117 protein-coding genes and 1 riboswitch (2 of these 118 cut by a window edge) are annotated in these 115,343 nt (G+C 32.4%); of the genes, 56 read left to right on the top strand and 61 right to left on the bottom strand.

What is annotated here, in order from left to right; all coding sequences use genetic code 11:
• The 3 genes in view from Q0856_RS05315 to Q0856_RS05305 are tightly spaced (each overlapping or abutting the next) and all read left to right on the top strand, a layout consistent with a single transcriptional unit that may run on beyond the window.
• Nucleotides 1-282 carry the end of an ion transporter gene (locus Q0856_RS05315; RefSeq protein WP_298476473.1) on the top strand. 552 nt of this gene lie to the left of the window's left edge, so 282 of the gene's 834 nt are visible here — the last part of the coding sequence; its start codon lies off the left edge, out of view; the stop codon is at nucleotides 280-282.
• Nucleotides 282-1,202 (top strand): tRNA (adenosine(37)-N6)-dimethylallyltransferase MiaA, encoded by a 921-nt coding sequence (gene miaA, locus Q0856_RS05310; protein ID WP_298503276.1) that lies wholly within the window; start codon nucleotides 282-284, stop codon nucleotides 1,200-1,202. The genes Q0856_RS05315 and miaA overlap by 1 nt, the downstream gene beginning before the upstream one ends.
• Nucleotides 1,195-1,677, top strand: a complete 483-nt coding sequence (locus tag Q0856_RS05305; protein ID WP_298503275.1) for a gluconokinase — start codon at nucleotides 1,195-1,197, stop codon at nucleotides 1,675-1,677. Before miaA ends, Q0856_RS05305 begins: the two co-directional genes overlap by 8 nt.
• Before the next feature lie 60 nt (nucleotides 1,678-1,737).
• Here the strand turns inward: Q0856_RS05305 and Q0856_RS05300 are convergent, their stop codons facing one another.
• From Q0856_RS05300 to Q0856_RS05240, 13 genes are all read right to left on the bottom strand, one after another.
• A complete protein-coding gene (locus Q0856_RS05300) occupies nucleotides 1,738-2,445 on the bottom strand; it encodes a response regulator transcription factor (RefSeq protein ID WP_298476493.1) in 708 nt (235 codons plus the stop codon).
• Nucleotides 2,446-2,451: 6 nt separating this feature from the next.
• Nucleotides 2,452-4,035 carry a HAMP domain-containing sensor histidine kinase gene (locus Q0856_RS05295; protein WP_298476495.1) on the bottom strand — a complete coding sequence of 528 codons (1,584 nt, stop codon included), beginning with the start codon at nucleotides 4,033-4,035 and terminating at the stop codon, nucleotides 2,452-2,454.
• Nucleotides 4,036-4,115: 80 nt separating this feature from the next.
• A complete protein-coding gene (gene coaE / locus Q0856_RS05290; RefSeq protein ID WP_298503273.1) occupies nucleotides 4,116-4,700 on the bottom strand; it encodes a dephospho-CoA kinase in 585 nt (194 codons plus the stop codon).
• Nucleotides 4,697-5,653, bottom strand: coding sequence for a hypothetical protein (locus tag Q0856_RS05285; RefSeq protein ID WP_298476499.1), 957 nt, complete (start codon nucleotides 5,651-5,653; stop codon nucleotides 4,697-4,699). The genes coaE and Q0856_RS05285 overlap by 4 nt, the downstream gene beginning before the upstream one ends.
• The gene (locus Q0856_RS05280) at nucleotides 5,650-6,666 is read right to left on the bottom strand and encodes a glycosyltransferase (protein WP_298503264.1); all 1,017 of its coding nucleotides are present in this window, start codon (nucleotides 6,664-6,666) and stop codon (nucleotides 5,650-5,652) included. Before Q0856_RS05280 ends, Q0856_RS05285 begins: the two co-directional genes overlap by 4 nt.
• A 193-nt stretch (nucleotides 6,667-6,859) precedes the next feature.
• Entirely contained in the window at nucleotides 6,860-7,669 is an 810-nt protein-coding gene (locus tag Q0856_RS05275; protein WP_298476502.1) for an SDR family oxidoreductase, read from the bottom strand.
• An 81-nt stretch (nucleotides 7,670-7,750) separates the two neighbouring features.
• Nucleotides 7,751-9,409, bottom strand: coding sequence for a DNA repair protein RecN (recN, locus tag Q0856_RS05270; protein ID WP_298503262.1), 1,659 nt, complete (start codon nucleotides 9,407-9,409; stop codon nucleotides 7,751-7,753).
• A 56-nt stretch (nucleotides 9,410-9,465) separates the two neighbouring features.
• The gene (locus Q0856_RS05265; protein ID WP_298476506.1) at nucleotides 9,466-10,353 is read right to left on the bottom strand and encodes a DUF4835 family protein; all 888 of its coding nucleotides are present in this window, start codon (nucleotides 10,351-10,353) and stop codon (nucleotides 9,466-9,468) included.
• On the bottom strand, nucleotides 10,346-11,551 hold the full coding sequence (gene coaBC, locus Q0856_RS05260) for a bifunctional phosphopantothenoylcysteine decarboxylase/phosphopantothenate--cysteine ligase CoaBC (protein ID WP_298503260.1): 1,206 nt from the start codon (nucleotides 11,549-11,551) through the stop codon (nucleotides 10,346-10,348). Before coaBC ends, Q0856_RS05265 begins: the two co-directional genes overlap by 8 nt.
• Nucleotides 11,552-11,554: 3 nt before the next feature.
• Nucleotides 11,555-11,887, bottom strand: a complete 333-nt coding sequence (locus tag Q0856_RS05255) for a DNA-directed RNA polymerase subunit omega (protein WP_298476510.1) — start codon at nucleotides 11,885-11,887, stop codon at nucleotides 11,555-11,557.
• A 12-nt stretch (nucleotides 11,888-11,899) separates the two neighbouring features.
• Nucleotides 11,900-12,730, bottom strand: coding sequence for an outer membrane protein assembly factor BamD (gene bamD / locus Q0856_RS05250; RefSeq protein ID WP_298476512.1), 831 nt, complete (start codon nucleotides 12,728-12,730; stop codon nucleotides 11,900-11,902).
• A 117-nt stretch (nucleotides 12,731-12,847) separates the two neighbouring features.
• Nucleotides 12,848-13,738 (bottom strand): 4-hydroxy-tetrahydrodipicolinate synthase, encoded by an 891-nt coding sequence (gene dapA / locus Q0856_RS05245; RefSeq protein ID WP_298503258.1) that lies wholly within the window; start codon nucleotides 13,736-13,738, stop codon nucleotides 12,848-12,850.
• Entirely contained in the window at nucleotides 13,738-14,271 is a 534-nt protein-coding gene (locus tag Q0856_RS05240) for a hypothetical protein (RefSeq protein WP_298476518.1), read from the bottom strand. The genes dapA and Q0856_RS05240 overlap by 1 nt, the downstream gene beginning before the upstream one ends.
• 67 nt (nucleotides 14,272-14,338) lie before the next feature.
• On the opposite strand from Q0856_RS05240, the gene Q0856_RS05235 reads away from it, so the two are divergent.
• From Q0856_RS05235 to Q0856_RS05225, 3 genes are read left to right on the top strand one after another with little or no spacing between them, the layout of a single operon-like run.
• Complete coding sequence (locus Q0856_RS05235; RefSeq protein ID WP_298503256.1) at nucleotides 14,339-15,103, top strand: 5'-nucleotidase; 765 nt, start codon at nucleotides 14,339-14,341, stop codon at nucleotides 15,101-15,103.
• A gap of 2 nt (nucleotides 15,104-15,105) precedes the next feature.
• Nucleotides 15,106-16,017 (top strand): metallophosphatase, encoded by a 912-nt coding sequence (locus Q0856_RS05230; RefSeq protein ID WP_298503254.1) that lies wholly within the window; start codon nucleotides 15,106-15,108, stop codon nucleotides 16,015-16,017.
• 4 nt (nucleotides 16,018-16,021) lie between these two features.
• Nucleotides 16,022-16,468 (top strand): GNAT family N-acetyltransferase, encoded by a 447-nt coding sequence (locus tag Q0856_RS05225; RefSeq protein WP_298476526.1) that lies wholly within the window; start codon nucleotides 16,022-16,024, stop codon nucleotides 16,466-16,468.
• Nucleotides 16,469-16,472: 4 nt separating this feature from the next.
• Here the strand turns inward: Q0856_RS05225 and Q0856_RS05220 are convergent, their stop codons facing one another.
• The 4 genes from Q0856_RS05220 to Q0856_RS05205 are packed head-to-tail and all read right to left on the bottom strand — an operon-like array spanning nucleotide 16,473 to nucleotide 20,154.
• Complete coding sequence (locus Q0856_RS05220) at nucleotides 16,473-16,760, bottom strand: hypothetical protein (protein ID WP_298503252.1); 288 nt, start codon at nucleotides 16,758-16,760, stop codon at nucleotides 16,473-16,475.
• Between the two features lie 35 nt (nucleotides 16,761-16,795).
• Complete coding sequence (gene ligA / locus Q0856_RS05215) at nucleotides 16,796-18,790, bottom strand: NAD-dependent DNA ligase LigA (RefSeq protein ID WP_298503251.1); 1,995 nt, start codon at nucleotides 18,788-18,790, stop codon at nucleotides 16,796-16,798.
• Between the two features lie 20 nt (nucleotides 18,791-18,810).
• Nucleotides 18,811-19,665: a peptide chain release factor N(5)-glutamine methyltransferase gene (gene prmC, locus Q0856_RS05210; RefSeq protein ID WP_298503249.1), complete on the bottom strand. Its 855-nt coding sequence runs from the start codon at nucleotides 19,663-19,665 to the stop codon at nucleotides 18,811-18,813.
• 3 nt (nucleotides 19,666-19,668) lie between these two features.
• Entirely contained in the window at nucleotides 19,669-20,154 is a 486-nt protein-coding gene (locus Q0856_RS05205; protein ID WP_298476536.1) for a GNAT family N-acetyltransferase, read from the bottom strand.
• A gap of 88 nt (nucleotides 20,155-20,242) precedes the next feature.
• Here Q0856_RS05205 and ribD point away from each other — a divergent pair, with 88 nt between their 5' ends.
• From ribD to Q0856_RS05185, 4 genes are read left to right on the top strand one after another with little or no spacing between them, the layout of a single operon-like run.
• On the top strand, nucleotides 20,243-21,295 hold the full coding sequence (gene ribD, locus Q0856_RS05200) for a bifunctional diaminohydroxyphosphoribosylaminopyrimidine deaminase/5-amino-6-(5-phosphoribosylamino)uracil reductase RibD (protein ID WP_298503247.1): 1,053 nt from the start codon (nucleotides 20,243-20,245) through the stop codon (nucleotides 21,293-21,295).
• On the top strand, nucleotides 21,288-21,893 hold the full coding sequence (locus tag Q0856_RS05195) for an HAD family phosphatase (RefSeq protein WP_298476542.1): 606 nt from the start codon (nucleotides 21,288-21,290) through the stop codon (nucleotides 21,891-21,893). The genes ribD and Q0856_RS05195 overlap by 8 nt, the downstream gene beginning before the upstream one ends.
• Entirely contained in the window at nucleotides 21,893-22,756 is an 864-nt protein-coding gene (locus Q0856_RS05190; protein WP_298503244.1) for a DMT family transporter, read from the top strand. The genes Q0856_RS05195 and Q0856_RS05190 overlap by 1 nt, the downstream gene beginning before the upstream one ends.
• Complete coding sequence (locus Q0856_RS05185; RefSeq protein ID WP_298503242.1) at nucleotides 22,756-23,373, top strand: YigZ family protein; 618 nt, start codon at nucleotides 22,756-22,758, stop codon at nucleotides 23,371-23,373. Before Q0856_RS05190 ends, Q0856_RS05185 begins: the two co-directional genes overlap by 1 nt.
• 5 nt (nucleotides 23,374-23,378) lie before the next feature.
• On the opposite strand, the gene Q0856_RS05180 is transcribed toward Q0856_RS05185, so the two are convergent.
• Entirely contained in the window at nucleotides 23,379-23,783 is a 405-nt protein-coding gene (locus Q0856_RS05180) for a thioesterase family protein (protein ID WP_298503241.1), read from the bottom strand.
• Nucleotides 23,784-23,993: 210 nt separating this feature from the next.
• Between Q0856_RS05180 and dnaA the strand changes: the two genes are divergently transcribed.
• The 3 genes from dnaA to Q0856_RS05165 are packed head-to-tail and all read left to right on the top strand — an operon-like array spanning nucleotide 23,994 to nucleotide 26,602.
• Nucleotides 23,994-25,418 (top strand): chromosomal replication initiator protein DnaA, encoded by a 1,425-nt coding sequence (gene dnaA / locus Q0856_RS05175; RefSeq protein ID WP_298476555.1) that lies wholly within the window; start codon nucleotides 23,994-23,996, stop codon nucleotides 25,416-25,418.
• A gap of 12 nt (nucleotides 25,419-25,430) precedes the next feature.
• The gene (locus tag Q0856_RS05170) at nucleotides 25,431-25,883 is read left to right on the top strand and encodes a low molecular weight protein-tyrosine-phosphatase (protein WP_298503240.1); all 453 of its coding nucleotides are present in this window, start codon (nucleotides 25,431-25,433) and stop codon (nucleotides 25,881-25,883) included.
• Entirely contained in the window at nucleotides 25,883-26,602 is a 720-nt protein-coding gene (locus Q0856_RS05165) for an SAM-dependent methyltransferase (protein WP_298503238.1), read from the top strand. The genes Q0856_RS05170 and Q0856_RS05165 overlap by 1 nt, the downstream gene beginning before the upstream one ends.
• Before the next feature lie 58 nt (nucleotides 26,603-26,660).
• Here the strand turns inward: Q0856_RS05165 and Q0856_RS05160 are convergent, their stop codons facing one another.
• From Q0856_RS05160 to dapF, 4 genes are all read right to left on the bottom strand, one after another.
• The gene (locus tag Q0856_RS05160; RefSeq protein WP_298476568.1) at nucleotides 26,661-27,290 is read right to left on the bottom strand and encodes a hypothetical protein; all 630 of its coding nucleotides are present in this window, start codon (nucleotides 27,288-27,290) and stop codon (nucleotides 26,661-26,663) included.
• A gap of 147 nt (nucleotides 27,291-27,437) precedes the next feature.
• Nucleotides 27,438-28,481, bottom strand: coding sequence for an endolytic transglycosylase MltG (gene mltG, locus Q0856_RS05155; RefSeq protein WP_298476570.1), 1,044 nt, complete (start codon nucleotides 28,479-28,481; stop codon nucleotides 27,438-27,440).
• The gene (locus Q0856_RS05150; RefSeq protein ID WP_298503237.1) at nucleotides 28,472-29,002 is read right to left on the bottom strand and encodes a GNAT family protein; all 531 of its coding nucleotides are present in this window, start codon (nucleotides 29,000-29,002) and stop codon (nucleotides 28,472-28,474) included. The genes mltG and Q0856_RS05150 overlap by 10 nt, the downstream gene beginning before the upstream one ends.
• Nucleotides 28,996-29,772 carry a diaminopimelate epimerase gene (gene dapF, locus Q0856_RS05145; RefSeq protein ID WP_298477211.1) on the bottom strand — a complete coding sequence of 259 codons (777 nt, stop codon included), beginning with the start codon at nucleotides 29,770-29,772 and terminating at the stop codon, nucleotides 28,996-28,998. The genes Q0856_RS05150 and dapF overlap by 7 nt, the downstream gene beginning before the upstream one ends.
• Before the next feature lie 127 nt (nucleotides 29,773-29,899).
• On the opposite strand from dapF, the gene Q0856_RS05140 reads away from it, so the two are divergent.
• The 9 genes from Q0856_RS05140 (at nucleotide 29,900) to Q0856_RS05100 (ending at nucleotide 41,451) form a co-directional block, all read left to right on the top strand.
• Nucleotides 29,900-31,294 carry a trypsin-like peptidase domain-containing protein gene (locus Q0856_RS05140; protein ID WP_298476576.1) on the top strand — a complete coding sequence of 465 codons (1,395 nt, stop codon included), beginning with the start codon at nucleotides 29,900-29,902 and terminating at the stop codon, nucleotides 31,292-31,294.
• A gap of 121 nt (nucleotides 31,295-31,415) precedes the next feature.
• Nucleotides 31,416-32,864 carry a glyceraldehyde-3-phosphate dehydrogenase gene (locus Q0856_RS05135; protein WP_298503235.1) on the top strand — a complete coding sequence of 483 codons (1,449 nt, stop codon included), beginning with the start codon at nucleotides 31,416-31,418 and terminating at the stop codon, nucleotides 32,862-32,864.
• A 145-nt stretch (nucleotides 32,865-33,009) separates the two neighbouring features.
• Nucleotides 33,010-33,633: a tRNA (guanine-N1)-methyltransferase gene (locus Q0856_RS05130; protein ID WP_298503233.1), complete on the top strand. Its 624-nt coding sequence runs from the start codon at nucleotides 33,010-33,012 to the stop codon at nucleotides 33,631-33,633.
• A 56-nt stretch (nucleotides 33,634-33,689) separates the two neighbouring features.
• Nucleotides 33,690-34,364 carry a tRNA (guanosine(37)-N1)-methyltransferase TrmD gene (gene trmD, locus Q0856_RS05125; RefSeq protein ID WP_298503232.1) on the top strand — a complete coding sequence of 225 codons (675 nt, stop codon included), beginning with the start codon at nucleotides 33,690-33,692 and terminating at the stop codon, nucleotides 34,362-34,364.
• Nucleotides 34,365-34,582: 218 nt separating this feature from the next.
• Entirely contained in the window at nucleotides 34,583-34,933 is a 351-nt protein-coding gene (gene rplS, locus Q0856_RS05120) for a 50S ribosomal protein L19 (protein ID WP_298476588.1), read from the top strand.
• Between the two features lie 673 nt (nucleotides 34,934-35,606).
• Nucleotides 35,607-37,826 (top strand): NADP-dependent isocitrate dehydrogenase, encoded by a 2,220-nt coding sequence (locus Q0856_RS05115; protein WP_298503231.1) that lies wholly within the window; start codon nucleotides 35,607-35,609, stop codon nucleotides 37,824-37,826.
• Between the two features lie 126 nt (nucleotides 37,827-37,952).
• Nucleotides 37,953-40,349, top strand: a complete 2,397-nt coding sequence (locus Q0856_RS05110) for a TonB-dependent receptor (RefSeq protein WP_298503230.1) — start codon at nucleotides 37,953-37,955, stop codon at nucleotides 40,347-40,349.
• A gap of 4 nt (nucleotides 40,350-40,353) precedes the next feature.
• Nucleotides 40,354-41,199 carry a DUF4249 family protein gene (locus Q0856_RS05105; RefSeq protein WP_298503229.1) on the top strand — a complete coding sequence of 282 codons (846 nt, stop codon included), beginning with the start codon at nucleotides 40,354-40,356 and terminating at the stop codon, nucleotides 41,197-41,199.
• A gap of 12 nt (nucleotides 41,200-41,211) precedes the next feature.
• Entirely contained in the window at nucleotides 41,212-41,451 is a 240-nt protein-coding gene (locus tag Q0856_RS05100; protein ID WP_298503228.1) for a DUF6095 family protein, read from the top strand.
• On the opposite strand, the gene Q0856_RS05095 is transcribed toward Q0856_RS05100, so the two are convergent.
• Nucleotides 41,452-42,135: a DUF4294 domain-containing protein gene (locus Q0856_RS05095; RefSeq protein WP_298503226.1), complete on the bottom strand. Its 684-nt coding sequence runs from the start codon at nucleotides 42,133-42,135 to the stop codon at nucleotides 41,452-41,454.
• A gap of 104 nt (nucleotides 42,136-42,239) precedes the next feature.
• On the opposite strand from Q0856_RS05095, the gene Q0856_RS05090 reads away from it, so the two are divergent.
• Complete coding sequence (locus Q0856_RS05090; RefSeq protein ID WP_298476609.1) at nucleotides 42,240-43,328, top strand: M42 family metallopeptidase; 1,089 nt, start codon at nucleotides 42,240-42,242, stop codon at nucleotides 43,326-43,328.
• Nucleotides 43,329-43,425: 97 nt separating this feature from the next.
• Entirely contained in the window at nucleotides 43,426-43,974 is a 549-nt protein-coding gene (locus tag Q0856_RS05085) for an NUDIX domain-containing protein (RefSeq protein ID WP_298503225.1), read from the top strand.
• Here the strand turns inward: Q0856_RS05085 and hisS are convergent.
• From hisS to rpsF, 6 genes are all read right to left on the bottom strand, one after another.
• The gene (hisS, locus tag Q0856_RS05080) at nucleotides 43,969-45,345 is read right to left on the bottom strand and encodes a histidine--tRNA ligase (RefSeq protein WP_298503223.1); all 1,377 of its coding nucleotides are present in this window, start codon (nucleotides 45,343-45,345) and stop codon (nucleotides 43,969-43,971) included. The genes Q0856_RS05085 and hisS overlap by 6 nt on opposite strands.
• Nucleotides 45,346-45,414: 69 nt before the next feature.
• Nucleotides 45,415-45,885, bottom strand: coding sequence for a DUF6495 family protein (locus tag Q0856_RS05075; RefSeq protein WP_298503221.1), 471 nt, complete (start codon nucleotides 45,883-45,885; stop codon nucleotides 45,415-45,417).
• Nucleotides 45,886-45,967: 82 nt separating this feature from the next.
• Entirely contained in the window at nucleotides 45,968-49,099 is a 3,132-nt protein-coding gene (locus tag Q0856_RS05070) for a carboxypeptidase regulatory-like domain-containing protein (protein ID WP_298503219.1), read from the bottom strand.
• A gap of 92 nt (nucleotides 49,100-49,191) precedes the next feature.
• Complete coding sequence (gene rplI, locus Q0856_RS05065) at nucleotides 49,192-49,644, bottom strand: 50S ribosomal protein L9 (RefSeq protein WP_298476624.1); 453 nt, start codon at nucleotides 49,642-49,644, stop codon at nucleotides 49,192-49,194.
• A 15-nt stretch (nucleotides 49,645-49,659) separates the two neighbouring features.
• Entirely contained in the window at nucleotides 49,660-49,956 is a 297-nt protein-coding gene (gene rpsR / locus Q0856_RS05060) for a 30S ribosomal protein S18 (protein ID WP_121067570.1), read from the bottom strand.
• A gap of 5 nt (nucleotides 49,957-49,961) precedes the next feature.
• On the bottom strand, nucleotides 49,962-50,303 hold the full coding sequence (gene rpsF, locus Q0856_RS05055; RefSeq protein ID WP_298476629.1) for a 30S ribosomal protein S6: 342 nt from the start codon (nucleotides 50,301-50,303) through the stop codon (nucleotides 49,962-49,964).
• Between the two features lie 261 nt (nucleotides 50,304-50,564).
• On the opposite strand from rpsF, the gene Q0856_RS05050 reads away from it, so the two are divergent.
• Nucleotides 50,565-51,257, top strand: a complete 693-nt coding sequence (locus Q0856_RS05050; RefSeq protein WP_298503218.1) for a LytTR family DNA-binding domain-containing protein — start codon at nucleotides 50,565-50,567, stop codon at nucleotides 51,255-51,257.
• A 2-nt stretch (nucleotides 51,258-51,259) separates the two neighbouring features.
• Here Q0856_RS05050 and priA read toward each other — a convergent pair whose 3' ends face one another.
• The 4 genes from priA to nadC are packed head-to-tail and all read right to left on the bottom strand — an operon-like array spanning nucleotide 51,260 to nucleotide 55,983.
• Complete coding sequence (priA, locus tag Q0856_RS05045) at nucleotides 51,260-53,716, bottom strand: primosomal protein N' (RefSeq protein ID WP_298503216.1); 2,457 nt, start codon at nucleotides 53,714-53,716, stop codon at nucleotides 51,260-51,262.
• Nucleotides 53,717-53,720: 4 nt separating this feature from the next.
• Nucleotides 53,721-54,161, bottom strand: coding sequence for a DUF2147 domain-containing protein (locus Q0856_RS05040; RefSeq protein ID WP_298503214.1), 441 nt, complete (start codon nucleotides 54,159-54,161; stop codon nucleotides 53,721-53,723).
• On the bottom strand, nucleotides 54,145-55,125 hold the full coding sequence (locus tag Q0856_RS05035) for a YihY/virulence factor BrkB family protein (RefSeq protein WP_298503213.1): 981 nt from the start codon (nucleotides 55,123-55,125) through the stop codon (nucleotides 54,145-54,147). Before Q0856_RS05035 ends, Q0856_RS05040 begins: the two co-directional genes overlap by 17 nt.
• Nucleotides 55,126-55,983 (bottom strand): carboxylating nicotinate-nucleotide diphosphorylase, encoded by an 858-nt coding sequence (gene nadC, locus Q0856_RS05030; protein WP_298503212.1) that lies wholly within the window; start codon nucleotides 55,981-55,983, stop codon nucleotides 55,126-55,128.
• Nucleotides 55,984-56,148: 165 nt separating this feature from the next.
• Between nadC and rlmH the strand changes: the two genes are divergently transcribed.
• The gene (gene rlmH, locus Q0856_RS05025; RefSeq protein WP_298503210.1) at nucleotides 56,149-56,622 is read left to right on the top strand and encodes a 23S rRNA (pseudouridine(1915)-N(3))-methyltransferase RlmH; all 474 of its coding nucleotides are present in this window, start codon (nucleotides 56,149-56,151) and stop codon (nucleotides 56,620-56,622) included.
• Between the two features lie 85 nt (nucleotides 56,623-56,707).
• Here rlmH and Q0856_RS05020 read toward each other — a convergent pair whose 3' ends face one another.
• The 7 genes from Q0856_RS05020 to Q0856_RS04990 all read right to left on the bottom strand — a co-directional run bounded on the left by Q0856_RS05020 (nucleotide 56,708) and on the right by Q0856_RS04990 (nucleotide 63,481).
• Complete coding sequence (locus tag Q0856_RS05020) at nucleotides 56,708-57,541, bottom strand: type IV pili methyl-accepting chemotaxis transducer N-terminal domain-containing protein (RefSeq protein ID WP_298476650.1); 834 nt, start codon at nucleotides 57,539-57,541, stop codon at nucleotides 56,708-56,710.
• A 165-nt stretch (nucleotides 57,542-57,706) separates the two neighbouring features.
• Complete coding sequence (gene serA / locus Q0856_RS05015; RefSeq protein WP_298476653.1) at nucleotides 57,707-59,602, bottom strand: phosphoglycerate dehydrogenase; 1,896 nt, start codon at nucleotides 59,600-59,602, stop codon at nucleotides 57,707-57,709.
• Between the two features lie 117 nt (nucleotides 59,603-59,719).
• Nucleotides 59,720-60,508 (bottom strand): NUDIX domain-containing protein, encoded by a 789-nt coding sequence (locus Q0856_RS05010; RefSeq protein WP_298503208.1) that lies wholly within the window; start codon nucleotides 60,506-60,508, stop codon nucleotides 59,720-59,722.
• A 355-nt stretch (nucleotides 60,509-60,863) separates the two neighbouring features.
• Nucleotides 60,864-61,643 carry an alpha/beta hydrolase gene (locus Q0856_RS05005; protein ID WP_298503207.1) on the bottom strand — a complete coding sequence of 260 codons (780 nt, stop codon included), beginning with the start codon at nucleotides 61,641-61,643 and terminating at the stop codon, nucleotides 60,864-60,866.
• Between the two features lie 6 nt (nucleotides 61,644-61,649).
• Nucleotides 61,650-62,351 (bottom strand): DUF3307 domain-containing protein, encoded by a 702-nt coding sequence (locus tag Q0856_RS05000; RefSeq protein ID WP_298503205.1) that lies wholly within the window; start codon nucleotides 62,349-62,351, stop codon nucleotides 61,650-61,652.
• Nucleotides 62,335-62,958, bottom strand: coding sequence for a SatD family protein (locus tag Q0856_RS04995; RefSeq protein WP_298503204.1), 624 nt, complete (start codon nucleotides 62,956-62,958; stop codon nucleotides 62,335-62,337). The genes Q0856_RS05000 and Q0856_RS04995 overlap by 17 nt, the downstream gene beginning before the upstream one ends.
• A gap of 70 nt (nucleotides 62,959-63,028) precedes the next feature.
• A complete protein-coding gene (locus tag Q0856_RS04990; RefSeq protein WP_298503202.1) occupies nucleotides 63,029-63,481 on the bottom strand; it encodes an isoprenylcysteine carboxylmethyltransferase family protein in 453 nt (150 codons plus the stop codon).
• A 73-nt stretch (nucleotides 63,482-63,554) separates the two neighbouring features.
• On the opposite strand from Q0856_RS04990, the gene Q0856_RS04985 reads away from it, so the two are divergent.
• The 5 genes from Q0856_RS04985 to Q0856_RS04965 all read left to right on the top strand — a co-directional run bounded on the left by Q0856_RS04985 (nucleotide 63,555) and on the right by Q0856_RS04965 (nucleotide 68,674).
• Nucleotides 63,555-64,136 (top strand): non-canonical purine NTP diphosphatase, encoded by a 582-nt coding sequence (locus Q0856_RS04985; RefSeq protein ID WP_298476670.1) that lies wholly within the window; start codon nucleotides 63,555-63,557, stop codon nucleotides 64,134-64,136.
• A gap of 212 nt (nucleotides 64,137-64,348) precedes the next feature.
• Complete coding sequence (locus tag Q0856_RS04980; RefSeq protein WP_298476674.1) at nucleotides 64,349-66,160, top strand: DEAD/DEAH box helicase; 1,812 nt, start codon at nucleotides 64,349-64,351, stop codon at nucleotides 66,158-66,160.
• 74 nt (nucleotides 66,161-66,234) lie between these two features.
• On the top strand, nucleotides 66,235-67,017 hold the full coding sequence (locus Q0856_RS04975) for a carboxypeptidase-like regulatory domain-containing protein (protein ID WP_298476677.1): 783 nt from the start codon (nucleotides 66,235-66,237) through the stop codon (nucleotides 67,015-67,017).
• A gap of 119 nt (nucleotides 67,018-67,136) precedes the next feature.
• Nucleotides 67,137-67,628, top strand: a complete 492-nt coding sequence (locus tag Q0856_RS04970; protein ID WP_298503200.1) for a hypothetical protein — start codon at nucleotides 67,137-67,139, stop codon at nucleotides 67,626-67,628.
• Between the two features lie 494 nt (nucleotides 67,629-68,122).
• Nucleotides 68,123-68,674: a GNAT family N-acetyltransferase gene (locus Q0856_RS04965; RefSeq protein WP_298503198.1), complete on the top strand. Its 552-nt coding sequence runs from the start codon at nucleotides 68,123-68,125 to the stop codon at nucleotides 68,672-68,674.
• 101 nt (nucleotides 68,675-68,775) lie between these two features.
• Here the strand turns inward: Q0856_RS04965 and Q0856_RS04960 are convergent, their stop codons facing one another.
• The 3 genes from Q0856_RS04960 to Q0856_RS04950 all read right to left on the bottom strand — a co-directional run bounded on the left by Q0856_RS04960 (nucleotide 68,776) and on the right by Q0856_RS04950 (nucleotide 72,350).
• A complete protein-coding gene (locus tag Q0856_RS04960; RefSeq protein WP_298503196.1) occupies nucleotides 68,776-70,884 on the bottom strand; it encodes a hypothetical protein in 2,109 nt (702 codons plus the stop codon).
• Between the two features lie 235 nt (nucleotides 70,885-71,119).
• Nucleotides 71,120-71,650: an SRPBCC family protein gene (locus Q0856_RS04955; RefSeq protein ID WP_298503195.1), complete on the bottom strand. Its 531-nt coding sequence runs from the start codon at nucleotides 71,648-71,650 to the stop codon at nucleotides 71,120-71,122.
• 43 nt (nucleotides 71,651-71,693) lie between these two features.
• Complete coding sequence (locus Q0856_RS04950) at nucleotides 71,694-72,350, bottom strand: RNA methyltransferase (protein ID WP_298503193.1); 657 nt, start codon at nucleotides 72,348-72,350, stop codon at nucleotides 71,694-71,696.
• A gap of 124 nt (nucleotides 72,351-72,474) precedes the next feature.
• Here Q0856_RS04950 and Q0856_RS04945 point away from each other — a divergent pair, with 124 nt between their 5' ends.
• Both Q0856_RS04945 and Q0856_RS04940 read left to right on the top strand, forming a co-directional pair.
• On the top strand, nucleotides 72,475-73,656 hold the full coding sequence (locus Q0856_RS04945; RefSeq protein WP_298503191.1) for an HYR domain-containing protein: 1,182 nt from the start codon (nucleotides 72,475-72,477) through the stop codon (nucleotides 73,654-73,656).
• Between the two features lie 96 nt (nucleotides 73,657-73,752).
• The gene (locus tag Q0856_RS04940) at nucleotides 73,753-74,448 is read left to right on the top strand and encodes an NAD-dependent deacylase (protein ID WP_298476694.1); all 696 of its coding nucleotides are present in this window, start codon (nucleotides 73,753-73,755) and stop codon (nucleotides 74,446-74,448) included.
• Here the strand turns inward: Q0856_RS04940 and Q0856_RS04935 are convergent.
• Entirely contained in the window at nucleotides 74,414-74,884 is a 471-nt protein-coding gene (locus Q0856_RS04935) for a heme-binding domain-containing protein (protein WP_298503189.1), read from the bottom strand. The genes Q0856_RS04940 and Q0856_RS04935 overlap by 35 nt on opposite strands.
• A gap of 37 nt (nucleotides 74,885-74,921) precedes the next feature.
• Between Q0856_RS04935 and Q0856_RS04930 the strand changes: the two genes are divergently transcribed.
• Both Q0856_RS04930 and purB read left to right on the top strand, forming a co-directional pair.
• Nucleotides 74,922-75,482: an adenylosuccinate lyase gene (locus Q0856_RS04930; RefSeq protein WP_298503187.1), complete on the top strand. Its 561-nt coding sequence runs from the start codon at nucleotides 74,922-74,924 to the stop codon at nucleotides 75,480-75,482.
• Nucleotides 75,483-75,600: 118 nt separating this feature from the next.
• Entirely contained in the window at nucleotides 75,601-76,944 is a 1,344-nt protein-coding gene (gene purB / locus Q0856_RS04925; RefSeq protein WP_298503186.1) for an adenylosuccinate lyase, read from the top strand.
• Nucleotides 76,945-77,175: 231 nt separating this feature from the next.
• Here the strand turns inward: purB and Q0856_RS04920 are convergent, their stop codons facing one another.
• From Q0856_RS04920 to Q0856_RS04895, 6 genes are all read right to left on the bottom strand, one after another.
• On the bottom strand, nucleotides 77,176-77,991 hold the full coding sequence (locus Q0856_RS04920; RefSeq protein WP_298476706.1) for a mechanosensitive ion channel domain-containing protein: 816 nt from the start codon (nucleotides 77,989-77,991) through the stop codon (nucleotides 77,176-77,178).
• 213 nt (nucleotides 77,992-78,204) lie between these two features.
• Entirely contained in the window at nucleotides 78,205-78,744 is a 540-nt protein-coding gene (locus tag Q0856_RS04915; protein WP_298503184.1) for a DUF4252 domain-containing protein, read from the bottom strand.
• Between the two features lie 64 nt (nucleotides 78,745-78,808).
• On the bottom strand, nucleotides 78,809-79,345 hold the full coding sequence (locus Q0856_RS04910) for a DUF4252 domain-containing protein (protein WP_298476712.1): 537 nt from the start codon (nucleotides 79,343-79,345) through the stop codon (nucleotides 78,809-78,811).
• Nucleotides 79,346-79,457: 112 nt separating this feature from the next.
• Nucleotides 79,458-80,003 (bottom strand): DUF4252 domain-containing protein, encoded by a 546-nt coding sequence (locus tag Q0856_RS04905; protein ID WP_298476715.1) that lies wholly within the window; start codon nucleotides 80,001-80,003, stop codon nucleotides 79,458-79,460.
• A gap of 9 nt (nucleotides 80,004-80,012) precedes the next feature.
• A complete protein-coding gene (locus Q0856_RS04900; protein ID WP_298476718.1) occupies nucleotides 80,013-80,447 on the bottom strand; it encodes a hypothetical protein in 435 nt (144 codons plus the stop codon).
• The gene (locus tag Q0856_RS04895; RefSeq protein WP_298476722.1) at nucleotides 80,434-80,943 is read right to left on the bottom strand and encodes a sigma-70 family RNA polymerase sigma factor; all 510 of its coding nucleotides are present in this window, start codon (nucleotides 80,941-80,943) and stop codon (nucleotides 80,434-80,436) included. Before Q0856_RS04895 ends, Q0856_RS04900 begins: the two co-directional genes overlap by 14 nt.
• Nucleotides 80,944-81,160: 217 nt before the next feature.
• Here Q0856_RS04895 and Q0856_RS04890 point away from each other — a divergent pair, with 217 nt between their 5' ends.
• Entirely contained in the window at nucleotides 81,161-82,684 is a 1,524-nt protein-coding gene (locus Q0856_RS04890) for a S41 family peptidase (RefSeq protein ID WP_298503183.1), read from the top strand.
• A gap of 343 nt (nucleotides 82,685-83,027) precedes the next feature.
• Entirely contained in the window at nucleotides 83,028-84,512 is a 1,485-nt protein-coding gene (locus Q0856_RS04885; protein ID WP_298503181.1) for a S41 family peptidase, read from the top strand.
• Between the two features lie 81 nt (nucleotides 84,513-84,593).
• Here the strand turns inward: Q0856_RS04885 and Q0856_RS04880 are convergent, their stop codons facing one another.
• Together Q0856_RS04880 and Q0856_RS04875 are read right to left on the bottom strand one after the other, a co-directional pair.
• A complete protein-coding gene (locus tag Q0856_RS04880) occupies nucleotides 84,594-86,009 on the bottom strand; it encodes a Calx-beta domain-containing protein (RefSeq protein ID WP_298503180.1) in 1,416 nt (471 codons plus the stop codon).
• Between the two features lie 2 nt (nucleotides 86,010-86,011).
• The gene (locus tag Q0856_RS04875; protein ID WP_298503178.1) at nucleotides 86,012-87,838 is read right to left on the bottom strand and encodes a TonB-dependent receptor; all 1,827 of its coding nucleotides are present in this window, start codon (nucleotides 87,836-87,838) and stop codon (nucleotides 86,012-86,014) included.
• A gap of 33 nt (nucleotides 87,839-87,871) precedes the next feature.
• A riboswitch (cobalamin riboswitch) is annotated at nucleotides 87,872-88,097 on the bottom strand.
• Nucleotides 88,098-88,336: 239 nt separating this feature from the next.
• On the opposite strand from Q0856_RS04875, the gene Q0856_RS04870 reads away from it, so the two are divergent.
• The 6 genes from Q0856_RS04870 (at nucleotide 88,337) to Q0856_RS04845 (ending at nucleotide 93,700) form a co-directional block, all read left to right on the top strand.
• Entirely contained in the window at nucleotides 88,337-89,482 is a 1,146-nt protein-coding gene (locus Q0856_RS04870; RefSeq protein WP_298503176.1) for an ABC transporter substrate-binding protein, read from the top strand.
• Nucleotides 89,483-90,514 (top strand): iron ABC transporter permease, encoded by a 1,032-nt coding sequence (locus Q0856_RS04865; RefSeq protein WP_298503175.1) that lies wholly within the window; start codon nucleotides 89,483-89,485, stop codon nucleotides 90,512-90,514.
• 3 nt (nucleotides 90,515-90,517) lie between these two features.
• Nucleotides 90,518-91,327, top strand: coding sequence for an ABC transporter ATP-binding protein (locus Q0856_RS04860; RefSeq protein ID WP_366139596.1), 810 nt, complete (start codon nucleotides 90,518-90,520; stop codon nucleotides 91,325-91,327).
• 64 nt (nucleotides 91,328-91,391) lie between these two features.
• Nucleotides 91,392-92,717 (top strand): DNA recombination protein RmuC, encoded by a 1,326-nt coding sequence (gene rmuC, locus Q0856_RS04855; RefSeq protein ID WP_298476743.1) that lies wholly within the window; start codon nucleotides 91,392-91,394, stop codon nucleotides 92,715-92,717.
• Between the two features lie 40 nt (nucleotides 92,718-92,757).
• On the top strand, nucleotides 92,758-93,123 hold the full coding sequence (locus Q0856_RS04850) for a 6-phosphogluconate dehydrogenase (RefSeq protein ID WP_298503173.1): 366 nt from the start codon (nucleotides 92,758-92,760) through the stop codon (nucleotides 93,121-93,123).
• A gap of 31 nt (nucleotides 93,124-93,154) precedes the next feature.
• Nucleotides 93,155-93,700: an acyl-CoA thioesterase gene (locus Q0856_RS04845; protein ID WP_298503170.1), complete on the top strand. Its 546-nt coding sequence runs from the start codon at nucleotides 93,155-93,157 to the stop codon at nucleotides 93,698-93,700.
• 1 nt (nucleotide 93,701) lies between these two features.
• Here Q0856_RS04845 and pgl read toward each other — a convergent pair whose 3' ends face one another.
• Both pgl and zwf read right to left on the bottom strand, forming a co-directional pair.
• Nucleotides 93,702-94,415, bottom strand: coding sequence for a 6-phosphogluconolactonase (gene pgl, locus Q0856_RS04840; RefSeq protein ID WP_298503167.1), 714 nt, complete (start codon nucleotides 94,413-94,415; stop codon nucleotides 93,702-93,704).
• 41 nt (nucleotides 94,416-94,456) lie between these two features.
• Entirely contained in the window at nucleotides 94,457-95,989 is a 1,533-nt protein-coding gene (zwf, locus tag Q0856_RS04835; protein ID WP_298503165.1) for a glucose-6-phosphate dehydrogenase, read from the bottom strand.
• A gap of 279 nt (nucleotides 95,990-96,268) precedes the next feature.
• Between zwf and gndA the strand changes: the two genes are divergently transcribed.
• The 6 genes from gndA (at nucleotide 96,269) to Q0856_RS04805 (ending at nucleotide 101,664) form a co-directional block, all read left to right on the top strand.
• Complete coding sequence (gene gndA / locus Q0856_RS04830) at nucleotides 96,269-97,678, top strand: NADP-dependent phosphogluconate dehydrogenase (protein WP_298503164.1); 1,410 nt, start codon at nucleotides 96,269-96,271, stop codon at nucleotides 97,676-97,678.
• Nucleotides 97,679-97,706: 28 nt separating this feature from the next.
• Nucleotides 97,707-99,110 carry a helix-turn-helix domain-containing protein gene (locus Q0856_RS04825; protein ID WP_298503161.1) on the top strand — a complete coding sequence of 468 codons (1,404 nt, stop codon included), beginning with the start codon at nucleotides 97,707-97,709 and terminating at the stop codon, nucleotides 99,108-99,110.
• 120 nt (nucleotides 99,111-99,230) lie between these two features.
• Entirely contained in the window at nucleotides 99,231-99,800 is a 570-nt protein-coding gene (locus Q0856_RS04820; protein ID WP_298503159.1) for a hypothetical protein, read from the top strand.
• A 22-nt stretch (nucleotides 99,801-99,822) separates the two neighbouring features.
• Entirely contained in the window at nucleotides 99,823-100,851 is a 1,029-nt protein-coding gene (locus Q0856_RS04815) for an OmpA family protein (RefSeq protein ID WP_298503158.1), read from the top strand.
• A 47-nt stretch (nucleotides 100,852-100,898) separates the two neighbouring features.
• Nucleotides 100,899-101,240, top strand: a complete 342-nt coding sequence (locus tag Q0856_RS04810; protein WP_298503156.1) for a hypothetical protein — start codon at nucleotides 100,899-100,901, stop codon at nucleotides 101,238-101,240.
• Between the two features lie 73 nt (nucleotides 101,241-101,313).
• Nucleotides 101,314-101,664 carry a ribose-5-phosphate isomerase gene (locus Q0856_RS04805; protein ID WP_298503155.1) on the top strand — a complete coding sequence of 117 codons (351 nt, stop codon included), beginning with the start codon at nucleotides 101,314-101,316 and terminating at the stop codon, nucleotides 101,662-101,664.
• Nucleotides 101,665-101,723: 59 nt separating this feature from the next.
• On the opposite strand, the gene carB is transcribed toward Q0856_RS04805, so the two are convergent.
• Entirely contained in the window at nucleotides 101,724-104,576 is a 2,853-nt protein-coding gene (gene carB, locus Q0856_RS04800; protein WP_298503153.1) for a carbamoyl-phosphate synthase large subunit, read from the bottom strand.
• A 94-nt stretch (nucleotides 104,577-104,670) separates the two neighbouring features.
• Nucleotides 104,671-104,838, bottom strand: coding sequence for a 50S ribosomal protein L34 (gene rpmH, locus Q0856_RS04795; protein WP_027067351.1), 168 nt, complete (start codon nucleotides 104,836-104,838; stop codon nucleotides 104,671-104,673).
• A 159-nt stretch (nucleotides 104,839-104,997) separates the two neighbouring features.
• Between rpmH and Q0856_RS04790 the strand changes: the two genes are divergently transcribed.
• Both Q0856_RS04790 and Q0856_RS04785 read left to right on the top strand, forming a co-directional pair.
• Nucleotides 104,998-105,879 carry a DUF6263 family protein gene (locus Q0856_RS04790; RefSeq protein ID WP_298503151.1) on the top strand — a complete coding sequence of 294 codons (882 nt, stop codon included), beginning with the start codon at nucleotides 104,998-105,000 and terminating at the stop codon, nucleotides 105,877-105,879.
• Nucleotides 105,880-105,882: 3 nt separating this feature from the next.
• Nucleotides 105,883-106,398, top strand: coding sequence for a DUF2892 domain-containing protein (locus Q0856_RS04785; protein WP_298476796.1), 516 nt, complete (start codon nucleotides 105,883-105,885; stop codon nucleotides 106,396-106,398).
• A gap of 75 nt (nucleotides 106,399-106,473) precedes the next feature.
• Here the strand turns inward: Q0856_RS04785 and Q0856_RS04780 are convergent, their stop codons facing one another.
• Nucleotides 106,474-107,424, bottom strand: coding sequence for a lytic transglycosylase domain-containing protein (locus Q0856_RS04780; RefSeq protein ID WP_298503149.1), 951 nt, complete (start codon nucleotides 107,422-107,424; stop codon nucleotides 106,474-106,476).
• A 46-nt stretch (nucleotides 107,425-107,470) separates the two neighbouring features.
• Entirely contained in the window at nucleotides 107,471-108,133 is a 663-nt protein-coding gene (locus tag Q0856_RS04775; RefSeq protein WP_298503147.1) for an alpha/beta hydrolase, read from the bottom strand.
• A gap of 167 nt (nucleotides 108,134-108,300) precedes the next feature.
• On the opposite strand from Q0856_RS04775, the gene Q0856_RS04770 reads away from it, so the two are divergent.
• On the top strand, nucleotides 108,301-108,594 hold the full coding sequence (locus tag Q0856_RS04770; protein WP_298476806.1) for a GNAT family N-acetyltransferase: 294 nt from the start codon (nucleotides 108,301-108,303) through the stop codon (nucleotides 108,592-108,594).
• A gap of 54 nt (nucleotides 108,595-108,648) precedes the next feature.
• Here the strand turns inward: Q0856_RS04770 and mtaB are convergent, their stop codons facing one another.
• From mtaB to Q0856_RS04755, 3 genes are all read right to left on the bottom strand, one after another.
• Nucleotides 108,649-109,977: a tRNA (N(6)-L-threonylcarbamoyladenosine(37)-C(2))-methylthiotransferase MtaB gene (gene mtaB / locus Q0856_RS04765; protein ID WP_298476809.1), complete on the bottom strand. Its 1,329-nt coding sequence runs from the start codon at nucleotides 109,975-109,977 to the stop codon at nucleotides 108,649-108,651.
• A 6-nt stretch (nucleotides 109,978-109,983) separates the two neighbouring features.
• Nucleotides 109,984-111,156 carry a GlmU family protein gene (locus Q0856_RS04760; RefSeq protein ID WP_298503146.1) on the bottom strand — a complete coding sequence of 391 codons (1,173 nt, stop codon included), beginning with the start codon at nucleotides 111,154-111,156 and terminating at the stop codon, nucleotides 109,984-109,986.
• A gap of 88 nt (nucleotides 111,157-111,244) precedes the next feature.
• Nucleotides 111,245-111,514, bottom strand: a complete 270-nt coding sequence (locus tag Q0856_RS04755; RefSeq protein WP_298476815.1) for a type B 50S ribosomal protein L31 — start codon at nucleotides 111,512-111,514, stop codon at nucleotides 111,245-111,247.
• Between the two features lie 170 nt (nucleotides 111,515-111,684).
• On the opposite strand from Q0856_RS04755, the gene Q0856_RS04750 reads away from it, so the two are divergent.
• The 4 genes in view from Q0856_RS04750 to Q0856_RS04735 are tightly spaced (at most 56 nt apart) and all read left to right on the top strand, a layout consistent with a single transcriptional unit that may run on beyond the window.
• The gene (locus tag Q0856_RS04750; protein ID WP_298503144.1) at nucleotides 111,685-112,209 is read left to right on the top strand and encodes a DUF4199 domain-containing protein; all 525 of its coding nucleotides are present in this window, start codon (nucleotides 111,685-111,687) and stop codon (nucleotides 112,207-112,209) included.
• A 34-nt stretch (nucleotides 112,210-112,243) separates the two neighbouring features.
• Nucleotides 112,244-113,191 (top strand): glycosyltransferase family 2 protein, encoded by a 948-nt coding sequence (locus Q0856_RS04745; RefSeq protein ID WP_298476821.1) that lies wholly within the window; start codon nucleotides 112,244-112,246, stop codon nucleotides 113,189-113,191.
• A 56-nt stretch (nucleotides 113,192-113,247) separates the two neighbouring features.
• Complete coding sequence (locus Q0856_RS04740; RefSeq protein ID WP_298503142.1) at nucleotides 113,248-114,957, top strand: phospho-sugar mutase; 1,710 nt, start codon at nucleotides 113,248-113,250, stop codon at nucleotides 114,955-114,957.
• Nucleotides 114,957-115,343, top strand: the 5' portion of a protein-coding gene (locus tag Q0856_RS04735) for an ABC transporter ATP-binding protein (RefSeq protein WP_298503140.1). 1,437 nt of this gene lie beyond the right edge of the window; 387 of the gene's 1,824 nt are visible here — the first part of the coding sequence; the start codon lies at nucleotides 114,957-114,959; its stop codon lies beyond the right edge, outside the window. Before Q0856_RS04740 ends, Q0856_RS04735 begins: the two co-directional genes overlap by 1 nt.

Raw genomic sequence — 115,343 nt, 5'->3', positions numbered from 1 at the left:
ATTCCCAGAAGTATTTATTGGGCAATTGTTACTCTAACTACCGTGGGATACGGGGATATAGCACCACAAACACCTCTGGGGCAGTTAATTGCAACTATTGTTATGATTTTGGGTTATGGAATAATCGCTGTTCCTACTGGTATTGTAACTTCCGAGTTTACTAAACAGGGGAAAACAGAAAACGAAAAAATACATTTAAATACGCAGTCATGCCCGAGTTGTTCCTCTGAAGGACACAGAGATGAAGCTACTCATTGTTTTAATTGCGGAAGCCCTCTATAATGGAAAAAATAGTAATCTCTGTTGTTGGACCTACCGCTATTGGGAAAACGAAATTAGCCATTCAAATTGCGCAACATTATAATGCAGAAATAGTTTCCGCGGACTCCAGGCAATTTTTTAAAGAAATGTGTATAGGCACTGCTGTCCCTGAAAAGGAAGAACTGAAAGCTGCGACACATCATTTTATACAAAACAAAAGCATCCTAGATTCCTATTCTGTAGGTGACTTTGAAAAAGAAGCCTTAGATACTATTCATAAATTACATAAAGAAAATTCCATAGTTGTATTAGTAGGAGGCAGTGGCCTATATGTTGACGCTGTAACTAAAGGATTAGATAAATTCCCAAAAATAGACCAAAGTATTAGAGAAAATCTTAATATACTTTTAAAAAATAAAGGAATAAAAGAACTCCAAGAACAACTTAAAGAATTAGACCCGCAATACTATGCTAAAGTAGATGTAGAGAATCCGCATAGAATAATAAGAGCTTTAGAAGTTTGTATTGGTTCAGGAAAGCCCTACTCTTCTTTTATAACGAACAAAAAAAACAACAGGCCATTTAAAACAATTACTATTGGTATTACTGCGGATAGAGAAATTATTTACGACAGAATCAATAAACGCGTAGATATTATGATAAAAAACGGCTTGGTAGAAGAAGTAAAATCTTTAGAACGTTACAAACATTTAAATGCGCTCCAAACTGTTGGCTACAAAGAATTATTTCTTTTCTTGAACAAGGAATGGACACTGGATTTTGCTATATCTGAAATTAAGAAAAACACACGAAGATTTGCCAAAAGGCAACAAACTTGGTTTAAAAAGAATAAGGAAACTATCTGGGTAAAATACGATTACAATCCAGAAGACTTATTTCCAATTATTGATTACGAATTAAATACAAAACAAAATGTCTGAAACTTCAATTTTCTACATTATGGGAGTTTCCGGATGTGGAAAATCCACGATTGGCGAATTACTAGCTCAGGAATTGAAAATCCCTTTTTTTGATGGAGATGATTTTCATCCGGCTAATAATATTGAAAAAATGAAAAAAGGTATTCCATTAAATGATGAAGACAGACAAGGATGGCTAGAAACCCTGAATAATTTAGCAAAAAAGCATAAAAAAGCTGTTATTGCCTGCTCTTCTCTTAAAGAAAAGTATAGACAAATTTTAGAAAAGGATATAGAAAAAGAAACCACTTTTGTATACCTAAAAGGTACGCTTCAAGAAATCACAGAAAGGTTAACACATAGATCTAATCATTTTATGCCTAAAGAGTTACTACAGTCTCAATTTGATACTCTTGAGGAGCCTACTAATGCAATTATAGCTCCTATACGACTTTCTCCATCTGAGGTTATTTCGGAAATAAAAAAACATATATAAACAAAAGACACGCCTAAAATTTAGGCGTGTCTTTTTTATTGAAAACTTTTATTAAGAATACTATTCTGTCTTTATCACCAAACGGAACCCTTCTCCATGAATATTTAGAATCTCTACATTTTCATCTCGCTTTAAATACTTACGTAATTTTGCGATGTACACATCCATACTACGAGAAGTAAAGTAATTATCATCTCTCCAAATCTTAGTCAATGCCAATTCTCTAGGCATTAAATCATTCTCATGTAAAGCCAAAAGACGTAACAATTCATTTTCTTTTGGAGATAATTTGATAGCTTCCTCTTCTCCAAATTTTAAAAATCTAAGTTTAGAGTTTAAATGAAATCCTCCTATTACAAATTCAAACTTTCTACTATCTGCCAATGTATTAGATGCTTTCCTTTGAAGTATTGCCTTAAGTTTCATAAGAAGAACCTCTGAATCAAAAGGTTTATTTAAATAATCATCCGCTCCGGCTTTATACCCTTTTAAGACATCTTCTTTCATGGTCTTAGCAGTAAGAAATACTATAGGAACATTTTCATTCTTTTCTCGTATTTCTTTGGCTAAAGTAAATCCATCTTTATAAGGCATCATAACATCCAAAATACAGATATCATAATTATCCTTTTTAAATTTCTCAAAGCCTTCCATACCATTTTTTGCAAGAACTACGTCAAAATTATTCATCGCTAAATAATCTTTTAAAACGATACCAAAATTTGGGTCATCCTCAACTAAAAGTATTTTCTTATTTACTGTTTCCATATTACATTATATTAATGGCAATTTTACATAAAAAGTACTTCCTTTTCCTTTTTCACTTTCTACATAAACATCACCTTGGTGATCATCTATTATTTTCTTCACATATGAAAGTCCCAATCCATGGCCTTTTACATTATGTATATTTCCGGTGTGTTCCCTATAAAATTTCTCGAACACTTTTTTCAATACCGCTTTGCTCATTCCTAAGCCTTGGTCTCGTACTTTTATTATTATATTATTCTTAGCAATCTCTGTATAGATATCAATTTTTGGAGATTCTTCTGAATACTTAATGGCATTATCTAAAATATTGACAATAACATTGGTAAAATGCATTTCGTTTGCAAGTACTTCTGTTCTTGTTGCATCTAAATGTCTTTCTATATAACCTCCTCTATCCTCTACTATTAAAGAAACATGAGCAATAGCGTCCTCAACTATGTCATGAACATCTACTCTATCCTTACTTATATCTAATTGGTTCTTCTCTAGTTTCGAAATTCTTAGTACATTTTCTACTTGCGCATGCATACGTTTATTTTCATCTCGTATCATTTTCAAATAACGCATAACCTTCTCTTTATCTTCTATTATTTGCGGATTTTTTATTGCTTCTACAGCTAAATTAATAGTTGCTATAGGTGTTTTAAACTCATGCGTCATATTGTTTATAAAATCCGTCTTAATTTCAGAAATCTGCTTTTGCTGAATTAATTGATAAATAGCTCCAGCATACGCCACTACGATAATTAAAGTAAACAAAAGAGACAAGCCAGCCATACCCAAAATCGACTGAATTAAAAATCTTTTCTTTTTAGGAAAACTAATAAGCAAAGAAAAGTTTGAATTCCCCTCTAAATCTTTGAATATGGGGGATTTATAAATATTCTTCTTATTGTATTTAAATCGCTTAGACTTTACCTTAGTAGGTAGTCCCTTGCTATAAACACCATACTCAAAAGGCACATTTATTTCTCTATTTTCAAGTTCTCGATTTAATAAAAGCTCTATTTCTTGGGTAGATACCCTTTGGTGAATAGGTACTTTCTTTGCATACTCACTAAAAACATCTTCCATTTGAGCTTTAACAATCTCTGTTAAACCTCCAATTTTTTCAAACTTTTGCAATGCATTAAGTTCGTATTGCTTTCCATCCAAACCCACATTCTCTTTAAAAATAGTGGTAGAGCGCTTACTCGTATAGTTTTTAATTGTAGTAAGGTCATTATCCTCATTACCATTGTCAAAGAACGTAGATGCTATATTATAATCTTCTTCTAAAATACCATGAGAATACATCCGTATTTCATTAGAATTAAGATCCCTATCTATAAAGAAAAAATTTCTTAAACTAGAATTCTTCAGCTCACCGATACTATCTTTTAGATTCATATATCTATCAAAATAGTTTCTAGTTTCTCTACTAGCTATCTTATTGGCTACATTATTTAAAGCATCAGACACTGTATGGGAAAATTGCTCTTCTTTATCTTCTACCGATTGTTTAATCCAAAAGATTTGAACAAAGATTATTCCAACAAGTGAGAGGCTCATCAATACTACCATTACAACAAACAACCTCTTATTCATTCTCTGTAAAATTAAGATTTAACATATAGAAAATTGCACGTTTAACCAAACCTTAACAAAAATGTTAAAATGGAGCTACACTAACTATATTCAAGCAGAGACCTATTTAGGCTTTCTACTTTTTCTTTTGTTTCTTCCAACTTAATATTCTCAATAATGAAATCTGCTTTTGGAATTTTAACCGAATCACTTAGCTGATTATGAATTCTTGCTAATATTGCCTCTCTAGTATTCTTATCTCTTACCAATACACGTTCTACACGAATCTCTTCAGGAGCGGTAACTAGAATAATTTTGTCGTATAGTTTTTCCGCTTTATTTTCGAACAACAAAGCTGTTTCTTGAATGACGTATGCATGTTTTTGATTAGAAACCCAAAGCAAAAAGTCTTCTCGCACCGCGGGGTGTACTATAGCATTAAGCTTATGCAACAACTCTTTATCCCTAAAAACTTTCTGCGCTATAAAAGACCTGTTTAGTCTTTTATCTACATAAGACTCCTCCCCTAGTAATGATTTTATTTTTTTTATTAAATGCTTTGAATTTTGCATTAGCTCTTTCGCCTGCTGGTCTGAATTATAAACAGGAACACCTAATGTCTGAAACAACTTCCCTACCGTTGTTTTTCCACTGCCAATACCGCCTGTTAAACCAACTATTATCATTTTGAGCTTATAATGTAAGTTACTTTTTTTTCGGTTAATGTAGCACCATATACATTACTAGGTATAGTAAGCATTTCTAAAGCAACTTTCTCCTCCCCCTCTTTCATGGCATTATAATCCGCAACAACTTTAAAATCACTTTGCGAAATGTTTTTTAACACCCCTAACTTCGCCTTACATAACACCTTAACTTTATCCGGAAAAGTTTTTACAATAGTATCCCTTGGAAGATTTATAATAGTAATAGGTATATCTTCTACCATCTTTTCTGAAAAACGAGAAACTCCACCTGTAACTAAAACTTCATTACTATTAAAAGTAGTATTAACTAAATTTTTAGGCTCTACAATTACAGTGGTTGTTGAAAAATTTTTATCTATATTTTTTAATTCAACTAATTCCGTTTTTACGCTTTGCAGTGTATCTATTTCATTTATTGGCCCAGTTACTTCTATAATCTCTGGACTTAGTTTAATTACACCATCTAGCATACAGTTTTTCTGAAGGCTTAATTTAATATCCGCATTTACTCGAACATTTTTAGTTATAATTTTAACCCATTCAAAAACAATATCTTCTCTATCTAAATCTTTTAAAGACATAGAATTAGGAAGACTCTTTTCTATCTGCTTTTGAATTTGTTTAGATGTTAAAAAGAATTTAGAATTACTTTCACTTGCATCAGACACATCTATAGCTATACTTTTAGAATTTACTCCAAAACCTAAGAATTGAAACCCAACTGCCTCTAATTTTACATCTATATTTTCTTTAGATGCAGATTTTAATAAATAACCTTCCGGAACATTAAAGTAATTTAATTTAAATGTTGCTCTACTTGTATAAGATTCTGACAATTTATTGATAAACCAAGCCATACTAGAAACTAGTAAAAAAATTAAGAATATTTTTACTTTTCTCTTTTTTAAATGTTTACCTATCTTCTCTATCAAAGTATGTTATTAGTTTTAAAAAATAATTTAGGAAATATTTCTCTTGGCTTCTTTTTACTAAAGTTAATCCAAAAAGCAGATTTTAAAAAACCATATCCGTACCCCGCAAATTGAATTACAACTGCAATTATTGAGAGCCCTGCCACAGCAACATTTTTATTTTCCATTAAAGAATGTACAAATAGTAATAAAAAGTAAGTTGCATAAAAAGCCATTGGAAACCAAATTCCAAACAACAATAAAAAAAACGCCCCTACAAAACCAATACAAAACAAAGAAGGAAACCAATATGTAATTTTAGCTGTTTCCGGATGCCACTTATTCAAAATAGGCCTAACCATTCCGAATTTATTAACTTGTATATAAAACTTATTCCAATCTATTCTTCGTTTATGATACACGTATGCCTCTGGAATCAATTTAGTATCATACCCCTTATTCCATATACGAATAGTTAAATCCGGATCTTCTCCTGGATGAATATTTCCGTAACCTCCTACATCCTCAAAAACTTCTTTAGAAATACCCATATTAAAACTACGGGGCTGAAACTTATCTACGGCATTTTTATTACCTCGAATTCCTCCAGTTGTAAACAAAGAAGTCATTGTATAGTTTATTGCTTTTTGGACGGTAGTAAACGAATCGTGTGCTGCATCTGGTCCTCCGTAACAATGAACAAAACTCTTTTGTAATGATTTTTCTACCACCTTTAAATATTGCGAAGGAATTATACAATCCGAATCTAAAACTATAAAATAATTCCCCTTTGCTCTACGCATTCCATAGTTTCTAGAATCCCCAGGGCCCGAATTAAATTTTTTATAATAAGATATATTTAATTTAGATTTAAAACTCTCTACCACATTTTCTGAAGAAATAGTAGATCCATCTTCAATAATTACTATTTCAAAGGGTTTTTCAAAGGTCTGTTTAGATAGACTTTCTAATAGCTCTAACACCTCATTAGGTCTGTTATATACAGGAACAATAAATGAAAAAGATAAATCCATAAGACCTTAATTACTTAGGTTTATATAAAAAAAGAAGTCAACTTTTGAAAAACTATTTCTCAAAAGTCAACCCAAAAATTGTTATTTTACTTAATAAGTTTTACTCGATAATCGAGATTTAAACTCTCTATGGCTTCCCTAAAATTAAAAAATAGTAACCTTAATTAATTCTTCGTGAGCTTGCCCTGAGTAGTTATTCAAACTTATCCATAACCTCTCTACTTACACCCGTATTCGAGAATCCTCCATCATGAAACAAATTTTGCATGGTAACCTTACGAGTAAGGTCAGAGAACAACGTTAAAGTATAATCCGCACAATCTTGTGCACTTGCATTACCTAACGGAGACATTTTCTCTGCAAAATTAATAAACCCATTAAATCCTTTTATTCCTTGACCTGCAGTTGTTGCTGTTGGAGATTGCGATATGGTATTTACTCTTACCTTTTTATCTTTACCAAAGAAATATCCAAAACTACGAGCCACAGATTCTAAATATGCTTTATTATCCGCCATATCATTATAATCTGGAAAGCTCCTTTGCGCTGCCATATAGGTTAGAGCCACAATACTCCCCCATTCATTCATAGCATCATTCTTATATAGAGTTTGCATTACTTTATGAAAAGAAAGTGCCGAAATATCCCATCCTTTTGCCGTAAAATCATAATTCTCATCCATATAAGACCTGCCCTTTCTTACATTCACAGACATTCCTATAGAGTGAAGTACAAAATCTATTTTACCGCCTAGAATTTCCATAGATTTAGTGATTAGATTATTTAAATCCTCTTCACTAGTTGCATCTGCAGGAATAATTTCCGAACCAGTCTTTTCTCCAAGTTCTTTTAATTGACCCATACGTAAAGCAATTGGGGCATTTGTAAGCACAAAAGTACCGCCTTCTTCATGAACACTAAGTGCTGTTTTCCACGCAATAGAATTTTCGTCTAATGCTCCAAATATAATTCCTCTTTTGCCTTTCAATAAATTGTATGCCATGTTCCTGTTCTTAGGTTTTTTATAAAAATCAAAGATATTTAAAATATGTTAAAAAAAAAGAAGTAAAGCCTCTATAAAAGTTTAAGCTCCATTTAATAATTCTTTTGCATGCACCATAGCCGAATCTGAGCGTTCTTTTCCTCCCAACATTTCTGCAAGTTCTATTACCCTTTCTTCATCAGATAACTTATACAAACTAGTGGTTGTACCTTTATTATCTTCCGTTTTTTTAACTTTATAATGTTGTTTTCCTTTAGATGCAACTTGTGGTAAATGTGTAATAGAAAAAACTTGCATATCTAGGCTCATATTTTTCATAATAACCCCCATTTGACTAGATATTTCTCCGGAAACACCACTATCTATTTCATCGAACATTATAGTTGGCAGGTTCTCATATTTAGCCAAAATTGCCTTTATTACTAACATAATTCTAGAAAGTTCCCCTCCTGAAGCTACTTTCTTAAGCTCTCCGTAATTCCCCCCTTTGTTTGCAGAAAACAAGAAAATTAAATCATCTTTCCCCGTTACCCTATAATCCTTAGCTGGTTTTATCTCTATTTTAAAAGAAGCACTTGGCATTCCTAAAGGAATCAAAGCACTCTCTAATTGTTTTTTTAAACTGGGAATTACTTTTTCTCTTCTTTTCCTTATATCTAAAGCTAATTTCTCTAATATCTCTCTTCCATTTAAAAGTCTCTCTTCTTTTTCTTTTATAGCTGCTTCTATATTTTCTGTTGTAGAAACCTTTTCACTTAAACCTTCGCGTACCGTTATTAATTCTGATATCGTTAAGACGCTGTGCTTCTTTTGTAAATCATACAACAACTGTAACTTACCATTAACCTCTTCTAATAATTTAGGGTTTACCTCTGTATTCTCTATATAATTTTCAAGTTCAGAGCTTATATCGTCTAATTCTATAAAAACAGATTGCACTCTTTCATTTAATGAAGTATACTGCGTTCCATAACCAGACAATTTAGAGGTTATCTGTTTTAACTGAGAAAGAGCTTCCACTACCCCTACTTGTTCATCATTCAGCACCTGATTCCCAGCTGCCAATTGCTCCATAATTGACTCTACATTGTTCAACTGCTCATACTGCTGCTCCAACTCCTCTATGACTCCCTCCTTTAAAGGAGCAGACTCTAGCTCTTTTAACAAGAAACTATTATAATCTTGTTCTTTGGAAGCATTATCCCTGAATTCTATTAATTCTTGTAATTCTTTAACTAAAGATTGATACAATTTTAATGCTTCTCTATATTTTTGAAGTTTCGCATTATTATCCGCTAAAGCATCTACTACTTTTAATTGAAAATCATTATCTGTTAATTGCAAGGTTTGATGCTGAGAATGTACATCAATTAACCTATCTCCTAACTTTGAAAGAATATCTAAAGTCACCGGACTATCATTAATAAAAGCTCTAGATTTACCACTTGGCTTTATTTCTCTTCTAATTATAGTTGTGTCTTCATAATCTAAATCGTTCTTTTCAAAAAAGCGTTTTAAATTATACTTATCTATTAAAAATTCTGCTTCAATTATACACTTTACAGTTTTATCTCTTAACGAAGATAAATCCGCTCGTTTGCCCAATACTAAAGATAAGCCTCCAAGTAAAATAGATTTACCTGCTCCTGTTTCTCCCGTTATTACTGTAAAACCATTTGTAAATGCAACATTCAAATGATCTATAAGCGCATAGTTCTTAATGGAAATATTTGTTAGCAATGTAGATGTTTTTATTGCTACAAATGTAATCTATATTCTATCGTAAAAAAATAGTGTTAATACTTTATATCATTCCAAGTGCTGGAATATAATGGTGCTACCCTGTTCAAGGTTTCTTTAAGCTTGATAATATCCACTTTAGGGCCACCTGAAAAGACATTTAAAATTTCTTCGGACTTTGCATCAAAAAAAGTTTGAATAAGAAAAGCATTAGGCCGTCTTTTCATCATGGTATCAAACAAATTCATTGTACCAGATATTATTTGCTTACCAGTGCTATTATTATCTCCAAGAATATCTAATCCTTTTCTGTGGTAATTATACATAGCCACTCTATACTCCTTATAAGTATTAGACATTAGATTATCTACCAACTCAAACCTACTACGATCTGTAGATTGACTCCAACCAGAAGAATTACTTCCTTGTGCTTGCGTAACAATACTTTGTGCTTTTCTAAAAAATTCATTACCTCCTTCTAACTCAAATGTATCTGCATCTAACCCCAACACTACATACACATAATAAGCTATTACACTTACTAAATTAGATTCATATACATTTTCATTAAAAACTAAAGGTTGAAACTCTATGTACTCAAAATTAAATTGATTATCCTTATAATTAAATACTGGCGTTTCGTATGAGGTATTAAATACGGGGCGTGAAGATTGAATCTGCAGATTTCCTTTAAACCTATTAGACTCGTAATCTGTAATCGTTATGAAAATTTGCGCATTTACACGCTCATTTTCTTTGTATACTTTATTTGTCCACTTATTTTTATTCACAAAATCATTCAAGGAACGCTCTAAAGTTTTAAAAACCTGTTGATTGGTTTGCGAAACTTGATCTGAATTTATAGTAATATTACAGTTTAACTCCTGCGCTTCTGCAAACAAGATAAAACCTAAAAAAAATATAGCGACAATTAAATTACGCATCTAGTCTTTGAATTATTTCATTTAAAATATCTAATGCAACATCTGCCTTAGTTTTTAATTCAAACGTTTTTATCTGCAACTTGGTATCTATAAATGTAATTTTATTAGTTGCCTTACCAAAACCAGCTCCATTATCATTTAACGAATTAAGAACAATAGCGTCTAGATTTTTCTTTTTCAATTTTCCTTTTGCATTTTCCACCTCATTCTCGGTCTCCAAAGCAAAACCAACCAAAAATTGTTTTTTCTTCTGCTCTCCTAAAGAAAATAAAATATCTTTATTCTTAACAAGTTCAATAGAAAACTCCTCTTCTTTTTTCTTTATTTTTTGAGTTGCTTTTGTTTTTGGCTTATAATCTGCAACTGCTGCCGCGCAAATTGCTATATCTGTTTCTTTATAATACTTATGTACCTCATTATACATATCATCAGCAGAAATCACTTTTATTAAATTAATTAAAGGATGATCTGTAGTGTATTTAGATGGTCCTGAAACCAATAGTACCTCTGCTCCAAGATTTGCTGCACTTTTAGCCAATTCAAAACCCATAAGACCGGAAGAATGATTCCCAATAAAACGCACAGGATCTATTGCTTCATAAGTCGGCCCAGCCGTAATTAAAACTTTTTTCCCCCGTAATGGAAGATTTTTAGCTAAGTCGTTTTCCAGAAATGCAACTATATCTTCTGGCTCCGCCATTCTTCCTTCACCATGTAAACCACTTGCTAATTCTCCTGAGGTTGCGGGTATAATTATATTATCAAAAGATTGTAATTTTTCTATAGATGCTTTTGTAGAGGGGTGTTTATACATATCCAAATCCATAGCAGGAGCTACATAAACCGGGCATTTTGCAGATAAATAAACGGTTAGCAATAAATTATCGCTAGCCCCACTCGCCATTTTAGACATAGTATTTGCAGTAGCAGGAGCTACGATCATTATATCGGCCCATAAACCTAACTCTACATGATTATTCCAATCTACCTGATTATCTTCCGTAGAAACGAAAGAAATTGGTACAGGATTTTTAGATAATGTTGCTAATGTTAATGGAGAAACAAAAGAGCTGGCGCTTTCTGTTAAAATTACTTTAACATTGGCGCCAGCTTTAATAAGTAAACGAACAAGAAATGTAGTTTTATAAGCTGCAATCCCTCCGGTAATTCCTAAAAGGATGTTCTTATTAGCTAACATACATTACGCGTCTTTTTCTGTATTTCTGTAATAAATTTTTTCGTTTAACCACTCTTCTACGGCTAGCGCATGTGGCTTAGGAAGTTTTTCATAAAACTTAGAAACCTCAATTTGTTCTTTATTTTCAAAAACTTCTTCTAAACTATCGCTATATGTAGCAAACTCCTCTAGTTTCTCTAAAAGTTCTTTTTTTATGTCAGAGTTAATTTGCACTGCTCTTTTTGCTGCTATAGAAATAGCCTCATAAATATTTTCAGTTTCTTTATCGAACTGATTTTTATTAATGGTCGTTGTTGAAACAGGAGCTTGCGAGTTTTTTAAATCGTTCATGTTCATAATAACAAGTATTTATTTTGCTTCTTCAGGAAGTCTTTTTAATTCTTTATCTATTTTCTTAAGTAGGTTATCAGCCTCTTTACTGAATTTTGACTCAGGAAATTTTTTCTTTAAAACGTCATAAGCAAGCTTAGCATTGCCCAATCGGTTCGTTTTTAATGATTCAAAGCTATTTAAAGCCATATGCGTTAAAGCATCTAATTTTACATAAAGAGCTTCTTCTTTAAATATTGAACCCGGATAATCTGATATAAAATTATCGCTAGCAGCTACAGCAGATTTTAATAACTCAAAATTAAATTCTCCAAGTTTATTATACTGCTTTACAATAGCAAAAGCTTTTTTCTCTTTTTTTGTTGTAAGCTCTTTAGCCATAACATTAGCCTCTGCAAAAAATTCCGAATCTTGATATTCGTTTATAAAATTCTGAAGTTTTAAAAGTGCTTTATCTGTATCTGTTTGATCTAGAGAATAATTTGGAGAAAGCATGTAATAACTTTTAGCTCCTAAAAAACTAGCTTCTTGTATTTTATCACTTTTAGAATAAGACTTGATAAATCTTTCGAATTGATACCCGGCCATATTATAATCTTTTCTTTGAAAAAATGTATTAGCAAAGAAAAACATTACGCGCTCTCCTTGAGGCTTACCAATGTATTTAGGAGCAATTTGCTCAAACAAACGATTAGATCGTTTAAAGTCTTTCTCGTTATAAAACTTTTCTGCCATATCATACTTTGCTTTAACATCATCATTCTTAAGTACTTTTTGGTACTCACTACAAGATGTAAAAGTTAATGCGATAATAGCAAATGAAAAAAGGTGCCTCTTCTTTAAAAACATTTTGCAAAATTAGGGATTATCAATGGATATAAAAAACATTTTTATTATGCTAAAATAAAAGCATCCATCATATACCACAATGCTTTTGGGGAAGTTTTAACGTTCTAACAAAAATATTTATGCTACAACCTTAATAAATGGCTTTACAAACGCCTCTATTTTTTGCTTTAATTCTGTTGTAGCTTCGACTAAAGGCAATCGAACCTTAGCTTTAGACAAACCTGCTATTTCTAAAATAGTTTTAATCCCAGCTGGGTTTCCTTCTTCAAAAATTAGTTGCATGCCTTCTTGCAAGTCATAGTGCAAAGCAAAAGCTTTTTCTACTTGTTTTTCTAAACCAAACCTAATCATAGATGAAAATTCATTTGGTAAACCTTGACCGATAACAGAAATTACTCCTGAGCCACCAGCTAAAACACTAGATAAAGCTGTAATATCATCTCCTGAAATAACATGAAAATCCGCGGGTGTCTTTTTTACCAATTCTAGCACTTGTACGATATCTCCAGATGCTTCCTTAACAGCAACAATATTCTTAAAATCCTCCGCTAAACGAGCAACTGTTTCTGGCAATACATTACTTCCCGTCCTACCAGGTACATTATACAAAATTACAGGAATGGGTGAAGCTAAAGAAACAGCCTTAAAATGCTGATAAATTCCTTCTTGTGTTGGTTTGTTGTAATACGGAGACACAGATAATATTGCTACAAAAGCACTCAGGTTTGCAGTTAACAACTCCTCTGTCACCATTGCAGTGTTATTGCCACCTACGCCCAAAACTAATGGTAAACGACCTGCATTAGCAGCTATAACAGTATCTATTATAAGTTGTTTCTCTTCTTTGGATAAAGTCACAGATTCCCCTGTGGTACCTAAAACCACTAAATACTCTACACCACCAGAAACATTATACTCCACTATATTTGCTAAAGCAGCAACATCCACATTTCCATCTTCATTAAAAGGGGTGATTAAAGCAACACCTGTACCCAACAATTCTTTCATTATTCTATTTCGTTTAATACTCGTAAATATTTTTTAAGCTCTGTTTTAAAAACTTTAAAATTATTTATTGGAGTATCCAATATTAAATCATTATAAATTTTATCTACCTCAATAAATCCTACATTAACCCTTGCTCTTGTTTTCACTGTCATTAATTCTAACAATAAATTTTCTTCATTGTAATAATTAATCAACATATCGTACTCTCTACTTAAAAACTCTAAAGCGTAGCTATTTTCAATATTACCATTCCACCCCAAATCTTTATCTGAAAAAACTGGTATAGCATACGGCGAATTTTTATCATAAAAATTCTTGTAACCAATTATTTTAACAGCATTTGGTCGCAATGAAAATTCTTCGATAAACTCATAAAAAAGATTAGCATTTTCAAACTTATCTAAATCTACGATACAGCCTATAGAAGTAATTCCTTTTTTGCGTTGCACTTCGGTTAATGACTTACTTAATTCCGCCTTTAAAAATTTAACCCCAGATTTACGCTTTAATTTATCTTTTATTCCGTTAAACATGTATTTTTACATTTCTACAAATGTAAAGAATCTCCATTTGTTTAGACACTGCTAAATTAAAACAATCATGATTTTAAAAATAACACATTTTGTTTTATTTGTAACAATTAGCTTGATAACCTCTTGCTCGAAATCTCCTAAAAAGCTATCCAAAATAGAAGGAAAACAAATACCAATTGAATCTAATTATTCCGAACCAGATTCTATTAATAATTATATAAAACCATATCGCAATCGCATCAACAATGTTCTAGATAGCACTCTTGCCTATGCCACACATAAAATTTCTAAACAAGATGGCACCCATAACACCTCCGCAGGCAACTTAATGGCAGATATTATCTACTTACAAGCCAACCCTATATTTAAATCTAGAACTAAAAAAAATATTGATTTTGTTCTTTTAAATCATGGTGGTATACGCTCTATAATTTCTAAAGGCCCCGTTACTGCAAGAACTGCGTATGAGGTAATGCCTTTTGAAAATACGGTTGTTGTTGCGGAATTAAACGGAAAATCAATATTAGATTTAATTCAATATTTAATAAATAGCAAAAGAGCACATCCTCTCTCAGGTGCGCAAATAATTCTAGATAAAAACAATCAATTAAAAACTTTAAATATTCAAGGAAAACCATTTAACCCTAACAGAACATACTTTGTAGCCACATCTAACTATCTAGTAAATGGCGGCGACAATATGGGCTTTTTTAAAGACGGTATAAGCATTACGGAAACCGATTATAAAATAAGAAATGCGATAATTGATTATTTTAAAAAAGTAGACACCCTTTCGCCTAAAGTTGATAATCGTTATTATAAAACAAAGTAATTATGAACAGAAGAAAATTCATAACAAATACCTCCGCTACTTCTACTTTTGTTGGCTTAGGAGGACTAACCCTAGATTCTTGCATCCAAAATAAACCAACAAAAATTACTATCCTACACACTAATGATGTGCATAGCCACATAGACCCGTTTCCATTAGACCATTCCGATTTTCCAAGTTTAGGAGGAGTAGCTCGCCGTGCTAGCTTGATTGATTCTATTAGAAAAGAAAACCCTTATACTTTATTATTGGATGCTGGTGATATTTTTCAAGGGACTCCTTATTTCAACTTTTTTGGAGGAGAACTAGAGTTTAAACTTATGAATATGCTTAAATATGATGCAGCCACTATAGGCAATCATGACTTTGACAATGGCATAGAAGGACTATTAGCGCAAATTCCGAATGCTCAATTCGACTTGCTATCTGCTAATTACGATTTTACAAATACTGCTTTAAACGGACATACAAAACCATTCAAAACCTTCATGTTAAACAACATTAAAATTGGCGTTTATGGTATTGGTATTGAACTAAAAGGTTTAGTAACCAAAAAACTATACAAAGAGACAGAATACCTAAATCCGTTTGAAATTGCTACAGATATTGAAAGACAATTAAAAGAAGATGAAAAATGCGATTTAATAGTTTGCCTTTCGCATTTAGGGTATAAATATGAAAACGAACATAAACCAGATGATCTTACTCTAGCAGCTAAAACCAAACACACAGATTTAATAATTGGTGGTCATACGCATACTTTTCTAGAAAAACCGACCATAGTGAAAAATACCCTAGACAAAGATATCCTCGTAAACCAAGTAGGATGTTTTGGTATTAACTTAGGTCGAGTAGATTTTTATTTTGATGGCACAACAAACACACAATCGCAAGGAATTTCTATAAAAGTATAGTATTATGGAATTTATTAGAACCGATTCTAAAAACATAGATTTTATTGCTCTTGTAAAGGAACTAGATGCGTATTTAGCAGTAACGGACGGTGATGAACACGATTTTTACAATCAATTTAATTCCATTCAAAACTTAAAATATGTCATCGTAGTTTATTTAAATAATATTCCTGTCGGATGTGGTTCTATAAAACCAATGAATACATCTTCCACAGAAATAAAAAGAATGTATGTCTCCCCGAAAGCAAGAGGCAATGGTATTGCAACTAAAATACTAAAAGAGCTAGAATCGTGGACTTCCGAATTAGGTTTCACCTCCTGTATACTAGAAACAGGAACAAGACAAACAGAAGCGGTTGCTCTTTACAAAAAGAACCACTATAAAGTAATTACCAATTATGGACAATATATTGGAGTAGAAAATAGTGTTTGCTTTAAGAAAGAAGTTTAACTCCTTATGCAATAACCGCTTCCACGATACTTTGCAGTTCTTCTTTTAATGCAACCTCAGGAAAAGTTTTCCCTGCTTGTCTGTACCAATAACCAGCATTAAAGTCATCCCCTTCTGCCCTATGCAAATAGGCGTGTATCCAACTTCCCATTGTGTTATGCATATCCTGAGCTATATCATGAGACGCTTCCCAATTATCATTAGCTGCAAACCAAAGTGCTTTTAATGCAAGAGAATAATTTGCTGGAGGACAATCTTCTTTTAAGCTCTTTTTAAAGTCTATAATTTCCATGAAACCGTTATTAAATACTCGCACAAGCAAATAAACTACACCATAGCTAAGAATTCTTGTTCCGAAATAATTTCTATTCCCAATTTTTCCGCTTTTGCCAATTTACTAGGCCCCATTTTATCTCCCGCAACCAAAAAAGAGGTTTTGGAAGAAATAGAAGAACCAACCTTTCCTCCGTTATCTTCTATTAGCTTTTTTAAATCGTTTCTACTTATTACTTCAAAAACACCAGAAACAACGAAAGTCTGTCCTTTTAATTTCTCTGTCTGATTTAATAATTTATCCGCAGATATTTCGAACTGAATTCCGTATGTCTTAAGTTTATTAATAATTTCTATATTCTCTATATTACCAAAAAATTCCACTACACTTTCGGCAATACGTTGACCTATTTCATCTACCGCAATTAACTCCTCTACTGTTGCCACACTAATGGCATCTATATTCTTATATGCTTTAGCCAATTTCTTAGCAACAGTTTCCCCTACAAAACGAATGCCCAGAGCAAACATAACCCGTTCAAAAGGAATTTCTTTGGAGGCAGCAACTCCATTAACTAAATTCTCCGCTGATTTTTCAGCCATTCTCTCTAACGGTAACACATCTTCTTTAGTAAGTTTATACAAATCTGCATAATTGGTAATTAAACCTTCTTTAAAAAGAAGTTCTACAGTTTCACCTCCCAAGCCTTCAATGTCCATTGCTTTTCTGGAAATATAATGTTGAATTCTACCTGTAATCTGTGGTGGGCAACCATAGTAGTTTACACAATAATGCTTTGCATCTCCTTCTGTTCTTACCAATTCTTCATGACACTCTGGACAATGGGTAATATACTTTGTAACTGTAGAATCTTGCGGTCTCTTTTCTAAATTTACTTTTATAATTTTAGGTATAATCTCCCCTCCTTTTTCTACAAAAACAGTATCTCTTTCCCTAATATCCAATTTTTCTATTTGATCTGCATTATGCAAAGAAGCTCTTTTTACCGTGGTTCCTGCCAATAAAACTGGCTCTAAATTAGCCACAGGCGTTATTGCTCCTGTTCTACCCACCTGGTAGGTAATTTCATTTAAAACCGTTGAAACTTGCTCCGCTTTAAACTTATATGCCATTGCCCAACGTGGCGCTTTAGAGGTATACCCTAACTCTTCTTGATGCTGTAAGTTATTCACTTTAATAACCACCCCATCTGTTTCATAAGGTAACTCATGTCTATGGGTATCCCAATATTCTACAAATTCCATTACTTCTGTTGTAGTTTTACATAGGGCTGCTATAGTGGGCACTTTAAATCCCCAATCCCGAGCTTTATCTAACATTTGAAATTGCGAAGTAACTCCCGTATTTTCACCAACAATACCATACAACAAACAGTCCAATGGACGTTGCGCCACAACAGCACTATCCTGAAGTTTTAAACTCCCGGAGGCTGTATTTCTAGGATTCATATAAGGGTCTTCCCCTGCCGCTATACGCTCCTCATTCATTTTTTTAAATCCTTCAAAGGGCAAAACAATTTCTCCACGAATATCAAACTTTGGCGGATAATCTCCTTTTAATTGCAAGGGAACCGATTTTATAGTTTTTACATTCGTAGTTGCCTCATCTCCCTGAAAACCATCCCCACGAGTAACCGCTTGCATTAATCTACCATCTTCATAAGTTAAACTTATAGAAGCGCCATCATATTTTAACTCACATGTAAATTCCACTTCTACATCTCCTAATACTCTCTGTATTCTTTTTTCCCAATCCTCTACATCTTCTTTAGAATAAGAATTATCTAAAGAATACATACGATGCTCATGTACAATGGTTGCAAAATTTTTGGTCACTGCACCACCAACTCTAAGCGTCGGGGAAGAAGCATCGTAAAACTCTGGATGCTTTTCTTCTAAACCTTGTAATTCTTTAAGTTTTATATCAAAATCGTAATCCGATATTGTAGCATTATCTAATACATAATAATTGTAATTATGTTCTCTTAACTCTCTTCGTAATGCTTCTATTTGCTCTTGAACGTTCATTTATTTTTTATTCTTTCTCACTATTTTTTTGCTCCTTTCAACATCCTATCATTCCCAAACATATCTTTTCGAAGCTCAATTTCTGAAAAATTTTCATTTTGCAAAAGCTCCTTTGTTTCTTTTCCTAAATATTGATTAATCTCAAAATACAAAGTCCCGCCTGAAATCAGATTCTCTTTAGCAAAAACACTTATTTTTTCATAAAACATAAGCGCCTTATCATCTGGCACATACAAAGCCATGTCTGGCTCATATTTCTTTACATTATCTGCCATTTCTATTTTCTCTAACTGCCTAACATAAGGTGGGTTAGAAACTATTATATCAAAATCTAAATCAAGCGACTGCAACTCTAAAATATCTGCTTTTAAAAAAGTAATGTCCACCCCATTTAGAACTGCATTTTCTTTAGCTACATCTATGGCTTCTCCGGAAACATCTATGGCAAATACTTCCGCTTGTGATACATGCTTAGCCAAAGAAATAGGTATACATCCGCTACCCGTGCCTATATCTAAAATACGAATCTGCTGATTGGTTTTCTTTTCTACATCTTCCAAGATCCAACATACCAATTCTTCTGTCTCCGGTCTTGGGATTAATACATTTGAATTGACTTTAAAATCTAAATCCATAAAATGAGCGCAACCCAAGATATATTGCAAAGGCTCTTGCAATTTTAATCTAGATAATACTATAAATATCGGCTCCTCCTCCTCCTTAGTCAAAGTTAAATTAGGCTCTATAGCCAAAACAAACCTTTGCAAGTGCAAATAATGCTCAATAGTTCTATAAAAGAAACTTTGCACCTCAGTTAAAGGGTAAATTTCTATTAATTCCTCTTCAAAAATATTCTTAATATCTCTTAACAACATCTACTACAAATCTTTTATCATCCAAACAGGGCAAGAATAATGCCCCGTATCCCCCATTTTATCATCTAAATAAGTAAATCCAGTTTTTAGATACAATTTTTGAGCTGCTTTCATATAAGGCATAGTTTCTAAATAACATTTATCAAAACCGTAAATTTTCGCTTTTTCCAAACAAGCTCTTATCATCATAGATCCAATTCCTTTACCCCTTGCCTCTTCTAAAAAATACATTTTTTGTAGCTCACAAACATTTCCATCATAATTTTCCAATTTTGCAATTCCTGCACAACCTACAATAGCATTATTTAATTCTACCACAAAATAAGTAGCTTTAGGTACATTGTAATTCTCGAACATAGAATCTAAGGCTTTATCCGCATAAGCCGTACCAACTTTAGGAACCCCCATATCTATTAAGACTTTACGAATAACAATTGCCACTTTCTCATTATCCCTTTGCTCAATTTCTCTTATAAAAGCTTCATTCATACCTAATAGTTTTATTATATATAAACCTACTTTCTATTTCTCTAATAATTTTTGAAATAGAAGAAGTTTATATTCCTATTTTTGTGAAGTGAAGATACATGAAAAATACATGTTACGTTGTATTGAATTAGGCAAAAATGGTCTTGGCAATACAGCTCCCAATCCGATGGTTGGTAGTGTTATTGTCTACAATAACAAAATAATTGGAGAAGGATATACTAGTCCGTACGGGGGGTCCCATGCAGAAGTAAGCGCAATAAACTCAATTACAGATATTTCTCTTTTAAAAGAAGCCACTCTATACGTTACTTTGGAACCATGCTCTCATTATGGAAAGACTCCTCCTTGCGCAGATTTAATTATAAAACATCAAATTAAAACTGTTGTTATTGGCACATTAGACCCTAATGAAAAAGTAGCTGGCAAAGGCATTAAAAAATTGAAAGAAGCCGGTTGTAATGTAATTACCCCAATATTGGAAAAAGAATGTAAGGAACACCACAAACGCTTCTTAACTTTCTTTACAAAAAAACGCCCTTATATAATTTTAAAATGGGCAGAAACAAAAGACGGATTTATAGCTCCTAACTCCTCTAAGCGCAAAGTAACCCCAGAGCCATTTTGGATTACAAACACTTTTTCCAGACAAATAGTTCACAAATGGCGTGCAGAAGAACAAGCTATACTTGTAGGTACTAATACCGCTATACAAGACAACCCCAAATTAGATACAAGAAAGTGGAAAGGCAAAAATCCTACTAGGATAGTTTTAGACAAAAACCTAAAAGTAAAGCAAGATTTTCATCTTTTAGACAACAAAACAAATACCATTGTTTTCACAGAAAATAAGCTCGTAAAAAACATAATTCCCAACATAAATTACGAAATTGTTTCATTTGATGCATCTTTAGCTAAACACATTTGCAATTCTCTTCACCGCAGAAATATTAATAGTGTAATTATAGAAGGCGGCACTAAAACCATACAAACCTTTATTGATAGTAAACTTTGGGATGAAGCTCGTATTTTCATTGGAAACACTTCTTTTAAAGAAGGCATTAAAGCCCCCATTATTAATAACGAAAAAGGCCACACCAAACAACTATTAAAAGACCAATTATACATAATAAAAAATGACTAAAAATATTATTTTTGATTTTGGCGATATATTCATCAATCTAGACAAACAAGCTGTTTTTAAGGAATTAGCAAAATATGGCTTTACATCTTTAACTCCCGAATTAGATTCTGTAGCAAAAAAATACGAGCAAGGATTAATATCATCTGAAAACTTTATACAAAGTTTAATTACAATTTTTCCCAAAGCAGATGCCTCAAAAATAAAGACAGCGTGGAATTCCATTTTATTAGATTTCCCACTACGTCGTTTGGAGTTTCTAGAAAACCTAGCTAAAGAAAAAAAATATCGCCTTTTCTTATTAAGCAATACAAATGAAATACATATTTCCTATGTAATAGAATCCATGGGTAAGGAGAATTATAAGCGTTTTAAAGATTGTTTTGAAAAATTCTACTTATCGCATGAAATACAATTACGAAAACCAAATGCGGATATTTATGAATATGTACTACAACAAAACAACTTAATTGCAGAAGAAACCTTTTTTATTGACGACACAAAAGAAAATACAGATGCCGCAGAAAAATTAGGCATTCCATGCTGGAATTTACAAGTTGGATTTGAAGATGTTACTGATTTAAAAAACAAAATACAATAATGCTGAATCTTGTCTTAAGCATCTTGTTTTCTAGCTTAATATTTGTAATTTTTAAACTGTTTAGTATTTATAAAATACAAACCTTATACGCTATTATTACAAATTACGTAGTTGCATGTACCGTAGGGTTATTTCTTTACCAAGGTCCTATTGCAATTTCTTCTGTCCCACAAAAACCTTGGTTCTTTGGTACATTAGCATTAGGGTTGTTGTTTATTCTAGTTTTTAATTTAATGGCTGCTACAGCTCAAAAAGTGGGAGTATCTGTAGCTTCTGTAGCTACTAAAATGTCGTTTGTAATACCTGTAATTATAGGCGTAATAGCATATCAAGAACATTTAAGTATTTTAAAAATTGTTGGAATTCTTTTGGCTATAGCGGCAGTTTATTTTGCCTCTATGAAAGAAAGTAAAGCTTCTTTTAACATAAAAATATTACTATTACCTATCCTTGTTTTTCTTGGATCCGGAAGTATAGACGCTACTATTAAATACTTTCAAGAAAAACATGTTAACCCAACAGAATTCTCTCTTTTTTCGTCAGTAGTTTTTGGTTCTGCAGCAATAATTGGTATTCTTTTTATTGTATTACAATCTAAAAAGAAACCATTAAAAATAAATTTCAGAAATATTATTGGCGGAGTTGTACTAGGAGTTCCTAATTTTTTCTCTATTTATTTTCTTTTAAAAGCTCTTAACAACCCTAACTTTAATAGCGCTTCTATTTTTACCATCAATAATGTTGCGATTGTTATGTTTTCCACCCTATTAGGTATTCTACTTTTTAAAGAAAAAATAAGTACTAAAAATTGGTTTGGTATTGCTTTAGCAATTATCAGCATATCTCTTGTAGCATTAACGTAATGCAAAATAATAACGATACATATAAAACGGTATTAAAACCCTCTAAAGAAATTCTTTTAAAGGAAAAGAAGAGCAAGTTTATTGGTTACGTGTTTCCCATTACAACCGAAAAAGACATTAAGCCCATAATAGAAAATTTACGCAAAAAACATCATACAGCCAATCACGTATGTTATGCATGGCAATTAGGAGTAACACAACCTATTTATAGAGCTAATGACGATGGAGAGCCGAACAATTCAGCAGGAATGCCAATATATGGCCAGATAAAATCTTTTAATATCACAAATGTATTAGTAGCAATTGTAAGAATATTTGGCGGAACAAAACTGGGTGTAGGTGGCTTAATAAGTGCTTATCGCAATTCGGCAGAAATCGCCTTAAAAGAAGCCACAATTGTGGAGAAAATAATTTTGGATACTTACAAAGTCTCTTTTAACTACAAAGAGATAGATAAAGTAATGCGCATAATAAAACAACACCAGTTAAAAATTAATGCTCAAAAAATGGAAATGAAATGTTCTATACAATTTTCCGTAAGACAAAAAGATTCCGAAAAAGTGGAAAGCATATTTAAAACGCATCACGAAATTACTATCAGAAAAATGAATTCATGATTTTTCTACCCCTCTAAATGTAACTTTTTAAGAATGTAATCGGGACACTTTATAGGTCGTCTTTTTTCCATATCCATAAAAACTAACTCCACATTTGCTTCCGCTAAAATTTCTCTCGCTTCATTATAAATAACAAAGTCAAATTCAATCCTAACAGACGGTGTTTTTTTTAAAATAGTCCTAACAATAATTAAATCATCATAAAAAGCAGATTTCTTGTATTTAGTCTGTAAAGAAATAACTGGGAGCATAACCCCATTCTCCTCCATGCTTTTGTAAGAAACACCTTTATTTCTAAGCCATTCAACTCTTCCCATTTCTAAATACTGTGCATAGTTACCATGGTAAATAACCCCCATCTGATCTGTTTCGCTATACCTAGCTCGAAAAGAAATTTCGTTAAAATCCATATTAATTCAGGTAATTATTATATATTTAAATGGTTCTCAATTTAGCCATACGAACATGAGAAAAAAATATCTAAAATTCAAAGGATTTTCATTTTTTTATTACATATTTTGTTCACATATTTGCTAAACTATAAGCACACTATTTACGACTTATTAAACACAAGTCTTTAAAACGAAATCACTAACCAAAAAAAAGAGGAAAATATTATAATGAGTGTTACTGCAAATTCTGTTTGGGATAATTGTCTGGCTTTTATCAAAGATAATATCCAACCGCAGGCATTTAAAACTTGGTTTGAACCAATTAAACCAATTAAGCTTTCTGAAAAAGCCTTAAGCATTCAAGTTCCTAGTAAATTCTTCTACGAGTGGCTAGAAGAGCATTATGTAAAACTTCTTAAAGTAGCTTTAACTAAAGAGTTAGGAGAAACTGCTAAGTTAGTTTACATTATTCGTATGGAAAATACATACGGCAATAAAGAACCCTTTACCGAAAAAATTCCTAGTACCAATCGTGGTAGTTTAGCATCTCAAGAATTAGATGTTCCTATTAAATCTAAAAATCCAGAATTAAGAAATCCTTTTGTTATTCCTGGCATTAGAAATATAAAAATAGAATCTCAGTTAAATCCAAATTATAATTTTGATAATTTTCTTGAAGGAGACTCCAATCGTTTAGCTCGTTCTGCTGGTATGGCTGTTGCCAATAAACCTGGAGGTACATCCTTTAATCCATTATTAGTTTTTGGTGGAGTAGGCTTAGGAAAAACGCATTTAGCTCATGCTATCGGTGTTGAAATAAAAGACAAATACCCTGAAAGAACTGTTTTATATATTTCTGCTGAAAAATTTACACAGCAATATATAGAATCTGTTAAAAAGAACACCAGAAATGATTTTATTCATTTTTATCAATTAATAGATGTTCTTATAATTGATGATGTACAATTCCTTTCTGGAAAATCTGGAACCCAAGATGTATTTTTTCATATTTTTAATCACTTACATCAAAATGGAAAGCAAGTTATCCTAACATCAGACAAAGCTCCTGTAGATATGCAAGACATAGAACAGAGATTATTGTCACGTTTTAAATGGGGATTATCTGCAGAATTACAGAATCCGGATTACGAAACACGTATTTCCATATTAAAGAATAAATTATATAGAGATGGTGTAGAAATGCCTAATGATATTATTGAGTATGTTGCAAAACATATAAAATCAAATATCAGAGAATTAGAAGGCGCTATTATTTCTCTTATTGCTCAATCTTCATTCAATAAAAAAGAAGTTACTATAGACCTTGCTCAGCAAGTAGTGGAGAAATTTGTTAAAAATACCAAAAGAGAGGTTTCCATAGACTATATTCAAAAGGTAGTTTCTGATTACTTCGAAATGGATGTTGCAACCCTACAAAGTAAAACTAGAAAACGCCATATTGTACAAGCAAGACAATTAGCTATGTTTTTCGCCAAAAAATTCACCAAAGCTTCCCTAGCTAGCATTGGATCCCAAATAGGAAAACGTGATCACGCAACGGTATTACACGCTTGCAAGACGGTAGATAACCTTGCTGAAACGGATAAACAGTTCCGTAAATATATAGATGATTTAACAAAGAAATTTTCATAATACCTTTTTTAAATGAAAACCAAAATATTAATGGTATGCCTCGGAAACATCTGCAGGTCACCATTAGCTGAAGGTATTTTAAAAAGTAAAGTTAACTCTGAACAAATTTTTGTTGACTCTGCGGGTACTGCTGGCTATCATATTGGAAATATGCCAGATATTCGCTCTATTGCTGTCGCTCAGAAGTACGGAATAGATATTCATCAGCAAAAATGCAGAAAATTTTCTTTTAAAGATTTCCAGGAATTTGATATTATTTACGCAATGGACAAAAGCAATTACAAAAATATAATTGCGCTAACATCTAACAAAAAAGACATTGCTAAAGTAAAATTATTACTTTCTGAAAGTAATACAGAAATTACTGAAGTACCTGACCCTTACTACGACAAAGACGAAGGCTTTGAACATGTTTTTCAATTAATCGATAAAGCCTGTAATGCGATTGCTAAAAAAATACAATAATGGAAACCACAACCACTAAAGGAAAACTTTATTTAATACCAACAACTCTTGGCGATAATGAACCTTTAGAAGTTTTACCTATTTCTATTAAGCAAACCATAGAAAGTGTTAATCATTATATTGTAGAAAACGAAAAAACAGCTCGTCGTTTTATTAAAAAAATAAACCCTAGAAAATCGCAACAAAATCTAAAAATAAATTTACTTAATAAATTCACAGAGCCTCATGAGATTCCCAATTTTTTAGAACCTTGCCTAAATGGAATAAACATTGGAGTTCTATCAGAAGCAGGGTGCCCTGGAATCGCCGACCCCGGAGCAGATGTTGTGAAAATTGCTCACGAAAAAAACATACAAGTAGTACCTTTAGTTGGACCTTCTTCTATATTACTAGCTCTTATGGCTAGCGGGTTTAATGGGCAAAATTTTGCTTTTAATGGCTACTTACCTATTGATAATTCCGAAAGAAAAAAAACTCTTAAAGGACTAGAAAAGAAATCAAGAGAATTAAAGCAATCTCAAATTTTTATTGAAACACCTTACCGAAATGATAAAATGTTTCAGGAACTTACCAAAACTTTAACAGAAAACGCTTATTTATGTATTGCTTGCGATATTACTTTACCAACGGAATATATTGCCACAAAGAAGATTGCTGACTGGAAAAGAACAAAGCTAGATCTACACAAAAGACCAACTATTTTTATAATTCAGGCATAAAAAAAGCCTTGACGGTTCTATTGCCAAGGCTTACCATTTTCATATTAAACTTACTCTTCTATACTTTTGGGTTTCTTTTTGGTGCAACATAAGATATGTCGTATCCCGAAAACTTTTTTAAATACTTAGATACTGTTGTTCCATAAGCATCCATAACATTATCCTTACCATAAGAACGCAAATACTTTTGTACATTTCCAGGTCCCGCCAAATGTGCCGCGGCCAACATCCCAGATTCTGTTACAACTATTCCTCCAATTTTTTTGCCAACAAAACGCTGAATATCTCTTCTAAGAATCCATTTGTTTCTTGCAATGTTGGTCCTAAAAACTTTTTCTTGCAAAATTGGGTCGTTTAAAAAACGAGTTGTATTGTACACACCCATCAATTGCAATGTTCCTACACCAAATTGATACTTACCCAAATACCCTAAGGTATTTGTTGTAAAATAATTCCCTTGGGATTCTTTAAATGCCAAGGCTTCTTTAAAACCAATGTAAGTACTTCCTAAAAAAGGAGGCGCCACAATTACATTGTTAAAATAAGTTTTGCTTTTGGGAAACAAAACTTCAGTAGGTTCATTTACTTTTAAAGTTTCTGGTACTTTAACCTCTTGGGCCTTAAAACCAAAACCTGAAAAAATAAAGGTCACGATAAGAGGACAACTTACGTATATCCATCTTCTCATATAATTAATTTCTTAAGACTTACAGCAAAAAATCAGCTCGCTTAAATTTCAGTTGGCAAAGTTAGATCGATTTTGCTATCCTTTTTTAGAAGAATTTGTTAAAACTATACAATTTTAGTCAACAAGTACAAAAATAAGGATGAGAGACTATCTATTTATCTTTTTCTCGTTTATCCAACGGACATACTGCACCTTATTTCGGTTATGTTGCGCCAGTGTTTTCGCAAATTTATGGTACCCAAAATTTTCTACATTGGCTACAAAATAAATATAATCATGTTTCTCTGAATTAAGAACAGCATCTATTGCTGTTATATCTGGCATAGCAATAGGCCCAGGAGGTAAGCCTGCATATTTATAGGTATTATAAGGAGAATCTAACTCCAAATCCTTATAAAGAACTCTTTTTATTACTTTGGTAAAATCTCCACTTTCTTTTTTTATAGCATAAATTACCGTAGGGTCTGCTTGCAGCAAAATTCCCTTGCGTAATCTATTTAAGTATACTCCAGCAACCCTTGGGCGTTCATCTACTTTCGCCGTTTCCTTATGCACAACGGAAGCCAAAGTAATTACTTCTTTTGGCGAAAATCCAATTTTTTTAGCTTTAGCTAACCTTTCGTCATTCCAGAATCTGCCATACTCCTTTAACATTTTATTCCTAAATCCTTCTGCAGATACATTCCAAAAAAACTCGTAACTATTAGGAACATACATAGACAACATATCCTCCTTATTAAAACCGTTTTTTTCTAAAAACTCCGAATCATTAAAAGCTTTCAAAAGACTAACACTATCCGCTTCTATTTGCTTAGATATTCTTCCTGCTAAATCTTTTACAGTTTCTTGATTATTAAAAGCTACTTTTACCGGAAGATTACCACTTCTTAATACACCAATAATCTCATTATTATTCATCCCTTTTTTCAAAGCGTATTTACCTGCCTTGATATTAGTAGAATACTTTTTTCTATCTGCAGCAGACAAGAAAGAAGAAAAATCTATTAGAAGAGGCTCCAAAAGCTCCTTTACATCATTAATATTAGAGTTTGTTGGTATAAACACATAAGCCTTATCGTTATTGAATTTAGTATTTGGCGTAAAAAAAGCATCATAAACAGTATAAGCCAACACTCCACCTCCAATTAACCCCAATAAAACTATAGTTAATAGTATTTTCTTTATGTACATATATTAATTTTTTGAAATAAAATTTCGTTCTTATAATCCCCATTGGAATAAATCCAATCTTTTTTAACTCCTATTTGTTCAAACCCAAGCTTTTTAAACAAATGTATACTCGCCAAATTATCTTCCAAAACATTAGCGTAAAGCTGATGTAAGTCTAACACTCTAAATGCATAATTACATAAGACAGTAATAGCATCGGCTCCTATACCTACATTTCTTCTCTCTTTTTGTAAGACAACAACACCAATACCTGCCTTTTTATTCTTAGGATCAAAATCAAACAAATCAATTAACCCTATAACCTCTTCCTCTTTAGTACATATACACAAACGTAGTTGTTTAACATCATAAATATCTCTATGCGCATTATCTAAATAAAGTTGTAATACTTTTTTTGAATATGGTGTTATTGTTCCACTAATTTCCCATAAATCAGTAGTATTCTCCAAAGCATATAAAAAATCTAAATCACTCATTTCCAGAGCTCTTAAATATATTTTATTGCCTTCTAAATTTAACATGAGATATTACCTTTAAATACTTGCTTTGCCTCACCTATTAAAAACACATCTCTATAAATTCCGTTTTCATAATTAAACGCAACCTCCAATTTACCCCCCAAAACATCAATAAAAACATGTTTTTCTTTTACCTTTCCTGTTTTATGCATTGCAATTGCCACTGCCGTTACTCCCGTTCCACAAGATAAAGTTTCATCCTCAACCCCTCGCTCATATGTCCTAACAGCAAATTTATTATCCTTAATAGCTTCTACAAAGTTTATATTACTACCAGTCTCGCCATACAAACCATATCTTAGCTTCTCACCCTCTTTCTTGACTTTAAATTCTGATAGATTTTCTACCATTTGCACGTGATGTGGAGAACCTGTATTTAAAAACAAAGCTTGTGGTTTTTCTTTAATCTCAGTAACATCTATCATTTGCAAACTAACAACATCTCCCTTCATTGTAGCATTATGCAAACCATCAATAGCTACAAAAGATGTTTTCTCTTTAATTACATTTAAAAATTGAGCAAAAGCAACAAGACACCTTCCTCCATTTCCGCACATAGTACTTTCATTACCATCGGAATTATAATACACCATCTTAAAATCGCTCTTTGGATCATTTTCCAACAAAATAAGACCATCTGCACCTACCCCGAGTCTCCTATCGCACAGAAAAGCAACCAATTTTGTATTCTCCTTTGGGAATTGCAAATTCCTATTATCAATCATTACAAAATCGTTTCCTGTCCCTTGGTATTTATAAAACGTAATATTCATTTTCTTCATAATAGTTACAAAGATAGAACTTATTAAGATTTTTTTAGCAGTTAAAAAGTCGTTAAAGACAATCCAATACTAACAAAATCTATTAATTTTACCATACCTATTTTAAAAACACAGACAAATGAAAAAAATTAGCAGTTTACTATTTGTAGCCGTTGTTGCTGGAGCAATTACCTTAGGCGCCTACAAGCTTTTTTTTGAAAACACAAACTATACTGTTATTTCACCAGAAAATGAAGCCAGTACTTTTAAAACAAGCTACACTCCTACTTCCCCTAAAGGAGCAGGAATAAATGAATTAGATTTTACGACTGCAGCAGAAACTACAGTAAATGCAGTAGTACATGTGAAAAATGTAACCTTAAGCTCTGGTCCTACGAATATTATGGAGTTTTTCTATGGCTCCAAATCTAGCAGCCAACCTCAGGTAGGTACAGGGTCCGGTGTCATAATTTCTTCTGACGGATATATTGTTACAAATAATCATGTAATAGACAAAGCAAATAAACTACAAGTTACTTTAAACAATAACAAAACCTACGATGCCGAATTAGTTGGTACTGACCCTAATTCTGATATAGCTTTACTAAAGATTGATGCAAAAAAACAGCTTCCGTACTTGGCTTTCGGAGACTCTGATAACATAAAAATTGGAGAATGGGTTTTAGCCGTTGGAAATCCGTTTAACCTTACTTCTACAGTAACAGCAGGTATTGTTAGCGCAAAAGCAAGAGCTCTTGGGCAAATAGACCAATCCTTTATACAAACTGATGCTGCTGTAAACCCAGGAAATAGCGGAGGAGCCTTAGTAAACACCAATGGCGATTTGGTTGGAATTAACACTGCTATTACATCGCAAACGGGCTCTTATGTAGGCTATTCTTTTGCCGTTCCAAGTAATATTGCTAAAAAAGTAGTCGAAGATATTATGGAATATGGCAATGTTCTAAAAGGCATAATAGGAATCACTACCCCTCCTATTAACTCTCCTTATGCAATTGAAAATGGGATAAATGAAATCGAAGGTGTGTACGTTGGCGGTGTTGAACCAGAATCAGGCGCTGAGGATGCAAAAATTCAATCTGGAGATATCATTAAAAAAATTGACGAAATTACGGTTCGAAGATTTGCTGACCTAACAGGTTATATTTCTGCTAAACGACCTGGAGATGAAGTTGAACTAACCATATTTCGGTCAGACGAAACCATTGTAGTACCCGTTACACTTAAGGAAAGACAAACTTTATTTGTTCCTGTAATGGGAATTGAAGTTAAAAATTTAACAGAAGAAGATAAGGATAAATTTGAAACAGAAACTGGAGTAAAAATCATTGGAGTACCTGAAACCTATAGAGGGTATGGTCTTCAAGGGAAAATATTACTTTCTGTCGACGGTGAAAAAATAAACAATATTCAAGAGGCAAAAACATTGTTTGGGCGAATTTCCAGATATGGAAAAACAAGCATTACTATGCTAAATAACAAAGGAGAAAGAGAAAGACTAATTTTTCAGTAAACACATAATAAATTAAATAAAAAAACGCTCTATTAATAGAGCGTTTTTTATGCAGTATTTATTTTACGAAAACGTTTGAAATAAGTACTTTTGCAAACCAATTTTTAACTATAAAGTCAGAATGGCAAAAAATAAAATGTACGAAAAAGAGCTTGCTTTCCAAGCAGACAGAAGGAAAGCAACTACCGAATTCATTAAGCTAACAAGCGATTTATGGTATGACAAATCTATAGAAATAGTCTTATTCAAAAACCAAGTAATTGATAAAAATGTAAGCGACATTATTAACTTACATGAATATGCAGGTGAATTTGTTCAAAAACCAATATCTATTTTCGATTCTGTTGAGATATTACGAGCAATTAACGATCTAAAACTACCTCCTTCAAAATTAGATATTGGTAAGCTTACTTATGAGTACCATTCCGATGACAACGACGCTATCAATGTAAAATCCTTTGTAATCAATAAACTTAAAGGAGCTAACAACTCCGATGAAATAAAACCTAAAGATGTAGTTTTATATGGCTTTGGTAGAATTGGAAGACTTCTTGCCAGAGAGCTCATGGCCAAAACAGGTAAAGGAAACCAAATGCGATTAAGAGCAATCGTTACTCGTGGCGCAACGAATGAAGAAATATTAGAAAAAAGAGCCAATCTATTAAGAACAGATTCTGTTCATGGAAAATTTAGCGGAACTGTAGATATAGATGTAAAAAATAATGCACTTATTATTAACGGCACAACGGTACACCTTATTAATGCAGCCCAACCAGAAGATATTAATTATACCACTTATGGCATCAAAGATGCCTTAATTATTGATAATACTGGAGCATATAGAAATAAAAAGGAACTGAGCAGACATTTAAAATCAAAAGGAGCTTCGAGAGTACTTTTAACCGCTCCCGGGAAAGAAATTCCTAATATTGTTCATGGTGTAAATCATAAAGAATACAATCCAGATACTACTAAGATATTTTCTGCTGCTTCCTGCACCACTAATGCTATTACTCCAATCTTAAAAGTAATTGATGATTCTTTAGGAATAAAAAAAGGACATTTAGAAACCATACATGCCTACACTAATGACCAAAACTTAGTAGACAATATGCATGGTAAATATAGAAGAGGAAGAGCTGCCGCTTTAAATATGGTAATCACCGAAACGGGTGCTGGCGAGGCTGTTGCCAAAGCTTTACCCGCACTAGAAAACAAATTAACCTCCAATGCTATAAGGGTTCCTGTTCCTAATGGCTCTTTAGCAATATTAAATTTAGAAATAAACAACAAAACATCCATAAATGGTATCAATACTATTCTAAAAAAATATGCTCTGGAAGGAGATTTAGTGGAACAAATAAAATACTCTGTAAGCAAAGAAATGGTTTCTTCAGATATTATAGGAACATCTGCTCCATCTATTTATGATAGCAAAGCCACGATAGTGGAAAAATCCGGAAAGAATATAATTCTATATATATGGTATGATAATGAGTATGGTTATTCTCACCAAGTTATACGCCTGGCAAAATATATATCTAAGGTAAGAAGGTATACTTACTACTAGAAAATAGATTAAAAAAAGGGTTTTGTTTTGGCACGATTCTACTTAAAACAAAACCTTTTTTCTTTTTTTTTTCTTTATTGACATTAATGAAGTATTTTAGTCCCCCTCTAAATCACTATTTAATTAATTTACAAACCATTAACAAATGAAAGGTTTAAGAATACTATGTACAGTAATCACCTTGTTCACAATTAACCTACAATTTGGGCAAGAAGAGAAAAAAGAACAACAAGAGTTATCTCTAGACAAAGGAAACATCAATAGCCAGTTTGAATTTATATACAAAAAATCTGGAAATTACAGGGCTGATGGAAAAAAATACGAAGTTGTAAGAGTTATTTCCTTAGACAAGCTAAAACAAAATGTGCTAGATTCGCTAAACGTTTATAGCAAAAAGGAAGATGGACTTAAAGCAACTATAAAAGGGCACGAGACTACAATAGCATCTTTAGAAAAAAAATTAGCAGAAACAAGTAACAATTTATCTGCTGTAACCGAAGAAAAAGACAGCATGTCTTTTTTAGGCATTTTAGTTTCTAAAGGAACCTATAATGTTATTCTTTGGACTATTATAGCTTGTCTTTTACTTTTATTAATTGGGTTTATTTACAAATTCAGAAGAAGTAATGTTTTAACACAAGAAGCTAAAACGGCTTTATCTGAAGTGGAAACGGAATATGAAGACCATAGAAGAAGAGCTTTAGAAAGAGAACAAAAAATAAGTAGGCAGCTACAAGACGAAATTAATAAATATAAAAAGTCTAAATAATCTAAAAGCTCCTAATGGAGCTTTTTTTTATAAAACTTCTTTAACAAGCGTTTTTTATGCGTATAGACATTATAACGGTACTTCCTGAACTTTTAAAAAGTCCTTTTGAGGCCTCTATATTAAAGAGGGCTATTGAAAAAGAACTCGTAGAGGTACATTTTCACAATATAAGAGATTATACAGACAAAAGTTACAACCAAGTAGATGACTACCAATTTGGCGGTGGAGCTGGAATGGTTTTAATGATTGAACCTATAGATAAGTGCATATCTAAACTCAAAAAAGAAAGAGATTATGACGAGGTTATTTATATGACACCAGATGGCGAAACCTTAAACCAAAAACTAGCAAACAGACTTTCTCTTACAGGAAATATTATTATACTATGCGGCCATTACAAAGGTGTAGATCAACGTGTAAGAGACCTTTTTATAACTAAAGAAATATCCGTAGGAGATTATGTATTATCGGGAGGAGAACTTGGAGCTGCAATTTTATGCGATGCGGTAATAAGATTAATTCCAGGTGTTTTAAGTAACGAAACCTCTGCACTAACCGATACTTTTCAAGACAACCTCTTAGCCCCTCCTATATACACAAGACCTGCAGAATATAAAGGACACAAAGTTCCTGAGATACTCCTAAGCGGTAATTTTCCTAAAATAGAAGAATGGAGAGAAAACAAAGCATTAGAAAGAACGGAAAAACTAAGGCCTGATTTGTTAAAATAAACAGATCACAAAACATTAATTAGAGATTGTTTTTTTAATTTTTAAAGTAAGCTCCATACTTTTAAAAATTCTTTATCAAATAAAACAATTCCAGCAAAACCAAAATAACAACTAAAATTTCTTGTTACTTTTAATAAATACTGTATTTTTGCAGACTGTTAAAATAACCTCTGACGAAAATCGTGAATGTTGTTTAAATATAATATCAAAAAATAAAGATGGAATCACTTATTAAGTTTGTAGAAAACGAATTCGTTCCTAAAAAAGATTTCCCTGAATTCTCTGCTGGAGATACTATTACAGTATACTATGAGATAAAAGAAGGTGAAAAAACACGTACACAGTTCTTTAAAGGAGTTGTTATTCAAAGAAGAGGTTCTGGAGCAACAGAAACATTTACTATTCGTAAAATGTCTGGTACTGTTGGTGTAGAGCGTATTTTCCCTATTAACTTACCTGCTTTACAAAAAGTAGAAGTTAATAAACGAGGAAAAGTGCGTAGAGCTAGAATATTCTACTTTAGAGAATTAACTGGTAAGAAAGCTAGAATTAAAGAAATTCGTAAGTAAACTTACTAATTAGAATCATAAAAAAGCACTACTAATATTAGTAGTGCTTTTTTTGTTATAAACAATTGTGAACAAAATAAGTTAACAAACTGTTGATTACTAATAAGATACAAAAATATAACTTTAAAATATTTTTATTATCTTTAAGTATGATTTTAAAGGAGATATGTCTCGGGAAGCCTTGAGAACCATCAAATTAAATCATTGTAAAGTTTACGTTCTTTATATTATTGTATAATCTTAAAATGAGTTTCTTGCGTAAAAACAAGTAAACATCAACAAAGATGAGTATTCCTCCAAGGCTGTCGCTTTGGTTATGGTAATATGAATATGTATTAATTTGAAAGTACGCTTTTTAGTGGATATTCAAAATAAACGTATTACTACAATAAGAAGAAATAATTAAGTTGCTTGCTTCAATAGTGAAGAACTTATTATTTTAAACGTTGAAATAGTTATACAAATGCAATCAATGGTTGCCTTTCTATTGTAAATATAGAAAAACATGTTTGAAAACTATTTCTAAAAAGCCATATCCTGTACTTGTATAGGATATGGCTTTTGTTATTTATAAATTTCACAAAAATCCAAGAGTTTAGCACAGTTACCACATTTACTAAATCGTTTTATATTGTATATTTGCTGCGCTTAAATAAAATGAAACTCATACTACATGCCTAAAATTTTCTACACAAAGACAGATGAAGCTCCAGCTCTAGCTACACAATCCTTTCTTCCTATAGTAAAAGCTTTTACTAAAACCTCAGGAATAACAATCGAAACTAAAGATATTTCTTTAGCAGGAAGAATAAGAGCTACATTCCCTGAATTTCTTAATGAAGATCAAAGAATAACTGATGATTTAGCCGAATTAGGGCAAATGGCCAAAATGCCCGAAGCTAACATTATTAAACTTCCCAACATTAGCGCTTCTATCCCTCAATTAAAAGAAGCTATTGAAGAGTTGCAAAGCAAAGGTTACAATGTACCTAGCTACCCTGATGAAGTATCTACAGATGCTGACAAGGATATAAAATCTAGATACGATAAAATTAAAGGTAGTGCAGTAAACCCAGTATTAAGAGAAGGAAATTCGGATCGTAGAGCCCCTAAAGCCGTAAAGAACTACGCTAAACAGAATCCACATTCTATGGGTGCTTGGAGCGCAGATTCTAAAACGCATGTTGCCACTATGGGAGAAGGAGATTTCCAAGCAAATGAAAAATCTACAACAATACCATCTGCCACTAAGGTAAAAATAGAATTAGTTGCCGAAAACGGAAATACAACAACACTAAAAAAAGAAGTAGCGCTTTTAGATGGCGAAATTATAGATGCTACGGTAATGAATAAAAAAGCTCTTATTGCTTTTTTAAAGGAACAAGTTGCAGATGCTAAGAAACAAGGAATATTATTTTCTTTGCACATGAAAGCCACTATGATGAAAGTATCTGACCCTATTATCTTTGGGCATGCAGTAGAAGCTTTCTTCGAAAATGTTTTTACAAAACACAAAGCTACATTCAATGAAATTGGAATTAGTGCAAGTAACGGATTAGATAGTTTATACCACAAATTAAACGATCTTCCTGCTGCAAAGAAGGCCGAAATAGAAGCCCATATTGCTTTAGAGATTGCTAACGGGCCCGATTTAGCCATGGTAAATTCTGACAAAGGAATTACCAATCTCCATGTTCCTAGTGATATTATTATAGATGCATCCATGCCAGCAATGATTCGTAATTCTGGTCAAATGTGGAATGCCGAAGGAAAAGCGCAAGACACTAAGGCCGTTATTCCAGATAGCAGCTATGCGGGTATTTATACCGCTACAATTGATTTTTGTAAAAAACACGGCGCTTTTGACCCTACCACAATGGGTACGGTCCCGAACGTAGGATTAATGGCTCAAAAAGCAGAAGAATATGGTTCTCATGATAAAACTTTTAAAATAGAATCTAAGGGCTCTGTAAAGGTTATTGATACAACTACAGGAAACACTTTAATAGAACATGCCGTTGAAGAAGGAGACATTTGGAGAATGTGCCAAGTTAAAGACGCCCCTATTCAAGACTGGGTTAAATTGGCAGTTTCTAGAGCGCAAGCGACCAAAGTTCCTGCTATTTTCTGGTTAGACGAAAATAGAGCGCATGATGCCGAAATTATTAAAAAAGTAAACGCATACTTACCTAATCATGATACTGATGGATTAGATATTCGAATTTTATCACCTATTAAAGCTACCGAATTTACGCTAGAAAGGATAATAAAAGGAGAAGACACTATTTCTGTATCAGGGAATGTACTAAGGGATTATTTAACAGATTTATTCCCAATACTAGAAGTTGGTACAAGTGCAAAAATGCTATCTATTGTTCCTCTAATGAATGGTGGCGGCTTATTTGAAACCGGTGCAGGTGGTTCTGCCCCTAAACACGTACAACAATTTACAGAAGAAGGCCACTTACGTTGGGACTCTTTAGGTGAATTCCTTGCCTTAGGTGTCTCCTTAGAATTTTTCGGAGAAAAAAACAACAATGTCAAAGCTAAAGTTTTGGGAGAAACTCTAGACGCTGCTACGGAGAAATTTTTAATCAATGATAAATCACCTTCTAGAAAAGTAAATCAAATAGATACAAGAGGTAGTCATTTTTATCTTTCCCTATACTGGGCAGAAGCGTTGTCTAACCAAAATCAGGATTCGGAATTAAAAAATATCTTTAGCACTGTATTCCAAGAAATGGCAGCCAATGAAAATACCATTGCTCAAGAGTTATTAGATGCACAAGGAAGCTCCAATGATATTGGTGGCTACTATATTCCAAATGCAGAATTAGCATCCAAGGCAATGCAACCTAGTAAAACCTTAAATGGCATACTAGAAAAGATATAATTACATAATATCTAATTACGAAAAAAGCCCTTGGTTATATTAAACAAGGGCTTTTTCTTTGCTAAATAATTGTTAAGCGTAAGATTTTCATCTATTTCCTGACTATTTTTATAAAAATATATTTTAATGAAACTTTTTGCTCGAGTTACACTCTTACTACTTCTTCTCTACTCTATACCATCTATTGGCCAGCAAAAATATACTTTAAGCGGAACCATAACTCAAGCAAACAGCAATGAAACTTTAATTGGAGTTACCATTGCTATTCCCGAACTTAAAACTGGAGCTACAACAAACGAATATGGCTTCTATTCTATTACACTACCCAAAGGTTCTTATAAGCTTGAAGTTAGCTATTTAGGCTTTAAAGAAATAAAGAAGAATATAATTCTTAATAAGAATCAAAAAATAAATTTTCAATTAATAGAAGCTGCTGAACAATTACAGGAAGTTATTGTTACAGAAAATAAAGAAAAACTTAATATTCGCAAACCACAAATGAGTGTAAATACATTAAAAGTGGAGACTATAAAAAAAATACCAGTTATTCTGGGAGAAGCGGATATCATTAAATCTATTTTACTTCTACCGGGTGTTACCAATGCCGGAGAAGGCGCCTCTGGCTTTAACGTAAGAGGTGGTTCTGTAGATCAAAATTTGATTTTATTAGACGAAGCTACAATTTTTAATTCTTCGCACCTTTTCGGTTTTTTCTCCGTTTTTAATCCAGATGCCATTAAAGATATTAAACTTTACAAAGGGGGTATTCCTGCACGTTATGGAGGCAGAGTTTCTTCTGTTCTAGATATTTTTCAAAAAGAAGGGAATAGCAAAGAAGTTAAAGTAAATGGAGGACTTGGGCTTGTGGCTAGTAGGCTTTTAGTAGAAGGCCCTATTATAAAGGATAAAGCGGCATTTTTGATTGGAGGTAGAGGCTCTTATGCTCATCTTTTTCTTCCATTATTTGATCTTGATAATACTGCTTATTTTTATGATTTAAATACGAAACTTAACTACAAAATTAACGAAAGAAACAACCTATACCTCTCTGGTTATTTTGGAAGAGATGTTTTTGGCATTAGCGAGAGTTTCGTAAATACCTACGGGAATTCTGTTGGAAACTTTAGATGGAATCATTTATTCTCCGATAAGTTATTCTCTAACCTATCCTTAATATATTCTGACTACTATTACGGCCTTAAATTAGATTTTGTTGGTTTTAACTGGAACTCTGGAATTCAAAATTTTAATATCAAATACGACTTAAAACACTATCTAAATGATAACTTACAAGTTAATTATGGTATCAACAATATTTATTATCAATTTAATCCTGGAAAAATTGAGCCCAGTAATGCTGAATCCGGAATTATTGAAGAGCAATTGACTCAAAAGTACGCCAATGAATTTGCCGCCTACATAGATATAGAACATAATATTACCAAAAGTTTAAGTCTACAATACGGTGTACGACTTAGTATTTTTAATAGACTAGGACAGAATGAGTTAAATACGTATCTCAACGAACAACCTGTATCATTTAACCCTACCCTATTAATATATCAAGAAGCCACTCCTATTGAAACTACAAATCCTGGAAGAAAAGGCTCCATAGCAGATTTTACAAATTTAGAACCAAGAATAGGTTTGGCATATAGTTTTAAAAACAGTAGCTCTATTAAAGCGAGTTATACCCGCCTTTCTCAGTATCTACATTTACTATCCAATACCAGCTCCCCCACTCCTTTGGATGTATGGACCCCAAGTGGTCCTTACATTAAACCACAATTACTGGACCAATTTGCCATTGGTTACTTTAAAAATATTAAAGAACAAAAATATTCATTGGAATCTGAAGTATTTTACAAGAAAACCAAAAATAGAATCGATTATATTGACGGTGCAAATTTAATAGCAAACAATGCTATTGAACGAGTAATACTAAATGGAGAAGCGAGGTCTTACGGCGCGGAATTTTTGTTTAGAAAAAATGAAGGCAAACTTACTGGTTGGTTAGCATATACGTTGTCAAAATCCGAACAAAGGACACCCGCCCGAAAACCCATTAGTAATACGGAACTACCAAGTTTAGAAACTGGAATAAATTTTGGAGAATGGTACAATACCCCTTATGACAAAACACACGATATATCCTTATATGCTAGTTACGATTGGAATAAGAAATGGAGTTTTAACACCAACATGGTTTTCCAAACTGGGCAGCCCACCAATTATCCTATAGGTCAATTTGAATTTCAAGGGCTTACCGTACCATATTATGGGCTAAGAAATAAAGAGCGCCTCCCAAATTACCACAGAATAGATTTATCTGCCACCCTAAAACCCCAAAGAATAAATAAAAAAATGAAAACAGAATGGGTCTTCAGTATCTACAACCTCTACAATAGAAGAAATGCCACTTCTATTAACTTTAGCCGTAATTCAGAAACAGGTACAAATGAAGCGGTAAGAACTTCTATTTTTGGCATAGTCCCTGCAATCACTTATAATTTCAAATTTTAAAGACATGAGACATTACTTACTATATATTGTAATTTTTAGTTTCTTAGTTTCTTGCGAAGATGTTATAGAAGTAGAAACTCCATCTGAAGCTCCTAGATTATCCGTAGATGCATTACTAAGAATTAATGAAGAAGAACCTATTACCAAGGCAATAATTAAAGTTAGTGAGACAAGTTCTTTTTTTAAGGAAAATACTCCTATAAAAGTATCAGAAATGACTATTACCAATTTAGACCAACAAAATACTACGACTAATCCTAATCAAATTATTTTTACTTTAATAGAACCAGGAGTATACGAAGCCATAAAAAGAACTACTTTTTTCACTGAAGGCAGATTACAATTATCCATAAAATACAATAACCAAACCTACACAGCAAATACTTCTTACGTTCCTGCTGTTCCAATAACCAATCTAGAACAAGGAAATGGTACCTTATTTGAGGGTAATGAGACAGAAATAATACTAACCTTTGTAGATGAAGACAATAGAGATGATTTTTATTTATTTGATTTTGATTTTAATGAATACCTAGTTTCGGAAGACGAATTTTACCAAGGGCAACCTTTTAAATTCTCTTACTTTTATAATGACGATGTAAAAGCAGGAATGCATGTAAACGTAAGTATTCTTGGGGTAAATGAAGATTTTTTTAATTATATGAATCTGTTAATAATTCAAAGTGGTGGAGCACAAGGACCTTTTCAGACTCCTGTGGCTACGGTAAAAGGAAATATTATTAACACCAATAATAATGGAAGCTTGGATACTACAGAAAATACTAATAATTTTGCTTTAGGTTATTTTGCTGTATGCCAAACATATAGCTCCTCTTTAACTATTGAGTAACAAACATAAAAAATGCAAAGGAGAACAGATAAAGAATTAATGATGAAAGGCATTAAGTATATGGGAATTACCTTTACGCTTATGTTTGCGGCTCCATTTGCTCTATACCAAGCTTTTAAAAATGAAGGACATCCTTTTTTCTGGCCAGTACTTATTGTTGGGTTCGCTCTAGCCATAGGAGCTATTGCTATGTGCTTTTACAGCATTAAAATAATAATTGATAGTTTGTTTGGTCAAAAACCAAAATCGTAATTATTTTTTCTTAGAAGAAGGTTTCCATTTGTTAATTAAAGCACCGTACTCATAATCTAAAACAGATTCTTGCCTATCTAATTTCCCAGAAGCAAACGCCCGTTGTAAAATATCTTCAATAAGATAATCTTCATGTACATTTTTTGGGTCGTACTCTGCTTTAATACTAATATTAAAAAAACCTGCTGTAGTATTGTACCAAAAGGCTCGCCATCCACTACGAAGCTCTTTCACTAAATCAAAACTTGTATTTCCGGTTTGTCTGTGCACAAGTTTCACTAGAATTTGCCCTTCGGTTCTTGTTAACTTTTTAAGTTTTTCAGAAAACTCTTCTTCAATATATTTTTGAACTTTTTTAGTATATTTTTTACGTTTCCCTTTTCTCTTTATGGTAGCAAGAGTATCGTTTAACTCCACCAAGCGTTCTGCTGCCAACTTTGCATAAGGATACACTTTAAGTGTTTTTCTTCTTAAAATATAATATTTAAGTTTCGCATCGTAATTATCAAACTTTAATTTCCCAAAAACATAAGCTTCATGTAATGCAATAGAACTCTGAAAAACGGAATCTCCTTCTACTTTAATAAGAGTTTCCCCAATAGAATCTAACTGTTGTTCCTCTATTTGACCGGAAACAACAATAGTAATATTTACTACAATAAAAAATAAGATTATCTTTTTCATCTTTCTTAATAAAGCAAAAGCCTTGCCAAAATTAACGATAAAAACTGTTTCTTATTACTAAAAATTACCTAATATTATTAAGTTTGTATATAAAACAAAAGTTTATGGCTTCAAAGAAAATACTTACTAAAAAATCATTAGATTTTTTTGAAAAATATTTAAACAACGCCGCTCCAACTGGTTATGAGTGGGAAGGGCAAAAAATATGGATGGAATACTTAAAACCGTATGTAGATACATTTATCACGGATACCTACGGAACCGCAGTTGGTGTAATAAATCCAGATGCTAAATACAAGGTAGTTATCGAAGGGCATTCCGACGAGATTTCTTGGTATGTGAATTATATCACAGATAACGGCCTTATTCATGTAATTCGTAATGGTGGTAGTGATCACCAAATTGCTCCTTCTAAATGGGTAAATATTCACACAAAAAAAGGATTTGTAAAAGGTATTTTTGGCTGGCCTGCAATACACACAAGAAATAGAGCTAAAGAAGAGCCGCCAAAAATTGAAAACATTACGGTAGATGTTGGCGCAACCACCAAAGAAGAAGTAGAAAAAATGGGAGTTCATGTTGGGTGTGTAATTACCTATCCGGATGAATTTCAAATTTTAAATAAAAATAAATTCGTTTGTAGAGCTATAGATAATAGAGCTGGTGGTTTTATGATTGCGGAAGTTGCTCGTCTTTTACATGAAAACAAACAAAAGTTACCTTTTGGCCTATATATAACCAATGCCGTACAAGAGGAAATAGGGTTACGTGGCGCAGAAATGATTACCCATACAATAAAACCAGATGTTGCTATTGTAACAGATGTATGCCATGATACCACCACCCCTATGATCAAAAAAGTAACACAAGGACATACCGAAATTGGAGCAGGACCAGTTATTTCTTATGCTCCCGCTGTACAAAACAAGTTAAGAGAGCGTATTATAGAAACAGCCGAAGAGAAGAAAATTCCTTTCCAAAGAATGGCAGCCTCTAGATCCACTGGAACAGACACTGATGCTTTTGCATACAGTAATGGTGGTGTAGCTTCTGCTTTAATTTCATTACCATTACGTTACATGCATACCACGGTAGAAACTGTACACCAAGATGATGTAGAGAATGTAATAAAACTTATATACGAAACATTATTAACTATAAAAGAAGGAGAAACTTTTAGTTATTTTGATTAACTATCTTCTAAGGCAAGCTTAGGAGCTTTTAAACCTCGATTATCGAGTAAAACTTTAATCCCTCCTTTATTGGAGGGATTTTTTATTTATATATTAAATGGATGAATTAATTGATATACTAGATTCCGAAGGTAAATTAACCGGAAAAACAGCAATGAAGTCTGTTGCCCATAAAGAAGGGCTTTTTCACCAAACGGTCCATATTTGGTTTTATACTCAAAATGGAGAAATACTAATACAACAAAGAGGAAAAAACAAAGCTACCTTTCCCCTACTTTGGGATGTTTCTGTTGCTGGTCATATTGGAGCCGGAGAATCTATAGAAGTTTCTGCTCTTAGAGAAATAGAAGAAGAAATAGGCTTACAGATTTCTGCACAGGAATTACAGAAAATAGGTGTTTTTAAATCCATCCAAAAACATAATGATACACTTATAGACTGTGAATTTCATCATACATTTCTTTGTGAACTAAAAGTTCCTATAGAACAACTCACCAAACAAGAAAGCGAAGTTGAAGCACTAGATTTCATTTTATTAGATAATCTAAACAAAGCTTTAACTAAGAGTGTATTATCAAAGAAATATGTTCCGCACGACGAACTATATTACGAAACAGTAACTAAAGCCATTCAAAATAGATTATAATATAGCCACAAAATCAGAAACTGCATTTATACTATAAGTTTCTTGTGTTCCGGCTTTCATATTTTTAACTACAAAAGATTTATTTTCCAATTCGGTATCCCCTAATAAAATTACATAAGGAACTTTTCTATTATTGGCGTATTTAAACTGTTTTTGCATTTTTACTTTAGAAGGATATACATCTGCCTTAACTCCAGAATTCCTTAGTTCCGTAACCAACTTTAAAGCTACTAAAGCCTCTTTATCTCCAAAATTTAATGCTAAAACATCTAAAGATTGATCTATGGCTTCTGGAAAAAGATTTAATTCTTCTAACACCAAATAGATGCGATCTAATCCAAAAGAAATTCCAACACCACTAACATCTTTTAACCCAAAAACTCCGGTTAAGTCATCATAACGACCTCCACCACCTATAGAACCCATATTAACACCTTCTGGCGCGCCAACTTCAAAAATAGCTCCGGTATAATAGTTAAGACCACGAGCCAAGGTTACATCAATGGAAAGTTGTGCTGATTGCAATCCTAATGCAGAGATAGATTCTATTATAAAAACAAGTTCCTCTACTCCTTTTGTACCTTCTTCAGAATTTGCTAATAAATCTCTTAAACTCTCTAGTTGCTCTAAATTTGTACCAGATAATGTAAACAATGGAGCTGCTTTTTCTATAGAAGTTTCGGATATTCCTTTAGAAAGCATTTCTTTTTTAACACCTTCTTCCCCTATTTTATCTAACTTATCTAAGGCTACCGTAAAATCTATAAGCAAATGTTTAGCTCCGATAACTTCTGCTATTCCTGCTAATATTTTTCTATTATTTAATTTAATGTTTACCCCATTTAGACCTAATTCTGTAAAAACAGCATCATATAATTGAATAAATTCTACTTCTTGCAATAAAGAATTTGCTCCAACCACATCAGCGTCACACTGAAAGAACTCTCTAAACCTACCTTTTTGCGGACGGTCTGCCCTCCAAACGGGTTGAATCTGATAACGTTTAAAAGGAAAATCTATATCATTCTGATGCATTACTACATATCTAGCAAAAGGCACCGTTAAATCATAACGCAACGCTTTTTCGGATATCTTAGGTGTTAGCGATTTTGATTCTTTAGAACTATACGTAACATCATCTACCTTACTAATAAAATCGCCAGAATTTAAAATCTTAAATATAAGACGATCTCCTTCCTCTCCATATTTACCCATTAAGGTGTTTGAGTTTTCAAAAGATGGGGTTTCTATGGGTTGAAAACCAAAAGTTTTAAAATGTTTTTTTACCGTATCAAAAATAAAGTTGCGCTTTGCAACTTCAGATGGTGAAAAATCTCTTGTTCCTTTTGGTATAGATGGTTTCTGTGCCATATAATGCTCTATAGTAGTCTAATTAATAAAATTTTTATTCTTATTTGACGAAAGATAACAAATAGGAATTTATTGAATAATCTTATCGAACCAATTATACAAATCGCCTTTTGTAATTACAGCTCCTTGTTGTATTAACTGAAATTTATCCAAGTTTTTATCCTCTGTATAAGCCTTGGATGCTGTTAGATAATCCACAAAATCGGATTGCCAATTCTTTTTAAACCAAGAAAAACCTTGTTGGGTAGTGAGATCAATTTCTGGGTTCCTAACCTTTACAGATATTAATTTCATTTCTTTCTCTTCTAAAGAGAACAAATGCATTTGTTGCGCCGATATATTTTCTAAATGAGTAACTTTTGTTAAAACGCCTTCCCAAACTAAATCGCTAAAAACATCTACTTCATCTTCTGCTACCTCTGGGTTATCTTCTTTAAGTGCTTTCCACTCCTCACCTGTTATAGATTGCGTTGCCAAAAAATTAATAAATTCTGGATGCAACTCTTCTAATTGTTCTTTAGTAAGTCTTGTATATTTCAATGTATTTACTTTTTAATTCTGCAAAAATAAAAAGACCGTACGATAAGTACGGCCTTTATAGTGTAAAATAAAGTATTTAAAGCTAGAAAATGTATCTAACTCCAAATTGTCCTTGCCATCTAGACAATAAACTAGCATCATATCCAAAAGTTTCTGTCAACTCTGGATTAAAAGTATACGTCGGTATATTTGTGGTAGCGTCTACAGAAACCTCTAAAGGGTTTAAATTATTTGGTTGTTGAATAACTCCCCAGTCAGAATTAAGTAAGTTCCCGAAGTTCAACACATCAAAACTTAGCTGAATAGTATGTTTCTTACCTGCAACATCAAAATTGTAATCTTGTAAAATTTTAATATCCCATTTTCCTCTCCAAGGTGCTAGAGCGCCATAGCGCTCAGAATAAGAACCTCTATTATCACTTAAATAAGAATCTTGCTGAATATAAGATTCAAAAGCTTCTGCCTGCCCAGCTCCAGAAAATTGCATTTGTTGTACTTCTGCAGCAGTAGGTATATATAATAAATCGTTATTCTGAAAAGAACTATCATTATTTATATTCCCTGCGTAGGTATAATTAAATCTTCCTCCTTGAGCATACTCAAAGAATGTAGAAATAGTTGTTGCCCATTTATCATTAGTACCATAAACAAATTGCTTAGAACCAACACCAATAAAACGATGCGTATCTCCATACTTAGAAAAAGATAACACATCCGCATTAGCATCCCCAAGGTTTGGATTAAAATCGAAAGCATCCCCAGTTATTTCAGCTTCCACTGAGTTTATATCTTTAGCATTTAAATAGCTATACGCTAAACTAGCATATAAGCCGTTATCAAAATTTTTCTGTGCTTTTAAAGATGCATTCCAAATTCTTCCTTTGTCAGAATTTGTAAAAACATAAGCACTTGTTGGTCCACCAAAAGCATTTGTAGAAATATCACTTGCTTGGTATCTTGGGCGGTTATCTCCAGGGGCATTTAAATTTCCCGTTGGGTCGCTATATGCCCAGTTTTGTACGTGAGCAGCATTTAAATCCTTGGTATAAGATACATCACCCGTAAGTACTAAACCATTCTCAAAAGCATGATCTACACCTATATTAGTTCTCCATACTTGCGGCCATTCAAATTCAGGGTCAACTGCTTGGTAAAAGAAGAAATCCACGCCTTGCACTTGGTTCCCTAACCATACAAAAGGAAGCTTCCCTGTGAAAACACCTGTACCACCGCGTAATTGAGTTGTATTATCTCCTTTAACGTCCCAGTTAAAACCAACTCTTGGCGAAATCAACCAATCATTACTTGGTAATTGCTCCGAGTCAATAGTTGTAGGCTCTCCGGTATTTGGATTAAAATATTGATTATCTGCTTGGTACGTTCCTTTTCTCTCTATATTATCTCTAATCTTATCTTGAGTATCAAAATATAAAGGTTTATCAAAACGAACGCCGTAAGTTAGCTTAAAGTTATCCGTAGCACTCCACTCATCTTGCAAGTAGAAAGAAAGTTGACCTACATTAGTTTCTGCTAGAGACCATTTTCCAGGTTCTCCATCAGGAAAGTTATTATTATCATCAAAGGTTGCTTGAGCACCTGAAAAAGCACCTGCATAACTATTAGCGTCAAAATCTGCAATATCTACACTACCAAATAAGTCAAACCCATAATTTGTTAAGTTAAACGAATTATCAAATTGAAATTTTTCAAAAGAAAAACCTACCGTATAGGTATGATTTCCTTTAAAAATATTCATATTATTAGTTACCTGAAAAACCTTTTGATCTAATCTATTGTGAACAGAAAAAGGTTCATGACCAGCAATAATATAATTAATACCATCCTTTGTGATATTAATAGACGGAGCCGGCGCAGATAGAGGGTTTCTAAAATCATCAAAATGGGTATACCCTACTTGTAATTTATTAGTCACTTCATCAGATAAAGTAGAATTTAATTCTAGTTGAACAGAATTTAATTTGTTATTAATCTGATATCCAGAATTTTGAAATTGTAAGGTTGTAAAATTAGGTCCTCGTGCAGTTATTGCGGTTGGGTGAGCAGGTTTTTCTTGAGAAGCATTTAAAAAATTGTAAATTACTGCTAATCTATTCTTATCATTAATATTCCAATCTAATTTAAATATACCTTTTGTAGATTCAGACGCGTACGTAAAACCTTCATAAGCGCCCGTATCATAACCTAAACCAGCTAAGCCGGCCTGTACCGCTTGCAAATCACTTTCCAATACTCTTGTCTCATTGATTGCTCCAGATCCTGTGTTAGGAATCCAACCATTAGAACCTAAATCATCTCTTTCATCTTTTTCAAAATTAGCAAAGAAAAATAATTTGTCTTTTACTATTGGTCCACCAATACTAATACCATATTGACTTTGGTTAAGATCCGGCTTGGTAACATCTTCTCCTTTTATTTTACCACCAGTCAAACTTTCGCTTCTTGTAAAACCATACACAGTACCATGAAATTCATTTGTACCACTCTTCGTTACTGCATTTACAGATGCCCCGGTAAATCCAGATTGTGTAACATCGTAAGGAGCTGTTGATACTTGTATTTGCTCAATAGCGTCTAAAGAAATTGGTTGTGATCCTGTTTGCCCTCCCGGTGTTGGAGAATCTAATCCAAAAGGATTATTAAAAATTGCGCCGTCTAAAGAAAAATTATTATACTGATCATTACGACCGCCAAAAGAATTTCCACTTGCCGTAGGCTCTAATCTTGTAAAATCCTGAGCAGAACGAGAAATAGTAGGTAGTCGTGTTAATTCCCTACGACCAATACTTGTTTCTGCACCGGTACGATCACTACCAAAAGTACCACTACGATCAGAAACAACCACAACCTCATCTAAAGATTGAGCCGCACTAGACAATTTTACATCTAAATTAAAAGTTTTCCCTAAACTTAAATATATATCATTCTGTTTATGTTCTTGAAATCCTACATAAGAAATAGTAACTTCATAAGGCCCACCTACTCTAAGGTTCAGTAAGTTATAACGACCATCTTCATTACTAATTGAACCATATTTGGTTCCTGTAGGCCCATGCACAGCCACAATATTTGCTCCAAATAAAGGAAGCCCTTCGTTATCTAAAACACTACCTCTAATATTAGAAGTTGTTACTTGTGCTATTACAGAAGTAAAAGCAAACAGCAGCAACAAGGCTGTAAACATCAGTTTTTTCATAAGTATTTATATTTTTGAGTCAGGCAAATTTACCCAAAAAAAAAGAGAGCTATGCATGCATAGCTCTCTAAGTTATTAACGTTTTGTTAATACTATTTTTTCTCAGCAACAACTTCAAAAGAAAAATCAACAATAACTTCTCTATGTAATCTTATCTGAGCGTTATATGGTCCGGTTCTTTTAACAGCACCACCATTAATACTAATGTATTTCTTGTCAATTGACTGGCCTTCTTTTTCTAAAGCAGCAGCTAAATCAATAGTAGTAACAGATCCAAATAATTTGTCTCCAGCACCAGTTTTAGCAGCTATTTTTAATTCCAATCCTTTAAGAGCCTCTGCTGTTTTATTTGCAGCATCAACAATTTTCTTTTCTTTATGTGCTCTTTGCTTTAAATTTTCAGCCAATACCTTCCTTGCAGATGGTGTTGCTAAAGAAGCTAAACCCTGAGGAATAAGGAAATTTCTTCCATATCCATTTTTCACATCAACTATGTCGTCTTTAAAACCTAAGTTTTGTACGTCTTCTTTCAATATAAGTTCCATGGTCCTTTTTCTTTATTATTTTAATAAATCACCAACATAAGGCATTAATGCTATATGACGTGCTCTTTTAACAGCTTGGGCCACTTTTCTTTGATACTTTAAGGAAGTTCCTGTAAGTCTTCTCGGAAGCAATTTACCTTGTTCGTTTACTAATTTCATTAAGAAATCTGCATCTTTATAATCTATATACTTGATACCTGATTTCTTAAAACGACAATACTTCTTACGAGTATTGGTTTCAATATTAAGAGGAGTTAAATATCTAATTTCTCCGTCTTTTTTTCCTTTTGCCTGTTGTTCTATAGATGCCATAGTCCTTACGCTTTAGTAGTTTTGTTTCTTGTTCTTCTTTTTTCTGCCCATGCAATTGCGTGCTTATCTAACTTAACAGTTAAAAAACGCATAACACGTTCGTCACGTCTAAATTCTTGCTCATAAGGAGTAACTATATCTCCTTCACCAGAAAATTCGAACAAATGGTAAAAACCACTTTTCTTGTGTTGAATAGGGTAAGCTAATTTTTTTAGCCCCCAATTTTCTTTGGCTACCATTTTGGCACCATTCTTAATTAAGAAATCCTCAAATTTCTTAACTGTTTCCTCTATCTGAACATCAGATAGAACGGGATTCAAAATGAAAACAGTTTCGTAATGATTCATAATACTTTATTTTTTAGGACTGCAAAAATAATAATATTATTTAACATATCACATTTATTAATAATATTTACGTTTTATTACACGAAAACAGAAAATCTTGCGTTATTACTAGGAATCATAAAAATAAAACTTAACCAAATCTTTAATATATGGTCATTGTAAAATATACAATAAACAATGCATTGTTTACATCTTTTGTTGCAATTCATTTTGTTTTTTCTGTTATTTGTCGATGATTTAACCCCACAAATCAGCCGTTTTATGAAATTAAGAAGTATTATTGTAGACGATTCCTCTATGCAGAGGATGGCCGTTGCCAAATTGGTAAACAACCATCCGAACCTTGCATTAGTGGCCGAATACAGCAACGCAATTGAGGCAAAGAATGGTATTAAGAACAACGAGATTGATTTAATTTTTCTTGATGTTGAAATGCCAATAATAACTGGGTTCGACCTACTAGAGTCCCTAGAAAACAGTCCTCAGGTAATATTGATTACCGGAAAACCAGATTACGCTCTTAAAGCTTTTGACTACGACGTAACAGATTATTTACACAAGCCAATTACTATGGCTCGTTTTGATGCTTCTGTAAAAAGAGCCGTAGCAAAATTTGAACAAGCGAACAGAGTTCATGAAGATGAAGAGCATATCTTTGTTAAAAGTAATCTTAAAAAGAGAAAAGTTATACTTAACGACATTAAGTGGATAGAAGCTCTTGGTGACTACATAAAATTAGTTACAGATGAAGCTAATATCGTAATCTTATCAACAATGAAATCTTTTGAAAAGCAATTGCCAGAAGATAAATTTCTTAGAATTCACAAATCCTACATTGTGAATTTAGAAAAAGTTGAAAAGTTTAATAGTAAAAATGTTGAAGTTAGCGGTAGATCTATACCTTTAAGTAGAAACAAGAAAACAGAACTAGCAGAAGCGCTTAGTAACGTATAAAACTATATGTGATCTACATTGTAGATTACCCTTACACTTCTAAAGTGTGCAATAGCATTAAAAGATTTTTCAATTCTTTTAATGCTATTTTTTGTTTTACCCAATGAAGCTTCTTTACCTATTTTTACAGTAACATGTTTTATATACTGATTACGTATTCTTGCTACTGCCGGATACTCCGGTCCCAGGACATTTTCTCCAAAAATATTACGCAGCCCTTTTCCAAACCATTCTGCAGCTTCATTAAGCTTATTATAATCCTTGTGCTTAAAAGTTATTTTTAATATTCTATTTAAAGGCGGATATTTAAATTGCCTGCGCTCGTATAACTGTTCTTTGTACATTCCATCATAATCATGCACGGAAACTTGTTTTAGTATTTGATGATATGGATTATACGTCTGAATAAGAACTTCTCCTCTTTTCTTTGTTCGCCCCGCCCTACCTGCGACCTGCGTTAACAATTGAAAAGTACGTTCGTGTGCCCTATAATCTGGAAAATTTAATAAAGAATCCGCATTCATAATACCAACTAGGCTTACATTCCTAAAATCTAATCCCTTCGTCAGCATTTGAGTGCCCACTAAAATATCTATTTCTTGTTGCTCAAAAGAAGTTATTATTTTTTGATACCCATACTTTCCTCTAGTAGTATCTAAATCCATTCTTCCAACTTTAGTTTCCGGAAATAATGTATTTAGTTCTTTTTCTACCTGTTCCGTACCAAAACCTTTTGTATCTAACTCAGAACTACCACAGGCCTGACAACTTTCTTGTAAAGGAATATAATGTCCACAATAATGGCAACGCAATTGTTTTCTATGCTGATGATAGGTTAAACTAACATCGCAGTTAGGACATTGCGGTGTGTGGCCACAACTATTACACTCCATTATAGGAGCATAACCTCTTCTATTTTGAAATAATATTACCTGTTCCCCTAAATCTAAAGTTTCTGTTATTTTCTCTAGCATGCGCTCGGAGAAATGGCCTTTCATTTTTCGTTTGCGACTCTCTTCCTTAATATCAACCAATTCAATTTCTGGCATTAAAACATTACCGAAACGTTTATTTATTTCTGCATAGCCATACTTTCCTATTTGCACGTTATAATAACTCTCTATACTTGGAGTTGCAGAACCTAATAGAATATGGGCTTTATGTAACTTTCCTAAAACAATAGCAGCATCTCTGGCATGATATCTTGGAGCCGGGTCAAATTGCTTAAAGGAGCTTTCATGTTCCTCATCTATTAAAACCAAACCTAAGTTAGAAAATGGTAAAAACAAAGAAGACCTTGCTCCGATTACCACTTGCGCTTTCGATTTATTTTCCAAAACATTATTCCATACTTCTACCCTCTCATGTATACTATATTTGGAGTGATACACGGAAACCTGTTCTCCAAAATAATTTTGCAGTCTACTTATGAGCTGTGTCGTTAATGCAATTTCTGGCAACAGGTACAATGCTTGTTCCCCTTTTTCTAAACATTTTTGAATTAACTCTACATATACCTCTGTCTTTCCCGAAGAGGTTACCCCCTTCAACAAAGTGACTTTGTTTTCTTTAAAAGATGTAGTTATACTATCTAAGGCCGTTTTTTGATATTGGTTTAGTTCTTTTAAATTAGAAAGAGGAGCATCCTTATCAAAAGAAACCCTATCGGTTTGTATTTTATAATCCTTAAGTATTCCTTTTTTTATTAGCGATTTAATTATAGCTGTAGAACTTCCGCTACGCTCTACCAAATCGGATACTTTTACTGGTTTTTTAGTAACTGCTTGTAATTGAAATAAAGACAATACTACCTGACTTTGCTTTGGTGCCCTTGTTAAAGAGCCCAACAAAGCTTCTAACTCCTTTTCTGTACTATAAGCATCTCCCAAGGCTACATATGCAATTAATTTTGGCTTGTACTGAGCGTATATTTCTTCCTTTAATAATATTACTTCTTTAGCAAGTAGTCTATTTAAAATAGGGAGCACATTTTTACGGTCCACTATAGCCGCAACTTCATGCACCTTTAATATAGGCTGATGTTGTAAAGCCTCAAAAACCAAAAAATCTTCATCTTTTAATTCTGAATCTTTAATTTCTACATTTTCATTTTTTAAAATGAGTGTTTCACTTTCCAACAAAAAAGCACTAGGAACGGCGCTACGAAATACCTCTCCTATAGTACACATATAATAGTCCGCTAACCACATCCAATGTTTAATTTGATATGGGGTTACCAAAGGGGTATCATCTAAAATTTGATGAATCTCTTTAGCCTCATAAACTTCCGGTGCTTTAGTATGTACCGCATGCACTAATCCTGTATATATTTTAGATTTTCCAAACGGAACTGCTACGCGTATTCCTGGTTGCAGAATTTGTGCTTCATCCTTAGAAATACTGTAAGTAAATAGTTTTTCTAAAGGTATTGGTAGAATTACATTAATAAAATACTCCATACCATCATCCTTCCACTCTAATCCATGTTTGCGTACGATATATAAAAGCTAAATACCCTCTAACTTTTAATTCATTACTATTTTCAGGATTTAACCATATTTTACATCGAAAAGTCATTGCCTGTTCTGGGTCAAAAAGCTTTTTACCTTTCCAATACCCGTTATCCTGTTTCTCCGCCGCTTCAATTATTGTCATACCTAAAACTGGCTTATCTTTTAAATCTCCTTCGCACTTACTGCAAACGGAATCTTCCTTTCCCGGTTCTAGAATCTTTATCACGTTTCCATACATTAAACCATCTTTTTCATAAATATCTATAACAGCTTTTGGTAAACCTGTTCTATCATCTATCGTCTTCCATTTACCAAAAATGTTTTGAGATTGACTCAAATTAACCATTAACAGAAACACAACAAGCACCAACTCTTTATTCAATTTCAACATTCTTTTTAGATATTTTTCGTAAGGAGTTTAAGGAAGCGTTTAGTTCAAACCCGAGCAACAATATATTAGAATTTAACCATATATACACCATTAATATAAGTAAACCTCCTAAGGCACCATATAATTCGTTATAACGAGCAAATTTTTCCACATAAACACCAAATAAATAGGAGGTTACCATAAACAACAAAGTTGTCATTAACGCACCTAGAGAAAAGAAACGCGCTTTTTTACCTTCTGCAGTACCAAAATAATACAGGATAGCTGTTGTAAAGTATGATAGAATTATAAAAAATAATATTTTACCTATTCGCGCTCCAACAATATCATTCTCCGACAAATCATATCCTCTTGTTTTAGCTGCCCATTCACTTAAGTAATCTATAATATAAAACTCAAAATACACGTAAGCCACAGCACCAATAATCAATAATACCGAGAGTAATAAACCAACCAATAAGGCATAGGCATATTGTCTAAAAAAATTACGTGTTAAACTTACATGATACGAATTTTCAAAGCCTCCAAAAATAGCATTCACCCCGTTTGCCATTAAAAAAATAGAAACTAAAAAAGCAGAAGAACGGATCCCCCCTTGCTTTTGATCTTTTATTTGCTGATAAATATCCCCAAAATAATCACTTGTTGCGGATGGCAAAAAGGATTCTAAAAACATTAAAAATTGAGCATCAAAATTTTCGTTTCCCACACTAGCATAGGGTATAATCCAAGGCACAAGAGTCAATAAAAATATCAATAACGGAAATAATGCCATAAATAAACTAAAGGCAATTGAACTAGCTCTTGTAGAAAGGGCTCCCTGTCCAATGCCTACGATATACATTTCTATTAAATCATAGATAGACAAACCTTCAAAACCAGGTAGTTTAATTTTTTTCAATAGAGAAACCAACCAATTAATAATGGGGATTTTATGTAGTTTTTCCTCTATCTCTATAGACATTTATACCGCTTTAAGACTCAAGTCCATATTATAAACAGAATGTGTTAATGCTCCTGATGAAATGCAATTTACACCACATTCCGCATACAACCTTATAGTCTCTTCATTTATCCCTCCGGATGACTCTGTAAAACATGTATCTCCGATTAACTTAACGGCGGTACGGGTATCTTCATAGTTAAAATTATCAATTAAAATTCGATAGACACCTTCCGTTTTTAGAATTTCTTTAATTTCATCTAAATTACGGGCTTCCACGATAATTTTTAAGTCTTTATTATTTTCTTTTAAATATTGTTTTGTTTTCTCAATAGCCTGTGTAAGACCTCCACAAAAATCTATATGATTATCTTTAAGCATAATCATATCATACAAAGCAAATCTATGATTTACACCACCACCAATTTTTACCGCCCACTTTTCTAAAGCTCTAATTCCAGGTGTTGTTTTTCTGGTATCCAAAATTTCGGTTCCTGTTCCTTTTAAAAGTTGTACAAAATAATTAGTTTTTGTGGCTATTGCACTCATACGTTGCATGGCATTTAGCACTAATCTTTCTGATTTAAGGATACTCTGAGAACTTCCTTCAACATAAAAAACAATATCTCCGTACTTTACGTTTGCTCCATCTTCTATAAGAGTTTCTACTTTTAAGTTAGAATCTACATAATTAAAAACCTGCTTTGCAAATTCTACTCCGGCAATTATACCATCATCTTTCACCAAAAGTTTAGCTTTACCTGTTGCCGCTTCTGGAATACAAGCCAAAGAACTATGGTCACCGTCTCCTACATCCTCTCTAATGGCATTTTCTATAATACTATCTATCTCTAAATTAAATTGTGCTTCTGAAATCATTTAAATAATATTGCTTTATGCTAAATTACTAAAAAACATATACCATTCAATCCCCCCTCGTAGGTTTAATTCCAAGATACTTCGATTGAATTGATTTTTTTATATTCTTTTTTCTGTCTTTATACCATATCATGGTTATTTACTAAAATAATTTAACTTTGAAACATGACAATAAAACTAATAACAATTGGAAAAACGGATAGCGAACAACTCCAAGAGCTAATCACCAATTACACCACACGTTTAAAACACTATGTTAAGTTTGATTTAGACATTATTCCGGATATAAAAAATGCAAAAAACTTATCTGAAAAACAACAAAAAGAAAAAGAAGGAGAGCTTATACTAAAAAAAATAGTTCCTACTGATGTATTAGTTTTATTAGACGAAAACGGGAAACAATTATCGTCTGTAGACTTTTCTTCGTATTTACAGAAAAAAATGAATGCAGGTAACAAGCAATTAGTATTTGTTATCGGAGGGCCTTATGGTTTTAGTGATTCTGTATATAAAAAAGCGAATGACAAAATAAGTCTTTCCAAAATGACTTTTTCGCACCAGATGGTACGTTTATTTATAGTGGAACAAATCTACAGAGGTTTCACTATTTTAAAAAATGAGCCTTATCACCATAAATAAGGTATTTCCGATGGCCTTGTAGACAATAGTAAAAATAGACTTTAGCATATTTTATGGAACAATTAAACCAATTAGCGAGAGAAAATTATGCCTTCTTTAAAGCTTTTACCATAAATTGAGAAACCTCCTCTACCCCATCCAATTCTTCTACCACAAATTTTATTATTTCTTTTTGTCTTTCTGTATCCTTTTCTACCTTTAATACGTATTGATGGTCTTTAATATTTTTAACATGATTAGCAAAAGCATGTGATTGGTGCCAAGCTATTTCTTCTAACTTTTTATTTTGCTTAACTATTCTATTTATTATTGGGTTTACTATAAAAACAATTTCGATTAAAACTACTATCACGGACAATATGGCTAAATATTTTTCTAAAATCATCATATTTTTAATATCCTTTTCTGACTCTTTTTGAAATTGCCAAACTATCTCATCCATCACTTTAATGAAATTTTCTTCATTATATTTTAAATCACTAATGGAAACATCATCAAAATTCTTCTCATTATTTAATGCCTCATATATCCCATTCAAATACGGTTTTAATAAAACAAAATTTATTTTAATATCATCATTTCTCAAAGGAAGAATCCCTATGTTTTCATTACCATTTTGCAAATCATCATCTATTCTCTTTAAAGATGTCAATGCGGATTTTAAATCTCCGTACTCACATTTATCCCCATATTTACAATTATAAAATTCTTTTACCACTTTTTGACACAACATACGCTGCCTACCCGCAATATTAACCACTACCGTATCGGAACTTTGTTTAGCCAAAGAGTATTGAACAATAGATTGTGTTCCTATTGTTAAAAGAATTATAGTTAACACTAACAAGTAATACGCGTTAAATCCCTTTTTATAATTCCTTTTAAAAAACTTTTTTATTATGCTAATTATAATGTTCATTCTTATTAAATCAGATTTTTCGTACAATTTACAGGGATAATTTCCTAGAGACAAGAAAATGTTGTGTAATTCTACTTTTTCAATGTGTACCGATTAAAGAGCATAAAAAAAAGCTAGATTACGAATTACGTTATCTAGCTTTTAATTTTAATTACAATTAAACTATTAGTACAGAACCCTAAATTTAATTGTGTTGTCTACTTTTTTAAGTGCTTTAAGAACTTCTTTATCATATTCTTTATCTAAGTCAGAAATTACATAACCAACTTCATTATCCGTCGAAAGATACTGTGCCGATATATTCATTTCATACTTCGCTAACACTTCATTTATTTTAGCCATAATGCCAGGCACATTTTTATGAATATGTAAGAACCTATGTGCCTTATTTTGCTTTGGCAGTCTTATATTAGGGAAATTCACCGCATCCACTGTGTTTCCCGAATTTATATAATCCATTATTTTATTAGGAACAAAATCAGCTATATCTCGCTGCGCCTCTTCTGTACTACCACCAACATGAGGAGTTAATATAACATTTGGTAACCCTTGTAATTCTGTAAGAAAGTCTCCATTACTTCTAGGTTCTTCAGGATAAACATCTACAGCGGCTCCTCCTAGTTTTCCGCTTTTAAGAGATGCCACCAAAGCTTTAATATCTACTACAAACCCTCTAGAAAGATTAATTAACATTGCACCCTTTTTCATTTGGTTAATTTCCCTTTCTCCAATGAAATTTTTATTCGCTTTATTATCATCAATATGAAGAGTAACTACATCTGATATAGACAACAAATCTTCTAGAGTATTGCATTTTGTAGCATTACCTAGTGCTAGCTTATCATCCACATCATAATAATAAACACGCATACCAAGAGCTTCAGCTAAAACAGAAAGTTGTTTTCCTATATTTCCGTAGCCAACAATTCCAAGGTTTTTTCCTCTTACCTCTCTAGAATTAGCAGCTGTTTTATTCCATTGACCAGAATGAATTTCTGAACTTCTTTGAAAAACAGAGCGCATTAACATAATTATTTGCCCAATTGCTAACTCCACAACAGATCGCGTATTACTATAAGGAGCATTAAAGACAACTACACCTTTATTCTTACAATGCAACAAATCTATTTGGGTTGTTCCTATACAAAAGGCACCAACAACTAATAGCTTATCCGCAGCATCTAACACTTTCTTTGTTACCTGTGTTTTAGAACGTATTCCTAACACATGTACTCCTTTAATTTTCTCTATTAATTCTTCTTCAGGAATACTATGCTTTACCAATTCTACCGAAAAACCTTCTTCAGAAAGGTTTTTAAAAGCATCTGGGTGCACATTTTCTAACAATAAAATCTTAATTCTATTCTTTGGGTATGAGATATTTCTTGGCAAATCGTTCACAAATAAAAATTCATCTAGGTTAGGTGTAATATAATCAGCATTATTTGCTGCTTTTTCTCTATGCACATTTTCGGTATAAGCAAAAAATTTATCTGCTATTCCTGCTTCGCGCATTACATAATCGCTATAGCCGTCTCCAATCACCTGAACTTCTCCTTCCAGGTTCATTTGTTTTAGACAATCTATTTTTCCATTGTGTTGTGATAATACATTATCATTATCAAAACCAATTATTTTTCCTTCCGCATTAAATTTAAATGTATTAGCATAAACTCTATCAGCAGGGATATTATACTCTGCCACGATGGGATCTATAAATTCTTTAAACCCACAAGAAATTACATAGATATCTTTCGAAAATTTTTCAAAAAATTCTTTATTAGATTCAATAGATTTCGAGATCTTTTGCTTTAACTCTTCTACTAAAGGCGCTAAATCATCCTTGTGCGCATTTAAAAGTTTTATTCGTCTTTCTAACGACTCTGTAAATGAAATATCCCCATCTATTCCTAAGTTGGTTATTTTCTGAATCTCATCTATTACCTCTTCACGATTAGATTGTCCTTCTAGAGTCATTTCAGCTAAAACATCTAAAGCTTCTACCCTTGTTAAAGTACTATCAAAATCGAAAACGTATTTTCTTTCCAAAGCAGTATTCATTTAAAAAAAATTAAGCTGTAAAAATAAAAATAAAATCTGTCCGATGTTAATCGAAAAGGTAAATAAAACAAAATGATTACAATTTGATGTAATTTATTTAAAAAAGCTCCTTAAAGGTTAATAATTAAAACCAATTCCGCGGGTAAGCAACTCGTTATATTTTTCTTTGTTAAAGCTATACAAATATGGCGCTTTATTTGCAGCTCCTGTTAGTTGTTTTTCTTCTCTTTTAAAAATATCTAATTTCAACATTTTACGCTGAAAATTACTACGCTCTAAAGGCTTTTGTAAAATAGCCTCATATAGCTTTTGAACATCTTGCATGGTAAATTTTTCTGGTAATAAGGATATGCCAATTGGCATGTAGTTTAACTGAATGCGCAATTGATGCAATGCTCTTTCTATTATTTTATTATGATCCAAAAGCAGTTCTGGTAAATTATGTACATTAACCCACGCATACTTTTCACTAAAAACATCTGGATTTACAAGAGTTTTCTCAATATTTGCAAGTGCCAAATAACCTGTAGTTATAAATCTTTTATCTATCCATTCTACAAAGTTATTTTTGCCAAATAAATCTTGCTGTGTATAATTACTAAATCTTGCAGAAATAATCTTAGAATTCATTTTGGACCTTTCTTTTTCTCCGAATGTATAGAACTGATCTAAAAACATAGAAGTTACCCCCGTTCTTTCCTTTAAAACACGCACAGCTGCAGCGTCTAAATCTTCATCCAAATAAATAAAGCCGCCAGGCAATGACCACAAATCTTCTTGTTTCCATTTTAAAAGCAATGTTTTTAACTGATAATTCTCATACCCAAAAACTACACAATCTATTGAGTTTCCAGGCAAACACTTAGATATTACGGCATTCATACTTTTAAAAAACTCATCTTTCATAAAAACAAATATAAATATTTTATTGTGTCATAATGATACATTGAAATAATTTTCGTAATGTTGTATCAATATAACACATTGTATTTTGCAATAAGGATTTTCCACATTAATAAAAATTATCTAGCCAAGACAAATGGAAATATCCTTTATTATTTCGACGCAATCGTTAAGAAAATAAAACCTAATGAACTATCGCCCTAGCGAATAAATAGACATAAAATTATATTCAGATGTGCATCCTGAATATACTACGAAGTTAGTTAGAGAAGGCCTATTAAGTTATTTTACTACCTAGTAAAGCATACTTTTAGGCCTTAGCTTATGCATCAATATGACTAGCCTATCTTTAATAATCCTATAAAAAATCAAGGATTTCTGTTGCAAAATTTAATGTTTTTACAGTGTCGTTATGCCCTCCGTTTACAATTTTTATAGCACTCTTAGGTATTTCTTTTTGCAAGTCTAACGGACTGCCATTATCTGTATCTAAATCCCCCGCTATAATTAAAACTTTAGCTTTTATTTTTGAAAGTTCCTCTAAGCTAGTGCATGGCTGGTGCTTTTGTTGCAAATGGAGAGATTGTAAATCTGCATTAATAGATTTTGCATAATCTACTGCACCTTTTGTTTCTGAGTTTGTATCCCCTCTAAAAGCATTAGCAAACAATATACGTCTTGACCAATCTTTGTTCGTAAAATCTAATCCCATTCCCCCAATAACAGCTTTCTTAATTCGCTTATCTTGAGTCAACAATTCCGCCAGTATTATACTTCCCCTAGAATAACCAACAGCTTTATATTTTTTAATATTTAGCTTATTTATCAGTAATACTAAATCTCTTACTTCGGCATCATTTATATACCCTGAATCTTTCTGAGGCTTATCGGACGAACCTGTTCCTCTCAAATCTGGTACAATAACGCGGTAACCTTCTTTTAAAAGCATTGGTTTTAAAAGTGTTTTTTCCCAAGAAGCGCCAGAATTGATAAATCCGTGAATTAACAAAACTACTTTTCCTTTCCCTTCATCTGTATAAGCAATTTGGGTACCATCAAACGATTCTAGATACTGTGTTTGACAATAGCCAACGTAAGTCATAAAAAAGATTATAATAATTATTATTTTACCCCTCATTACCTATTACTTTATGTGTAAATAAGCTAATCCTGTTAAAATAGCAAGTCCAAAACTTATTAGTGTTCCTATTAAAATGTACTCTGTAAGTTTTCTATTGTTACTTTCTTTTAAATCATTAAAACGAAAGACCGATTTAGCTGTTATTAATAAACCTATAACTTCCCATCTACCCAAAATAATAAACAACAATACAAATAGCCGTTCTATAATACCAATGTACTTTCCCGCGTTGGGAAGGGATTTATGATCTACGGGTATTTGGTTAGACATACTCTCCAACAATTTAGACATAATTATTGCCGCCGGAAAACTAACAAATACTATAGCTGTTATCAACCCCCAATCTAAGTTTTGAAAAAAGCTCCATGTTTGTCCATACAAATCATCATAAAAAACACAAACGTAAAGAACTAACAAATGAAAAAATTGGTCCACAAAAAAGGGAATACTATTATTCTTAAATCTTGGTGCTATATATAACTTAGTTGCATCTATTATTAAGTGAGAAAAAGCTATAATTAATGCTATGTACCATTTACTAATATCCCATAAAAGGAGCATTGTAACTACAAAATGTACCAATGTATGAGTGTACAAAAATTTAGAAGCTATTTTATTAGCCTCCTTATGTATTACCCACTTAGATGGCTGTATAATAAAATCTCCTATTAAATGCGCTAAGAATAATTTAATCCAAAGTATCATACTTTATTTCTTTACTAATTTTTGTGTAATAGTTAAGCAGATTCAAAACCAAATCTAACCTAGCCCTTTTTAATCTTTGACTAACAGCGGATTGCCGTATATCTAATTGTTTTGCTATTTCTTTCTGTGATGTTGTTTTATTATTTAGAACTATACTAACGATTTCAGCAGAAACAACACTCCAATCATCCATAAAATCTAATGCTAGTTTTAGCATTAAATTTAATGTCTCGTCAATTCCTGTATTCCCTGTAGCAACCGCTATATTAGTTTTTGCCTGCTTTAACAGATTTAATGTTCTTCCGGAGCGTTGATAAGCTAATCCATTAGACTCTGTAACCCCATTACCTACATAAGTTTCATCACCAAAACCTATCCCCATGCGTACATCTAAATTCTTAACACATTTAAGTAATGCTTTTAGATGAATAGCTTCTTTTAATGCATTTTCCACAGGAAGTTTAACCTGAAATTCATCTCCGCGGTAAACCTCCCAATCTACAGGTGTATTACCTATTGTACTCAAGTGACTCTTTAGTATAGGTATCCATTCTTCAGAGTTATAATCCCCTGAATTTATTATGTCTCCTGTTATAATTGCTATCATAATTATAAGTTAAAATGCTAATATATAAAAATATAAGCAAAATTGCTAATAAAGCAAAAATATAAGCTTTCTAAAACCATCTTCTTACTCTAGAGCAGTACAATGCATATTCCTTTCCAAATTTTTTACGAAGAGCTCTCTCTTCCGGAAAAATCTGAAAACGGTTCATATAACGCACAAAAATTACTGCAAGAATATAGTTAAACGCATTTCCTAAAATAATACACCATCCAAAAAGAATTAACAACAAAGCTAAATACATAGGATTACGAGAATACCTATACAAACCAGAAACAACTAAACTAGACACTTTATCTGGATTCCTTGGATCTATAGTAGTTTTATTCACAAAAAATTGAATTATGGCAAAAAGTCCAATCAAAAAAGCAATCGTAAATAAAAAATACACCATATACATTCTTCCAAAAAAATGAAAATATCCAAAAGGCAAGAATTTAGCAAGAAGATACATTAGTAATCCAAAAACAAAAAGGACAACTACTGGAGGAATTTTTAATTTCATTTCATAAAATTACTATTTTTGATTCTAGAACAAGAACATCTAACCCAAATTTTGCTCTCCATATTTTATCCTTATGAAACTTGTATTTGCTACTAATAATTTAAATAAACTAAAAGAAGTACAACTTTTAGTTCCAGAAGATATAACCCTACTCTCCTTAAAAGATATAGGTTGCATAGAAGACATACCAGAAACAGCAAACACTTTAGAAGGCAATGCCCAACTAAAAGCAGATTATATTACAAAAAAATACAATCTACCTTGCTTTGCTGACGATACAGGTTTATTAGTACATAGTTTAAACGGAGAGCCCGGTGTATATTCTGCAAGATACGCAGGAGAACAAAAGTCTTCTGAAGACAATATGAATTTACTTCTAAAAAAACTAAAAGAAAAAACAAATCGCTCTGCATATTTTAAAACTGTAATTGCTCTAAACATAAACAATACCCAAACTCTTTTTCAGGGAATAGCAAAAGGAGAAATAACAAAAACCAAAGATGGTTTAGAAGGTTTTGGTTACGACCCTATTTTTAAACCCGAAGGTTATAACAAAACTTTTGCTGAACTTCCTTTAACAACTAAAAACCAAATAAGTCACAGAGGAAAAGCTATAGCACAATTAATAGAACACTTAAACAAGGCTCTTTATTAATACAAAAAAAGCAGCAAAACCCAGTGTTTATAGCTCTTTCATAGCTCTCTAACTTAATTTAAAAGTAGTATTTTCTCAATCTAATTAATTACAGTACATTTGCACCTTTATTAAACGCCGCTGGTATAGCATGTGTTGCGCTGAGTCTAAATGGGTTACAATGGTAAATCGCTCTATGCAACATTCATATTTGCGATTAACATATATTCATTATGACAAAATTTACAGATTTAGGACTAGATCAGTCCTTATTAGACGCTGTTTCAGATTTAGGTTTTGAGAAACCTTCTGAAGTTCAAGAAAAAGCAATTCCAATTCTATTAGAAGATGAAACCGATTTAGTTGCCTTAGCGCAAACTGGAACAGGAAAAACAGCTGCTTTTGGTTTTCCACTTATTCAAAAAATAGATAGCAACAGTAGAACTACGCAAGGATTAATTTTATCTCCGACGAGAGAATTGTGCTTGCAAATAACTAACGAATTAAAACTATATTCTAAATACGAAAAAAATGTAAATGTAGTAGCCATATATGGAGGAGCTAGCATTACAGACCAAGCCAGACAAATAAAAAGAGGCGCTCAAATTGTTGTAGCTACTCCTGGTCGTATGAAAGATATGATTAATCGTGGTTTGGTAAACATTACCAAAATAGATTATTGTGTTTTAGATGAAGCAGATGAAATGCTTAATATGGGATTCTTTGAAGATATTAAAGACATCTTATCTAATACTCCTGACGAAAAATCTACATGGTTGTTTTCTGCAACTATGCCTAGAGAAGTATCTATTATTGCCAAAAAATTTATGCATTCTCCTAAAGAAATTACGGTTGGTGCAAAAAATTCTGGAGCATCTACAGTGCAACATGAGTATTACCAAGTTAGCGGAAGAGACCGCTACCCTGCTTTAAAAAGATTAGCAGATACAAATCCGGGTATATTTTCTGTTGTTTTTTGCAGAACTAAAAGAGATACGCAACGCGTTGCAGAAATGCTTATTGAAGATGGTTATAACGCCGGAGCTTTACACGGAGATTTAAGTCAAAACCAGAGAGATTTGGTAATGAACTCTTTCCGTAAAAAGCAAATACAAATGCTTGTTGCTACAGATGTAGCCGCTCGTGGTATTGATGTAGACGATGTTACCCACGTAATTAATTACCAATTACCGGATGAAATAGAAACCTATACCCACCGTAGTGGTCGTACAGGTAGAGCAGGCAAATCTGGTATCTCCATGGTTCTTGTTACCAGAAGTGAAACTAGGAAAATTAGAGCAATTGAAAATAAGATAAATCAAAAATTTATCCTTAAAACTATTCCTACTGGAATGGAAATTTGTGAAATTCAACTGTACCACTTAGCTAATAAAATAAAAGATGCAGAAATTAATGAAGAAATAGAAAGCTATCTTCCTGCTATAAATGATGTTTTCGCTGGTATAGAAAGAGAAGAACTTATTAAAAAGATTGTCTCTGCAGAATTTACCAGATTCTATAACTACTACAACAAAGCTAAAGACTTAAACTCAAGTTCTAGCGACCGAGGAGAAAGAGGTGAACGTCGCGAAAGAGGACAACGCGGTGGAGAAGTACCAACAAGTGGTTCTGTACGTTACTTTATCAACGTAGGAGAAAAAGACGATTACGATTGGATGTCTTTAAAAGATTTTATTAGAGAAACAGCTAATTTAGGAAAAGAAGATGTTTTTAAAGTAGATGTTAAAGAGAGCTTTTCATTCTTTAATACAGATGCATCTGTAACAGAACAAGTACTTTCTACTTTTACAGAATTTAAGGTAGATGGCCGTTTTGTAAATGTGGAAGTTTCTAAAAATCCTGGTGGCGGAAGAAGAGGCGGCGGAGGAAGAAGATTCGGCGGTGGCGGCGGTCGTGATCGTGGAAGAGATAGAGACCGTAGCGGAGGAAGAAACAAAAGAAGAGATGGTGGTTCTTCGCAAGGCGGAGGAGGAACATTCTCTGGAAAAAGAAGAAGCAAAAAGAGAAATACCGACTTCTTTTAGTTAAACCTATATTAAAAAATACGCTTCGGCGTATTTTTTTTTTGTTTGCGTGTATATTGCCGTATTTTAGAACTATGGGAAAAAAGTTGCTTATTATTTTTTGTTTTATTTCTTGCATCGCTTATAGCCAAGAAGAAACAAATACCGAAACTGAAATTAAAGCCATTGTTATTAATGCCCAAACAGATGCCGCTATGGAAAGTGTGCATATTGTAAACCTAAATAAAGTAAAAGGAACCATCACAAACAATAAAGGAGAGTTTACTATTGCCGCTACAGTAAATGACACCTTGTATTTTTCTTTCTTAGGTTTTAAATCTCAAAAAATTAGAGTAACAAATGATATGTTTAAGTTCAAGAATACCAAAGTTTCTCTTACAGAACTAGCATACGCTTTAGAAGAAGTAATTGTAACACCATACCAACTTACAGGATATTTAGAAATAGACATAAAAAACTTACCCATTAACAATGCATACCAATATAGCATCTCTGGTTTATCTGTTGGATATGAAGCCGGAAATAAAAATCCTAGTGCCGTTACAAAAGTACTTGGGGCGATCTTAAACCCGGCTGACTTACTTCGTAATTTATTTGGAAAAAAACCAAACCAAATGAAGAAACTTAGACAAATGAAAGAAGACGACGAGATTAGAAACCTCCTCGCATCTAAATTTGATAGAGAAACGTTAATGGAGTTATTACAAATTGAAAAAGTAGATATACAAGACATATTAAACAACTGCAATTATTCTAAATCTTTTATAACTACTGCTAATGATTTGCAAATTTTAGATGCCATAAGCGGATGCTATGAGGATTTTAAAGTCCTTAATAGAGGTAAAAAAAGAAAATAATCTACAAGTCTTTTGTAAGTTTAAAACCCACTAATAGGTTTCTTAAATGCCGTATAGCTTGCTCTAATGATTTGTCTTCTACTATTCTAAACAATACGCAAAAAACATTATCCTGTACTATGAAAAATTTCTTTATTGCATTCTTTTTATTATCTGTTTACGCAAAATGTTCAAGTCAAACTAAAGCAGAGGCGCTCCTATCTTTAAGTAAAAAAATAGACATACATAAGCTATATGATATCAAAAAAAATTACAACTACTTACTGGAAGAGGTAGACTTTAATAATAAGAAAACAATTAAATTGATACAATTCTGTACAGCAGGCGAACTTTGTTCAACAGCATGTTATTTGACCGCGAAAGAGTATTCAAGAATAACAATCAAACAAACAGATAAAAGTAAATACTTTCAAATATTTTTCCCGAACAATTCTATTGAAACGAAAAAAATTAACATAAAAACTGGAGAACATTTTAGTGGAGAAGCCGCATCTAGTATAACAATTTTTCTGGAAAAGAATTCACCACAGACTGAAGTGAATAAAATAAAAAAAGGATTTATTGGTTTATTAGAAATGTATAATATTCATAAAAAGGATATTTTAAACTAATCGTCTATTGTTAATTATATCTTGCGAAACTGTCGTATAAATAGACTTTACTCCTAGAAAAAAAAGGAACCTAACAGTACTTACTCCAACGTGTTACTACGGCACAAAACATCGTATCTAAAACAAAGCTACTACGTGTTAACTAAAAAAGTTTTGTATATTTAGTAACGGCTTGATTTCGGTTACTATACACTGCGATTTATCTTCTGGCCGTAACGAATTGGGTAAAGGTTTTTACCCTGACAAAGGGGAATTCCTACTTTCAAACAAGTTCTCCGGAACATATTTCGGAACGTATGTTGTTTTATGTAAAATCGTATAAACAAGAATGGTTTTTCGGTTTAGTCCTATTAAATTTTTATATTCCGAACTCAATACAAGCTTTAGTATATTTACAGCATTGGGCGAATTAGTATTTATGCTTTGGCTTCTGATTAAAGGTTCAAGAATATAAGAATTACAAACAGATAAATAAACGCGCAACAACAAAATCTATGCGTAATGAGGATTATATGGAGTTAAAAAAAGTTAATCAAAGTGATATTTTCGAGTTGCAAGAAGTATGTAAAAGTTCGTATTCTCACATATTTGCAGACCATTGGACTGAAAATGGATTAGAACTTTATCTAGAACAAGAGTTTGGTGAAAGACGACTAAAAGCCGAATTAAATAATACAAATTATGAATATTTCTTTATTTGCAAGCATTCAAAAAACATTGGTTTTGCAAAGGTTAATAATAAATCATCATTAAAATTATCTGAATTAGCTAATAGCGAATTGGAAAAAATATATATCCTTCCAAAATATAGCGGAATGGGTATCGGGAAAATAGCGTTAACCGAAATAATAAATCGAATTCAGAAAAAAGGAAAGAGGTTGATTTTTCTTTGTGTAATAGACTCCAATAAAAACGCGATTGCTTTCTATCAAAAACTAGGATTCGAATTTCACAGCAAAACACGATTAGAAATACCACTTTTCAAAGAAGAATTAAAAGGAATGGAACGCATGTGTCTTACGTTGAACCAAGAAAAAACAGCTTAAAACTTCTTCATAAAATACAATTAATCCGCACTAACACTACTATTTATTTTATACTTATGCTATACACAAATAGACTTACATAGTTAAGGAAATCTCCTAATTTAATAACTCATATATTTCCAGCCAGACCATAGTCCATTTATTTTCTCCCTGTACTTGCCGTCACGTATTTCCTCAACAAGAATGCCATTGGAATCGTAAAAGTATTTACCATTCCTCCACTTATCTTCCGTTTCCCCAGGTTTCTTGTCAAAATCTTTATAATTAATTATTGATTTCGTGTGAAATTCCCCTTTAAACGTTGAAAAAAATATTTGCTTCACCCGCTTATCACCTTCATATATGTTATCCGTTGTATTTATAGAATTATAGGGCTGTTCATTGTTACTTACTCTTCTCATTTTTCCATCTGGTCTATAAATAAAGCTTTTAACACGTGTACTCCCAGACTTTCCAAAATTCGTAGTGATTTGTAGCTCACTATCAGAAACCACATTATATGTCATAGTTAAACTGCTCACTTCATTTTTAGTTTCCCGAGCCTTTCCCCTTTTATATACTGTTGTATTTACCTCAATAGCATCTTCGTTATATTTAAATATTTTGGCTGTACTAACGTAATTTTTAAACATACCTTGCGTATTTCTAACACTTTCTGTTATTTTTCCATCGATATAGGTTATATCAAAATTACTTGGTATATCATTATTACTTGCCTGGTGACCTTCTAAGTAAATTGGGTTATTATCCATGTCGTAACGAATAGTGAAATCAAAATTTTGAAAGCTATCAATTCTTACTCCTGCTAATTGATTGTTTTTCCAGAATAAATCAATCCTATATGTATCTACAAGTGCATGTGCTAAGAAATTACCATCCCAAACAAAAGTAATATACTTATAGGCCTGATCATTAGTAGGTACTATGAATTTTTGCCCTGTTACTTTCCCTGATGCAGCATCGGTAATAATTTCTGCTTCAATTGGATAATATCCCAAATAACTACCTTCACCTGCAAATACATTCTTTAACGTTCGTAAAATGGAAATAGACATTTTATTATCTTCTTCCAAGGAACCTGTTGATTCATATGCGGTTTCAAACTCTTTAACAATAGGTAATGCTTCAATAACAGTTTCTGTTTCTACTACAGTATCATCGAATGTGCTATCCGCCGTGTTTACCTCAAAATGCCTTGAAGTAACGTTATTCACAATAAATTTTTCTTTTAAATTTTCGGCCATTTCCGCTAATTGTTTACCGTCAGATTTGTCGTACCCGTTCTCAATAAGCTTATTAGCATACTTTGAGGTTTCGTCTGGCATATCCAAATAATAATACATTTTTGCCAAGTTATAGTAACTGGCATATCTCATTTTTTTATGCTTATTTTTTTTGGGGTCGGTATATTTAGGAATAACACTTTTAAAATATACCATTACGGGTTCTAATTTTTCTTTTAACCCACTAATAGACTGATTATATTTACTTGTAGCAAAAATTTCCTGGGCTTGTTTTAAAGCCTTTTTATGTGCAGTATATTCGGGATGTTTTTTTGAATCTAGTATCCATAAATTAGTTCCAACCTGTTCTTGTGCATGATAACCAAATTGGTTGTTAAGTTCATAGTTTACGGAGGAAGGAATATTTCTTGCAAATTTCTTTATAAATTGGCTTTTAAGGGATTCTATATTAGTGGACACGTAATTTTCTCCTTCTTTTTTTGTTTTATATTTAGATGCCTTAAAATTCCCTTTATCAGAAATAGTATATTCATCACGTTTGCCATTCTGATCTTTCACATAATAAGAAGCTGTTGTTCTATAATGAATAATAGGTTGGTAATACTTCTGACTGCTAATTACCTTACCTTCTTTATTTTTCTTTATATCCTCAGTCTCGTAATACTTTACTCCTTCAATAATTATATCGTTTACCTGAATTTGAACATCAATAGTACCGTTCCTATTGATTTTCTCAAACCCTTCTATAATTATGCTCTCATTTATTACTTTACTAGGGTAGGCACTTTCTGCAGTAGGTACACTATTTGTGTTTACAGAATAGGTTCGTAAGTTTTTATCTTTTACAGGGTTTGTTGGTAATTTAACATAAGAAACTTTTATAGTTTCTCGGTCTAAATCGGTACTTTGAGCTTTCACAGCTTTTGAAAATACCAACAGTAATACTAGAATAACTATTTTTTTCATATTCGGGAATTAAAGGAAACAAAACTTTAAGTATAACTTTAAAATTTCGATAAAATTGCGGTTTTAAATTTTATACCACGAGCAAAAGGTTTGTTACTCTTAATAGAGTTGCTGAATCTTATAGCTAATCTTCATATCAAAAAAAAAGCAATATTATAGTAATCTTTAACCTCATCTGGATAAGAAAATTACAATTACTTCGGCTATTAAAGTTTTAAACCTAAACTATATATGCCTATTCTTCCTCCAATTGCTCTTTTAAAGCTCTTAAACCGTCTTCAAAATCTTTACCAACAGCCTTATCCATATTCATAAATAGCATCATAATACTCATTGGAAACTTATTTTTTCCTGAAAATCCCCATGTAACCTTTGTACTTCCTTGACCAGCATCTGCCACATCAAAATAACAATCTGAAGTAGACTTCCAAGGTTTTAGAAAACGAAGCTCACCTTCTATTCTCTCCCCTTCAATAATTTTAGTAATTTCTTGTTCCCCTTCCCCTACTTCTTTATTACCATTCCAATAACTAATAGCGCCAACTTCGCCATCCTTTCCTGTTAGTTTCTTCTCCATATTTGAGTCTTTTTTTGCCCATGGCGACCATTCTTGCTGCTTTTGCAAGTATTTAAGATTCTCAAAAACGTCAGATTTAGGCTTGTTAATTTCAATGCTTCTAAAAACATTATACCTTTTTGGTGCTATTAAACTTAAAATTAGCAACAGTACTACAATCCCTACGATGATATAAACTAGTGTATTCATTTTTGTGTTGGTTTTAGTGGTTTCCTTTAAAAGTAATAAAAATTTAACCTTTTTCAGAATAACGCTTTAAAATAGCATCAATACTTTTAATGGATTTTTTACTCCAATCTAACCGTTTTTCTAATTTTTCTTCTTCAGTTAGCTTCCAATCTAAGTTGCTATTTTTAAGCTTATTAGTTAAACTTTGTAATACTATAGCAGCAGAAACAGATATATTTAAGCTCTCCGTAAAACCAACCATAGGTACTTTTAAATAGCCATCTGCACTCTCAATGACTTCTTGACTCAACCCGTCTTTTTCAGTCCCAAAAAAGAGAGCTGTTTTACTGTCTAATTCAAAATCATCCAAATAACAAGAATCATTATGTGGCGTTGTCGCTATTATTTTATATCCATTTTTACGTAAACTATCAATACAACTAGAAGTATCTTTATACTCGTGAATATCTACCCAATTTTGGGCTCCCATAGAAATTTCTTCATCCAAACATTTTGCATTTCTATTCTCTATAACATGCGCATCTTGAATTCCAAAAACTTCACAACTACGTATTACAGCGCTCATATTGTGTCTTTGAAAAACATCTTCAATAGCTACCGTTATATACTTTGTTCGTTCCTCTAATATTACTTTAAAACGCTCTACGCGTTCCGGAGTTACAATTTCCTCTAAATAAGCCAAGAGTTTTTCATCTATCATACATCTAAGGTATAAAAAAGTTCTTTTAAGAAAACGGAACATTTATTACTTTTTATAGAACATATGAGAAAAACTAATCTCTTTTAGTTATATTACTTTACAATTTAATTAAAGCTCTCTTCCAATGTTTAAAAATAATTTTTCGCAAATTTTACTGACGCTTTTATTTATATCTAGTATCTCTTGTAGTAATGATGAAAAAGAAGAAGAGCAAAAAGACGCTATAGCTCCTTCTATAACATGTTTAGACCCCATAAATGTAAATATAGATACTACAGCTAAAGATGCTATGGTAACTTATACTACTCCAGAAGGAACAGATAATATTGCTGGTGCAGTAACAAGACAAACCTCTGGTTTAGCGTCGGGAGAATCATTTCCTGTAGGAACAACTACAAATACTTTTGTTGTTACTGATGCAGCCGGAAACACTACTTCTTGTAGTTTTGATGTAATAGTAGCAAGAAATAATCCTTCAGAAAACATGCCTTATTTTATAGGAGATGATCCAACGCCAACAGGAAAAAAATGGACTTCTGTAGCAGAATTGTCAGATGAATTTAATACGGATATTTTCGATGATTCTAAGTGGTTTAGAGACCCTTCTCAAGATCAATTTGGGTGGTATGGTAGAGAACCAGCACTTTTTCAACCTGATAATGTTTCTGTAGGAGGTGGATCCTTAAATGTAATGGTAAAAAAATTACAAACACCAATAACTAGTAATAGTCGTAATTGGACTCATGGAGGTGCAATTTTACGTTCCAAAACTAAAGCTATATCTGGTTATTACTATGAGGCTAGGATGAAAGCTAATGAAACAGTAATGTCTTCAACATTTTGGATAGCTTTTCCTCAAAATTGTAATTCAGGACCTTTCAGAAAACTTGAACTAGATATTCAAGAATGTGTAGGAAGAACACATAGTGGAACAGATTCATGGGCAAAAGAATGGGATAATATATATCACTCTAATACCTGGAGACACGCAAGAACTTGTGATATTAATAGCTCCGTGCAAAGACCAGGAAAAAAAGATTTAGAGGATAAAAATCATTCCAGATATTTTGTATATGGATGTTGGTGGAAATCGCCTACAGAAATATTATTTTACTTAGATGGAGAGTATGTTTATACGATTAAGCCTTCAACAGATTTTGATTTAGAAGGTCACATAACCATGGCAATGGAAACTTATGATTGGAACCCTATTGAGCCAGAGAACGATTTAACTGCTACTGGAACTGAAGAGCAAAGAACTACAAAGTATGATTGGGTAAGAACTTGGAAATTAGAAGACTTGTAAAGTATTTAATCCGTATTACTATAAAAGTTAGGTTTTATTATCATTTTTTTTGTAATTCTGTAATAGATAAATTATTGAATTAAAAAGTGCTTCTTTATGAAGAAAAATATAGTTGTTCTTACTGGTGCCGGAATAAGTGCCGAAAGTGGTATAAAAACTTTTAGAGATGCAGATGGCTTATGGGAAGGCCATGATATTATGGAGGTAGCCACCCCAGAAGGCTTTAAGAATAACCCGTCTCTTGTATTAGAATTTTATAATCAAAGAAGAAAACAATTATTGCAAGTACTACCGAATACTGCACATTATGCATTAGCTTCTTTACAAGATTATTTTCATGTACATATTATAACTCAAAATGTAGATGACTTACATGAACGTGCTGGAAGTAAACATGTTACCCATTTACATGGAGAACTATTAAAAGTAAGGAGTACCATAGATAAAAACGTAATACTTCCTTGGAAAGAAAATGTTGAGATAGGAGATTTTTGTAGTAAAGGCTCCCAATTAAGACCACATATTGTATGGTTTGGAGAAGATGTTCCCAAGATGGAAGATGCAATAGAAATTACTGCAAATGCCGATATTTTAATCATTATAGGCACTTCTATGCAAGTATATCCTGCCGCTGGGTTAATAAATTACATTCCCGGAAAAACTCCGATTTATTTTGTAGACCCAAAACCTAGCATTACAGAAAATGACTTTCCTTTGCTTACAATTATAAAAGATTCTGCAACAAAAGGAGTTCCTACTATTGTAAATTCTCTAATTGATACAATGCTCTAGAACGAAGCACCCATTCTTTTATCAACTTTTTTTGCTCTTCAGAAAGTTTGGCTTGCTCATGTGTCCAAATATATTCTTTTAGAGGCATTTCACTAGTATCTATAGTTTCTAAAACCTCTTCTAATTTATGGTCTTTTTTCTTATTAGAATAGTTCTCCCATTCTGAAAAATTTAAATGTTTTTTACCATCTTTAATATGGTTGGATAACCAATAAGAGACAGGAGCAACATTATTATACCAGGGATAATTGGTATTATCGCTATGACAGTCATAACACGTTTGTTCTAAAATAACCTTCACTTCTTTTGAAGGGTTAGTCTCAACAAGAAATTGTTTGGTATGATCACCATGTGATATGTTCTGAGTTGGTCTAAAAAACTGGATAGCAACAAAAGCAACCAGTAGGATAATTGCAGTTTTTTTTAGTATTTTCATTTGGGGAAACAAATTTCCCTTAAAAATACAATTTTTTATGAATAAAGAAGCTCTTTTTAAATCCTTAGATTATGTTAACCACTCTAGAGAAAAAAGACAAGAAATGGCTACTTTAATTCTTACTAACCCACATTTAATACCCCATCTACTCTCTATTGCCCTTACAATAGACAATCCTATTTCCTGTAGAGCATGTTGGGTACTAGAATTTACCGCCAAAAAACAACTAGATTATCTTTTTCCTTATTTAGATTCTTTTACCGCTTCTTTGCATAAAGTACATTTTGATTCTGCCGTTCGTCCTATGGCCAAAATTTGCGAGTACTTAATAACATCTTATTTCTCGCAAAAAAAAACAGCAACTAAAAAGCACCTAACTAATGAACATTTAGAACGCATTACGGCCAATTGTTTCGATTGGCTTATTGGAGACCACAAAGTAGCTGCACAAGCCTATTCAATGACTTGCTTATTATTATTGGGTCGTAAGTACGATTGGATTTACCCAGAACTGCGCATAGTGCTAGAACAAAATTACGCCAATGGAAGTGCTGCCTATAAAGCAAGAGCAAGAATGACATTAGAAAAAATAAAGTAAGCTTTTCTTATAACAGATACTCAAAAAACAACATCAGATTAAACTTTTATAGACTTTTAAACTCCTTAACTTATAAGTATATTTGCGCCTTGTAATTTACTAATCAATTCATAAGCAAATGTCACTTACGCAACTAAATGCAATTTCCCCTATAGACGGAAGGTATAGTAGTAAAACTAATTCTTTATCTCCATTCTTTTCCGAAGAAGCACTAATTAAATATAGAGTACGAGTAGAAATTGAATACTTTATTGCTTTATGTGAAATTCCATTACCGCAATTAGATGGTTTTGATACTTCTAAATTTGATGCTTTAAGAGATATTTATAAAAAGTTCAATGCCAAAGACGCACAAGAAATAAAAGACATAGAGAAAGTAACCAACCACGATGTTAAAGCGGTAGAGTACTTTATTAAAAAGGCCTTTGATACTTTAGGCTTAAGTGAACATAAAGAATTTATTCATTTTGGATTAACTTCTCAAGATATAAACAACACAGCAATACCACTTTCTATAAAAGAGGCTATGAATGATGTTTATGTTCCTCTATACCTAGAGGTTATAGCAAAGCTTGAAGCATTAGTTAAAGAGTGGGATGCTATTCCTCTATTAGCAAGAACACATGGACAACCTGCTTCCCCTACTCGTCTAGGAAAAGAAATTAATGTTTTTGTTACTCGTTTAAAAGAACAGTTTAACTTGTTAAATGATATTCCAAGTGCTGCAAAATTTGGTGGCGCTACCGGTAACTACAATGCCCACTTAGTTGCCTACCCTTCTATTGATTGGAAAGCTTTTGGAGAAAAATTTGTACAAGAAAAATTAGGATTACACCATTCTTTTCCTACCACGCAAATAGAACACTATGATCATATGGCTGCCTTGTTTGATGGATTGAAGAGAATTAACACAATTATCCTAGATTTAGATAGAGATTTTTGGACTTATGTTTCTATGGATTATTTTAAACAAAAAATTAAAAAAGGAGAAGTTGGTTCTTCCGCAATGCCCCATAAAGTAAACCCTATTGATTTTGAAAATTCGGAAGGAAATTTAGGTATAGCAAATGCTATTTTTGAGCATTTATCCGCCAAACTACCCGTTTCTAGACTACAGAGAGATTTAACAGATAGCACCGTTCTTAGAAACGTTGGTGTACCTTTTGCGCATACTTTAATTGCTTTTCAATCTACCTTAAAAGGATTAAACAAATTACTTTTAAACAAAGAAAAATTTGAACAAGATTTAGAAAATAATTGGGCCGTTGTTGCAGAAGCAATACAAACCATTTTAAGGAGAGAGGCTTACCCTAATCCTTACGAAGCTTTAAAAGGCTTAACCAGAACCAATGAGAAAATAACTAAAAATTCTATGGCAAACTTTATAGATTCTCTAGAAGTTTCCGATGCTATTAAAACAGAATTAAAAGCAATTACTCCTAGTAACTATACTGGTATTTAACATGAAAGCTGGGCATTATTTAGTAGTAATTGCTTTAGCATTTTATCTTATAGGACGTACTGTTAGAATTTTACATTGGGTGTTCCTAAATTTTATAACAGGAAATCTTTTAATGAATATAGCCTATGTTATATTTTTTATAGCTATAATTACTTTACTTCTTGAATCAAAAAAGAAAAACTAAAAAAGACCGCAATTTGCGGTCTTTTTAATTATAAAAATAAATTAATATTACTTATTAATTTGTACTTCGTGCGGGTAAGGAATTTCAATACCTGCATTATCTAATGCAATTTTACAATTCTCTAAAGTTCCAAAATAAACATCCCAGTAATCATCCGGAGTAGAATAAGGGCGCACTGCAAAATTCACAGAGCTATCAGCCAATTCTGAAACATTTACAGACGGAGCTGGATCTTTTAACACTTTAGGATCCGACGTTAAAACATTCATTAAAACTTCTTTTGCTTTTTTAATATCTTCTCCGTAACCAACTCCAATAGTAAGATCTACACGCATTTTACCTTCTGCCGTATAGTTTATAATGTTACCATTAGCCATTGCTCCATTAGGCACTATTGCTAATTTATTATCTGGTGTTACTAATTTCGTAGTAAAAATTTCTATCTCTTTAACTACTCCTAAAGTTCCTTGCGCCTCAACCAAATCTCCAATTTTATAAGGTTTAAAAATCATTAAAAGAACTCCTCCTGCAAAATTAGATAAAGACCCCTGTAAAGCTAAACCTATAGCCAAACCAGCTGCTGCAATAATAGCTGCAAAACTTGTTGTTTCCACTCCAAGTTTAGATATTACCATGATAATTAAAAATATTTTTAATCCCCAGCCAATAAGGTTCAATAAGAACTTTTGTAAAGATTCCTCGTAATTACTTTTATTCATTGCCTTACGGGCAATTTTAACAATTTTACCTATAACCCAGGAACCAATAATATAAATAATAATAGCTCCTATAACTTTAGGGCCATATTCCATAACAAATTCCATTCCTTTACTCATCCAAGAGCTAACGTCTGTGTTCTCCATAATAATTCAAAAATTTTTAGTGTTTAGTATTTTAGACACGAATATATACAGAAGGTCACTAAAATATAAAATTTTACATATTAAATTTATCATTATTTAATAGTAAACCTTTTCGAAATGAGCTATCGAAAAATTAAAGCTACTAATGGAAATAAAAAAAACCTGTTGTAATTTACATCACAACAGGTTTTTTAATTATGCTATACATAATAGCTATTCCAAAAGTTCCTTAAGCTTTCCTAAGCCTTCTCCTTTATAATTAGATTTTTCCATGGCTTTTATTAACTCCACCAAATGTGCTGGGTTCATATTATTCCCTAAAACCCTAATTAAAGCAAATCCTTTTTCTTTGTTATCTCCATAAACTATAACCTCGTCAATAGCATCATCATCTCCCAAATAGGTAATAGTACCTTTTCCAAAACTAGTATTTACTTTCATTAACTCTGTATACTTTTTATTCTTTAAAATAGCTTTAACTTTTAGCTTTTCAGCAGTGTAATCCTCCACATTTTTAGGTGTTTTTTTAAAAGCTAAAATATTTAACTTCTTCAAGGAGCTTACTGCTTCTTTCTGAGTAGCTGATAAATCTACCTCCTCCAAATTCAAAACACTTGCTGGTACATCAAAAGAAATAAAATTAGGATTTTCATAATTATCTACGTAGTACTCTTGAAGGCTCTGGGTTGAGGAGCACGCACCCAGTACTAAAAAAAATCCTAGAACTAATGCTTTTTTTATTATTGTTATCATTTTTTTGGTTGATTTAAAAATTGCAATTATCCATTTAAAAGGAATAACTGCAATTTAATTTTTATTATTTTTTTCCTGCTTTGTTTAGTTCTTTTGGTAGATTCATCTTATTGGTAATTGCACCAATTTTATTTAAATCTATATCTCCTGTCATGGAAACCAAAACAGTTTCGAACTTTCTACCATCGACATCGACATTTCTCATACCGGAAACGAACATTAAAAGTTCTTTTACATGATCTTTGTCTTTTCCATTTTTAATATAAAATTTTACATTAACATCTTTGTCCTTAACACGCATCAACTCTTCCATAGAGGATGACCTTAAATATTTTTTAACTGTAGAAGCCATATTTGCAGAAACACCTTTATCTTCAGTAATAAATACTTTAATACCTTTAATACCTTTTGCTACATCGGCAAAATCTTTTGCTTCTTGGTCATCAGTCATACTACCAACTTTGCTGACCAAATCAATCATTCCTTTATTAACGACTACGGTTCCTACATTATCCATATCCTCATATTTGTCGAAGATAGATTGTGAAAATCCAAATACTGGTAATAATGCAATTGCTACAATTAAACTAAATTTTTTCATGACTGTTTTGTTTTTTTAATCCTAACCCCTTTGATTAATAAGGGGCTTTTATTAGGATAGATTATTAAATAGATTGATGATATTTGTTATTCCTGATTATTCAGGCTTTTCATTACTGTTTTTTTCCTGCCTTATTTAATTCTTGTGGTAAGTTCATTTTATTTGTTAGTGAACCTATTTTATTTAAATCTATATCACCTGTAAGGGATAAAAGTACCGTTTCAAATTTTCTTCCGTTTACGTCTACATCTACGTTTTTCATACCAGTTACGAACATAAGAAGTTCACTCACATGGTCCGCGTCTTTACCTTCTTTTATATAGAATTTTATGTTAGCGTCTTTATCCTTTACCCGCATTAACTCTTCTAACTTTGCTGTCTTTAAATATGCATTCATAGATTTAAGCATATCTGCAGATACTGCTTTATCTTCTGTAACAAATACTTTTAAATTATTAAGACTCTTTGCTATATCCATAAAGTCTTTTGCTTCGGGATCATCTACCTCTACATCTATTTTACTTAATAGATTAAACATACTTTTGTTTACTACTACAGCACTTACGTTATCTAAATCTTCGTATTTATCAAACAAAGACTGAGAGAAACCTGTTAAAGGTATTAGTGCTATTACTGCTATTATTAGGAACTTTTTCATGATTTTTAATTATTTGTGATTGTAAATTTTTTGTTTTGTTGCTTCAAATTCATTTAAGTAAGCTACCTTTTGTGTACCCTTACTAAAGTTTTGAGCTAAAAGGTCTAATGCTTTTTTTGTTTCATTATATGCATACTCTGCCTCTTTTTGCTCTGCTAATTTTTGTTCATGGTATGTATTACCAAAATATAGGCCAAAAGCAATAACCGCCACTGCTGCAACGCTAATCCATTTATTATAATTATATCTTGGTTTTAATGGTAGCTTCTTTGTAAACCGTTCTTCTTTAGCCGTAGAAAAATAAGTAAACATAGACCTGTATTGCTCTAGATGTGTAGCTACACTTTCTTGAGAGAAATACGTTCGTAACGTTTCTTCTTCTGCAACCGTGGTGGTAGCATCAAAATACTTTTCTAATAATTCTTCTATGTTATTTAATTCCATAGTTATGCTTTTGTGTTAATTTTTCTCTAACCGTTTTTCTTGCTCTAGATAATGCCACTCGTATTGCCGTTGGTTTCATATCTAATAATTTTTCTATTTCTTCAAAAGTATATTGCTCCACATCCCTTAATTGCAATACCATTTTTTGTTGTTCAGGTAATTCATCCATTATCTTTTCTACCCAGTTGACACTGTCTTTCGCCTCTATTTTTTTTTGAAGCGAATTATTATCATCGCCGTAATTACTATGCACTAACTTTAAATTAGATGCCTGTTTCGATTTTAATCTATCCAAACAGAAATTCTTAGTCATGGTCATCGCAAATGCTTCAACATTATTATAGTTATCCATTTTATTATTCTTAGACCAAAGCTTTAATAACACCTCTTGAGTAGCATCCTCTGCCTCCTCTGTAGATACTAGTAAACGCTTTGCAAGTCTAAAAAGCTTGTCTTTAAATGGCATTACCAGATTAGTAAATTCTGACTGTTTCATTTTAGTTGGTTGTTTATAAACCTATTTATTGGTCTACATAAGGAAGACGAAGTACAACGAATTTTGTTACAAAAAATTTTTTATTTCTATTTATGTCCCTATTTTCGGAGTACTATTTACTTACAATACATGCGTAAGTATAAACTTATAAATATTCTTTATCCTTTAAAATTATTTTATTGGAATAATATTTGATGTTATTAACAAAACAAAACCTATGAAAAAGTACTTTTTACTATTCTTTGCAATTGGAATCTTATTTAACTCGTGTAACAATGATGATAACGCTACCCCAATTGAAGAAAATAAAAAGAAACCGGAAGAAATACCTGTAGTTAAATTAGCTACAGACTATCCGGTTCAAAATTTTATGTGGAAAGCAATGAATAGTTTTTATTTTTGGCAGGGGGATGTTAGTGATTTAGCGGATAATCGCTTTGCTTCTGAAAATGATTATATTGATTATTTATCTAAAAACTCTAATCCAGAAGAATTTTTCTATAAAATATGTAATAACCATGCTCAAATTGTTGGTAATGCAGCAGCTACAGATCGTTTTAGTTTTGTTAGTGAAGATTATGAAGATTTAGTGTCTCGTTTTGCAGGTATTTTTAAAAGTAATGGTTTGGAATTTGGGTTATTGAGATTCAGCGATAGTGAAAATGTTTTTGGGTATGTAACCTATATAATTCCTAATTCTAATGCTGCTACTAAGGATATTAAACGTGGTGATTTATTCACAGGAGTAAATGGAACAACGATAACAACAAGTAATTATAGAGATTTACTTTTTGGTACTAATGACAGTTACACCCTAAATATGGCAGATATTAACGACAATGTTATTAGTAGTAATAATAAATCTGTAGACTTAACTAAAGAAGAAAATTTACAAGAAGATCCTATTTTAGTAAAAAAAGTGATTGAACATAATGGACTTAAAATTGGCTATTTAATGTACAACTCCTTTATCGCTAATTATGATGAACAATTAAATGACGTGTTTGGTGACTTTAAAGCAGAAAATATTGATGACCTTATTTTGGATTTTAGGTATAATGGAGGTGGTAGAGTCTCTTCTGCAATTCAAATCGCCAGTTCTGTATATGGAACAAAAACGGAAGATCTTTTTCTAAAGGCAAGATATAATGATAAAATCCAAGCTTCATTTAATCCAGGACAAGGGGAAAATAATTTTATAGATAAAACCTTAGGAGGAAGCCAAGTAAATACCCTAAACTTAAATCGGGTGTATATAATAACCTCTGGATCTACAGCTTCTTCTAGTGAGTTAGTTATTAATGGCTTAGAACCATATATTGATGTAATCCAAATTGGCACAAATACAGTTGGAAAAAATGAATTCTCCAATACATTTGTAGACGATATAGAAAATAATTACTTCTACTCCCCAGAACGTGAAGATAAAATTAATCCGGACAATCAATGGGCAATACAACCACTTTTAGGAAGAAATGAAAATGCGGATGGTTTTTCTGATTACACAAGTGGTTTAATTCCTGATTATGAATTATTTGAAGATATAGCTAACTTAGGAGTCTTAGGAGAAACCAATGAACCTTTATTAGAACTAGCATTAAATACTATTTCAGGAACTTCCTCTAAAATAGATTTTACTCCAAAATATCCTGCAAAACTAATGGGTAGTTCTATAGAAGCAAAACCTATGAATAATCTTATGTTAATGGATGGTTTATTAAAACCTATTGCATCTGAATAGAGAATAAATAATTTCCTCTAAACTTAATGTTCTGTTTCCTAATTAAAAAACAACTAACCTATGGATGATCTAAAAAGCTTGTCTTTAAATGGCATTCATAAGCAACAAATTTTGCTTAGTGCATTTTAATTGGGAACAGGCTAAACTATTGAATACCTAAAAAGAAAAAGTTCCCACGGTTATTTTTCTTTTCGCAATTTTTACGTTTCTATTTATCTTCCAAATATTAGACGTCTATTTACGTTATTTTATACGTAAGTATACAAATTAAATAATACCTTGAATTTCTTAATTTAGTTATTGGAGTAATATTTGATTGTATTTTTATGATAAAACAAAACCTATGAAAAAGTATTTTGTACTATTCCTTGCTATGGGAATCTTATTTAACTCCTGCAATAAAGATGATGATGCCCTAACTATGAAAAGAGGCATAAAAATTGAGTCCGATGATCTTATCGTTCAAGATTTTATGTGGAAAACAATGAATTTTTGGTATTTTTGGCAGGAAGACGTTGCCGATTTAGCGGATGACAAATTCCCAAATACAGAAGTAGGAATACAGGCCTATAATGACTTTTTAGCTAAAGAAGAAAATCCTGGAGATTTCTTTGACAAACATCTTCTACATTCGGATGATCGTTTTAGTTTTTATGCCGAAGATTATACGGAACTTACGCAAGTACTTTCTGGAATATCAAAAAGTAATGGACTAGAATTTGGTTTAGTTCTTTATGATACTGATAAGGTTTTGGGCTATGTTCGTTACATAATTCCTAATTCAGATGCTGCTACAAAAGACATTAGCAGAGGAGAGCTATTCACAGGGGTAAACGGCAATATTCTTACCCTTGATAATTATATAGATTTACTTTTTGGTGATGCGGATACTTATACCCTAAATATGGCCACCATAACTAACAATGAAATAAACCCTATAGATAAAGAAGTTAGTTTAACTAAAATAGAAGGGCTTTCTGAAAACCCAGTATTCTTATCTAAGACTTTCGAAGTTAATGGTGAAAAAATAGGATACCTTGTATATAATGGATTCACCAATGAATTTGATGAAGACTTAAACAATGCTTTTGGAGATTTTAAATCAGCTGGAATTACAAATTTGATTTTAGATCTACGTTACAACCCAGGAGGCTCTGTTAATTCGGCTCGTTTACTTTCTAGTATGATATCTGGAGATAACACTACAGATATCTTTCTAAGACAACGTTGGAACAGTAGATGGCAATCCGAATTTTCCGAAGATCAATTAGTAGACAAATTCGCCGACAAAACTACCGCTGGAACAGACTTAAACAGGTTAAACTTATCCAAAGTATACGTATTAGCAACAAACAGTTCTGCTTCTTCTAGTGAATTACTAATAAATGGGCTTGCTCCATATATAGATGTGGTACATATTGGAGAAACCACCACGGGTAAAAATGAATTTTCTATTACCATGGTGGATGATTTTGATAATAATAATATTTATCATAAATCAAGAGAAAATAAAATTAATCCAAAAAATAAATGGGCAATTCAACCATTAGTGGGAAGAAACGAAAATGCAGATGGTTTTTATGATTATACCTCTGGCTTAGTTCCTGATATTGAATTAGAAGAAGACTTAGAAAACTTAGGTGTGTTAGGAGAGCAAAACGAACCTTTATTAGCAAGGGCAATTCAAGAGATTACTGGTATATCTAGTAAAAGAGATTTTACGGTGAAAACGCCTGCCACCATTATGACTAGTTCTAAAATGTTTACTCCAATTAAAGACAATATGTTTTTAGATAAACCTTTAAATATTGACATTAATATGCGATAGAAAAAGGATAAATACACAAAAGAGGGCTCTATATCGGTAGAGCCCTCTTTATTTTTATAACATTATATCTAAAGACACCACCTATCTTTCCGCGGAACCATTATAATAAATTCCTCCAGGAATAATAGATACTTCTTTAGAAGCTAACAAAGAATTATCTGTAAGGTCATATACCTCTAAAGAACCATTACTAACAAAATCTTTAGCATCTACACCATAGAGTTTCCCATTAATAACTGCCATATCATAAAAGCTAAGTCCTGTAATTTCTGAAGCAGTTGGTAGTGTTGTACTAGTAACTTCCATTTCATAAACAGAACCAGACATATAATAATAAAGATTAGCCCCATCTACCTCTAAATTTCCTGGGTGCTCTGTTACGGCAAAGTTTAATGTGCTTGTAACGGTATTATCAGTTGTATTAATTTTATCCATTTGCCCAGCTGTCTCATTTCCTGTCCAAGAAGGGTTTCCTCCTGAAATAACCCAAAGATTATTATCAGCATCTAACCGTAAAGAATTTGGTCTATCACCAACTGTAATTGTTGTCTCCACTGTATTTGTAGTGGCATCTATAACTGTAACAACATTGTTTTCTCCCCAACCTCCTTGTTGAGCAACATAAACTGTACTATTGTAAGCAACAATTTTTTCTGGTCCCTCTACCACAGAAATTGTAGATTCAACAGTATTAGTTTCTAAATTAATTACTGCAACATAATCATCTTCTGTACTAGAACCATCTCCCCAGTTTGTTACATAACCTTTCCCATTAGCAATAGCCATATAACGCGGGTTTAAGAAATCAGATTCACTTGGACCTCCAATAGTTGCTACCGATTCAAAAGTATAACGATTAACCACTTCTATTTTTTGAGAACCGTTCATAATCACGTAGGCCATATCACCATTGAAAGCTATACTTTGAGCATTATCTCCCCAGGCATCGACTCCATTAACAGATTTATAAATACCGTTTTCTATATTTTCTAAATCGCTGGATACAAAAGAAATAGATGCATTTCCTTGTCCAAAATTACCCTCATGACTAACCAATATACCATTCTCAAAAGGATAAGAATCATTATCCGTAATTGTTAAAGTTACTGTATTATTAGTTCCGATAATACCTTGTAAGCTACTTGTAGATGTAATTGTTAAAATAAGGTCTTCTGATGGCTCTACATCTTCATCATCTATAAGAACTAAACTTTCCTCTACACTTGTTTCTCCTGCAACCAAAATAGCTGTACCAGACAAAGCAGTAAAATCTTCATTAGACGTAGCTGTACCAGAGACTTCATAATTAATGGTTACATCCTCATCATAAACATCCGAAGCTGTAATGACTACTGCAACAGTACCAGCTCCTTCTTCATAAGAATCTTGTGCAGTAGTTATTCCTATTGTTCCTGGCATTTGCTCATCGTCTTCACTACAAGATGAAAGTACTAATGAGGCTAAAGCCGCTGTTAACATAAAGTGTTTGATTTTCATTTTTAAAAATTTAAAATTAATTGTGTTTGAATGTTTCTGTTTGGCATTGGACGTAATGCTATATTTTCGTAATACGTATTATAAATATTATTTATAGTAACTCCCAAAGTATAGGTTAAAGCCTTATTAACCCGCTTATTTGAATATGTTACTCCAATATTTGCTATTTGATATTCATCTAATTTTCCTCCAATAATAGAGACACCGCCAGTATACAAATGTTGATAAAACAAGTTTATACCAGCTATTTTATATGTAACAGAGGCATTTCCTCTATGAAAAGGCACATAAATTAATTGTTGCTTTGTTTCTTTATCCTCAGAAACTGTATATGAATAATGAGCTTTAAAATCTATTTGGTGCTTTCTTTGAATAGGATAAGTAGCTGAAATTTCCCCTTCTACCCCATAAATTTGTACATCGTCAATATTTATTGGTGTCCAAAATCCTTCATTACTAGGAAGCCATTTAATCATATCTTTCGTGGCAATGTAATAACCGTTAACATTCATTGACACTCTTCGTAAATCTAATCGATTCCCAATATCTATCTGGTAAGATTTTTCAGGAATCAAATTTAAATTACCTCCTGGTTGCCAATAAAGATCATTAAATGTTGGTGTTCTATAATTTTTGGAGGCATTCAATTGCAGTTTATAATGAGGGCTTACATCATACCTACCATCTAAAGAAAAAACCAATGGACTAGAAAAATCCGAAGAAAAATCTTGTCTTAAACTAAAATTATAAGAAGACTTTGGAGAAATAGTATGTTTTATAAGTGCTGTAGCCGAAAAGTCATTTCGTTTGGGATTCCCAAAACTTCCTCCTTTACCCAGAAAATTATTGTACTCTAAAAATCCATTTAACCTAAAAGCTCTTGAAAAATTTACATCTAAGGAATACCTTGCTAAAAAATTAGATACTTTCCCAAAAGAATAAATATCCGAATCTTTGTTTTCAAAAAACTTAAATTCCTCTTGTAGATAAGCCAATTTAAATTTTGAAATGGTTTTTTTTTCAAACCGCCCCCATTCTAGTTGTGTACGATAGTGATTATCCTTATACTTACTCCTTCCTAAGACAAAAATATTTCCTGATAAATTTCTATCCCCTATAAAACTTTGGTGGTACAGTTTTACAACCTGTTTTTCTGTAAGCACATAGCCTGCATTTAAATTTACATTAAGATTTTCAAATTCCCCATTTTTGTTTATTTCATCAGTCTTTATATACCTGTAATTATTATTTGATCTATTATAATTAATTCCAAAACTATATGATGCTTTTTTGTTTCCAAAACTTTGATTGAAGTTTACTTTTTTAGTTTCAAAACTACCATAACCAACAGAAACTTGATTCTCAAAGTGTTTTTCAAATTTTAAATCATTATTTAAATGAACACTGCCGCCTATTGCACCAGAACCATATTGTACACTTCCTCCACCACTTCGAATGCCTAAAGAATTATAATTAAAAGGATTTATTGTATTAAAATCTACTTGTCCGTTTAATTGAGAGTTTATATTAATTCCATTCCAAATGACAGCTGTATGCGAGGCATTGGTTCCTCTAAAAGCAGGGGAAGAAACCATTCCAAAACCATTTTCTTTAAAATAAATATTAGAGTTAAAGGTCAACAATGAAGTTAAAAACACATTATCGCGTTGTATAATACTGTCCTTAATAACTGTTACTTTATGCCCATCGGCATAACGTTTTACTCGAACATCAGACACTACAACTTCATCCAGAGTAATAATGGAATCTTTCTGCGCCGTTACTATAGCTAGACTGAATAGTACTAAAATTGAAAATATATTTTTCATCACACCAACGACCTTTTACCCGAAAGTCAATCGAATCTTTATTAGGAATTTGGCAGGTCTCCTGACTTGCGTACTACTATTCACCTTCCCGTTATTTACTAACAGTGGTATTGAAGAAATAGTAGCCATTTTACACTTGCATATTCAATACAATAGCAAAACTAAGCTTACAGTTGCGGGAACAGTTCCGGAATTTAACCGGATTCCCTTTTAATTTAATCACCGTGAAAGCGATAAAACCAAATTCTTTGCAAAAATAGCATTAATAAATTATTTATCCTCTTTTTTCTTGTTGAGTTTATAAACCAACCAAATAAAACCCGCCGAAAAATGCAGTATTATTATCCCTGCAATTATGTAGAATAGTATATTAGATTCTCCCCTCAAAAGAATAATTTTTATCAAAATTATAATGTTTAACCATATAAAAAACTGACATTTGTCACATATCGCAACAAAAGGATAATCTAATTTTGGCTCCTTATTATTTCAAATTTTATGAAAAATTACATATTAATTACATTGTTTTTAATTACTTTTTCCTGTAAGCGGCAAGTAGACAAAACAACCAATGTAGAGCTCACAGAAACAAAATCAACACTACGTTATGCAAATGGATTTACCATAAAAAAACAAGATTCTGGGCATACAATACTCGAAGTTACCTCTCCATGGCCAAATGCCGAAAATGGGTTTAAATATGCTCTTGTTCCAAAAGAAAAAATGGCCTCCGTCTCCTTAAATAAAGAAGAATTCGATGCCATTATTCCTACTCCAATAAAAAAAATTATTGTTACCTCTACCACCCATATTCCGATATTAGAATCCTTAGGTGTAGAATCTACCTTAGTAGGTTTCCCTAATACCGATTATGTATCTTCTTTATCTACTAGAAAAAGAATAGATAGTAAAAAAGTTAAAGAGTTAGGAAAAAACGAATCTATGAATACAGAAATAGCGTTAGAGTTACAACCAGATGTAGTCATTGGCTTTGGAATAGATAACCAAAATAAAGCATATAAAACCTTAGAAACAGCCAATATACCTATTGTTTACAATGGAGATTGGACAGAGCAAACACCTTTGGGAAAGGCAGAATGGATTAAATTTTTTGCTCCTTTCTTTCATCAAGAAAAAAAAGCAGATAGTATTTTTAACACTATTGAAAAAGAATATCTTAAGGTAAAATCTTTAGCATCTAAAGCGGATAAAAAAAGTACCGTTTTAAGTGGTGCCATGTTTAAAGATATATGGTATTTACCGGGAGGAAAAAGTTGGGCTGCGCAATACTTAAAAGATGCAAACACGAATTACTTATGGAAAGACAATCAAGAGACTGGCAGCCTCTCTTTGAGTTGGGAAAAAGTACTAGCTATTGGGCAAAACGCTGACTATTGGGTTTCTCCTTCTCAATTTACATCCTACAAGCAAATGGAAGAAAGTAGCCCTCATTACTCCCAATTTAAAGCTTATAAGAATAAAAACATATATACTTTTGGAAATACCAAAGGCCAAACTGGAGGCTTATTATTTTTTGAACTAGCCCCTAGCCGACCGGATATTGTCCTAAAAGATTTAATTTCTATATTTCACCCAGAAATTTTACCAAACTATAAACCGTTTTTTTATCAACCTTTGCAATAAGTGAAACCAAACAAAACATACATAAGTGCTTTCTTAGTATTGTCTTTGCTATTAGTAGTATTCTTTGGAATAAATATTAGCTTAGGTTCTGTTTCTATTCCTTTTTCCGATACTATAAATTCTGTTTTCGGTGGTACTACAACCAACAATTCTTGGAATTATATAATCTGGAATTACAGAATTCCTAAAGCGTTTACTGCAATTATAGTGGGTAGCGGACTGGCTTTAAGCGGATTGCTTATGCAAACTCTTTTTAGAAATCCTTTAGCTGGTCCTTTTGTATTAGGTATAAGCTCCGGAGCAAGTTTAGGGGTTGCTTTTTTAATAATGGGGTCTTCTTTATTCACTAGTTTATTTTCTTTTAGTATAATCTCTAACCTTTCTTTAGCCATTACTTCTAGTATTGGTAGCTTTATGGTATTACTTTCTGTACTAATTGTAGCTTCTAGAGTAAAGGATTCTATGACTCTACTAATTATAGGGCTTATGTTTGGAAGTATTACGGCAGCAATTGTAAGTGTTTTGTCTTATTTTACTAATGCTGAAAAATTACAACAATATGTATATTGGTCGTTTGGTAGTATTGGTAATTTAACATGGGAACAACTCGGCATTCTGTTATGCTTATGCCTTTTGGGAATAATTTTAAGTATTGTCTCTATTAAAACACTAAACGCCTTGTTACTTGGAGAAAACTATGCCCGTAGTTTGGGGATAAACATAAAAAAAATGAGATATTTAATAATCCTTGCTACGGGATTATTAGCCGGTGGTATAACCGCATTTGCAGGCCCTATAGCTTTTATAGGTTTAGCAGTACCGCATTTAACAAGACAAATTTTTGACACTACAAACCACAAAATATTAGTGCCTGCTGTTTTACTTTATGGGGCAATTTTAATGTTGCTTTGCGATACCGTTGCTCAATTACCGAGTTCGGCTAGTGTATTACCTATAAATGCTATTACCTCTATTATTGGAGCTCCAGTAGTTATTTGGTTATTAGTACGTAAACGAAAAATGATTTTTTAATCTATAAAAAATAAACTTATAAATAATCCTGATCAACATAGCGTCCTTTCTGCTCAAAACCTTAAAATTGGGTATACCGCAAAAAAGCAGCATACACAAATTGGATCTTCTATTAGTTTTACTGCTAATACAGGAGAACTTATTGCAATTATTGGTGTTAATGGCGCAGGAAAATCTACCCTTTTAAGAACTATTGGGAACGTTCAAAAAGCATTAGCAGGAGAACTTCATATACGTAACAAAAACATAAGTAAGCATACGCCGCAAGAACTAGCCTTGGAAATTAGTTTAGTCCTTACGGAGAAAATTGCTTCTAAAAATTTAACAGTATTAGAACTAATAGCTCTGGGAAGACAACCTTACACTAATTGGATAGGTAGTTTAAGCGATAAAGATACAAACGCAATACAAGACGCTATAACAAAAGTAGGTTTACAAGACCTTAAACATAAAAAATGCTACGAGCTCAGCGACGGCCAAATGCAACGTGTAATGATTGCACGAGCTCTTTCGCAAGACACCTCTATTATGTTGTTAGATGAACCTACAACACATTTAGACCTCTACCACAAGGCAAACATATTAAAGCTTTTAAAATCAATTGCATACACCACTCAAAAAACCATTCTTTTTACTACACACGAAATCGAATTAGCCATTCAACTGTGCGATAAAATGCTTCTTATAAATGGCAAGGATAATCCCTTTGGACAGCCGTGCGAATTAATAGAACAAAAACACTTTGACAGTCTATTTCCACAAGACACTGTTATGTTTGATGCTTCTACGGGTACATTTAGAGTTAAAAAGTAACCCTATTTGGTTCTTATAATTAAAAGACAAACCTTTATCTTTACTAGCATATTTTAAATTTTACATGAACACATATTTTATTTTTATAATTATTGGATTAGTAGGTATTGCCATAGGTTACTTTTTGGGCAACTATATACAAACTCTTAAAACTAAATCTAGCCAGAGTACTCTGGAAGAAAGAGAAAAACAACTACAAAACAATTTATCTGCTATGGAAGCTAAGTTAGTAGATGAAGTAGAACATAAAAGACATTTGCAACAAGAAAAAGAACAAATGAGTAATCAGATTGTTCGCTATCAGTCCGATATAGAGAATTTACAAGAGAAAAACACAGTACAAAAAGAAGAAGTTGAAAAGCTTCAGGAAAAATTCACTAAAGAGTTTGAAAACTTAGCAAACAAAATTTTAGATGAAAAAAGTTTAAAATTTACGGAACAAAATCAAAAAAATATAAAGAATATTCTTTCTCCTTTACAAGATAAAATTCAATTATTCGAGAAAAAAGTCGAAGACAGTCAAAAAGAGAATATTAGTATTCATTCGGCACTAAAAGAACAACTTTTAAATCTTCAAAGTCAAAATTTAAAAATAACCCAAGAAGCAGAAAATTTAACCAAAGCCCTAAAAGGAGATAGTAAAATGCAAGGTAATTGGGGGGAATTGGTTTTAGAACGCGTTTTAGAAAAATCTGGATTAGAAAAAGACAGAGAATATACCGTACAACAAAGTTTTACTAGAGAAGACGGCTCCAGAGTGCTACCAGATGTTATTATTAACCTTCCGGACAGTAAAAAAATGATAGTTGACTCTAAAGTTTCTTTAACCGACTATGAACGCTATATCAATGCTGAAGAAGAGAACAAAGAAAAATTCTTAAAAGATCATATAAATTCTTTAAAAAGGCATGTAGACCAATTATCTGCAAAGAAATATGAAGACTTATACGCAATGGAAAGCCCTGACTTTGTACTAATGTTTGTACCTATTGAACCTGCCTTCGCCATTGCTGTAAATTCTGATAATGCGTTATACAATAAAGCTTTTGAGCAAAATATTGTTATTGTTACTCCTTCTACCCTATTAGCCACCTTACGTACAATTGATAGTATGTGGAATAACGAAAAACAACAACGAAATGCCATTGAAATTGCTAGACAAGCAGGGGCTTTATATGATAAATTCGAAGGTTTTACAAATGATTTGCTTAAAGTAGGTAAAAAGATTGATGAAGCTAAAGGGGAATATAAAGGCGCCATGAATAAACTGGTGGAAGGAAGAGGAAATATTATTACTAGTATAGAAAAGCTTAAAAAAATGGGTGCTAAAGCCAAAAAATCTATTCCAGAACCTTTATTAAAAAGAGCACAAGAAGATGATTTTAAATAACCACGAATTAAATACTACACAAACGAGAAATTACCTACAAATGAAAAAGATTATTAGCCTTATTATCCTAAGTATTGTTGTTGTATTAGCTGCCTATTACGCTTTTATTTATTTTGTTCCTTACAGCGAAGGTGTTCGTTCGGGAGAACTCATAAAAATAAGTAGAAAAGGAGTAATGGCAAAAACATGGGAAGGAGAAATTAGCCAAGGAATTTCTGGCGCTCAAATTTTCTCTTTTTCTGTATTAGACAAAGACAAAGAAGTAATTAGAAAGCTAAAAGAATACCAAGGAAAGTATGTAAAATTGGTATATGTTGAGCGTTATGCTACTTTCTTTTGGCTAGGAGATACGAAGTATTTTATTACGGAAGTAGAATCCGAAAAATCACCACATTTTGGTAATTAAAAGCCATAACATTCTTCACAAAAATAATTACATGAAAAAGTATAAAAACACTAAAGACTCTAGAGTTTCTATAACAGAGTTAATGTTACCATCACATTCTAATTTTAGTGGAAAAGTGCATGGAGGACATATTTTAAATTTAATGGATCAAATAGCTTTTGCATGTGCCTCCAAGCATTCGCAACACTATTGCGTAACAGCATCTGTAAACAAAGTAGATTTTTTAAACCCTATTGAAGTAGGTGAATTAGTTACGCTAAAAGCCTCTGTAAATTATACCGGAAAAACTTCTATGGTTGTTGGCGTTAGAGTAGAATCTGAAAACATTACTACGGGGGTTAAAAAACACTGCAATTCTTCCTACTTTACTATGGTAGCCAAAGGGCCTAAGGGAGAAAATGTAGACATTCCTGGATTAATAATTGATTCTGAGCAAGGAATACGTCGTTTTTCCAGAAGCTTAAAGCGCAAAGAACAGGCTATTAAAAGAAAAAGCAGCTTTAAAGCTTCTCAATTTAAAATAGAAGAGCATTTAGAGCTGCTAGATAATGAAAATGTAAAATTAGATTTAAACTAATTTACACATCTATTTTTTGAGCGGCATCAACATCTAAAAACCATATTAATTTTTCTGATTTTGGTGCCACCAAACTCGCTGGATAATCTGTATATGAGCCGTTTTTATTTAAAATTTCGGTTACTTTATCCTTTTTATTTTCTCCTGTTACCAAAAAAACTACTTCTTTGGCATTATTTATTACCTTACCGGTAATAGTAATTCTTTTTTGCCCAGAATCTGGATGAACGGCGACTTCACAGTTATTCTCTGAATTCCATAAATGTATCTCATGTGGAAATATCGATGCTGTATGCCCGTCATCTCCCATGCCTAAAACAACCAAATCGAACTTAGGAAAATTGTTTTCTCTAGGCAAAAGAGCATCTAATAAATTACTGTATCTTACTGCTTCTTTCAGGGGTTCATTTTCTCCAAGAACACGATGTATATTTTCTTCTGGTATATTTATTTTAGAAATTAAATGAGAAACAGTCATCTTGTAATTGCTTTCATTATCCGAGGGGGATACACAGCGTTCATCTCCCCAATATAAATGAACTCCACTCCAATCTATTTCTAAAAAGTTAGTTGCCAATTCATCAAAAACAATTTTTGGTGTACTGCCACCAGATAACGCAATATGTAAATTCTTTTTTTTTCCTATCAAATTAGAAAAATATGTGGAAAACCGTATTGCAACCTCTTCCTTTGTATTATATATATTTAATTTCATTCTTAACTCTATTCTTTATTCTTTTTTTCAATATAAAACATTTAACAAATAACGCAATAGCTAGGATCGTCTACTAAATTAGCTCCCGGGTTTCTCCAAATTCCTGTGCCATCTATAAGGTCATCCGCATTTTCCGGACCCCAAGCACCTGCAGAGTAACCATACATTCGAACATCCTTTCCGTTCTTCCAGTAGTTTAAAATTGGGTCTACAAATTTCCAAGCAGCTTCCACTTCATCGGCTCTTGCATAAAGGGTAGCATCGCCCTGCATGGCATCTAACAACAACCGCTCATAAGCTTCCATAACATTGGTCTCTTCTAAATCGGAATAATAGAAATCTAAATTAGCACGTTCTACTTTAAAACCTTGACCCGGCACTTTAACTCCAAACTTAACCAAAATACCTTCATCTGGCTGAATACGGATAATTAGTTTATTATCTTTATTCAATGCATCAGAATCTTGAAAAATTTGATGATGAGGAGCTTTAAAATGAATAACTACTTCTGTTACTTTGGTTGGCATTCTTTTTGCCGTTCGCACATAAAAAGGAACATCTTTCCAACGCCAATTATCCACAAAAAATTTAATCGCGGCATATGTTTCTGTTGTAGATTCAGGATTTACACCCTCTTCTTCTCTATATCCATTTATCGTTTTACCTCCTACATTAGAGCTTATATATTGCGCTCTAATAGTATTTTGCTTTATGGTTTCTTCGTCTCGCATTATTCGTAAAGACCGTAATGCCTTTACTTTTTCATTGCGTATTTCCCTAGAATTTGCCGCTATTGGTGGTTCCATTACAATTAAAGAAACTATTTGTAATAAATGATTTTGAAACATATCTCGCAAAGCTCCAGAATTATCATAATAACCTCCCCGTACACCTACTCCTACTTTTTCTGCATTGGTAATCTCAATATAATCTATATAATTTCTATTCCATAGAGGTTCAAAGATGCTATTAGCAAAACGAGTAACTAGTAAATTTTGTACTGTTTCCTTTCCTAAATAATGATCTATTCGATATATCTGAGATTCCTTAAAATAATTTTGAATTCCTTTATTTAACTTTTGCGCACTTTCTAAATTATAACCAAAAGGCTTTTCCACAATTAAGCGTTTAAAACCTTGAGTTTCATCATTAAGGTTCTGATTTGCCAAATTCTTAGAAATAGCTTCAAATAAATTAGGCGGAGTAGACAAATAAAAGATATAGTTTTCCTCTGTATTATACGCTGAATTAAGGTCTGATATTTTTTTAGCCAATTTCTCGTAATTTGTATCATAATTTTCCCCTAGATCCTCGTAGTAAATCTTTTTAGAAAATGTATCAATTAGCCCATAATCTTTAACCGTAACTTTTTCTTTCAGGTATTCACTCTCTAAAACAACTTTTTCTCTAAATTCTATGTCTGTTAAATTACTTCTACTAACTCCTAACACAACGAAATTTTCTGGCACATGACTATCTCTAAAAAGATTAAAAAGTGCAGGCACTAATTTTCTTGCCGTTAAGTCTCCAGAAGCTCCAAAAATAATGAGCATTTGATTTTTTGTATCATTCATAATCTAAATTCAGACTATTTTTTATGGTTCATAAATAGCCAAAACTACTCCTTAAGGCTACTATTATATTTGATTGCGAAAAATAAACATTATTCCGTAATAAGGCATAATGCTTATTAAAATAGATGCAATAAATACCTATTTAAAACAACTTTCTCCATATAGTTTCAAAAATGTAAATAATTCTAAAACTAATTTTTTTCTCTTACTTTTGATTTGCTTTTCATCTGAAGAGTGAACACCATTAAATAAAAATTACAAGCCTTAGAATAGAATAAAATGGAAAAAGCATACGATTTTGGATTAGTAGGACTAGGAGTTATGGGACGCAATTTTATACTAAACGTGGCGGATAACGGCTTTTCTGCTTTTGGCCATGACTTAGATACTGAAAAAGTATTAGCGCTTAAGGAAGAAGGTGCAGTTAACCCTAATACAATAATAGACGCTTCTTCGGATGCCGCTACCTTCATTAAAGCTCTATCAAAGCCAAGAAAAGTTATGTTACTGGTTCCTGCCGGAAAAATTGTAGATGCTGTTATAGATGGCTTACTACCTCTTTTAGATAAAGAAGACATTATCATTGATGGCGGAAATTCTTTTTTTACAGATACTGATCGTAGGGAAGCATATTTAGCGGAAAAAGGAATACACTTTTTTGGCTCTGGAGTTTCGGGCGGCGCAAAAGGAGCTCGTTTAGGGCCAAGTATTATGCCTGGCGGTAACAGAGAAGCTTACCAACATGTAAAACCTATTTTCGAGGCTGTTTCTGCAAAATACCAGGGGGAGCCGTGCGTGGCATATTTAGGTCCAAAATCCGCAGGTAATTACGTAAAAATGGTGCATAATGGTATTGAATATGGACTAATGCAACTTACTTCTGAAATATATGATTTATTAAAAAAAGGCGGCGATTTTAATAATAAAGAATTGCACCAAACCTATAGCTCGTGGAATACTGGTAGGTTACAATCATTTTTAGTAGAAATAACTTCAGAAATTTTTAAACAAAAAGATGAAATTACAGATGGTGATCTTGTAGATAAAATATTGGATAAAGCCAAGCAAAAAGGAACTGGGAAATGGACTAGCCAAAATGCCATGGATTTAGGCATTCCTGTACCTTCTATTGACATTGCCGTTAGTATGCGAGAAATTTCTGCTTTAAAAGAAGAGCGCGTACATGCAGATAATCTCTATAGCCGTCCTGCTATAACTCATATGAACAAAAAGGAACTGGAAAAGCTAGCGGAAGAAGCTCTGTACTTTGCATTTATTATTACCTATGCGCAAGGACTACATCAACTTGCAGATGCTTCGAAAGAGTATGGCTATAATTTAAACATTGCGGAAATAGCTAAAATATGGCGTGCAGGTTGCATTATTAGAGCGGGGTTGTTAGCAGATATTACGGAAGCTTTTAATGAAGATAGCCAATTACCTAATTTATTACTTTCTCCCTCTTTTATTACTAAGGTACAAGAAACTGTAGGCTCAGCAAGAAAATTAGTGGCTTACGCCGCTACGAATGGAATTCCAGTTCCTGGTCTTTCTAATTCTTTAACTTATTTTGATGCGTATACCTCTAACCGTTTACCTTTAAATTTAATACAAGCGCAAAGAGATCATTTTGGGTCGCATACCTACGAGAGAGTAGATAAGCCAGGAATATTCCATACGGATTGGTAGTAAAAATACCTCCCCCTTTATTTACATTATGACTCCAAAATGCCAACATTTTTTATGTATTATCCTTATAAGTCTATTGACTAGTTCCGTTACTAGTCAGGACACTATTCAGCAAAAAATAAATTATTACATATCGCAGGTAAAATTAGACTCCGCTAAAACATATATTAAAGCTAATTTAGCTGATAAAAACCATATAAATTATAAGAATAAACTTAACTATCAACTAGTAAAAGTTCTATTTATGCAATCTTCCTATGAAGAAGCTTTACAGCATGCTTTTAGTTCTATAGATAACATAGAAAACGAAAATGAAAAAGTTAATTTTAATTTTTTAATAGGTTGTATTTACTCCGCGATAAAAGATTATAAGAAATCTATAGAATACTTTAATCTAGTTGTTAATTATGGTGATTCTCCTTCTTTAAAAGTTCAAACATACCTATTGCTATCAGAACTTCATGTGGATTTAAACGATTCTATCTCTGCAGAAAAGCAACTTACTAAGGCGTATAAAATTACGAAGAACAATAATCTAAATAGTAAGATAACGGATCACGTTTCTATGGTTTATAGTTTTTTTAAAAAGAACTATGAAATATGTAAACAACAAAATATTAAAACCATTAAGGATACCACTAGTTTTTTAAACACCAGAAGTTATGCCTATTCTATGATAGGAGACTGTTTAATAAAACAAGACTCGCTTAATGAAGCAAGTATATATTTCGAAAAATTTTTAAAACTTACTTTTGAAACAAAAGATCCTGAACAAATTAAGGTCGCAGCAAAAAAACTTATTGTAGTTTACGAAAAATTAGGCAAGCAAGAAAAAGCCAATACCTATCATAAAATATATAATGAGGCCAAAGATGATTCTTTAAGCTTTTCTGTAGAGAAATATAGAGATATGTATACTATTGAAAAAGATAGAGAACTGGCAAATGCCAAATCTGCTAGAATCAAAAAGAATTATATTATCGGTGGTCTTTCAGTAATTTTTATATTTATAGCTTTTTATTTTAATACTAAACGTAAAAACTCTAAAAAATCACCAACCAAGAAGATTGTCATAAATAACAGTGAAATCGAAAAAATAGATAGTGCCATTGAAACGCTAAAATCTAAACAACAATTTTTAAAGGCCAATATTAGCAGAAAATCTTTTTGTACAAAATATGATATAAAATCTGAGCGCTATTTAAGTGAATATATTAATGATAAATACAAAAAGTCCTTTACCGTTTTTTTGAATGACTTAAGAATTGAATTTGCTCATGATCGTCTTTTAAATGACCACCAATTTAGAAATTATAAGATTGAAGAGATTGCTAAAGAGTGCGGTTTTGGTTCCAAAAAGAGTTTTGAAAGAGCTTTCATAACAAAATATAACCAAACACCATTTAAATTCATTACCACCTTAAGCAACTAGTTATCGGTTAATTACAAAAGGTCAATTCGAGAAATGACGCAACATCATGCAAAAACAACTCTCTCCGTTACACTAGGTTCGCTACATTTTATAATAGTTTTGCGCAAAACAAATTAATTCATGAAGTCCGCACTACTATTACCTATTTTACTATTCTCATTTATTTCTTGTAGCACAAACAATGATGATCAATCGGAAAAAGAGATTGAATCTGAAGATTATTACAATTGTACTAATTTTTTTGACCAAGGAAATTATACTAATTATTGCACTATTGATACGGAGTTAGTAAATATATTTGACTCCACCATTGATGGCAATGGAACTGTTTGTAACTATATAATACCACCTTTAAATGAAATTACGGAAGTTGCAACCGCTGTAGGTTTTTTATCCTATGAATCTACTAGTATTACTATAGGTAATTTTGATTTTAGAAATGAAAAAGCCCAAAGTGATGCAGATGCAGATGATCTAATTTTTTATTCTGAAATTAATATTGGAGACCATAACGGTTATATCATTGAAGGAAATTACGCCAACTACAGAAAATCAATAGTAATACAATATAAAAACGTTATTGTAAGCGTTACTGTAATATATTTTAAAGATCATTTCCTTACAGAACCATGTAATTACAGTACAGAGGAGATGACTAAACTCATGACGAAGGTTCTCGAGAATATGTAATTATATAAAAACTAAATCATCTATGAAGATTATTTTTTCAATTATTTTATCCTTAGCAACATTTTTAGGCTTTTCACAAGAACGTTCCATCTGCCCAGATGTAGAAGGAGCAATAAACCATCCTCTTATAGAGAAGTACAATAACAGCTGTATAGTAGTATATACAGAATCGAAATTTAATTCCGTTACTTTTCCTATTTCAAAAATAAATTCTAACCAAGGAGCACCAAAAGAAATAACAGAGGAAGGTAAGGTAGTTAATATCATTTACGGTATTGAAAATTCTTCTAGAGCTACTACTCTTGAAGTGCAAAAAAACTATGAATTAGCCTTAAAACATGGGGGTTTTGAAATAATATATTCTGCTTTTGGCAGAAAGAATATTTCTGGTTCGTATAGAATTCAAAATGCCTATAAATCCTTAGCCGATGTGTCCTATATTACAGAATACCAATACCAAAAACCTAAAAGCTATTTTAAGTTTGCAATGACTCATCATAATAGTAATATAGATAGCGATGATGCGTTTTTTGTAGCTAAAGGTAAAAAAGATGGAAAAATGTACACTTTAGCATTATTCATACATTACAATAGATCTTCTTGGGAGGGATTAAAGGATAATATTTTTGTAATGACCCAGATTGTAGAACAAGAAGATATGGAAACAGGACAAGTTTCTGCAGCATCAATTGAAGAAAAAATAAAGAATGAAGGAAAAGAAGTCTTTCATAATATTTTGTTTGATTTTGGAAGCGCCGATTTAACACTTGAATCCTATGCAATTATAGAAACACTCTCTACCTATTTAAAAGGAAATCCTAATCAGAAATATTATATAGTTGGTCATACAGACAATGTAGGGGCATTACCAACAAACCAAACTCTTTCCGAAAAAAGAGCTTTAGCAGTTTTAGAAACATTGACTTCAAAATATGGCGTAAAAAAAGACCAAATATCTGCTCATGGCGTAGGTCAGCTTTCGCCACTCGCAATTAATAGTACAGAAGAAGGCAGAGCACTAAACCGCCGCGTTGAAGTTGTTTTAAAATAAGTTTAAAAAACCAATTTCATCATGCTAAACCATCTCAAAACATTAAAATGAAACAATTATATACTCGTAAAACCAAATCAATTTTAACCGCAGTACTTTCTGTTCTCCTACTGTCACTTTTAACGCAGTGTTCAAAAAATCCGCTTAAATGTGCTACTGGAAGTTGGGCTCGCGATATAACTGATGATTTAGAGGCGTTTTCTAATGCTTCTCAAAATTATAATAAAAACCCGACAGTAGAAAATTGTAACACCTACAAATCGGCTTTAAGTAATTATTTAAATTCTTTAGAAGACCTAGATAATTGTTATGCAGGAATATCTGATTTTGATAGTGAACTTAAATCCGCTAGAGAAGAACGAGATGAAATAGATTGTTCGGAAAACTAGATGTTTATTATTTTTTGCTTTAAAGTGCAGTAAAGAATATTTTTACATCCTAATCTTTCTAAGATTTAGGATTATGCCAAAAACTATATATCATGTTTATGTTATAGAACTTTCTAAAAAGGTCTTCACTGAAAACCGAAAGTTTCGAGAAGCAAACCCACAGTTTAATGGGGTTTTAGAATGTTTGTATGTAGGCATAACAAGTAAAACACCAAAAGAGCGTTTTGAGCAACACAAAACCGGATACGTTAATAAAAAAGGATATAAACTTTCTGCAAACATTGTACAGAAATACGGACTATATCTCCGTGGTAGCTTGTTTCAGCACATCGACCCGGTAATAACGCGAAAAGAAGCTCTAATAATAGAAGAAAATTTAGCTTTAGAACTAAGGCGACAAGGCTACGCCGTATGGTTTAATTGATAAAAAAAATCCAAGTTTCAAAATTGAAACTTGGATTTTTTGATTTAAATCTACTTTATTTATTTTGACAAGTACATCTTTCTTCTAGAATAAAGGTTGTAAAACTCATCATCTTTTAAACTATCAATAAACAAGATGCTTTCTCCAGTACTCTTCATTTCTGGCCCTAAGTTCTTATTTACATTCGGGAATTTATTAAAAGAGAATACAGGTTGTTTAATTGCATACCCTTCTAATTGAGGATTAAAGTTAAAATCTTTCAATTTCTTATCCCCTATCATCACCTTAGTAGCAAAATTAACATAAGGTTCTTTATATGCTTTTGCAATAAAAGGAACTGTCCTAGATGCTCTTGGGTTAGCCTCTATTATATAAACTGTATCATCTTTAATAGCAAACTGAATATTAATAAGCCCTACTGTATTCAATGCCAAAGCAATTTTTTTAGTATGGTCTTTTATTTGCTGCATTACAAACTCTCCTAAATTAAAGGGAGGTAATGTAGAGTTACTATCCCCGGAATGCACACCACAAGGCTCTATATGCTCCATTATACCAATAATATAAACATCTTCCCCATCGCAAATAGCATCTGCTTCTGCCTCTATCGCTCCATCTAAATAATGATCTAATAGCAGTTTATTTCCTGGAATAGATTTTAATAAATTAACAACATGCTCCTCTAACTCTTCTTTGTTAATTACAATTTTCATTCCTTGCCCACCTAATACATAAGATGGCCTAATTAATAACGGAAAATCTAAATCATCTGCTAAGGTAGAAGCTTCATCAGCTGTTTCTGCAATTCCGAATTTAGGGAATGGTATTTTTAAATCGGTTAGCAAATCAGAGAAACGCCCTCTGTCCTCTGCTAAATCTAAAGCATTAAAGCTAGTTCCAATAATTTTTACACCGTATTTCTCTAATTTCTCAGCTAATTTTAAAGCGGTTTGCCCACCTAACTGAACTATAACACCTTCTGGTTTCTCATGACGAATTATATCATAAATATGCTCCCAAAATACCGGCTCAAAATACAACTTATCTGCAGTATCAAAATCGGTAGAAACTGTTTCTGGATTACAGTTAATCATAATAGTTTCATAACCACATTCTGCAGCAGCTAAAACGCCGTGAACACAACAATAGTCGAACTCTATCCCTTGTCCAATTCTATTTGGTCCTGAACCAAGTACTACAATTTTCTTTTTATCCGTAACCTCACTATCATTAGCTACATAGCGCTCCCCTAATGGCGTTTCTATTTCTGCTTCAAATGTAGAGTAATAATAAGGAGTCATAGCTTTAAACTCAGCCGCACAGGTATCTACAAGTTTGTAAACCCTATTAATATTCATTTCTACTCTCTTATTATACACTTCACTTTCATAGCAATCTAGCATATGTGCTATTTGTCTGTCTGCAAAACCTTTTTGTTTTGCCTCCAACATTAAATCTTTGGTTAAAGATGCTATAGTATATGTAGATATTTCTTTTTCTAAAAAGTGCAGCTCTTCATATTGCTTTAAGAACCACATATCTATCTTTGTGATTTCATGGATTCTACTTAATGGAATTCCAATCTGAATAGCATCGTAAATAACAAATACCCTGTCCCAACTAGGAATAGTTAGTTTACTTATTATCTTTTCGTAATCTCTATAACCTTTACCATCTGCCCCTAAACCATTTCTTTTAATTTCTAAAGACTGAGTTGCTTTATGTAATGCTTCTTGGAAAGAGCGCCCAATACCCATAACTTCTCCAACAGATTTCATCTGCAAGCCTAAAGTACGGTCAGAACCTTCAAATTTATCAAAATTCCAACGAGGTATTTTTACAATAACATAATCTAAAGTAGGCTCAAATAAAGCAGAAGTAGATTTTGTTATTTGATTATCCAATTCATTTAAATTATATCCTATAGCTAATTTAGTTGCTATTTTAGCAATAGGATAACCTGTTGCTTTTGATGCTAAAGCAGAAGAACGCGATACTCTTGGATTAATTTCTATAGCTATAATATCTTCATTTTCGTCTGGACTTACCGCAAATTGCACATTACAACCTCCTGCAAAATCTCCAATACTACGCATCATATGTATAGCCATATCACGCATTTTTTGATAAGTCTTATCCGATAGTGTCATAGCCGGAGCCACTGTAATAGAATCTCCTGTATGAATTCCCATTGGATCCATATTCTCTATAGCGCAAATAATAACTACGTTATCATTTTTATCTCTCAATAATTCTAACTCGTACTCCTTCCACCCCATCAGGGCTTTATCTATCATTACCTCATGAATTGGCGATACTTCTAAACCAACACTAAGCAACTCATCAAAATCCTCTGGCTTATATACAATAGAAGCTCCTGCTCCACCTAGGGTATAAGAAGCTCTAATTACTAAAGGAAAACCAAATTCTTGTGCTATTTCTTTTCCTTTTAAAAAAGAAGTTGCCGTTGCTTGCGGAGCCATACCAACCCCTATTTTAAGCATTAATTCGCGAAATTGCTCTCTATCTTCCGTTATATTAATAGCGTCTATATCTACTCCAATAAGCTCTACATTGAAATCTTCCCATATTCCTTTTTCATCCGCCTCGATACATAAATTTAAAGCCGTTTGCCCTCCCATTGTAGGTAAAACTGCATCAATATTGGGATGCTTCTTTAAAATTTCGATAATAGACTTTGTAGTAAGTGGTTTTAAATAAACATGATCTGCCATAGACGGATCTGTCATAATTGTTGCTGGGTTACTATTAATTAAAACAGTTTCAATTCCATCGTCACGAAGTGAACGTAAGGACTGGGAACCAGCATAATCGAACTCACAGGCCTGCCCTATAACTATTGGGCCAGAACCAATTAATAAAATGCATTTTAAATCTTCTCTTTTTGGCATGGTACTACTTTATATGTATATCTAAAATTTGGTCAAAAAAAAGGTGCTACTCTTAAAAAAGTAACACCTTAATATTTTTAAAATAATAAAATCATTATTTCTTATGTCTTGTCTCAGATGAAACAGTCAACTTCTTTCTTCCTTTAGCTCTTCTTCGAGCAAGAACTTTTCTTCCATTTACAGAAGCCATACGCTCTCTGAAACCATGTTTATTCTTTCTCTTACGCTTTGATGGCTGATATGTTCTTTTTTGTCCCGGCATTTTTTAATCCTTTTTGTTATTTTCAAAATCACGGTCCTAACCGTAAAATATGGGCGCAAATATACAAAGAGTTTTTGCTTTGACAAATCTAATTAAAAAAATATTTAGGATTGTTTTTATTACTTTTGCCAGAATAATTTTTTTCAAAAGCATTTTATAATGAAACACCTTGCCCTGCTCCTCACTTTATCGCTGTTTAGTACTAGTTTACTAGGGCAAAATAAATTAGGGTACCACCTTGAAAAAAATTACGTATTTACTATAAAACAAGACGCCCAACAAATAATAACACAAGAATTGGATGGTGCATCGCATGTTTTAACCAATGAGATTAGTGGTATTTTAGAATTTACTGTGGAAAACATGGTAGGTAATAACTATGAATTATCTATGGTTTTTAAAGATTTAAATTTAAAAATATCTTCAAGCATTCAAGGAGAATTAATGAATGTACAAGCTAAAGAGATAAAAGAAGGTGATATGCAATCTAAAATATTTCATAGTCTTTTAAACACCCCAGTTAAAATGATTTTAGCCAAAACCGGAGATATCTTGGAAGTTACCGGAGGAGATAGTCTAGTAACTAGAATGACGAAGGCATCTGGGCTAGAAGATGATTTTTCTAAAAATATGATGAAAAAATCATTAGAAAAAGAATTCGGTTCCGATGCTCTTTCAAAAAGTTACGAGCAAATGACTTTTATTTACCCTACAGTAGAAACAAATATTGGCGATTCTTGGGAAAATAAATATGAAGGAAAACTTAGTACCACCAACACTTGGACTTTAAAAAACCTCACTAAGGACACAACCACTATAACTGGGACCGCAGATGTTGTAATGAACATTACCGAACCAGCAACCACTATGAACCTTACAGGTACGCAAAGTACACTTATTACCGCTAATCCAAACAATGGAGTGCTCATAAAAATGACTGTTGAAGGAGATACCAAAGGAGTTTCTACCATGGTTCAAATGTCTGATCAAGAAATACCTACCACAATAAAATCTACAATAACCTACGAATTAATACAATAAAAAATGTTCAACAAAAATCTTAAACTTGTAATTGCCGCTTTAATAATAGCTTACGCTGTTTACCAATTTATTGAAGGAAATATAGGGAACGGAATTTCCCTTATTTTACTTTCCTCTATTTTCATTTTTCTATATTTTAGAAATGAAATTATACTATTGTCTTTTTTAAGAATGCGAAAACAAGATTTAGCTGGGACCGAAAAATGGCTTTCTAAAATTAAAAATCCTGAAGCAGCTCTTACAGTAAAACAACAAGGTTACTTTAACTATTTACATGGAATAATAAATTCGCAAACCAACTTAACTAAAGCGGAAAAGTTCTTTAAAAAAGCAATAAAATTAGGTTTAACCATGGATTATGATTTAGCAATGGCTAAACTAAGCCTCGCTGGTATTGCAATGCAAAAAAGAAGAAAAAGAGAAGCTACTATGTTATTGAGTGAAGCAAAAAAATTAGATAAGAATAGTATGCTAAAAGATCAGATAAAAATGATGCAGCAGCAAATGAAAAAAATCTAGTTTAGTTTCCTTTTATATAAAACAATAAAGGCTCCCACTGGGAGCCTTTATTGTTTTGTACCTGCTTAAACACATCTACTTGGTCTTATAATATCCTTTATTAGGAATCTCCAAAACATACTTTTTACGAGAAGCATTATTTAAATGAGCTTCCCTTAACCAAGGATTATGACGTTTTAAAATCTTATAATTAATTTCGTACTTGGCTGCAAAATTTGCGAAGTTAGTTACTGGCTCCTCTAACTCTACTTTAAAAGTAGGTATAGCCTTGTACATGTCTTCCTTTTTAATATCAAACCCGTATTTATCAGGATTAGATAATATTTCTTTAATAGCCATTATTCTAAATACATATCTACCAGTTTCCTGCCCCAATAACAAATCATAATAACCATCTACCTTTTGGATACCTAAATATTTATTAATTGCACCAGGTCCTGCATTATAAGCAGCAGCTGTAAGCGTCCAACTACCATATTTCTTATACCATCTATTTAAATAGTTACAAGCTACTTGTGTAGATTTCTCTAGATGATACCTTTCATCTACATTAGAGTTAATTTCCAAACCATATTCCTTACCTGTTCCCTTCATAATCTGCCAAAAACCAGTAGCCCCTGCATGAGAAACTACATTAGTAAGCGCACTTTCTGCAACCGCTAAGTATTTAAAATCATCCGGAATTCCATTTTTAGCTAAAATAGGTTCAATTACTGGAAAATATTTGTTCGCTCTTTTCATTAATAGCAAAGCATTAGATTGCCAATAGGTATTTACCAAAAACTCGCGATCTACGCGTTCTAAAATTTCAGGATCTTCTTGCGGAACAGGTTCTCCTGCAAAATTTAAATCCGCAGGTATATCAATAGCCTTTATTCTATATTCAGATGCAACATGAGTCTCTGGCTCTTCACTAATGATTTTTTTAGTCTCTTCTATTTTACTTTCGTCTTGTACCGCAAAAATTAATGTGCTAACAACAAAAACTACTCCTAAAAACATTAATATATTCTTTATAATCTTCATAACCTATCATATATATTTATTACCCAAAGGTATTAATAGAACTTTCTTATTCCAAAATAATTGCAGGCAGTCGCTCATTAAACCATTTTGCTCTATGTATTATCATAGTATGCGTTCCATTTTTTACGGGAATACATTTTTTTATATAGTGTATAGGAAAAACAGGGTCCTTATCTCCATGAATATGTATTAAACCTTCAGGACTCTTTATTGGATTCCAATTTACAATTTGGTCAATTGCCCAATCTATATAACGTTTATCCCTAACAGAAAGGTATTCTTCATATAAAGCCACGCGTTTAGTCGCTGTTTCTCCAAAGGCATACTTTGCTAACAATTCTACATTATTAACCAAACCCGTAGGCAGTACCTTATGCACCTTGGTATATTTTGCAAACAACATTCTTTTCGGTAACTCTGCTTTACTTTTTACGCTAGAAACCACGATAACTTTTCTACAAACTATATGTTTAGCCATCTCCTGCACAAGCATACCTCCAAAAGAAACTCCCAATAAAACAGGGTTTGCATGTGTTACCTTAGAACACATAGCAAGAGCATAGTCTTCTAAACTCATTCCCTTTTCAGGAATAAACCATTCTAACCAATACACCTCGAAGTGAGTTTTAGGTAAATCAATATTTTTAAATATACTTGGATTTGCTGCCATTCCTGGCATTAAATAAACAGGAATTAAAGATTCTTTCATATACCGCAGAGTATCCTATAAACTAGGTTATTAGCTTTTTTTTCACTATTTTTGAGTCTTGTGTTATTTTTTTCCTCCGTAAAATAGCATTTCGTTTTGTAAATGTATTGAAAATTACAATTTGAGAGCATTGTAACTTTCTGATTTAATATTAAAATCTAATCTATATGAATGAAGTAGAAATTAATGATAATAGTTTTTTACGTCAGTTTGAAACTACCATTGAAGGACATTTAGCAAAAATTGAGTACTCTTCTCAAGAACGAAAAGTGTTTTTAACTAAATTAATTATCCCAGAAGAAGTTACTAAAGAAGGTTTTAAAGAGGATTTCATAAAATCTGTTTTACACCTTATTCAAGAAAAAAACTTAAGAGTTGTCCCTACTAGCCCCCAAATAGCAGGTTTCTTAAGAAAAAATAGACAGTACAAAGAAATGCTTCCTGTAGGAATCAGAATCTAATCCTCGTCTTTTAAAAAAAGTAATCCCAATAGAAATTTCATCTATTGGGATTTTTTATGCTGTATATTTTTCAGACGTAAAATTAAAACGAACTAGCCCATCCACATCAATCTCTGTTAAAGTAACAGTTTGCAAGGTATTTACTAATTCCGGATTCCAAGGAGCCTTTACTTTTACGTAATTCTCTGTAAAGCCATGAATATACCCTTCTTTATTCTCTCCTTCAAATAACACCGTCAGACTCTCTCCTATTTGACTCTCATAAAAAGCTCTACGCTTTTTTACAGATAACCCTCTTAGCATTTTACTTCTTTTATGCCTTACTTCCTTAGAAACAACCCCTGGCATTATTGCAGCCTCGGTATTTTCTCTTTCAGAATAAGTAAATACGTGCAAATAAGAAATATCCAGGTTTGCTAAAAAATTATACGTTTCTAAAAACAACTCTTCTGTTTCCCCAGGAAAACCGACTATTACATCCACACCAATACAAGCGTGAGGCATCATCGATTTTATTTTAGAAATTCTGTCGATATAAAGATTGGTGAGGTAACGTCGCTTCATTAATTTCAACAAAGCATCACTCCCACTCTGTAATGGAATATGAAAATGAGGTACAAAAGAATTACTACGAGACACAAAATCAATAGTTTCATTTTTAAGAAGATTAGGTTCAATTGACGAGATTCGAAGCCTATGAATTCCTTCTACTTTATCGAGTGCCTGTACTAAATCAAAAAAAGTATGTTCATGTTTTTTATTCCCAAACTCTCCTTTTCCATAATCCCCTATATTAACACCTGTAAGCACTATTTCTTTTATTCCTTTTGCCGATATTTCTGTAGCATTTTTTAACACATTAGCCACAGAATCACTTCTTGATATTCCTCTAGCTAAAGGAATAGTACAATAAGTACATTTATAATCACAACCGTCTTGCACCTTTAAAAATGCCCTTGTTCTATCTCCTATAGCATAACTTCCTACATAAAAATCTGCATCCTCTATTTCACAGGAGTGCACCTCTCCATAATCATTTTTAGTAAGGTCATTTATATAGTCCGTTATTTTAAATTTCTCAGTAGCCCCTAAAACTAAATCTACTCCATCCACGGCAACCAACTCCTCAGGTTTTAATTGCGCATAACAACCTACAGCAGCAACAAAAGCATTAGGGTTTGCTTTTTGCGCTTGTTTTACTATCGTTTTAAATTTTTTATCAGCATTCTCCGTAACAGAACATGTATTTATAACGTACATATCTGCTTCCTCTTTAAAATCAACACGATCAAATCCTTCTTTCTCAAAATCTCTAGCAATAGTAGAAGTTTCAGAAAAATTTAATTTACAGCCCAAAGTGTAGAATGCTACCTTTTTTTTCATCTATAACTATTTACGCCATTTTTTAGTAAGCTCAAATACCGCTGTTAAAATATCGGCTTCAACATCATTAAACTCAACACTCCTCCTATCCATAACTACTTTAGCTACCTCAAAGGCTTTTTTTGTAGCATAGGTAGTGAACCCAGTTGCACCTCCCCAACTAAAGCTTGGGACAAAATTTCTTGGAAATCCAGGAACATAAACATTTGTATTTACACCTATTACAGTTCCCGTGTTAAACATGGTATTTATAGCTGTTTTACTATGATCCCCCATCATTAAACCGCAAAACTGCAAGCCCGTTTCCTGAAATTTTTCTTGCTCATAACTCCAAAGTTTTACTTTGGCATAATTATTTTTAAGATTAGAATTATTGGTATCTGCTCCTAAATTACACCATTCTCCTAACACAGAATTACCTAAAAAACCGTCATGACCTTTACTAGAGTACCCAAATATAACCGAATTACTAACCTCTCCACCCACTTTACTATATGGACCAACAGTAGTGCCACCATAAATTTTGGCCCCTAATTTAACAGTTGCATTATTGCATAAAGCTAAAGGTCCACGAACTAAACTTCCTTCCCATATTTGCGCATCTTTCCCAATATAAATTGGTCCATCGGTAGCATTTAGTATGCTATACTCTACCTGAGCACCTTCTTCTAAAAAAATATTCTCTGAGCAAATAAGATTATTGGTCTTTGATATGGGCTGACTTTTTCTTCCTTCCGTTAAAAATTTAAAATCGGCAATTATGGCCGCTTCATTTTTAGAAAAAATATCCCACGTATTTTCTATCCTCAGTAATTCTCCTTGAAAATCTATGGGTTTATAAGATGACAAATCTACCTTTTCTTGAGAATCCGTAGTAAAAAAGGCAACTACTTCTTCTCCATAAAAAATAGCTTCATTTTCTTTTAAGTCTTCTATTAACAAAACCAATTCTTTGGTTGGAAGAAAAGAACTATTCAAAAGAATATTCTCCTCCATTTCTACCATAGGATATTTAACACTTAAATAATCTTCTGTAATTGTAGTGGTGGTTGTTCTTAAATACTTTTCCCACTTTTCTCTAATAGTAAGAATTCCGACTCTAATATCTGCCACTGGCCTAGTAAACGTAAAAGGCAATAATGCATTTCTTACTGTACCATCAAAAAGAATATAATTCATTTAAACCTTATTTTAATAAAATTAAAAAATAAACGCCCTCGATAAAGTTATTATCGAGGGCGTTAGTATATTATTAAAGTGAAATATGCTATTCCTCTTTCTTCTCTTCTTTATTAAATTTCTTATACTTATTCTTAAACTTATCAATACGACCAGCCGTATCTAATAACTTAGCTTTACCAGTATAGAATGGATGAGACGTTCTTGAAATTTCCAATTTAATCAAAGGATATTCAACGCCATCTACCTCTAAAGTTTCTTTTGTATCTGCAGTAGATTTTGTTAAAAACACTTCATCATTAGACATGTCTTTGAACGCTACTAATCTATAATTTTCTGGGTGTATACCTTTTCTCATCACTTATAACTTTAAATACTTTTCTCTTAAAGAGCTGCAAATTTAGTTATTTTTCGGAAAATGACAATCTTAAAACTTAAAAAAATAGAAATAAATTATTATACCTTTATTTGTAACAAAAAATTAAAGAAGGCTACTAATACAAATAACAACCAAAAAAACAGAATAAAATGGAAGAAAACAAAATTAAAACTAGCTCCTTTGCTTTAACATATGGCCTTATTCTTGGTGCTGTTAGCGTTATTTTCGCCTTAATGCTATACTCAGCTGACTTACACTATAAAGGAGGTATGATGGTCGGTATTATAAGCATGGTTTTAACATTAGCTGCAATTATTATTGGTATGCTTCAATTTAAAAAAGCTAACAATACTTATATGACTTTTGGACAGGGTCTAAAGGTTGGGGTTGGTATCGCTTTAATCGGGGGTATTATTGGGATACTATTTAATTTATTAATGGTTTCTGTTATTGATCCAGATATGATGGACAAGGCTCTTGAGTTTCAAAAGTCGGAATTAATGGCGAATACAAAATTAACTTCGGAGCAAATAGATTCGCAGTTAGAAATGGGTAAAAAATTCAGTACTCCCACTATGCAAATCCTATTTGGATTATTATTTAGTATTGTAATAGGCTTTGTTTTTTCATTAATTCCTGCATTAGCGATGAAAAAAGAAGAAATTCTGAACTAAGTTCGTATTTTTGAATAGATTTTTAAAATAGCGAATGCAATTATCTATTATAATACCACTACTTAACGAAGAAGAATCGCTAAAAGAACTTCATGATTGGATTGTTACTGTTATGCAATCCAATCATTTTTTATATGAAATCATTTTTGTAGATGATGGTAGTACAGATACATCATGGGATATCATAAAAAGTATTTCTGACGCCAATTCGAATGTTAAAGGAATTCGTTTCTTTAAAAATTACGGAAAATCTCAGGCTCTTCATGCAGGGTTCAAAGCTGCAAATGGCGAAGTTATTATTACTATGGACGCCGATTTACAAGATAGCCCTGAAGAGATACCTGAATTATTTCAACTTATTAAAACAGAAGGATACGACCTTATTTCTGGTTGGAAGAAAAAAAGGTACGATTCTGTCATCGCAAAAAACATACCATCTAAATTGTTTAATTGGGCTGCTAGAAGAACTTCTGGTGTAAAACTACACGATTTTAATTGCGGCTTAAAAGCTTATAAAAACCAAGTCATAAAAAACATAAAAGTTTCTGGCGAAATGCATCGGTACATTCCTGTTTTAGCCAAAAATGCAGGTTTTTCTAATATTGGAGAAAAGATTGTTACTCACCAAGCAAGAAAGTATGGTAAAACAAAATTTGGTATGGAACGATTTATCAATGGCTTTTTAGACTTAATTACTATCTGGTTTGTTTCCAAATTTGGAAAAAGACCCATGCATCTTTTTGGTGCTCTAGGCGTGCTTATGTTCATAATAGGTTTTAGCTTTGCCATGTACTTAGGAATAGATAAACTATTTATAAATACAACAGGAAGATTAATTACAGATAGACCACAGTTCTATATATCCTTAACGGCAATGATACTTGGAACGCAACTATTTTTAGCAGGTTTTCTTGGCGAAATAATGGTACAATCTAGAACAAACGAAACAAGATACAACATCTCGGAAAGAGTAAATCTTTAAAAAAAGACAATAAATAACAAAAAATAAAGTTTTTGAAGTAAAATTCTTACAAAATTATGGAAACATATATAGACACAGTAAACACCTGGAAATCAGATTTTTTTGACACTGATACTAAAAAAGAAATAGAACAATTACAAGAAACAAATACAGAAGAACTTAAAGATAGGTTCTATAAAAACTTAGAATTTGGTACTGGTGGTATGCGCGGTGTTATGGGAGTAGGCACTAACAGAATTAACAAATATACCTTAGGAAAAAATACGCAAGGTTTATCTAACTACCTAAAGAAAGTATATGCTGGTGAAGAATTAAAAGTAGTTATTGCTTATGATTGTAGACATAATAGCGATACTCTTGCAAAAACGGTTGCCGAAGTATTTTCTGCAAATGGGATTAAAGTTTTTCTTTTTTCTGAATTAAGAACTACTCCTGCTTTATCTTTTGCTGTAAGAGACCTTAATTGTCATGTAGGTATTGTTTTAACTGCCTCTCACAACCCCCCAGAATATAATGGTTATAAAGTGTATTGGACCGATGGCGGACAAATTGTTCCTCCACAAGACGGTGCTATAATTTCCGAAATAAATAACTTAAATTTTGAGGATATTAAGTTTGATGCTAATCCAAGTTTAATTGAGTTAATTGATAAAGAAGCAGATGAATCTTTCATTTCTGCCTCTGTAACTAATGGAAACTTTAATGCGAAAGGAAAAGATGATTTTAAAATTGTTTTTACTTCGTTACACGGTACTTCAATTACTGCAATTCCAGAAGTTTTAAAAAGAGCTGGCTACAATAACGTAACTATTATTGAAGAACAAGCAAAACCAGATGGTAATTTCCCAACGGTAGTTTCTCCTAATCCGGAAGAGCCAGAGGCTTTATCTATGGCTATTGCAAAAGCAGAAGAAATTGGGGCAGACATGGTTGTTGGTACCGACCCAGATAGCGACCGTTTAGGTATTGCCGTTCGTAATTTAGACGGGAAAATGGAAATTTTAAATGGAAACCAAACCATGATTTTAATGACCAAATTTCTTTTAGACCAACGCAAAGCTAAAGGAATGAATGGTACTGAGTTTATTGGTTCTACTATTGTTTCTACACCAATGATGGGAAAACTAGCAGAAGGTTATGGCGTAGAATATAAAGTTGGTTTAACTGGCTTTAAATGGATTGCCAAAATGATAAAAGATTTCCCTAATCAAGACTTTGTTGGTGGTGGAGAAGAAAGCTTTGGCTTTATGGTTGGTGATTTTGTTCGTGATAAAGATGCCGTTACCTCTACCCTACTTGCTTGTGAAATTGCTTCTAATGCAAAAGCAAACGGAAGTTCATTCTTTAAAGATTTAATTGATTGTTATGTAGATTTTGGATTCTATAAAGAAAAATTAATTTCTTTAACTAAAAAAGGAATTTCCGGTGCAGAAGAGATTAAACAAATGATGATAGACTTTAAGGAAAATCCTGTAGCCGCAATAGATGGTTCTAAAGTAGTAACTGTAGAAGATTACAATACTGCTACCTCTACTAACCTTGAAACTGGAAAAGTTACACCTATAGATATTCCTACTTCCAATGTATTAATATATATTACGGAAGATGGCACCAAAATGGCTGCGAGACCTAGTGGAACAGAGCCTAAAATAAAATTCTATTTTAGTATTAATACTTCTCTAAATAAAGCAGAAGATTTTAAGACTGTAGATGCAGAATTAGATGCAAAAATTAACCGCATTGTAAGTGAACTTAAATTAGGTTAATGGAGTATTTTAAAAAGATACTCCGCTTTGCTAAACCTTATAGGAGTTATGCAATACTAAATATTATATCTAATATTTTTTATGCGCTATTTGCCACTTTGGCAATGGTTTCCTTATTTCCAATGTTATCTGTTATATTTAAACAAACAGAAGCTATACACACAAAACCACATTGGAAAGGCCTATTTAATGCAAAGGAGTATCTTTTTGATTATCTAAGTTATTTTGTTACCCAAAAAGCTGGTCAAGGAGAAAATGACGCTTTAATTTTTATGGTTGCCTTAGTAATTTCTATGTTTTTTTTAAAAAACTTATTTAATTACTTAGCCATGTATTTTATTACCTTCTTAAGAAATGGCGTATTAAAAGACATCCGAAATGAGTTG

The sequence above is a fragment of the uncultured Maribacter sp. genome (assembly GCF_947496775.1).
GTDB lineage: Bacteria > Bacteroidota > Bacteroidia > Flavobacteriales > Flavobacteriaceae > Maribacter_B.
Note: the sequence above shows the minus strand (reverse complement) of the source record. Positions and strands in the feature narration are given on the sequence as shown.

What these genes read in the sequence shown, in the direction of transcription:
- Q0856_RS05010 (WP_298503208.1), bottom strand. Translation starts at nt 60,508, where the DNA reads ATGAAAGATGAGTTTTTTAAAAGTATGAATGCCGTAATATCTAAGTGT.
- Q0856_RS04775 (WP_298503147.1), bottom strand. Translation starts at nt 108,133, where the DNA reads ATGAAAGAATCTTTAATTCCTGTTTATTTAATGCCAGGAATGGCAGCA.
- rpsR (WP_121067570.1), bottom strand. Translation starts at nt 49,956, where the DNA reads ATGGCATCTATAGAACAACAGGCAAAAGGAAAAAAAGACGGAGAAATT.
- Q0856_RS05035 (WP_298503213.1), bottom strand. Translation starts at nt 55,125, where the DNA reads ATGTCTATAGAGATAGAGGAAAAACTACATAAAATCCCCATTATTAAT.
- Q0856_RS04910 (WP_298476712.1), bottom strand. Translation starts at nt 79,345, where the DNA reads ATGAAAAAATTTAGTTTAATTGTAGCAATTGCATTATTACCAGTATTT.
- Q0856_RS05115 (WP_298503231.1), top strand. Translation starts at nt 35,607, where the DNA reads ATGCCTAAAATTTTCTACACAAAGACAGATGAAGCTCCAGCTCTAGCT.
- Q0856_RS04990 (WP_298503202.1), bottom strand. Translation starts at nt 63,481, where the DNA reads ATGAAATTAAAAATTCCTCCAGTAGTTGTCCTTTTTGTTTTTGGATTA.
- dapA (WP_298503258.1), bottom strand. Translation starts at nt 13,738, where the DNA reads ATGAAAGAATTGTTGGGTACAGGTGTTGCTTTAATCACCCCTTTTAAT.
- Q0856_RS04920 (WP_298476706.1), bottom strand. Translation starts at nt 77,991, where the DNA reads ATGGAGAACACAGACGTTAGCTCTTGGATGAGTAAAGGAATGGAATTT.
- Q0856_RS04995 (WP_298503204.1), bottom strand. Translation starts at nt 62,958, where the DNA reads ATGATAGCAATTATAACAGGAGACATAATAAATTCAGGGGATTATAAC.
- Q0856_RS04945 (WP_298503191.1), top strand. Translation starts at nt 72,475, where the DNA reads ATGTTTAAAAATAATTTTTCGCAAATTTTACTGACGCTTTTATTTATA.
- Q0856_RS04755 (WP_298476815.1), bottom strand. Translation starts at nt 111,514, where the DNA reads ATGAGAAAAGGTATACACCCAGAAAATTATAGATTAGTAGCGTTCAAA.
- hisS (WP_298503223.1), bottom strand. Translation starts at nt 45,345, where the DNA reads ATGGCACAGAAACCATCTATACCAAAAGGAACAAGAGATTTTTCACCA.
- serA (WP_298476653.1), bottom strand. Translation starts at nt 59,602, where the DNA reads ATGAATACTGCTTTGGAAAGAAAATACGTTTTCGATTTTGATAGTACT.
- priA (WP_298503216.1), bottom strand. Translation starts at nt 53,716, where the DNA reads ATGGAGTATTTTATTAATGTAATTCTACCAATACCTTTAGAAAAACTA.
- Q0856_RS04815 (WP_298503158.1), top strand. Translation starts at nt 99,823, where the DNA reads ATGAAGATTATTTTTTCAATTATTTTATCCTTAGCAACATTTTTAGGC.
- Q0856_RS05190 (WP_298503244.1), top strand. Translation starts at nt 21,893, where the DNA reads ATGCTGAATCTTGTCTTAAGCATCTTGTTTTCTAGCTTAATATTTGTA.
- Q0856_RS05085 (WP_298503225.1), top strand. Translation starts at nt 43,426, where the DNA reads ATGGATGAATTAATTGATATACTAGATTCCGAAGGTAAATTAACCGGA.
- gndA (WP_298503164.1), top strand. Translation starts at nt 96,269, where the DNA reads ATGGAAAAAGCATACGATTTTGGATTAGTAGGACTAGGAGTTATGGGA.
- Q0856_RS05100 (WP_298503228.1), top strand. Translation starts at nt 41,212, where the DNA reads ATGCAAAGGAGAACAGATAAAGAATTAATGATGAAAGGCATTAAGTAT.
- Q0856_RS05165 (WP_298503238.1), top strand. Translation starts at nt 25,883, where the DNA reads ATGGAAACCACAACCACTAAAGGAAAACTTTATTTAATACCAACAACT.
- carB (WP_298503153.1), bottom strand. Translation starts at nt 104,576, where the DNA reads ATGCCAAAAAGAGAAGATTTAAAATGCATTTTATTAATTGGTTCTGGC.
- Q0856_RS05050 (WP_298503218.1), top strand. Translation starts at nt 50,565, where the DNA reads ATGAAATTAAGAAGTATTATTGTAGACGATTCCTCTATGCAGAGGATG.
- Q0856_RS05295 (WP_298476495.1), bottom strand. Translation starts at nt 4,035, where the DNA reads ATGAATAAGAGGTTGTTTGTTGTAATGGTAGTATTGATGAGCCTCTCA.
- Q0856_RS04905 (WP_298476715.1), bottom strand. Translation starts at nt 80,003, where the DNA reads ATGAAAAAGTTCCTAATAATAGCAGTAATAGCACTAATACCTTTAACA.
- dnaA (WP_298476555.1), top strand. Translation starts at nt 23,994, where the DNA reads ATGAGTGTTACTGCAAATTCTGTTTGGGATAATTGTCTGGCTTTTATC.
- Q0856_RS04880 (WP_298503180.1), bottom strand. Translation starts at nt 86,009, where the DNA reads ATGAAAATCAAACACTTTATGTTAACAGCGGCTTTAGCCTCATTAGTA.
- Q0856_RS05040 (WP_298503214.1), bottom strand. Translation starts at nt 54,161, where the DNA reads ATGTTGAAATTGAATAAAGAGTTGGTGCTTGTTGTGTTTCTGTTAATG.
- rlmH (WP_298503210.1), top strand. Translation starts at nt 56,149, where the DNA reads ATGACAATAAAACTAATAACAATTGGAAAAACGGATAGCGAACAACTC.
- Q0856_RS05000 (WP_298503205.1), bottom strand. Translation starts at nt 62,351, where the DNA reads ATGATACTTTGGATTAAATTATTCTTAGCGCATTTAATAGGAGATTTT.
- Q0856_RS04950 (WP_298503193.1), bottom strand. Translation starts at nt 72,350, where the DNA reads ATGATAGATGAAAAACTCTTGGCTTATTTAGAGGAAATTGTAACTCCG.
- rplS (WP_298476588.1), top strand. Translation starts at nt 34,583, where the DNA reads ATGGAATCACTTATTAAGTTTGTAGAAAACGAATTCGTTCCTAAAAAA.
- Q0856_RS04930 (WP_298503187.1), top strand. Translation starts at nt 74,922, where the DNA reads ATGAATAAAGAAGCTCTTTTTAAATCCTTAGATTATGTTAACCACTCT.
- Q0856_RS05305 (WP_298503275.1), top strand. Translation starts at nt 1,195, where the DNA reads ATGTCTGAAACTTCAATTTTCTACATTATGGGAGTTTCCGGATGTGGA.
- Q0856_RS04870 (WP_298503176.1), top strand. Translation starts at nt 88,337, where the DNA reads ATGAAAAATTACATATTAATTACATTGTTTTTAATTACTTTTTCCTGT.
- Q0856_RS05205 (WP_298476536.1), bottom strand. Translation starts at nt 20,154, where the DNA reads ATGAATGAAGCTTTTATAAGAGAAATTGAGCAAAGGGATAATGAGAAA.
- Q0856_RS05280 (WP_298503264.1), bottom strand. Translation starts at nt 6,666, where the DNA reads ATGGATTTATCTTTTTCATTTATTGTTCCTGTATATAACAGACCTAAT.
- Q0856_RS04760 (WP_298503146.1), bottom strand. Translation starts at nt 111,156, where the DNA reads ATGAATTATATTCTTTTTGATGGTACAGTAAGAAATGCATTATTGCCT.
- Q0856_RS05135 (WP_298503235.1), top strand. Translation starts at nt 31,416, where the DNA reads ATGGCAAAAAATAAAATGTACGAAAAAGAGCTTGCTTTCCAAGCAGAC.
- Q0856_RS05095 (WP_298503226.1), bottom strand. Translation starts at nt 42,135, where the DNA reads ATGAAAAAGATAATCTTATTTTTTATTGTAGTAAATATTACTATTGTT.
- Q0856_RS05220 (WP_298503252.1), bottom strand. Translation starts at nt 16,760, where the DNA reads ATGGAAATTATAGACTTTAAAAAGAGCTTAAAAGAAGATTGTCCTCCA.
- rmuC (WP_298476743.1), top strand. Translation starts at nt 91,392, where the DNA reads ATGAACACATATTTTATTTTTATAATTATTGGATTAGTAGGTATTGCC.
- Q0856_RS04980 (WP_298476674.1), top strand. Translation starts at nt 64,349, where the DNA reads ATGACAAAATTTACAGATTTAGGACTAGATCAGTCCTTATTAGACGCT.
- coaBC (WP_298503260.1), bottom strand. Translation starts at nt 11,551, where the DNA reads ATGTTAGCTAATAAGAACATCCTTTTAGGAATTACCGGAGGGATTGCA.
- miaA (WP_298503276.1), top strand. Translation starts at nt 282, where the DNA reads ATGGAAAAAATAGTAATCTCTGTTGTTGGACCTACCGCTATTGGGAAA.
- Q0856_RS04875 (WP_298503178.1), bottom strand. Translation starts at nt 87,838, where the DNA reads ATGAAAAATATATTTTCAATTTTAGTACTATTCAGTCTAGCTATAGTA.
- prmC (WP_298503249.1), bottom strand. Translation starts at nt 19,665, where the DNA reads ATGTTGTTAAGAGATATTAAGAATATTTTTGAAGAGGAATTAATAGAA.
- zwf (WP_298503165.1), bottom strand. Translation starts at nt 95,989, where the DNA reads ATGAATGATACAAAAAATCAAATGCTCATTATTTTTGGAGCTTCTGGA.
- bamD (WP_298476512.1), bottom strand. Translation starts at nt 12,730, where the DNA reads ATGTTTTTAAAGAAGAGGCACCTTTTTTCATTTGCTATTATCGCATTA.
- rpsF (WP_298476629.1), bottom strand. Translation starts at nt 50,303, where the DNA reads ATGAATCATTACGAAACTGTTTTCATTTTGAATCCCGTTCTATCTGAT.
- purB (WP_298503186.1), top strand. Translation starts at nt 75,601, where the DNA reads ATGTCACTTACGCAACTAAATGCAATTTCCCCTATAGACGGAAGGTAT.
- rpmH (WP_027067351.1), bottom strand. Translation starts at nt 104,838, where the DNA reads ATGCCGGGACAAAAAAGAACATATCAGCCATCAAAGCGTAAGAGAAAG.
- trmD (WP_298503232.1), top strand. Translation starts at nt 33,690, where the DNA reads ATGCGTATAGACATTATAACGGTACTTCCTGAACTTTTAAAAAGTCCT.
- Q0856_RS05160 (WP_298476568.1), bottom strand. Translation starts at nt 27,290, where the DNA reads ATGAGAAGATGGATATACGTAAGTTGTCCTCTTATCGTGACCTTTATT.
- Q0856_RS05240 (WP_298476518.1), bottom strand. Translation starts at nt 14,271, where the DNA reads ATGTTTAACGGAATAAAAGATAAATTAAAGCGTAAATCTGGGGTTAAA.
- Q0856_RS05090 (WP_298476609.1), top strand. Translation starts at nt 42,240, where the DNA reads ATGGCTTCAAAGAAAATACTTACTAAAAAATCATTAGATTTTTTTGAA.
- Q0856_RS05005 (WP_298503207.1), bottom strand. Translation starts at nt 61,643, where the DNA reads ATGAGGGGTAAAATAATAATTATTATAATCTTTTTTATGACTTACGTT.
- mtaB (WP_298476809.1), bottom strand. Translation starts at nt 109,977, where the DNA reads ATGAAAAAAAAGGTAGCATTCTACACTTTGGGCTGTAAATTAAATTTT.
- Q0856_RS04985 (WP_298476670.1), top strand. Translation starts at nt 63,555, where the DNA reads ATGAAACTTGTATTTGCTACTAATAATTTAAATAAACTAAAAGAAGTA.
- Q0856_RS04960 (WP_298503196.1), bottom strand. Translation starts at nt 70,884, where the DNA reads ATGAAAAAAATAGTTATTCTAGTATTACTGTTGGTATTTTCAAAAGCT.
- Q0856_RS04750 (WP_298503144.1), top strand. Translation starts at nt 111,685, where the DNA reads ATGGAAGAAAACAAAATTAAAACTAGCTCCTTTGCTTTAACATATGGC.
- Q0856_RS05185 (WP_298503242.1), top strand. Translation starts at nt 22,756, where the DNA reads ATGCAAAATAATAACGATACATATAAAACGGTATTAAAACCCTCTAAA.
- Q0856_RS04745 (WP_298476821.1), top strand. Translation starts at nt 112,244, where the DNA reads ATGCAATTATCTATTATAATACCACTACTTAACGAAGAAGAATCGCTA.
- Q0856_RS04975 (WP_298476677.1), top strand. Translation starts at nt 66,235, where the DNA reads ATGGGAAAAAAGTTGCTTATTATTTTTTGTTTTATTTCTTGCATCGCT.
- Q0856_RS04850 (WP_298503173.1), top strand. Translation starts at nt 92,758, where the DNA reads ATGAAAAAGATTATTAGCCTTATTATCCTAAGTATTGTTGTTGTATTA.
- Q0856_RS05130 (WP_298503233.1), top strand. Translation starts at nt 33,010, where the DNA reads ATGAAAGGTTTAAGAATACTATGTACAGTAATCACCTTGTTCACAATT.
- Q0856_RS04780 (WP_298503149.1), bottom strand. Translation starts at nt 107,424, where the DNA reads ATGAAGATTATAAAGAATATATTAATGTTTTTAGGAGTAGTTTTTGTT.
- Q0856_RS05110 (WP_298503230.1), top strand. Translation starts at nt 37,953, where the DNA reads ATGAAACTTTTTGCTCGAGTTACACTCTTACTACTTCTTCTCTACTCT.
- Q0856_RS04915 (WP_298503184.1), bottom strand. Translation starts at nt 78,744, where the DNA reads ATGATAACAATAATAAAAAAAGCATTAGTTCTAGGATTTTTTTTAGTA.
- Q0856_RS05195 (WP_298476542.1), top strand. Translation starts at nt 21,288, where the DNA reads ATGACTAAAAATATTATTTTTGATTTTGGCGATATATTCATCAATCTA.
- Q0856_RS04935 (WP_298503189.1), bottom strand. Translation starts at nt 74,884, where the DNA reads ATGAAAATACTAAAAAAAACTGCAATTATCCTACTGGTTGCTTTTGTT.
- Q0856_RS04895 (WP_298476722.1), bottom strand. Translation starts at nt 80,943, where the DNA reads ATGAAACAGTCAGAATTTACTAATCTGGTAATGCCATTTAAAGACAAG.
- Q0856_RS04890 (WP_298503183.1), top strand. Translation starts at nt 81,161, where the DNA reads ATGAAAAAGTACTTTTTACTATTCTTTGCAATTGGAATCTTATTTAAC.
- Q0856_RS04825 (WP_298503161.1), top strand. Translation starts at nt 97,707, where the DNA reads ATGACTCCAAAATGCCAACATTTTTTATGTATTATCCTTATAAGTCTA.
- Q0856_RS05275 (WP_298476502.1), bottom strand. Translation starts at nt 7,669, where the DNA reads ATGGCATACAATTTATTGAAAGGCAAAAGAGGAATTATATTTGGAGCA.
- Q0856_RS05105 (WP_298503229.1), top strand. Translation starts at nt 40,354, where the DNA reads ATGAGACATTACTTACTATATATTGTAATTTTTAGTTTCTTAGTTTCT.
- Q0856_RS04740 (WP_298503142.1), top strand. Translation starts at nt 113,248, where the DNA reads ATGGAAACATATATAGACACAGTAAACACCTGGAAATCAGATTTTTTT.
- Q0856_RS05170 (WP_298503240.1), top strand. Translation starts at nt 25,431, where the DNA reads ATGAAAACCAAAATATTAATGGTATGCCTCGGAAACATCTGCAGGTCA.
- Q0856_RS05255 (WP_298476510.1), bottom strand. Translation starts at nt 11,887, where the DNA reads ATGAACATGAACGATTTAAAAAACTCGCAAGCTCCTGTTTCAACAACG.
- Q0856_RS04955 (WP_298503195.1), bottom strand. Translation starts at nt 71,650, where the DNA reads ATGAATACACTAGTTTATATCATCGTAGGGATTGTAGTACTGTTGCTA.
- Q0856_RS05300 (WP_298476493.1), bottom strand. Translation starts at nt 2,445, where the DNA reads ATGGAAACAGTAAATAAGAAAATACTTTTAGTTGAGGATGACCCAAAT.
- Q0856_RS04885 (WP_298503181.1), top strand. Translation starts at nt 83,028, where the DNA reads ATGAAAAAGTATTTTGTACTATTCCTTGCTATGGGAATCTTATTTAAC.
- rplI (WP_298476624.1), bottom strand. Translation starts at nt 49,644, where the DNA reads ATGGAACTTATATTGAAAGAAGACGTACAAAACTTAGGTTTTAAAGAC.
- Q0856_RS04940 (WP_298476694.1), top strand. Translation starts at nt 73,753, where the DNA reads ATGAAGAAAAATATAGTTGTTCTTACTGGTGCCGGAATAAGTGCCGAA.
- nadC (WP_298503212.1), bottom strand. Translation starts at nt 55,983, where the DNA reads ATGATTTCAGAAGCACAATTTAATTTAGAGATAGATAGTATTATAGAA.
- Q0856_RS05140 (WP_298476576.1), top strand. Translation starts at nt 29,900, where the DNA reads ATGAAAAAAATTAGCAGTTTACTATTTGTAGCCGTTGTTGCTGGAGCA.
- Q0856_RS04970 (WP_298503200.1), top strand. Translation starts at nt 67,137, where the DNA reads ATGAAAAATTTCTTTATTGCATTCTTTTTATTATCTGTTTACGCAAAA.
- Q0856_RS05265 (WP_298476506.1), bottom strand. Translation starts at nt 10,353, where the DNA reads ATGCGTAATTTAATTGTCGCTATATTTTTTTTAGGTTTTATCTTGTTT.
- Q0856_RS05230 (WP_298503254.1), top strand. Translation starts at nt 15,106, where the DNA reads ATGAACAGAAGAAAATTCATAACAAATACCTCCGCTACTTCTACTTTT.
- Q0856_RS04770 (WP_298476806.1), top strand. Translation starts at nt 108,301, where the DNA reads ATGAATGAAGTAGAAATTAATGATAATAGTTTTTTACGTCAGTTTGAA.
- Q0856_RS04810 (WP_298503156.1), top strand. Translation starts at nt 100,899, where the DNA reads ATGAAACAATTATATACTCGTAAAACCAAATCAATTTTAACCGCAGTA.
- pgl (WP_298503167.1), bottom strand. Translation starts at nt 94,415, where the DNA reads ATGAAATTAAATATATATAATACAAAGGAAGAGGTTGCAATACGGTTT.
- Q0856_RS04965 (WP_298503198.1), top strand. Translation starts at nt 68,123, where the DNA reads ATGCGTAATGAGGATTATATGGAGTTAAAAAAAGTTAATCAAAGTGAT.
- mltG (WP_298476570.1), bottom strand. Translation starts at nt 28,481, where the DNA reads ATGTACATAAAGAAAATACTATTAACTATAGTTTTATTGGGGTTAATT.
- Q0856_RS04845 (WP_298503170.1), top strand. Translation starts at nt 93,155, where the DNA reads ATGAAAAAGTATAAAAACACTAAAGACTCTAGAGTTTCTATAACAGAG.
- Q0856_RS04785 (WP_298476796.1), top strand. Translation starts at nt 105,883, where the DNA reads ATGTTCAACAAAAATCTTAAACTTGTAATTGCCGCTTTAATAATAGCT.
- Q0856_RS04900 (WP_298476718.1), bottom strand. Translation starts at nt 80,447, where the DNA reads ATGGAATTAAATAACATAGAAGAATTATTAGAAAAGTATTTTGATGCT.
- Q0856_RS04820 (WP_298503159.1), top strand. Translation starts at nt 99,231, where the DNA reads ATGAAGTCCGCACTACTATTACCTATTTTACTATTCTCATTTATTTCT.
- Q0856_RS04790 (WP_298503151.1), top strand. Translation starts at nt 104,998, where the DNA reads ATGAAACACCTTGCCCTGCTCCTCACTTTATCGCTGTTTAGTACTAGT.
- Q0856_RS05150 (WP_298503237.1), bottom strand. Translation starts at nt 29,002, where the DNA reads ATGTTAAATTTAGAAGGCAATAAAATATATTTAAGAGCTCTGGAAATG.
- Q0856_RS05235 (WP_298503256.1), top strand. Translation starts at nt 14,339, where the DNA reads ATGATTTTAAAAATAACACATTTTGTTTTATTTGTAACAATTAGCTTG.
- Q0856_RS05180 (WP_298503241.1), bottom strand. Translation starts at nt 23,783, where the DNA reads ATGGATTTTAACGAAATTTCTTTTCGAGCTAGGTATAGCGAAACAGAT.
- Q0856_RS05225 (WP_298476526.1), top strand. Translation starts at nt 16,022, where the DNA reads ATGGAATTTATTAGAACCGATTCTAAAAACATAGATTTTATTGCTCTT.
- coaE (WP_298503273.1), bottom strand. Translation starts at nt 4,700, where the DNA reads ATGATAATAGTTGGTTTAACAGGCGGTATTGGCAGTGGAAAAACAACG.
- Q0856_RS05070 (WP_298503219.1), bottom strand. Translation starts at nt 49,099, where the DNA reads ATGAAAAAACTGATGTTTACAGCCTTGTTGCTGCTGTTTGCTTTTACT.
- dapF (WP_298477211.1), bottom strand. Translation starts at nt 29,772, where the DNA reads ATGAATATTACGTTTTATAAATACCAAGGGACAGGAAACGATTTTGTA.
- ligA (WP_298503251.1), bottom strand. Translation starts at nt 18,790, where the DNA reads ATGAACGTTCAAGAGCAAATAGAAGCATTACGAAGAGAGTTAAGAGAA.
- Q0856_RS05020 (WP_298476650.1), bottom strand. Translation starts at nt 57,541, where the DNA reads ATGAACATTATAATTAGCATAATAAAAAAGTTTTTTAAAAGGAATTAT.
- Q0856_RS04805 (WP_298503155.1), top strand. Translation starts at nt 101,314, where the DNA reads ATGCCAAAAACTATATATCATGTTTATGTTATAGAACTTTCTAAAAAG.